Annotated in this window: 98 protein-coding genes, 1 tRNA gene and 17 pseudogenes (2 of these 116 only partly in view); 65 read left to right on the top strand and 51 right to left on the bottom strand. The window is 62.8% G+C overall.

All coding sequences use genetic code 11. The features are described from left to right. Positions 1-106: the start of a LysR family transcriptional regulator gene (locus tag HAP54_RS49930; protein WP_166298374.1), read on the bottom strand. Its footprint begins 884 nt before the window's first position; only the first 106 of its 990 coding nucleotides appear in the window; the start codon lies at positions 104-106; its stop codon lies off the left edge, out of view. Here HAP54_RS49930 and HAP54_RS49925 point away from each other — a divergent pair. The 3 genes and pseudogenes from HAP54_RS49925 to HAP54_RS49915 all read left to right on the top strand — a co-directional run. Beyond that, on the top strand, positions 29-1,561 hold the full coding sequence (locus HAP54_RS49925; RefSeq protein WP_248114526.1) for a cation:dicarboxylate symporter family transporter: 1,533 nt from the start codon (positions 29-31) through the stop codon (positions 1,559-1,561). The genes HAP54_RS49930 and HAP54_RS49925 overlap by 78 nt on opposite strands. Before the next feature lie 6 nt (positions 1,562-1,567). Then, the gene (locus HAP54_RS49920) at positions 1,568-2,614 is read left to right on the top strand and encodes a PdxA family dehydrogenase (protein ID WP_166298372.1); all 1,047 of its coding nucleotides are present in this window, start codon (positions 1,568-1,570) and stop codon (positions 2,612-2,614) included. Beyond that, positions 2,604-3,569, top strand: a pseudogene (locus tag HAP54_RS49915) (MmgE/PrpD family protein); the annotation flags it as partial. The gene HAP54_RS49920 and the pseudogene HAP54_RS49915, both read left to right, overlap by 11 nt. Before the next feature lie 118 nt (positions 3,570-3,687). On the opposite strand, the gene HAP54_RS49910 reads toward HAP54_RS49915, so the two are convergent. Further along, a protein-coding gene (locus HAP54_RS49910) for an IS3-like element ISRj2 family transposase (RefSeq protein ID WP_166296389.1) occupies positions 3,688-4,817 on the bottom strand; the annotation gives its coding sequence in 2 pieces (ribosomal slippage) (positions 3,688-4,565 and positions 4,565-4,817; 1,131 coding nt in all). Positions 4,818-4,905: 88 nt separating this feature from the next. Here HAP54_RS49910 and HAP54_RS49905 point away from each other — a divergent pair. The 4 genes and pseudogenes from HAP54_RS49905 to HAP54_RS49890 all read left to right on the top strand — a co-directional run. Continuing rightward, positions 4,906-5,454, top strand: a pseudogene (locus HAP54_RS49905) (MmgE/PrpD family protein); the annotation flags it as partial. Positions 5,455-5,470: 16 nt separating this feature from the next. After that, positions 5,471-6,907, top strand: coding sequence for an MmgE/PrpD family protein (locus HAP54_RS49900; RefSeq protein WP_166298371.1), 1,437 nt, complete (start codon positions 5,471-5,473; stop codon positions 6,905-6,907). Between the two features lie 1,014 nt (positions 6,908-7,921). Further along, on the top strand, positions 7,922-8,821 hold the full coding sequence (locus HAP54_RS49895; protein ID WP_339156817.1) for a response regulator transcription factor: 900 nt from the start codon (positions 7,922-7,924) through the stop codon (positions 8,819-8,821). 42 nt (positions 8,822-8,863) lie between these two features. After that, complete coding sequence (locus HAP54_RS49890) at positions 8,864-9,928, top strand: IS630 family transposase (RefSeq protein WP_166204319.1); 1,065 nt, start codon at positions 8,864-8,866, stop codon at positions 9,926-9,928. 28 nt (positions 9,929-9,956) lie between these two features. On the opposite strand, the gene HAP54_RS49885 is transcribed toward HAP54_RS49890, so the two are convergent. From HAP54_RS49885 to HAP54_RS49860, 6 genes are all read right to left on the bottom strand, one after another. Next, positions 9,957-11,231 (bottom strand): HlyD family type I secretion periplasmic adaptor subunit, encoded by a 1,275-nt coding sequence (locus tag HAP54_RS49885; RefSeq protein WP_414646242.1) that lies wholly within the window; start codon positions 11,229-11,231, stop codon positions 9,957-9,959. A 71-nt stretch (positions 11,232-11,302) separates the two neighbouring features. Next, positions 11,303-13,039: a type I secretion system permease/ATPase gene (locus tag HAP54_RS49880; RefSeq protein WP_166307261.1), complete on the bottom strand. Its 1,737-nt coding sequence runs from the start codon at positions 13,037-13,039 to the stop codon at positions 11,303-11,305. Positions 13,040-13,179: 140 nt separating this feature from the next. Further along, positions 13,180-13,638 (bottom strand): hypothetical protein, encoded by a 459-nt coding sequence (locus HAP54_RS49875; RefSeq protein ID WP_166298369.1) that lies wholly within the window; start codon positions 13,636-13,638, stop codon positions 13,180-13,182. Positions 13,639-13,898: 260 nt separating this feature from the next. Continuing rightward, positions 13,899-15,260 (bottom strand): hypothetical protein, encoded by a 1,362-nt coding sequence (locus HAP54_RS49870; protein WP_224741448.1) that lies wholly within the window; start codon positions 15,258-15,260, stop codon positions 13,899-13,901. 714 nt (positions 15,261-15,974) lie between these two features. Further along, positions 15,975-16,050 (bottom strand) — tRNA-Ile (locus tag HAP54_RS49865). A 106-nt stretch (positions 16,051-16,156) separates the two neighbouring features. Further along, positions 16,157-17,125 (bottom strand): Bug family tripartite tricarboxylate transporter substrate binding protein, encoded by a 969-nt coding sequence (locus HAP54_RS49860; protein WP_166298367.1) that lies wholly within the window; start codon positions 17,123-17,125, stop codon positions 16,157-16,159. 120 nt (positions 17,126-17,245) lie between these two features. On the opposite strand from HAP54_RS49860, the gene HAP54_RS49855 reads away from it, so the two are divergent. Then, positions 17,246-18,238: a TAXI family TRAP transporter solute-binding subunit gene (locus HAP54_RS49855; RefSeq protein WP_224741449.1), complete on the top strand. Its 993-nt coding sequence runs from the start codon at positions 17,246-17,248 to the stop codon at positions 18,236-18,238. A gap of 76 nt (positions 18,239-18,314) precedes the next feature. Here the strand turns inward: HAP54_RS49855 and HAP54_RS49850 are convergent, their stop codons facing one another. Beyond that, on the bottom strand, positions 18,315-19,526 hold the full coding sequence (locus HAP54_RS49850; RefSeq protein ID WP_166298366.1) for an ABC transporter substrate-binding protein: 1,212 nt from the start codon (positions 19,524-19,526) through the stop codon (positions 18,315-18,317). A 184-nt stretch (positions 19,527-19,710) separates the two neighbouring features. On the opposite strand from HAP54_RS49850, the gene HAP54_RS49845 reads away from it, so the two are divergent. Together HAP54_RS49845 and HAP54_RS49840 are read left to right on the top strand one after the other, a co-directional pair. After that, positions 19,711-20,820, top strand: coding sequence for a molybdopterin-binding protein (locus tag HAP54_RS49845; protein WP_166298365.1), 1,110 nt, complete (start codon positions 19,711-19,713; stop codon positions 20,818-20,820). 9 nt (positions 20,821-20,829) lie between these two features. Continuing rightward, positions 20,830-22,779, top strand: a pseudogene (locus tag HAP54_RS49840) (molybdopterin biosynthesis protein). A 764-nt stretch (positions 22,780-23,543) separates the two neighbouring features. On the opposite strand, the gene HAP54_RS49835 reads toward HAP54_RS49840, so the two are convergent. Together HAP54_RS49835 and HAP54_RS49830 are read right to left on the bottom strand one after the other, a co-directional pair. Further along, a complete protein-coding gene (locus HAP54_RS49835; RefSeq protein ID WP_029079108.1) occupies positions 23,544-23,852 on the bottom strand; it encodes a hypothetical protein in 309 nt (102 codons plus the stop codon). Positions 23,853-24,276: 424 nt separating this feature from the next. After that, on the bottom strand, positions 24,277-24,477 hold the full coding sequence (locus tag HAP54_RS49830; RefSeq protein ID WP_166298364.1) for a hypothetical protein: 201 nt from the start codon (positions 24,475-24,477) through the stop codon (positions 24,277-24,279). 128 nt (positions 24,478-24,605) lie between these two features. On the opposite strand from HAP54_RS49830, the gene HAP54_RS49825 reads away from it, so the two are divergent. Next, positions 24,606-24,914 (top strand): hypothetical protein, encoded by a 309-nt coding sequence (locus tag HAP54_RS49825; protein WP_224741450.1) that lies wholly within the window; start codon positions 24,606-24,608, stop codon positions 24,912-24,914. Between the two features lie 9 nt (positions 24,915-24,923). Here the strand turns inward: HAP54_RS49825 and mobA are convergent, their stop codons facing one another. Further along, on the bottom strand, positions 24,924-25,565 hold the full coding sequence (mobA, locus tag HAP54_RS49820; RefSeq protein WP_166307255.1) for a molybdenum cofactor guanylyltransferase MobA: 642 nt from the start codon (positions 25,563-25,565) through the stop codon (positions 24,924-24,926). A 4-nt stretch (positions 25,566-25,569) separates the two neighbouring features. Then, positions 25,570-26,460: a formate dehydrogenase accessory sulfurtransferase FdhD gene (locus tag HAP54_RS49815; protein WP_166298362.1), complete on the bottom strand. Its 891-nt coding sequence runs from the start codon at positions 26,458-26,460 to the stop codon at positions 25,570-25,572. 93 nt (positions 26,461-26,553) lie between these two features. On the opposite strand from HAP54_RS49815, the gene mobB reads away from it, so the two are divergent. The 7 genes from mobB to fdhF all read left to right on the top strand — a co-directional run bounded on the left by mobB (position 26,554) and on the right by fdhF (position 35,858). Then, complete coding sequence (gene mobB, locus HAP54_RS49810; RefSeq protein WP_166298361.1) at positions 26,554-27,081, top strand: molybdopterin-guanine dinucleotide biosynthesis protein B; 528 nt, start codon at positions 26,554-26,556, stop codon at positions 27,079-27,081. Positions 27,082-27,310: 229 nt separating this feature from the next. Beyond that, entirely contained in the window at positions 27,311-28,564 is a 1,254-nt protein-coding gene (glp, locus tag HAP54_RS49805) for a gephyrin-like molybdotransferase Glp (RefSeq protein WP_166298360.1), read from the top strand. 63 nt (positions 28,565-28,627) lie between these two features. Then, entirely contained in the window at positions 28,628-28,897 is a 270-nt protein-coding gene (locus tag HAP54_RS49800) for a sulfurtransferase TusA family protein (RefSeq protein WP_166298359.1), read from the top strand. 323 nt (positions 28,898-29,220) lie between these two features. Next, the gene (locus HAP54_RS49795) at positions 29,221-30,873 is read left to right on the top strand and encodes an OFA family MFS transporter (RefSeq protein WP_166298358.1); all 1,653 of its coding nucleotides are present in this window, start codon (positions 29,221-29,223) and stop codon (positions 30,871-30,873) included. Between the two features lie 89 nt (positions 30,874-30,962). Further along, entirely contained in the window at positions 30,963-31,238 is a 276-nt protein-coding gene (locus HAP54_RS49790) for a hypothetical protein (RefSeq protein WP_166298357.1), read from the top strand. Positions 31,239-31,389: 151 nt separating this feature from the next. Then, positions 31,390-33,096 (top strand): NADH-ubiquinone oxidoreductase-F iron-sulfur binding region domain-containing protein, encoded by a 1,707-nt coding sequence (locus HAP54_RS49785; protein WP_175619341.1) that lies wholly within the window; start codon positions 31,390-31,392, stop codon positions 33,094-33,096. After that, positions 33,093-35,858 (top strand): formate dehydrogenase subunit alpha, encoded by a 2,766-nt coding sequence (fdhF, locus tag HAP54_RS49780; RefSeq protein WP_166298356.1) that lies wholly within the window; start codon positions 33,093-33,095, stop codon positions 35,856-35,858. The genes HAP54_RS49785 and fdhF overlap by 4 nt, the downstream gene beginning before the upstream one ends. A gap of 22 nt (positions 35,859-35,880) precedes the next feature. Here fdhF and HAP54_RS49775 read toward each other — a convergent pair whose 3' ends face one another. From HAP54_RS49775 to HAP54_RS52740, 7 genes and pseudogenes are all read right to left on the bottom strand, one after another. Continuing rightward, entirely contained in the window at positions 35,881-37,428 is a 1,548-nt protein-coding gene (locus HAP54_RS49775) for a gamma-glutamyltransferase family protein (protein ID WP_166307249.1), read from the bottom strand. 215 nt (positions 37,429-37,643) lie between these two features. Next, a complete protein-coding gene (locus tag HAP54_RS49770) occupies positions 37,644-38,192 on the bottom strand; it encodes a DUF1097 domain-containing protein (RefSeq protein WP_166298355.1) in 549 nt (182 codons plus the stop codon). Positions 38,193-38,251: 59 nt separating this feature from the next. Further along, on the bottom strand, positions 38,252-39,517 hold the full coding sequence (locus HAP54_RS49765; protein WP_166298354.1) for an amidohydrolase family protein: 1,266 nt from the start codon (positions 39,515-39,517) through the stop codon (positions 38,252-38,254). A gap of 105 nt (positions 39,518-39,622) precedes the next feature. Beyond that, positions 39,623-41,059, bottom strand: coding sequence for an IS701 family transposase (locus HAP54_RS49760; RefSeq protein WP_166306603.1), 1,437 nt, complete (start codon positions 41,057-41,059; stop codon positions 39,623-39,625). Between the two features lie 180 nt (positions 41,060-41,239). Further along, complete coding sequence (locus HAP54_RS49755; protein WP_166298353.1) at positions 41,240-41,863, bottom strand: response regulator transcription factor; 624 nt, start codon at positions 41,861-41,863, stop codon at positions 41,240-41,242. Next, entirely contained in the window at positions 41,860-42,930 is a 1,071-nt protein-coding gene (locus HAP54_RS49750; protein ID WP_166298352.1) for a PAS domain-containing sensor histidine kinase, read from the bottom strand. Before HAP54_RS49750 ends, HAP54_RS49755 begins: the two co-directional genes overlap by 4 nt. 112 nt (positions 42,931-43,042) lie before the next feature. After that, positions 43,043-43,233, bottom strand: a pseudogene (locus HAP54_RS52740) (S16 family serine protease); the annotation flags it as partial. A 214-nt stretch (positions 43,234-43,447) separates the two neighbouring features. Here HAP54_RS52740 and HAP54_RS49745 point away from each other — a divergent pair. Next, the gene (locus HAP54_RS49745; protein WP_035976334.1) at positions 43,448-43,642 is read left to right on the top strand and encodes a hypothetical protein; all 195 of its coding nucleotides are present in this window, start codon (positions 43,448-43,450) and stop codon (positions 43,640-43,642) included. A gap of 147 nt (positions 43,643-43,789) precedes the next feature. Here the strand turns inward: HAP54_RS49745 and lon are convergent, their stop codons facing one another. The 3 genes from lon to corA all read right to left on the bottom strand — a co-directional run bounded on the left by lon (position 43,790) and on the right by corA (position 47,778). Continuing rightward, the gene (gene lon / locus HAP54_RS49740; protein ID WP_166298351.1) at positions 43,790-46,168 is read right to left on the bottom strand and encodes an endopeptidase La; all 2,379 of its coding nucleotides are present in this window, start codon (positions 46,166-46,168) and stop codon (positions 43,790-43,792) included. A 10-nt stretch (positions 46,169-46,178) separates the two neighbouring features. Then, positions 46,179-46,583, bottom strand: a complete 405-nt coding sequence (locus tag HAP54_RS49735) for an Hsp20/alpha crystallin family protein (RefSeq protein WP_029079092.1) — start codon at positions 46,581-46,583, stop codon at positions 46,179-46,181. Between the two features lie 178 nt (positions 46,584-46,761). After that, positions 46,762-47,778: a magnesium/cobalt transporter CorA gene (gene corA / locus HAP54_RS49730; RefSeq protein ID WP_166298350.1), complete on the bottom strand. Its 1,017-nt coding sequence runs from the start codon at positions 47,776-47,778 to the stop codon at positions 46,762-46,764. Positions 47,779-48,027: 249 nt separating this feature from the next. Between corA and HAP54_RS49725 the strand changes: the two genes are divergently transcribed. Together HAP54_RS49725 and HAP54_RS49720 are read left to right on the top strand one after the other, a co-directional pair. Beyond that, positions 48,028-48,297: a hypothetical protein gene (locus HAP54_RS49725; RefSeq protein WP_166298349.1), complete on the top strand. Its 270-nt coding sequence runs from the start codon at positions 48,028-48,030 to the stop codon at positions 48,295-48,297. Between the two features lies 1 nt (position 48,298). Next, entirely contained in the window at positions 48,299-48,490 is a 192-nt protein-coding gene (locus tag HAP54_RS49720) for a hypothetical protein (RefSeq protein WP_166214621.1), read from the top strand. On the opposite strand, the gene HAP54_RS49715 is transcribed toward HAP54_RS49720, so the two are convergent. Both HAP54_RS49715 and HAP54_RS49710 read right to left on the bottom strand, forming a co-directional pair. Then, the gene (locus HAP54_RS49715; RefSeq protein WP_166298348.1) at positions 48,460-49,221 is read right to left on the bottom strand and encodes a slipin family protein; all 762 of its coding nucleotides are present in this window, start codon (positions 49,219-49,221) and stop codon (positions 48,460-48,462) included. The two genes, HAP54_RS49720 and HAP54_RS49715, sit on opposite strands and share 31 nt — an antisense overlap. Further along, complete coding sequence (locus tag HAP54_RS49710; protein WP_166298347.1) at positions 49,218-50,597, bottom strand: NfeD family protein; 1,380 nt, start codon at positions 50,595-50,597, stop codon at positions 49,218-49,220. The genes HAP54_RS49715 and HAP54_RS49710 overlap by 4 nt, the downstream gene beginning before the upstream one ends. A 272-nt stretch (positions 50,598-50,869) precedes the next feature. Between HAP54_RS49710 and HAP54_RS49705 the strand changes: the two genes are divergently transcribed. Next, on the top strand, positions 50,870-52,933 hold the full coding sequence (locus tag HAP54_RS49705; protein WP_166298346.1) for a toll/interleukin-1 receptor domain-containing protein: 2,064 nt from the start codon (positions 50,870-50,872) through the stop codon (positions 52,931-52,933). Next, positions 52,830-54,164 (top strand): IS1182 family transposase, encoded by a 1,335-nt coding sequence (locus tag HAP54_RS49700; protein ID WP_166202952.1) that lies wholly within the window; start codon positions 52,830-52,832, stop codon positions 54,162-54,164. Before HAP54_RS49705 ends, HAP54_RS49700 begins: the two co-directional genes overlap by 104 nt. Positions 54,165-54,251: 87 nt before the next feature. Here HAP54_RS49700 and HAP54_RS49695 read toward each other — a convergent pair. Then, positions 54,252-54,521 (bottom strand): annotated as a pseudogene (locus tag HAP54_RS49695) (oleate hydratase); the annotation flags it as partial. Between HAP54_RS49695 and HAP54_RS49690 the strand changes: the two are divergent. Together HAP54_RS49690 and HAP54_RS49685 are read left to right on the top strand one after the other, a co-directional pair. Then, a pseudogene (locus tag HAP54_RS49690) lies at positions 54,508-55,189 on the top strand (oleate hydratase); the annotation flags it as partial. The pseudogenes HAP54_RS49695 and HAP54_RS49690 overlap by 14 nt on opposite strands. 110 nt (positions 55,190-55,299) lie before the next feature. After that, the gene (locus HAP54_RS49685; protein ID WP_166298345.1) at positions 55,300-56,310 is read left to right on the top strand and encodes an IS110 family transposase; all 1,011 of its coding nucleotides are present in this window, start codon (positions 55,300-55,302) and stop codon (positions 56,308-56,310) included. On the opposite strand, the gene tnpC (HAP54_RS49680) is transcribed toward HAP54_RS49685, so the two are convergent. The 5 genes from tnpC (HAP54_RS49680) to HAP54_RS49660 form a co-directional block, all read right to left on the bottom strand. Continuing rightward, complete coding sequence (gene tnpC, locus HAP54_RS49680) at positions 56,294-57,772, bottom strand: IS66 family transposase (protein WP_166307246.1); 1,479 nt, start codon at positions 57,770-57,772, stop codon at positions 56,294-56,296. The two genes, HAP54_RS49685 and tnpC (HAP54_RS49680), sit on opposite strands and share 17 nt — an antisense overlap. A 122-nt stretch (positions 57,773-57,894) precedes the next feature. After that, positions 57,895-58,251 (bottom strand): IS66 family insertion sequence element accessory protein TnpB, encoded by a 357-nt coding sequence (gene tnpB, locus HAP54_RS49675; RefSeq protein WP_166298344.1) that lies wholly within the window; start codon positions 58,249-58,251, stop codon positions 57,895-57,897. Continuing rightward, complete coding sequence (gene tnpA, locus HAP54_RS49670) at positions 58,248-58,652, bottom strand: IS66-like element accessory protein TnpA (RefSeq protein WP_224741334.1); 405 nt, start codon at positions 58,650-58,652, stop codon at positions 58,248-58,250. Before tnpA ends, tnpB (HAP54_RS49675) begins: the two co-directional genes overlap by 4 nt. A gap of 482 nt (positions 58,653-59,134) precedes the next feature. Beyond that, positions 59,135-60,355 (bottom strand): hypothetical protein, encoded by a 1,221-nt coding sequence (locus tag HAP54_RS49665; protein ID WP_339156816.1) that lies wholly within the window; start codon positions 60,353-60,355, stop codon positions 59,135-59,137. A gap of 107 nt (positions 60,356-60,462) precedes the next feature. Continuing rightward, a complete protein-coding gene (locus tag HAP54_RS49660; RefSeq protein ID WP_224741452.1) occupies positions 60,463-60,831 on the bottom strand; it encodes a recombinase family protein in 369 nt (122 codons plus the stop codon). 562 nt (positions 60,832-61,393) lie between these two features. On the opposite strand from HAP54_RS49660, the gene HAP54_RS49655 reads away from it, so the two are divergent. Continuing rightward, on the top strand, positions 61,394-62,212 hold the full coding sequence (locus HAP54_RS49655; RefSeq protein ID WP_166298342.1) for a YopT-type cysteine protease domain-containing protein: 819 nt from the start codon (positions 61,394-61,396) through the stop codon (positions 62,210-62,212). 356 nt (positions 62,213-62,568) lie between these two features. On the opposite strand, the pseudogene HAP54_RS49650 reads toward HAP54_RS49655, so the two are convergent. Then, positions 62,569-62,938: pseudogene (locus HAP54_RS49650) on the bottom strand (YbgC/FadM family acyl-CoA thioesterase); the annotation flags it as partial. A 484-nt stretch (positions 62,939-63,422) separates the two neighbouring features. Beyond that, positions 63,423-63,662 carry a phospholipase effector Tle1 domain-containing protein gene (locus tag HAP54_RS49645; protein ID WP_224741454.1) on the bottom strand — a complete coding sequence of 80 codons (240 nt, stop codon included), beginning with the start codon at positions 63,660-63,662 and terminating at the stop codon, positions 63,423-63,425. 732 nt (positions 63,663-64,394) lie between these two features. Here HAP54_RS49645 and HAP54_RS49640 point away from each other — a divergent pair. From HAP54_RS49640 to fni, 10 genes and pseudogenes are all read left to right on the top strand, one after another. Beyond that, on the top strand, positions 64,395-65,597 hold the full coding sequence (locus tag HAP54_RS49640) for a cytochrome P450 (RefSeq protein WP_029084615.1): 1,203 nt from the start codon (positions 64,395-64,397) through the stop codon (positions 65,595-65,597). A 92-nt stretch (positions 65,598-65,689) separates the two neighbouring features. Then, positions 65,690-66,979, top strand: coding sequence for a cytochrome P450 (locus tag HAP54_RS49635; protein WP_166298341.1), 1,290 nt, complete (start codon positions 65,690-65,692; stop codon positions 66,977-66,979). 1 nt (position 66,980) lies between these two features. Next, entirely contained in the window at positions 66,981-67,289 is a 309-nt protein-coding gene (locus tag HAP54_RS49630) for a ferredoxin (protein ID WP_029084613.1), read from the top strand. Then, complete coding sequence (locus tag HAP54_RS49625) at positions 67,276-68,100, top strand: SDR family oxidoreductase (RefSeq protein WP_166307237.1); 825 nt, start codon at positions 67,276-67,278, stop codon at positions 68,098-68,100. Before HAP54_RS49630 ends, HAP54_RS49625 begins: the two co-directional genes overlap by 14 nt. Further along, complete coding sequence (locus tag HAP54_RS49620) at positions 68,100-69,443, top strand: cytochrome P450 (RefSeq protein WP_166298340.1); 1,344 nt, start codon at positions 68,100-68,102, stop codon at positions 69,441-69,443. The genes HAP54_RS49625 and HAP54_RS49620 overlap by 1 nt, the downstream gene beginning before the upstream one ends. A gap of 148 nt (positions 69,444-69,591) precedes the next feature. Further along, a complete protein-coding gene (locus HAP54_RS49615; RefSeq protein WP_166307240.1) occupies positions 69,592-70,587 on the top strand; it encodes a polyprenyl synthetase family protein in 996 nt (331 codons plus the stop codon). Positions 70,588-70,657: 70 nt separating this feature from the next. Then, a complete protein-coding gene (locus tag HAP54_RS49610) occupies positions 70,658-70,882 on the top strand; it encodes a hypothetical protein (RefSeq protein WP_029084609.1) in 225 nt (74 codons plus the stop codon). Beyond that, positions 70,879-72,429: a hypothetical protein gene (locus tag HAP54_RS49605; RefSeq protein WP_029084608.1), complete on the top strand. Its 1,551-nt coding sequence runs from the start codon at positions 70,879-70,881 to the stop codon at positions 72,427-72,429. Before HAP54_RS49610 ends, HAP54_RS49605 begins: the two co-directional genes overlap by 4 nt. Next, on the top strand, positions 72,426-73,328 hold the full coding sequence (locus tag HAP54_RS49600; RefSeq protein ID WP_166298339.1) for a terpene synthase family protein: 903 nt from the start codon (positions 72,426-72,428) through the stop codon (positions 73,326-73,328). Before HAP54_RS49605 ends, HAP54_RS49600 begins: the two co-directional genes overlap by 4 nt. An 86-nt stretch (positions 73,329-73,414) precedes the next feature. Further along, positions 73,415-74,438, top strand: a pseudogene (gene fni, locus HAP54_RS49595) (type 2 isopentenyl-diphosphate Delta-isomerase). A 45-nt stretch (positions 74,439-74,483) separates the two neighbouring features. Here fni and HAP54_RS49590 read toward each other — a convergent pair. Next, complete coding sequence (locus HAP54_RS49590) at positions 74,484-75,548, bottom strand: IS630 family transposase (RefSeq protein ID WP_166204319.1); 1,065 nt, start codon at positions 75,546-75,548, stop codon at positions 74,484-74,486. A 185-nt stretch (positions 75,549-75,733) separates the two neighbouring features. On the opposite strand from HAP54_RS49590, the pseudogene HAP54_RS49585 reads away from it, so the two are divergent. After that, a pseudogene (locus tag HAP54_RS49585) lies at positions 75,734-76,116 on the top strand (IS5/IS1182 family transposase); the annotation flags it as partial. Between the two features lie 83 nt (positions 76,117-76,199). Here the strand turns inward: HAP54_RS49585 and HAP54_RS49580 are convergent. Then, positions 76,200-77,551 (bottom strand): IS3 family transposase gene (locus tag HAP54_RS49580; protein WP_166298338.1). Its coding sequence is split into 2 segments (ribosomal slippage): positions 76,200-77,215 and positions 77,215-77,551, totalling 1,353 coding nucleotides; the frame shifts between segments, so codons are not numbered across the junction. Positions 77,552-77,571: 20 nt separating this feature from the next. Here HAP54_RS49580 and HAP54_RS49575 point away from each other — a divergent pair. Next, positions 77,572-77,940, top strand: coding sequence for a hypothetical protein (locus HAP54_RS49575; protein ID WP_224741455.1), 369 nt, complete (start codon positions 77,572-77,574; stop codon positions 77,938-77,940). A 245-nt stretch (positions 77,941-78,185) separates the two neighbouring features. Here the strand turns inward: HAP54_RS49575 and nopM are convergent, their stop codons facing one another. Further along, positions 78,186-79,931 (bottom strand): T3SS effector NEL-type E3 ubiquitin ligase NopM, encoded by a 1,746-nt coding sequence (gene nopM, locus HAP54_RS49570; RefSeq protein WP_175619340.1) that lies wholly within the window; start codon positions 79,929-79,931, stop codon positions 78,186-78,188. A 396-nt stretch (positions 79,932-80,327) separates the two neighbouring features. Between nopM and HAP54_RS49565 the strand changes: the two genes are divergently transcribed. The 4 genes and pseudogenes from HAP54_RS49565 to tnpB (HAP54_RS52735) all read left to right on the top strand — a co-directional run bounded on the left by HAP54_RS49565 (position 80,328) and on the right by tnpB (HAP54_RS52735) (position 82,485). Further along, a complete protein-coding gene (locus HAP54_RS49565; RefSeq protein WP_224741456.1) occupies positions 80,328-81,095 on the top strand; it encodes a Ulp1 family isopeptidase in 768 nt (255 codons plus the stop codon). A 28-nt stretch (positions 81,096-81,123) separates the two neighbouring features. Further along, positions 81,124-81,264: pseudogene (locus HAP54_RS49560) on the top strand (IS5/IS1182 family transposase); the annotation flags it as partial. Positions 81,265-81,437: 173 nt separating this feature from the next. Next, positions 81,438-81,824: pseudogene (locus HAP54_RS49555) on the top strand (IS5/IS1182 family transposase); the annotation flags it as partial. A 226-nt stretch (positions 81,825-82,050) separates the two neighbouring features. Then, positions 82,051-82,485, top strand: a complete 435-nt coding sequence (gene tnpB, locus HAP54_RS52735) for an IS66 family insertion sequence element accessory protein TnpB (RefSeq protein WP_166208685.1) — start codon at positions 82,051-82,053, stop codon at positions 82,483-82,485. 15 nt (positions 82,486-82,500) lie between these two features. On the opposite strand, the pseudogene HAP54_RS49550 reads toward tnpB (HAP54_RS52735), so the two are convergent. Together HAP54_RS49550 and HAP54_RS49545 are read right to left on the bottom strand one after the other, a co-directional pair. Continuing rightward, positions 82,501-83,138: pseudogene (locus tag HAP54_RS49550) on the bottom strand (recombinase family protein); the annotation flags it as partial. Next, positions 83,116-83,307, bottom strand: coding sequence for a hypothetical protein (locus HAP54_RS49545; RefSeq protein WP_165128171.1), 192 nt, complete (start codon positions 83,305-83,307; stop codon positions 83,116-83,118). The gene HAP54_RS49545 and the pseudogene HAP54_RS49550, both read right to left, overlap by 23 nt. A gap of 297 nt (positions 83,308-83,604) precedes the next feature. On the opposite strand from HAP54_RS49545, the gene tnpB (HAP54_RS49540) reads away from it, so the two are divergent. From tnpB (HAP54_RS49540) to HAP54_RS49525, 4 genes and pseudogenes are all read left to right on the top strand, one after another. Continuing rightward, complete coding sequence (gene tnpB / locus HAP54_RS49540) at positions 83,605-83,829, top strand: IS66 family insertion sequence element accessory protein TnpB (protein WP_166298335.1); 225 nt, start codon at positions 83,605-83,607, stop codon at positions 83,827-83,829. Between the two features lie 209 nt (positions 83,830-84,038). After that, a pseudogene (locus tag HAP54_RS49535) lies at positions 84,039-84,317 on the top strand (IS66 family transposase); the annotation flags it as partial. Beyond that, a complete protein-coding gene (tnpC, locus tag HAP54_RS49530) occupies positions 84,281-85,096 on the top strand; it encodes an IS66 family transposase (protein ID WP_339156815.1) in 816 nt (271 codons plus the stop codon). The pseudogene HAP54_RS49535 and the gene tnpC (HAP54_RS49530), both read left to right, overlap by 37 nt. After that, positions 84,979-85,425: an IS66 family transposase gene (locus HAP54_RS49525; protein WP_339156947.1), complete on the top strand. Its 447-nt coding sequence runs from the start codon at positions 84,979-84,981 to the stop codon at positions 85,423-85,425. The genes tnpC (HAP54_RS49530) and HAP54_RS49525 overlap by 118 nt, the downstream gene beginning before the upstream one ends. Here the strand turns inward: HAP54_RS49525 and HAP54_RS49520 are convergent. Further along, positions 85,356-85,999 (bottom strand): annotated as a pseudogene (locus HAP54_RS49520) (IS5 family transposase); the annotation flags it as partial. The gene HAP54_RS49525 and the pseudogene HAP54_RS49520 overlap by 70 nt on opposite strands. 182 nt (positions 86,000-86,181) lie before the next feature. Here HAP54_RS49520 and HAP54_RS49515 point away from each other — a divergent pair. Then, positions 86,182-86,844 carry a tyrosine-type recombinase/integrase gene (locus tag HAP54_RS49515; protein ID WP_175619339.1) on the top strand — a complete coding sequence of 221 codons (663 nt, stop codon included), beginning with the start codon at positions 86,182-86,184 and terminating at the stop codon, positions 86,842-86,844. Positions 86,845-86,979: 135 nt separating this feature from the next. On the opposite strand, the gene HAP54_RS49510 is transcribed toward HAP54_RS49515, so the two are convergent. Next, complete coding sequence (locus HAP54_RS49510; protein ID WP_166204320.1) at positions 86,980-88,323, bottom strand: IS1380-like element ISBdi2 family transposase; 1,344 nt, start codon at positions 88,321-88,323, stop codon at positions 86,980-86,982. 166 nt (positions 88,324-88,489) lie between these two features. Here HAP54_RS49510 and HAP54_RS49505 point away from each other — a divergent pair, with 166 nt between their 5' ends. Beyond that, complete coding sequence (locus HAP54_RS49505; RefSeq protein WP_166298334.1) at positions 88,490-88,813, top strand: tyrosine-type recombinase/integrase; 324 nt, start codon at positions 88,490-88,492, stop codon at positions 88,811-88,813. A 119-nt stretch (positions 88,814-88,932) separates the two neighbouring features. Here the strand turns inward: HAP54_RS49505 and HAP54_RS52830 are convergent, their stop codons facing one another. From HAP54_RS52830 to HAP54_RS49495, 3 genes are all read right to left on the bottom strand, one after another. Continuing rightward, the gene (locus HAP54_RS52830; RefSeq protein WP_420869819.1) at positions 88,933-89,136 is read right to left on the bottom strand and encodes a phosphoribosyltransferase-like protein; all 204 of its coding nucleotides are present in this window, start codon (positions 89,134-89,136) and stop codon (positions 88,933-88,935) included. Continuing rightward, positions 89,133-90,008, bottom strand: coding sequence for a carotenoid biosynthesis protein (locus tag HAP54_RS49500; RefSeq protein ID WP_165128177.1), 876 nt, complete (start codon positions 90,006-90,008; stop codon positions 89,133-89,135). Before HAP54_RS49500 ends, HAP54_RS52830 begins: the two co-directional genes overlap by 4 nt. A gap of 299 nt (positions 90,009-90,307) precedes the next feature. Beyond that, positions 90,308-90,604: a hypothetical protein gene (locus HAP54_RS49495; RefSeq protein WP_166298333.1), complete on the bottom strand. Its 297-nt coding sequence runs from the start codon at positions 90,602-90,604 to the stop codon at positions 90,308-90,310. Positions 90,605-90,784: 180 nt separating this feature from the next. Between HAP54_RS49495 and HAP54_RS49490 the strand changes: the two genes are divergently transcribed. From HAP54_RS49490 to HAP54_RS49480, 3 genes and pseudogenes are all read left to right on the top strand, one after another. Beyond that, positions 90,785-90,946, top strand: a complete 162-nt coding sequence (locus HAP54_RS49490; RefSeq protein WP_224496621.1) for a hypothetical protein — start codon at positions 90,785-90,787, stop codon at positions 90,944-90,946. 135 nt (positions 90,947-91,081) lie between these two features. After that, positions 91,082-91,312: pseudogene (locus HAP54_RS49485) on the top strand (ABC transporter substrate-binding protein); the annotation flags it as partial. A gap of 652 nt (positions 91,313-91,964) precedes the next feature. Further along, a protein-coding gene (locus HAP54_RS49480; RefSeq protein WP_166204126.1) for an IS3-like element ISRj2 family transposase occupies positions 91,965-93,094 on the top strand; the annotation gives its coding sequence in 2 pieces (ribosomal slippage) (positions 91,965-92,217 and positions 92,217-93,094; 1,131 coding nt in all). Positions 93,095-93,657: 563 nt separating this feature from the next. On the opposite strand, the gene HAP54_RS49475 is transcribed toward HAP54_RS49480, so the two are convergent. Beyond that, on the bottom strand, positions 93,658-93,780 hold the full coding sequence (locus HAP54_RS49475; protein ID WP_256434664.1) for a hypothetical protein: 123 nt from the start codon (positions 93,778-93,780) through the stop codon (positions 93,658-93,660). A 466-nt stretch (positions 93,781-94,246) separates the two neighbouring features. Here HAP54_RS49475 and HAP54_RS49470 point away from each other — a divergent pair, with 466 nt between their 5' ends. From HAP54_RS49470 to HAP54_RS49460, 3 genes are all read left to right on the top strand, one after another. Next, the gene (locus tag HAP54_RS49470; protein WP_283843115.1) at positions 94,247-95,641 is read left to right on the top strand and encodes an IS4 family transposase; all 1,395 of its coding nucleotides are present in this window, start codon (positions 94,247-94,249) and stop codon (positions 95,639-95,641) included. Positions 95,642-95,745: 104 nt separating this feature from the next. Continuing rightward, a protein-coding gene (locus HAP54_RS49465) for an IS3 family transposase (RefSeq protein ID WP_414646176.1) occupies positions 95,746-96,923 on the top strand; the annotation gives its coding sequence in 2 pieces (ribosomal slippage) (positions 95,746-96,037 and positions 96,037-96,923; 1,179 coding nt in all). Between the two features lie 794 nt (positions 96,924-97,717). Next, positions 97,718-97,939 (top strand): hypothetical protein, encoded by a 222-nt coding sequence (locus tag HAP54_RS49460; RefSeq protein WP_029085002.1) that lies wholly within the window; start codon positions 97,718-97,720, stop codon positions 97,937-97,939. A 252-nt stretch (positions 97,940-98,191) separates the two neighbouring features. Here the strand turns inward: HAP54_RS49460 and HAP54_RS49455 are convergent, their stop codons facing one another. The 4 genes and pseudogenes from HAP54_RS49455 to istA all read right to left on the bottom strand — a co-directional run. Beyond that, positions 98,192-98,803: a hypothetical protein gene (locus tag HAP54_RS49455; RefSeq protein ID WP_224741458.1), complete on the bottom strand. Its 612-nt coding sequence runs from the start codon at positions 98,801-98,803 to the stop codon at positions 98,192-98,194. Between the two features lie 156 nt (positions 98,804-98,959). Further along, positions 98,960-100,113, bottom strand: a protein-coding gene (locus HAP54_RS49450) for an IS3 family transposase (protein ID WP_166295259.1) whose coding sequence is annotated in 2 segments (ribosomal slippage) — positions 98,960-99,864 and positions 99,864-100,113 — 1,155 coding nt in all. Because the reading frame shifts where the segments join, the coding sequence is not laid out codon by codon here. Positions 100,114-100,253: 140 nt separating this feature from the next. Beyond that, on the bottom strand, positions 100,254-101,117 hold the full coding sequence (gene istB, locus HAP54_RS49445; protein ID WP_166294386.1) for an IS21-like element helper ATPase IstB: 864 nt from the start codon (positions 101,115-101,117) through the stop codon (positions 100,254-100,256). Positions 101,118-101,125: 8 nt separating this feature from the next. Beyond that, a pseudogene (istA, locus tag HAP54_RS49440) lies at positions 101,126-102,616 on the bottom strand (IS21 family transposase); the annotation flags it as partial. 192 nt (positions 102,617-102,808) lie between these two features. Between istA and HAP54_RS49435 the strand changes: the two are divergent. The 5 genes from HAP54_RS49435 to HAP54_RS49415 all read left to right on the top strand — a co-directional run bounded on the left by HAP54_RS49435 (position 102,809) and on the right by HAP54_RS49415 (position 106,611). Continuing rightward, a complete protein-coding gene (locus HAP54_RS49435) occupies positions 102,809-102,949 on the top strand; it encodes a hypothetical protein (protein WP_166298331.1) in 141 nt (46 codons plus the stop codon). Positions 102,950-103,160: 211 nt separating this feature from the next. Continuing rightward, entirely contained in the window at positions 103,161-103,397 is a 237-nt protein-coding gene (locus HAP54_RS49430) for a DUF6894 family protein (RefSeq protein WP_165128203.1), read from the top strand. 623 nt (positions 103,398-104,020) lie between these two features. Next, a complete protein-coding gene (locus HAP54_RS49425; protein ID WP_166204320.1) occupies positions 104,021-105,364 on the top strand; it encodes an IS1380-like element ISBdi2 family transposase in 1,344 nt (447 codons plus the stop codon). Positions 105,365-105,557: 193 nt separating this feature from the next. After that, entirely contained in the window at positions 105,558-106,088 is a 531-nt protein-coding gene (locus HAP54_RS49420) for a hypothetical protein (protein ID WP_175619338.1), read from the top strand. 319 nt (positions 106,089-106,407) lie between these two features. Then, positions 106,408-106,611 (top strand): hypothetical protein, encoded by a 204-nt coding sequence (locus HAP54_RS49415; RefSeq protein ID WP_224741459.1) that lies wholly within the window; start codon positions 106,408-106,410, stop codon positions 106,609-106,611. A 543-nt stretch (positions 106,612-107,154) separates the two neighbouring features. Here the strand turns inward: HAP54_RS49415 and HAP54_RS49410 are convergent. Then, the gene (locus tag HAP54_RS49410; protein ID WP_248114527.1) at positions 107,155-107,298 is read right to left on the bottom strand and encodes a hypothetical protein; all 144 of its coding nucleotides are present in this window, start codon (positions 107,296-107,298) and stop codon (positions 107,155-107,157) included. A 355-nt stretch (positions 107,299-107,653) separates the two neighbouring features. Between HAP54_RS49410 and HAP54_RS52730 the strand changes: the two genes are divergently transcribed. Both HAP54_RS52730 and HAP54_RS49400 read left to right on the top strand, forming a co-directional pair. Further along, positions 107,654-108,472 (top strand): GNAT family N-acetyltransferase, encoded by an 819-nt coding sequence (locus HAP54_RS52730; RefSeq protein ID WP_414646241.1) that lies wholly within the window; start codon positions 107,654-107,656, stop codon positions 108,470-108,472. Further along, positions 108,381-109,326: pseudogene (locus HAP54_RS49400) on the top strand (YihY/virulence factor BrkB family protein); the annotation flags it as partial. The gene HAP54_RS52730 and the pseudogene HAP54_RS49400, both read left to right, overlap by 92 nt. An 86-nt stretch (positions 109,327-109,412) precedes the next feature. Here the strand turns inward: HAP54_RS49400 and HAP54_RS49395 are convergent. Beyond that, positions 109,413-109,727 (bottom strand): hypothetical protein, encoded by a 315-nt coding sequence (locus HAP54_RS49395; RefSeq protein ID WP_224741460.1) that lies wholly within the window; start codon positions 109,725-109,727, stop codon positions 109,413-109,415. A gap of 252 nt (positions 109,728-109,979) precedes the next feature. Between HAP54_RS49395 and HAP54_RS49390 the strand changes: the two genes are divergently transcribed. Continuing rightward, positions 109,980-110,183: a DUF6894 family protein gene (locus HAP54_RS49390; RefSeq protein ID WP_312022760.1), complete on the top strand. Its 204-nt coding sequence runs from the start codon at positions 109,980-109,982 to the stop codon at positions 110,181-110,183. A 98-nt stretch (positions 110,184-110,281) separates the two neighbouring features. Here the strand turns inward: HAP54_RS49390 and HAP54_RS49385 are convergent, their stop codons facing one another. Beyond that, positions 110,282-110,569 carry a response regulator gene (locus HAP54_RS49385; protein WP_166298328.1) on the bottom strand — a complete coding sequence of 96 codons (288 nt, stop codon included), beginning with the start codon at positions 110,567-110,569 and terminating at the stop codon, positions 110,282-110,284. Positions 110,570-111,541: 972 nt separating this feature from the next. On the opposite strand from HAP54_RS49385, the gene HAP54_RS49380 reads away from it, so the two are divergent. The 3 genes from HAP54_RS49380 to HAP54_RS49370 form a co-directional block, all read left to right on the top strand. Further along, a complete protein-coding gene (locus HAP54_RS49380) occupies positions 111,542-111,805 on the top strand; it encodes a hypothetical protein (protein ID WP_166298327.1) in 264 nt (87 codons plus the stop codon). A 241-nt stretch (positions 111,806-112,046) separates the two neighbouring features. After that, positions 112,047-113,393 carry an IS5 family transposase gene (locus HAP54_RS49375; protein ID WP_166294772.1) on the top strand — a complete coding sequence of 449 codons (1,347 nt, stop codon included), beginning with the start codon at positions 112,047-112,049 and terminating at the stop codon, positions 113,391-113,393. A gap of 1,108 nt (positions 113,394-114,501) precedes the next feature. Then, positions 114,502-114,751 carry the 5' portion of a hypothetical protein gene (locus HAP54_RS49370; RefSeq protein ID WP_166298326.1) on the top strand. It continues 197 nt past the right edge of the window, so the window shows 250 of its 447 coding nt (coding positions 1-250); it begins with the start codon at positions 114,502-114,504; the stop codon falls past the right edge of the window.

The following is a 114,751-nucleotide window of genomic DNA, read 5'->3' as shown; positions in this document are numbered from 1 at the left end:
TCCGGCGGCTCAGCGCCGGCTGGGTGACATGGCGGCGCTCAGCGGCGCGCGAGAACCCGCCCTCCTCGGCGATCGCAAGGAAATCCTCCAGCCAAATCAGATCCATAATGACGTTTTGTCCTCAAATCATGCCAATACGGCATTAGCGCCCGACAGGCTGCTGGTCCAATGTAAACGCCATCGCAAAACCAGAACAAGGCGCCATCCGGATCCGGCATGGCGCGAACACGCCTTTGGGGGAAACGAATTGCAGGTCGCCACAACTCCGCTGTCCGAGTCTATCTCGGGGGCTGCGTCCGAGCGGCGGCGCAAGCCGCTCTGGCGCGAGCAGTATGTGCTCGTGGTGGCCGGTGCCGCGCTTGGCGCGCTGTTCGGCGCATTGTTCCCGGCTGTCGCCGTCGAGTTCAAGCCGCTCGGCGATATCTTCATCTCGCTGATCAAGATGACGATCGCGCCGCTGATCTTTCTGGTCGTGGTCACCGGCATTGCGCAGGTCGGCGACATGAAGGCGGTGGGCCGGATCGGCCTCAAGGCCCTCGTCTATTTCGAGGCCGTCACGACCCTGTGTCTGCTGCTCAGCTTCGTCGTGGTGCGCTGGGTCCAGCCCGGCGCGGGTGTGGCCCATGCCACCACGCAGCAGGCCGAGACGGTTGCGCGCTACGCGCAAGCCCATGTCGGATCGCTGTCGGCCTACATCCAGCATATGGTGCCGGAAAGCTTTGTCGGCGCGTTCGCGAGCGGCGACGTGCTCCAGGTGCTGGTGCTCGCGTTGTTGTGCGGCATCGGCCTCGTCCTGCTCGGCGACAAGGCGCCGCCGCTGCGGTCGGGCCTGGAGCGGGTGACCGAGCTCGTCTTCAGCGTCGTCCATGTCGTGGTCGCGCTGGCCCCGATCGGCGCCTTCGGCGCCATGGCCTTCACGATCGCGAAGTTCGGTGCCGCTACGCTGTATGCGCTGGCGCTGCTGGTCGGCACCGCCTGGGCGATGATGGCGTTCTTCATCTTCGTCATTCTCGGCACGATCTGCCGCATTGCGGGTATTCGCCTGATGGACCTGCTGCGCCTGTTGCGCACCGAGCTGCTCGTCGTGCTCGGCACCTCGTCGTCGGAGACCGCCATCCCCGGGATGATGGAGAAACTGCCGAAGGCCGGTGTCGGCCGGGCGGTGGCCGGCCTTGTCATTCCTTCCGGCTATTCCTTCAATCTCGACGGCGTCGCGCTGACGCTGCCGCTGAGCACGATCTTCGTCGCCCAGGTCTACGGTGTCGAGCTGACGGCCGCGCAACAGCTCAGCCTGTTCGTGGTGATGCTGTTCACCAGCAAGGGGGCGGCCGGCGTCACCGGCGGCGCGTTCGCGGCGCTGGCGACAACCGTGGTCGCGGCCGGGTTGCCCGCGGAAGGACTGGCGCTGCTGCTCGGCATCGACCGCTTCATGTCGTTGGCGCGTGCCATCACCAATACCATCGGCAACGCCGTGGCCGCGATTGTGGTCGCGAAATGGGATGGCGAATTCAACAGGGCGGACTGGGCTCGGTCTTCCGCTCAAATCCAGACAGCAAAGTAAGGACCAATGGCTACCAATACGAACGACCTGCCGATCGTGGCGCTGACCCCGGGCGACTGCACCGGTATCGGTCCCGAACAGACCGCGCGCATTCTCTCCGACGACCGGCTCAGCGATGCTGCGCGCCTCGTCGTGATAGGCGACGCCCGTGTGCTGGAAATGGGCATGGCGCATGCTGGCGTGAAGCTTGACGTCGAGCGGATCAGCTCGCCCAAGGCGGCTCGCTGGGGACAGGGCACCGTGCAACTCGTCGATCTCGGCAACACCGATCCCGCGAAGTTCCCGCCCGGCAAATCCAACGCCGAATCCGGCCGGCTGACCGGTGAGACGCTGTCGCGGGCGATCGAGTTCGCCAGGGCCGGCGAAATCGACGCCATCACATTCGCGCCGCTCAACAAGCGGGCGATGTTCGACGGCGGCTGGAAATTCCCCGACGAACACAAGATGTTCGCGAGCCTGCTCGGGCACAAGAGCTACTTCTCCGAGATGAACGTGCTGGACGGCCAATGGATGTCGCGGGTTACCGGACATCAGTCGCTGCGCGAGGCGCTGGACGGTATCAATGCGGAAAGCATCACCGATGCGATCGAGCTGGTCGACCGGATGATGCGCAGGGCCGGCGTCGCCAGGCCGCGCATCGCGGTGGCCGCGCTCAATCCGCATGCCGGCGAGGGCGGCCTGTTTGGCCGCGACGAGATCGAATTGATCCGCCCGACGGTCGAAGCGGCCGCGAAGAGAGGGATCGCCTGCAGCGGACCTTATCCCGCGGATACCGTCTATGTCCGGGCCTTTGCCGGCGAATTCGACAGCGTGGTCGCGATGTATCACGACCAGGGTCAGATCGCGACCAAGCTGCGCGGCTTCAACCGCGGCGTCACCGTCACGGCCGGGCTCGAGACCGTATTCACCACGCCGTCGCACGGGACGGCATTCGATATTGTCGGCCAGGGCGTCGCAAAGACCGGTGCCTTCGAAAGCGCCGTCCGTCTCGCGGCGCAATTGGCCTCGATGAAATCCTCGACGAAGTCTTTGGAGACATCCCATGCCCACTGATCGCAGGACCCTGATCCGGGCGGCTGCCGCGCTTCCGGTTTCGGCGGTCGGCAGCAGCGCGGCCTTCGCGCAAGCGTCCGCGCCAGCGCCGGCGACCGCGGCCGCGCCGCCCAAGGAGGTCACCCGCGCACTTGCGCATTATCTCGTCACCGCGAGCTATGACGATCTGCCGGCCAATGTCCGCAAGGAGGGGGTTCGGACGCTCCTGAACTGGGTCGGCGTCGCCATCGGCGGATCGCATCACGAGACGGTCGACATTGCGGTCGCCGCGCTCGGTCCGTTCTCGGGTCCGCAGCAGGCCTCGCTGTTCGGGCGGCGCGAGCGGTTCGACATCATGAATGCGGCCTTCATCAACGGCGTGTCGAGCCACATCTTCGACTATGACGACACGCATCTGAAGACCATCATCCATCCCGCCGGTCCCGTCGCCTCGGCGATCCTTGCGCTGTCGGAAATGCAGCCGGTCTCCGGCAAGGAGTTCCTGAACGCGCTGGTGCTCGGCGTCGAGACCGAATGCAGGATCGGTAACTCGGTCTATCCGAACCATTATTCGGTCTATCCGAACCATTATGATGTCGGTTGGCACATCACCGGCACGGCCGGCGTGTTCGGCTCGGCGGCGGCCGTCGGCAAGCTGCTGAAGCTGAACGAGCAGCAGATGATTTGGGCGTTGGGCCTTGCGGCGTCGCAGCCGGTCGGCCTGCGCGAGTCCTTCGGCTCCATGAACAAGAGCTTCAACCCCGGCCGCGCCGCGTCCAGCGGCATCTTCGCCGCCATTCTGGCGTCGAAGAATTTCACCTCGTCCGACGCGATGATCGAAGCCAAGCGCGGCTGGGCCAATACGATCAGCACCAAGCAGGATTACAACGAGATCCTGGTCGACCTCGGCAAGCGCTACGAGGCGGCGCTGAATACCTACAAGCCGTTAGAGCTGGCGCCGGTTGTTTGGACAGCGCCCCGCGGGATTTAAGTGGATTCCTGCCGGGTTATGCTGAACGCGGGGCCTTTCGATTTTGTCGTTGCGTCGGGAGGGCGTAGCCCGACCAGAGCGACGACAAAATCGTCGGCGACGGTCATGCGGCCATCACCATAGCTTGCGTGCCGAAGTAAGCCTCGTCGGGCGTGCGCCCGTCAAGGCTCGAGTGAGGGCGTCCCTGATTGTAGAAGGCCAGATACTTGGCAATTGACGCTCGCGCCTCGGACACGCTGTCGTAGGCGCGGAGATAAACTTCTTCGTATTTGACCGTGCGCCAGAGCCGCTCGACAAACACGTTGTCGCGCCAGGCGCCCTTGCCGTCCATGCTGATGGCGATCTTCGCGTCCAGCAGCACATCGGTGAACTCGAGGCTGGTGAACTGGCTGCCCTGGTCCGTGTTGAAAATCTCGGGCCTGCCGTGCTTCGCCAACGCCTCCTGGACCGCTTCGACGCAGAAGGCCGCCTCCATTGTGATCGAGACGCGATGGGCCAGGACCCGTCGGCTGAACACATCGACGACCGCCGCGAGATAGACGAAGCCACGCCGCATCGGAATGTAGGTGATGTCCATTGCCCACGCCTGGTCGGGCCGCTCGATCTTCAATCCGCGCAACAGGTACGGGTAGATCTTGTGACCCGGTGCCGGCTTACTCGTGTTCGGGCGACGATAGACCGCCTCGATCCCCATGCGCTTCATCAGCGTCGCGATGTGGCGGCGACCGGCGTATACGCCCTCCCGCCGCAGCAACGATCGCTGCATACGCGCTCCCGCGAAGGGATAATCGAGATGCAGCTCATCGAGCCGACGCATCAAGGCAAGGTCCTCGGCCGAAACTGGCCGAGGTTCATAGTAGACCGTGCTGCGAGCCAGCTTCAGGACCTTCGCCTGGCGCACGATAGAAAGATCATGACCGCGGTCGATCATCGCTTTGCGCTCAGCAGGCCCGCCTTGGTGAGCGCGCCGGACAAAAAATCGTTTTCCAACGCCAGCTCGCCGATCTTGGCATGTAACGCCTTCAAATCGACCGGCGTCTCGGCCGACGCCTTGTCATGCCCAAACACGCCGGCGGCGCCTTCCAGGAGCTGGTTTTTCCAGATCGTGATCTGGTTCGGATGAACATCAAACAGTTGCGCCAGCTCCGCCAGCGTCTTCTCGCCTTTGACCGCAGCCAAAGCAACCTTCGCCTTGAATGCCGGAGAATGCATCCGGCGGCTCTTCTTCGTCATCTTCGCTCCTGATTCGCGGCAAGAATCCTCGCCGCTGTCAGGCAGAAAATCCACTCAAGCTACTGTCCGAATTTGCGGAGCCAGCTCTCCGTTCGCCTGCGGGATTGTGATGCATCCTGCGATCGACGCGGCAATCCAGCTTCGCAACGAGAACAAGGTGACCGCGGACCAGATCGAGCGCGTCGAGTTGAAGGTCCATCCGCTGGTGCTGGAGCTCACCGGCAAGAAGACGCCGCGGCAGGGGCTTGAAGGCAAGTTCAGCATCTACCATGCCGTTGCGGTCGCGATCGTCGAGGGTGCCGGCGGCGAGAAGCAGTTCGGCGATCGCGCGGTGACCGATCCAACCATCGTCGCGCTGCGGGGCAAGGTTGTGCCGGCGATCACGCCCGGCATCAAGCCGGAGCAGGTCGATCTGACCATCGTGCTCAAGGACGGACGCAAGCTGAACCGCTTCATCGAGCACGCGATCGGCAGCGTCGAGGTGCCGATGAGCGACAAGCAGCTCGAGACCAAGTTCTCCGACCTCGCGGACGGCATCATTCCCGCCGCGATGATCCGGCGCGTCATGGATGCCTGCTGGAATGTCGAGAGCCTGCCGAACGCGGCGGACATTGCCAAGATGTCGGTTTCGGCCTGATCGCGGAGGAAGCAGCATGCCGTCACGCCGCCGTTTCCTGCAATCCGCCGCTTCGGTTGCCGCGATGGCCGCCGCTGGCGGCCGCCCGGTGCGCGCGGCGGGCCCGGGCGTCACCGAACGGCTGGCGCGGTACATGGTCGCCGCACGCGATCAGGAGCTGCCCGAGCAGGTGGTGCTGGCATGCAAGCACCGCATTCTCGATACGCTCGGTGCCATGGTGTCGGGCTCGCGCATGAACCCCGGCATCATGGCACTGAAATATGTCCGAAGCCTCGGCGGCGATGCGCAGGCCTCCGTCGTCGGTTCCGATTTCCGGACCACGGCGGTCAACGCAGCGCTGGCCAACGCCATGTGCGCCCACGCCGACGAGACCGACGACTTCGAGCCCGTCACCAAGGCGCATCCGGGATGCTCGGTCGTGCCGGCAGCTTTCGCTTTTGCCGAGCGGGAACATCGCAGTGGGCAGGACGTCATACGCGCCGTCGCGCTCGGCTACGACCTGTGCTGCCGCCTGCTGATGGCGCTGGGGCCGGATCTCGTGCGTGGCTCGCATCGAAGCGCCGAAGGAACCTCGTCGACCTTCGGTGCGCTCGGCGCCGCCGCGTCGCTGGCGCGGCTTGACGAGAAGGGGATGCGCTATGCGATCTCCTATTCGTCGCAGCAGGTCTCCGGCCTGTGGAGCTGGGTTAGGGATCACGACCATGTCGAGAAGGCGTTCGACTTCGCGGGCATGGGCGCGCGCAACGGCGTGATGGCTGTCGACATGGTCCGCGCCGGATTGACCGGCGTCGATGATGTGCTCGACGGCACCCATAATCTCTTCATCGCGCTCTCGACCGAGCCGAAGCCGGAGGAGATGGTGAGGGATCTCGGCAGCCGCTTCTACGTCACCGAGACCGCGATCAAGACTTTTTCGGTCGGCTATCCCATTCAATCGCCGCTGGATGCCACGCTGCCCCTGCGCAAGCAGCATGGCCTCACACCGGACAACGTGCACAGTATCCTGGTCAAGCTTCCGACCGATGCGATGGGAATCGTCGGCGAGAGCGCGATGCCGGACGTCAATTGCCAGCACCTTGTGGCCGTCGCCCTGGTGAAGGGGGCGGTGTCGTTCAACGACAGCCACGACGTCGCGCTGATGCATGACCCGAAGATCCTCGAGCAACGCGCCAAGGTGACGTTGGCCGGCGACAAGGCGCTGATGGACCCCGCCGCGCCGCGCGGCGCGGTTGTCGAGGTGACGCTGACCGACGGCAGGAAGGTCGATCACTTCACCAAGTATCCGCCGGGCACCAGGGAGAATCCGCTGAGCACGGAAGCCGTGGCGGCAAAGACGCGGGACCTGATCGCGCCGGTGCTGGGCAGCGAGAAGACCGAGATGCTGATCGAGCAGATCGGCAATCTCGAGCGGATCGACGACATCGGCAGGCTAAGGCCATTGATGACGGCCTAGAGAGGCTGGTGGCTGCGCGAACAAGGGAGGAGACGCCGGATCGGGCCAGGCAGGACCGAATGAGCGATCGATGTCCTTGGTGCGCCCGCGGCAGAACCAATGGCGGGAACCCTAGAGCGCACCAAATCTGGCATGATTGCGTTCACGATCGGCCTTTGAAGCAAATCGTCGCGGATCTGGCGGCCCTGTTCAGCCGGTCACGGCACGTGCCGAACGGCCGCACGTGCGCTTAATGAGCGTTTAACGCTTTTGCGCAACAGATAGGACCACCAGCGCGGAATTAGTCCTAGTTACGAGTGCGAGCCGAGCTCCCGAGGAGGGGAATCGGATGGGACTGCTTTTTGTTGGAGTGCTGGCAGGAGTCTTGATCGGCTTTGGCTTGGTTGCGCCTTCCCGAGGATATTTCCTCGGGTGCGCGTCACAACCCTGTTTCGACAGGGTTGCCGTCGTCCAACCCGTGCAGCCAATGCCAGCGGCATCGGCGCCAGATCCTGCGATCGTCAAATCGAATTCTGCCCCCCCCCGGCAAGGTCCGGCAAGAAACCCCCGAAGAAGCGGGGATCGGCCGACCTCAGCAGAGCGGCAGCTCCGCGAACGAGGATCAGCGTCTCGCCATCCGAACGCCCCCCGGGCACATCAGATCCCGTCCTGGACAAGGCAAAGGTCACGATCGCGACGAGGATGGGGGATCCAGGATCGGTCGAATTTAGCGATATGAAGCGCGCAATGCGAAAGAACACGCTTGGACGCCCCGTGGATACGATCTGCGGGCGTGTAAAAGGAAGAAGCGCGTCAGGCAGCGAGACTGGAGATAGGCCGTTTCTGTATCTCGTGAAGGAGGATGAAGCATATGTCGTCGACGGCAAGTCAGGGTCGGCGGCTTCAATCGCGTATCGAAATATCTGCAATTAGGGAATGCGTCGACTGCGTCACTGCGCGGTATGCGCCCAAATGATTTGAGCGGAAAGAATTTCCAGGCAAGCGCCAAGTGATCCCGTGCCAAGCGATCCCGTAGTGGATACGGCACCAACACTGGCGCTGTACTCTCGTAGTACCGCATTCAGGATGAATGCAGCATCACGAGAGACGAAATGGGAATATCGCGGAAATTCTTTTAACTTCGGGGAAATCATGCACGACATAGCGCACTCCTCAAAGCGGCTCAATGAATCCCTTCACTTGCCGGTTCTGGTGATCGTCGAGCCGCTCCTGTTGCCTCGCACATGCATTCTGAACGTCCTCAGGCGGGAACTCGACGAACTCGAGATCCTTGACATGGCGACAGTCCAAAGCCTGGACTGCACGTCAGCCCGTGATGTTCGTCTGGTGGTGCTCAGTATCGCGGACAAGCCCATCGGCGATCCCTCGGTTGAGGACGATTTTGCCTTCGTTGCGGAGTGCTGTCCCAACGCCGCCGTTGTGGTCCTGTCAAATCATGACGACGAGCCGACCGTGCAGGCCGCGATGCAGCGGGGCGTGCGCGGCTTTCTTTCCACCTCGCTACCAATCGAGATCGCCATAGCTGGCCTGCGCCTTGTTCTCGTCGGCGGCGTCTACAGGCCGTTGCCCGTCGCCGGGATGAACAAAATGCCGGATTTCGAGCCGCCGGACGCGCGTGCGCTCGCGTCCGCATATCTGATCAACGAGGCAGCCAGGCTGGCTATCGACAGGAGCGTGGCCGATCTCACGCCTCGAGAGCAGCACGTTCTGGCGGAACTGGAGCTCGGCCTGCCCAACAAGCTTATCGCCGCCAAATTGAACCTCTCGGAAAGCACCGTCAAAATGCACATTCAGCACATCATGAGGAAATGTGCCGCCCACAATCGCACGGAAGCGGTCCTCCGTTGGCGCGGCCGGTTGCCCGCGCAGAGTCGTGATCTCGAGCCGGGCGCAGCTCTGACGACGGAGACCTAGTACCTACTGTTCTTAAAGCGTGAGTCGTGATTCAAGGTCGGGATGATACCCGAAGCAAGAGAAGTCCACCTTTCGAGGAAAGATCGCAAGGTGCTTGAGGCGTGTTGCCGCTCCCCGGTGACGTTGCAGCGCGATTTGAAGCGGGCGCGGATAGTTCTGTTGGCGGCGGATGGACGCAGCACTCGGTCGATCGCCAAGGAAGTTGGGGTCCAGCCGCGGATTGTCAGCCTTTGGCGGCATCGCTATGCCGACCAAGGCCTTGAAGGGCTGCAAGACAAGCCGCGACCGGGCAAGCAGCCAATCTATACGAAGGCCACCGACAAGCGGATTCTGAAGCTGCTGGACAAGCCGCCGCCGGACGGGTTCGCACGCTGGACCGGGCCCCTGCTGGCCGGGGCGCTGGGCGATGTTGACGTCCAATATGTCTGGCGGTTCCTGCGCAGCCACAAGATTGACCTCGCGGCTCGTAAGTCCTGGTGTGAGAGCAACGACCCGAACTTTACGGCCAAAGCCGCCGATGTTGTCGGCCTCTATGTCGCCCCGCCCGCGAAGGCCATTGTGCTGTGCGTGGACGAGAAGCCCTCGATCCAGGCTTTGGAGCGAGCGCAGGGTTATCTGAAGTTGCCCAATGGCCGCGCCTTGACCGGCCAGAGCCACGATTACAAGCGGCATGGCACCACAACATTGTTTGCGGCGCTCGAAGTCGCCACCGGAAAGATCATCGCGGCGCATTCAAAACGCCGACGCCGCGTCGAGTTTCTCGACTTCATGAACAGCGTCACCGCGGCTTTTCCGAACCGGAAGCTTCACGTCATCCTCGACAACCTCAACACCCACAAGAAGAACGAGCATTGGCTCAAGGCCCACCCCAACGTGCAATTTCATTTCACGCCGACAAGTGCGTCTTGGCTCAATCAGGTCGAGGTATGGTTTTCGATCTTGCAGGGGCAGTCGCTCAGCGGCACCTCCTTCACAAGCCTCACGCAGCTTCAGGAGCACATCGATGCCTACGTCAACGCATACAACGACAGAGCCGAGCCCTTCGTCTGGACCAAGAAAAAGGTCCGTCAACGCCGTTTCAAAGGCCGCCGTATCACTCAGCTATGATTCTGGGTACTAGTCACCTTGACCAGGATCAATCCTCCCTGAATGCACCGCGGAAGCTATCGAGCAGGGGCCTGAGTGCGTAAAGTGCGACGGTGCCGCGCCCTGTCGTGATGAACACTTCAACCGGCATACCGGGGACGATCCGGATGTCGTTTTCTGCGATCTGCGCGTCGTCGATCCGGATCCTGGTTGCGTAGTATGGCTGGTCGGTACGCTTGTCGAGAAGCCGGTCAGCGGACACATGCACGACAGTCCCCTTCAGTCGCGGCACGCGACGCTGATTGTACGGTACGAGATGCACCTCGGCATTGAGGCCGGGGTGAACCACATCGATGTCCTCGGGTCTCAGGCGGGCGGTCACGATGAGGCGGTCTTGCCGGGGTACCAGGTCCATGAGCGGCGCACCCGCCCCGATGACGCCGCCGGCTGTATGGACCCGCAGGTCGGTTATCACGCCATCCTCAGGCGCCTTGACCTCTGTTCGCGATAGCTGATCCCTGGCCGCAAGCAACCGCTCGCGGAGCTGGAATATCTGGTTCTGCGCTTCACGAATCGACTGCGCGATCTCGTTCTGCCTGTCGCTCTCTAGCTTGAACAATGTCGCCTGCTGCTCGCTGATGACCTGCCCGGCGCGGGAAATCTGTGCGGTGATCTCGCCGCGGCGACCCTCAACGTCGGCCAGTTCGCGTTGCAGGTTCAGAAGTCGCGGCCGCCGTTCGAGTCCTTTGTTGACGAGGGTCGTGACCATGTCCAGTTCCTCGCGGACGATATCGATTCGCTGCCTGGTGGCGTTCTCCTGAGCCCTGAGACCTTCGATCTCCCTTTCAACTTGAAGCATTCGTTCGCGAATGACCGCAAGCTGCGACTCATGAACCTGCCGACGTGCCTGAAAAATGAACTGCTGCGCCGACAGCGCTGCGGCGGCCACTCCATTCTGCCTGCTCTCCAGTTCCAGCGCGATCAGCATCTGTCCGCTTCGCACGATATCGCCGTCCGAAACCAGGATCCTCCTCACGATACCGCCTTCCAGATGCTGAATTGTCTTGCGGCTCGATTCTGATTCCACGACGCCGGACGCGATCGCGGCGCTCTCGAGAGGCGCGAGGCTCGCCCATGTGCCAAGCCCCAGCATGAAGAAGGCCACCAGCAGATTGCCCGCGAGCATGATACCGCGAAGCCTCCGGCGCGGGGAGATCGGCGTGGGTGTCGAGCACCAGGGATATTCAAGAGGCTCGAAATCATCGATTGCGGTAACCACGGCTCCAAGTCGTCCGACGAACGGGGGCCTTGCAGGCGTTCGCATGACCTGGTCCCAGATCACGGGAAGTCTCGAGACCGCTGGAAGTTTCCCCAGATAGTGAGAAAAGCTCGAGATCATGGCGCAATCTGCGATGTCAGCTGGGGACGGCTCAGATGCCGTTCGAAAATTTCCTCGCTGTCGCCGAACGCGACGACCGCACCGTCTTCCATGATGGCGATCTTGTCCGTGGCTGCCAGCGGACCCATGCGGTGCGTAACGACGACAAGGATCGCACCTGCGAGCTTCATGCGCTGGATGGCATCCAGCAGCATTCGCTCGCCCCCGTAGTCGAGGCTGGCGTTCGGCTCATCGAGAACGACGAGGCGTGGACTGCCGAAAAAGGCGCGGGCCAGACCCAGCCGCTGCCGATATCCGCGCGAGAAGACTTTCTCACTGTGGACTACCGTGTCGTAACCCTGTGGCAGGCGCATGATCGCCTCATGGATTCCGGCGAGCTTGGCCGCGTCGGCGACCTTCCGCCGATCGGCATCATCGAGGCGTGCGATGATGTCGTTGATCGTATCGCCGATCAGGTCGATGTCCTGAGGAAGATAGCCGAGATGGTGGCCGTTTCGGCCTTCGCGAAGCAGCGAGACGTCGGTATTGTCGAGAAGAACACGGCCATGCGTTGGCATCGACAGCCCGGCAATCACCTGGCCAAGCAGCGACTTGCCTGACCCGGACGGACCGACAATGCCGAGGCATTCTCCGGGCGCGAGCGTGAACGAGACGCTGTTCAGCAGAAGATGGTTGGTCCCCGCAAGCCTCACGCCGACATTCTCGACGACGAGACCGCTCCGGGCTTGTCGCGGCGAAATCTCCGTATCTCGCTGCCCGGCGGCGGGGAATGCGGCGAGAAGCGCGCCGAGCCGCTGACAGGCGCTCACGGCCGTCGCGAGTGACTTCCAGCCTGCGATCGCACTTTCGACCGGCGCGAGCGCCCGGCTGAACATCAGCATGGAAGCGAAGATGATTGCCGGACTCTTCCCGTGATCGAGCACAAGCCACGCGGCGGCCCCCATGATCAAGACCTGTGACAGCGCGCGGACCGGCTTGGTGGCCAGCATGACGATCTCGCCCCGCCGGATTGCCGCATCGTGCTCCCTGCGCGCCTCCTGCGCGTCATGATGGATCATGCGCGCAGCGCTATCGAGCATTCCCATGGCGCGGATCATGTGGATGTTGCCAGCGGCAGCCTGGAGGCGGCCGTAGCTTCTGGACAGTGCGGCGCCGGATCTGAGCAGAACGTCTTCCGTGACCAGATCTCCGACAAGGGTGATAGCGAACAGGAAGGTTACGCAGCAGGCACCGACTACGCCCAGTAAGGGATGGATGAGAAAGAGGACAAGAAGGAACAAGGGCGTCCAGAGCGCGTCGAACAGCATCGGACATGCGCCAGACTCAATGAATTGGCGCAGCACGGTGAGATCCCGATATGTGCCGGATGCTTGCGTCCAATCGCCGCGAAACGCCGATTCGAGGCCGGCCGAAAGTACGCAAGGGCGGAGCCGATCGTCGAGCCAGGCGCCAAGGCGCGCCAGCAGTGCACGGCGCAATGCATCGAACACCCCTCCGACCACCACCGTGATCGCGACAATGAGCGTGAGCAGGAGCAGTGTGTCGCCGCTCCGGCTCGACAAGACTCTGTCGTAGATCTGAAGAAGGTAGATGGAGGGAGCAAACAGAAGCAGGTTGTAGCTGCAACTATACGCGAATACGAGACCGAGCGGTCCCGCGCAGGACCAGAGGGCCGCATGCAGTGGCGTCCGGATCTGCGGCAGGATCGGCATCTGAATGGGCGGCATCAGCATGATCGTCACCGCCTGAAATCGAGGTCCGACGCACTTGCTCGATGGTCGGCGTAATCTGCCAACGGCATCGGCGGGGCATTCGCTTGAACTCCAGGACCGGCGGCGAGGCCACCGGTCCTGCCAGTCGGACGAACCGGTGGTCAGAGCGTATCGAGATGGAAGCTCACTTCTCCACCCAACGCGGCGTTGCCGTCTCCGCCATTGCCGCCGATGCCGGCCAGGACCTCCTGATGCTGGTCCACCGCGAGCTTGTTGATCTGAGTGGCATCCGTATTGGCGTATACCTTGGAAGTATCATGGCCGCTGTAGGATTTCTGGCTTCCGTTCGACTCGGCGGCTCCGCCGTTGGCTTTCGCAAACAACGAGGCTGTCGCGTTTGCGCCGCCGGCGTCCCAATCCGCCTTCTGAGTCACGTGATCGCCGGTGCTCACATGCACATCGGCGCCTTCTGCCTTGTTGGTCGGATCGAAGTTGACCGTCGGCTTGCTGATGATAGCTCCCTTGAAGGTACCATCGCCGCCATTTCCGACACTTTGACCACCGGTGTTGATCGATTTGAATTCGATCGAATCCGAGATGTGAATCGCCTTGGGCAACATGTGAGCCTCCGTGCTTCTGTTGGCTGTCTCGCATCATCCATCCCGATCAGGCGGACGCGCGCGGCAAGTCTGATCCGCCCATGCGCGATGACGATAGATGTCAAATCGGACACCATCCGGCTCGGTCGATCTACGTACGAAAGTATGTCATTCTTCCCGCAACATCCGAGCTCGAAACGTCCGGCGACGGCGCCTTTGGGTGAGCTCGTATGCACAGGGCCGCCTTCCGACCGGGCCGGCGCGCGCGGTTTGATATTGCGCTATCCCATCAGGTGAAGGTCTGACAGAAGGTGGGCGGTAAGATCGCCACCCAGCGCGAGATAGCCGTAGCCGCCGTCTCCGCCAAGTCCGGCGATCTGCACCGCACTCTGGTCGATGTGCACGTTGTTGACCTGATCGGCCAGGGCCGTCGAATGGGGACCTGCGATTGCGATGTTGATGGGTGCATAGATGGCGACGCTGACATCGACCAGGCTTCCGGCAAAATAGCCGTTGCCGCCATTGCCGGCGCCGTTCGAACCGGTCGCAATCGTGTCGGAGCCGCCCCACAAGCCGTGAGAGAGAAGGTTTGCATGGCCGCCCGTCGCGGCGTTGCCATTGCCGCCGTGTCCGCCAATGCCGGCGATCTGAACTATGGATTGATCCACGTCGGCGTCATTCGTCTGGACCGAATGAACGTTGGAGCCATAGCCCGCGACTGCGATGTTGATCGGGGCGTACAGCACGAAGGAGGTATGGACGAGTCCGCCGTAGAACACGCCGTCGCCGCCATTGCCGGCCTGGCTTCCGCCCGTTTGAAGGTCCGAGACGCCCCCTCCGTTTGATCCCCAACCGGGGTCGAGCGTGATGATGCTGCCGCCGGCGGCCACGTTGCCATTTCCGCCACTTCCGCCGACGCCCGCGATCTGTATGGCCGATTGATCGATGTCGACCGTGTTCGATTGACTTGCTTGCGCAGTTCCGCCCGGGCCCGCCACCGCAATATTGATCGGATGATAGATCACCACAGGAGCGTCCACCAACGCACCCGAGAAATAGCCGCTGCCGCCGTTTCCGGCGCTGTTGTGGCCGGTCGCGATCACGTCGAAGCCCGAGGAAGCACTGACGCTCCCTCCCGATCCAATGTTGTCATTGCCGCCATGGCCGCCGACGCCGGCCATCTGAAAGGCGGATTGATCGACATTCAGATTGTTGGACTGGCTGGCGAGGGCGACCGAGCCGTATCCCAAGCTTACCGAGATGTTGATCGGTTCATAGATCAGCACCGACGCGTGAATGATCCCCCCGTAAAAATAGCCATCTCCGCCGTTCCCGGCCGTGTTCGCTCCGCTCTCGACCTTGGCAATGTCCGTCCCGGGATGGGATGCGCCGGAAGCGGACGTGGTGGGATGCTCGGATTGAACCGGATGGGAGTCATGATGCTGGGTATGCGCGCTCGCCGGGTGCGCTCCAAGGCCTGCAAGTGGGCCGGTGCCATGAACCAGGGCAGCAGCTCCGCCGACCGCGTCAGTCGCGAACGGGGCGCTCGGCGCAGGGCCCGGTTCATCGTCACCATCGTACCCATCGTGGTGAAGAGAGGCGTGATGCAGCCGGATTCCATCCGACATCCGTAAAAAATCCATCATAGCCTTCCTCATCGCAATCGCTCCGCGCAATCGGACGGGTTCTGCACTCCGGACAGAATGTCATCCAGGGAAGGTTGAAAGCCCAGCCGGCAGTTTGGATATAGCGGTTCGTGTGGGAGCCGTAACATCGGCTACATCCGTTTGGGTGCGGTTATAGCCTTCTGACTTTGTGCGGGCCGAGACTGGAAAGTGCGAATCCTGGTGCCGCTCGGGCCGATTGGCCAGGGAAGGCCTCGCTTACACGAATTTTCAGAGCAGATGTCGGACGATCATCGACCGCCCGGCGCTTTCGCTCGGCAGTGGCTGGGCAGGCAGCTCGGCTTTGTTGACACTTCGACGAACGTTCGCTTTTCAGATTGTACGTGGGTTGCAACGAGGTAGAGGACACCGGCGATACACAGCGTCGCCAGGCTCGCGACTGCCACGCGCACCCCACCCTGAAGCAACAGCTTACCTAGCTCACGGATCATCATGTCGGGTGGAATAGAGTTGAGTCGTTAATCGTTCGTAGGCCCGTGCCTATTATCGATCAGAGAGATGATTATTGCGTTGCTCAACGTCGTGAGAGCTCGCGAGATTGGAAAAACAAGAACCGTCCAACCAGGCTCGTCCAAGCTCGACACCGGAACGGACAGAGCAGGTGTCTGTGGCGAAAACTGCGGCGACGCTTTTTTGGCTTGTGCGGGACTGGCTACAACCCTTTGATCTCATTGGTGGGCCCGGCAGGACTCGAACCTGCAACCAGACCGTTATGAGCGGCCGGCTCTAACCATTGAGCTACAGGCCCCGCCGCCTTGCGGGCCGCAAGGCGCGGCCGGCAACGGTGCGGGCTACGTTTACAGGGTGCGCGGGGTTTCGGCAATGCCGCACCTCGCGCTCCCTGACCGTCCGCGTCAGTCGACCGAGACGCCGGCGAACTCCACGACCTTGCGCCATTTCTCGGTCTCGTCGGCCACCAGTTTGCCGAATTCGGCCGGGGTCATCGGCTTCGGGATGCCGCCGACCTCGGCGAGGCGCGCCACCAGCTTGGGGTCCTTCAAGGCTTCGCCGACCGCCTTGTTGAGGATGTCGACGATTTCCGGCGGCGTGCCCTTCGGCGCGGAGATGCCGTAGAAGCCGACCGACTCGAAGCCCGGCACGGTCTCGGCGATCGCCGGCACGTCGGGCACGCTTGGCCAGCGCTGCGGCGAGGTCACGCCGAGCGCGCGGACGCTGCCGCCGCGCGACTGCTCCAGCGCCGACGGCAGATTGTCGAAGATCAGCTGCACCTTGTCGGAGATGATGTCGGGGAAGGCGATCGCTGATCCCCGATACGGCACGTGCTGCATGTCGCATTTGGTCATCGCCTTGAACAACTCGGCCGACATGTGCACCGAGGTGCCGTTGCCGGACGAGGCGTAGGCGATCTTGCCCGGATTGGCCTTGCAGTAGTCGATGAACTCCTGAACCGTCTTCACCGGCATCGCGTTCGAGACCACCAGCATGTTGGTAAGCTGCATGATGCTGGCGACAGGGGTGGTGTCACGCAGGAAGTCGTAGGGCAGCTTCTTGTAGAGTGAGGTCGAGATCGCATTGTTCGGCGCGACGAACAGCAGCGTATAGCCGTCCGCCGGCGAGTTGATCGCGGCAGCGGCTGCGATGTTGCCGCCGGAGCCGGCGCGATTCTCGACCACGAATTGCTGGCCGAGATGATCCGACAGCCACTGGCTCATGATGCGGGCGACGATGTCGACCGGGCCGCCGGCGGCAAAGCCGATCAGCCAGCGTACCGGACGGTTCGGATAGTCGGATGCGGAGGAGGGGGCAATGGAGGCAATGCAACACATCAAACCAAGCAACGCGGCACGCGCAAATCGGATCATCATTTCTTCCCGTCATTTTCTTGTGACTGTTGCCGGCATGGTTTCACAAAACGCTGCCTTTGCCTACGACCCGGCCCGTGCGACGATAGTCTTGCTCACGTGCAATGCTTGAGGCCCGAGATGAAATTCGCTGTTATGATTTGCGCCGGCGTGCTGCTGCTCGCGGGCGGCGCGGCGGCGCAAGAAGGGAGCAAGACCATTTCCAACGCAACTTCTTCCAACGCAACGAAGACCACGATCAGTTTCGCCACAGCGACGCCGGGCGGCGGCTTTCCGCTCTATGGCAATGCCTTTGCCGAGGTGATGAATGCGGCCGATCCGACATTGTCGATCGAGCCGCGCAACACCAAGGGCTCCAACGAGAACATCCCGCTGCTCGAGGCCGATAGCGTCGATATCGCAACCGTCGCCGGCGAGCCGTCCTATGAGGCCTTGATGGGCATCGGCCGGCCGAAAGCCACCAAATTGAAGATCCTCACGGCGATGTATTCGAGCCCGGGCATGTTCGTGGTCCGCGCCGACAGCCCCTACAAGACGATCCACGATCTGGTCGGTCAGCCCGTCGCGTTCGGCGCCAAGGGCTCCGGCCTGCCGATCCTGTCGCGCTACATCCTCGACGGCATCGGGCTGAAGCAGGACGAGGACTTCAAGTCGATCTATCTCGATCGCGCCGGCGACGGCCCTGCGATGGTCGAGGACGGCCGCGCCGCGGCGCTGTGGGGCGCCGGTATCGGCTGGCCCGGCTTCAGCAAGATGGCCGAGAGCGCGAGCGGTGCGCGCTTCATTGCGCCTGATACCGACGAGATCGCCCGCATCCGCGCCAAGCACACCTTCCTCAAGCCGCTGACGATCCCCGCGGGCAGCTATCCGAAGCAGACGGAAGCAATCGCCTCGGTCGGCTCCTGGAGCTACATTCTGGTGCGCGAGACCTTGCCCGACGATGTCGCCTATCGGCTCGCGAAGACGCTGCACGGCGTTGAGGCGACGTTCTGCACGAAGCTCGCACAGGCCTGCGAGACCACGGCGGCGAACACCGTCGCCGCCGCGCCCGACATCAATCTGATCCACCCCGGCGTGCTCAGATATTTCCGTGAGATCGGGGTGGCGAAATGATGAGGGCGAGTAGGGAAGTAGCGAATAGCGAATAGATGTTCCCGTTCGTCGCGCACCACCCGCCATTCGCCATTCGCTATTTCTTGATCAGCGGGCAGGCCGGATCCGGCGGGCCGAACGCGTCGTCGCCCGAGATCTTCGCCAGGATCTTGTAATAGTCCCATGGATATTTCGACTCGGCCGGGGTCTTGACCTGGACCAGCCAGAGGTCGTGCACCATCAGATTGTCCTCGCGGAGCTTGCCGTTGCGGGCGAAGAAATCCTCGACCGGCTTCTCGCGCATCTTGGCCGCGACCTTGAGCGGATCGTCGGTGCCGCTCTCCTTGACCGCATTCAGATAGGCGGTCACCGAGGAATAGACGCCGGCCTGCCACATCGTCGGCATCCGGTTCATCTTGGCGAAATAGCGCTTCGACCACTCGCGGGTCTTGTCGTCCATGTCCCAGTAGAATGAGGTGGTCAGCAGCAGGCCCTGCGCGGCGTTCAGGCCGATCGAGTGGATGTCGGTGATCAAAGCCAGCAGCGCGGCCATCTGCTGTCCGCCGGCGAAGACGCCGAACTCGGCGGCGGTCTTGATCTCGTTGGTGTTGTTCGGCGGACCGCCGGCAATGCCGATGATCTTGGCCTTCGAGGCCTGCGCCTGCAGGATGAAGGACGACAGATCGGGCGTGGCAAACGGCGGCCGCACCGCGCCGAGCACCTTGCCGCCGTTCTTGGTCACGATGGCGGAGGCGTCCTTTTCCAGCGAGTGGCCGAACGCGTAGTCGTCGGTGATGAAGAACCAGCTGTCGCCGCCGCGCTTCACCACCTCCTGCGCGGTACCGACCGCGAGCGCCCTGGTGTCGAACACCCACTGCATCGTATAGGGCGAGCAGAATTTGCCATGGAAATCGGTCGCGCCGGTCGAGTGCGTGATGAACAGCTTCTTCTTTTCATTGGCGATGTTCTGCACCGCGAGCCCGACCGCCGACACCGGCACGTCGACGATGAGGTCGACCTGATCGACGTCATACCAGCGCCGCGCGATGGTCGCGCCGATGTCGGGCTTGAGCTGGTGATCGCCGACGATCACCGTGATGGGCTTGCCCAGCACTTTGCCGCCGAAATCGTCGACCGCCATCTGCGCGGCGGTGACCGAGCCCTGTCCGGTCGGTGTCGAGGCCGGACCATTCATGTCGGTCAGCACGCCGATCTTGACGACGTCGTCGGACACCTGCGCCGATACGGTCGAGGAGGCCAGCAGCGCGGCTGCGAGCGTCCCGAACATGGCTAGTCTGGTGGCGATCATTCTGTCTCCCTCCTGAATTGGCGCATTGGCCATTATTGGTTGTGCCGAATCTCCGCGACCCGGTCATATTGGTTTCTTTTGCAACTATTTCGGGGGCTTCGTCAACGCGCCTTCGGTCTAATGACGGAGGTCCGGACCGGTCCGAGACAGTTTCTTTCGTCGCCGATTCAGTCCATAGCGGGCCATGGCCACCACCCAGCGCTTGCCGGCTTCGCTCGCCCCGCTCGATGCGGCGCTCGCCGCCGTGCTGCGCGATGTCGCGCCGGTCGAGCCGATCATGTTGCCGCCTGCCGATGCCTTGCATTGTATCGCCGCCGAGATCTCGGCCTTGTGCGCCTATCCGCCGCAGGACGTCGCCGTCAGCGACGGCTGGGCGATGCGTGCCAATGACCTGGTCGGGGCGTCGTCCTATGCGCCGTTGCCACTCGCCGAGCCTCCGGTCTGGGTCGAGGCCGGTGCGACGATGCCTGAGGGCACTGATTGCGTGGTCGATGCCGACGCCGTCGACACCTCTGGTCCGCTTCCGCAGGTGCTTGCCGAAGCCGTTCCGGGGCAGGGCGTCCGGCGCGCCGGCAGCGACATTGCGGGAGGGCACGCCGTGATCGCGGCGGGAGAGCCGCTGCTGCCGCGCGATCTCCTGCTCGCGCGGGCGGCCGGACTGCAGCTGTTGCGCGTGCGACGACCAAGGCTTCGCATCGTCAACGTCGCCAATGGTCAGCTGACTGCGCAACTGATCGCCGACACCGCGCGCCTGGCGGGTGCCGAGGTCGTCTGCACCGAGGCGCCGCCGGATGTGGCGGCGATTGCCAACGCGCTCGATACAGCTGCCTGTGATCTGATCATCACGATCGGTGGCACCGGCGTTGGTCGCACGGATGCTGCGGTGAATGCGCTGGCAAGGCGTGGCGAATTGATCGCGCACGGCATTGCCCTGCAACCCGGGCGCACCACGGCGGTGGGACGGATCGATACGACGCCGGTCATCGCCTTGCCGGGCGCGCCGGATCAGGCGTTCGCGGCCTGGTGGGCCATTGCGCTCGCCGTGCTCGATCGCCTGTCGGGCCGGCGCTCGCGCGAGACGCTGGCGCTGCCCCTGGCGCGCAAGATCGCCTCCGGCGTCGGCATCGCCGAGGTCGTGCTGTTGACGCGCCAGCAGGGTTGCTGGGCTGTGCTTGCGATCGGGGAGCTCTCGCTCGATGCCATCGCGCGCGCCGAAGCCGTGCTGATCGTGGCTGGATCGGCGGAGGGCTTTGCTGCGGGCACGGTCGTCGATGCCTATATGTTGCGGGAGTGAGTTCCCGAGATGACCGATATATCCACGCCAAAACCCAACCCATCCGTCGAGCAGGACCAGTTCCTGACCATCCTGTCGCGCGAGGAGGCGCTCGCGCGCTTCGAGACGGCGCTTTTCCCGCGCCAATTGCCGTCCGAGGCGCGGCGGCTCGCCGATGCTCTCGGCCGTGCGCTGGCGGAGGACGTGGTGGCGCCGATCGACGTGCCGCCGTTCGATCGCTCCAATGTCGACGGCTTTGCCGTGCGCTCGGCCGATCTGGTCCGCGCAGGCGAAGCCGCGCCGGTGCAACTTGCGCTGAACGACGAGACCATTTCCTGCGGGACCGCGCCGACCCGGCCGGTGCTGTCGGGCACCGCGACCGCGATTGCGACCGGCGGTCCGGTGCCGCGCGGCGCCGACGCGATCGTGATGGTCGAGCACACCGAACCCGCCGGCAATGGCGCCATCGAGGTCCGGCGCGCGGCATCGCCCGGGCAGTTCGTGTCCTATGCCGGCTCCGACATCGCACGCGGCGAGGCGCTGTTGCGCGCGGGAACCATCATCGGGTCGCGCGAGATCGGCATGCTCGCGGCCTGCGGCATCGCCGAGGTGGTGGTGGTGCGCCGTCCGCGTGTTGCGATCCTCTCGACCGGCGACGAACTGGTCCAGCCGGGCGAGATGCTGCGGCCGGCCGCGATCTACGACACCAATGGCGCGATCGTCACCGCCGCGATTGCCGAGAATGGCGGTGACGCGCATTTTCTCGGCGCGATCGCCGATGACGAGGCCCTGCTCGAAGCCGCGATGCGCACGGCGCTGGCGGAGAGCGACATGCTGGTGCTGTCGGGCGGCACCTCCAAGGGCGCAGGTGACGTCTCGCACCGGATCATCGCCCGCCTCGGCAAGCCCGGCATCATCGCGCATGGCGTGGCGCTGAAGCCGGGCTAGCCGCTGTGCCTTGCGGTTTGCGACGGCGAGCCGGTGGTCATCCTGCCGGGCTTTCCGACCTCGGCGATGTTCACCTTCCACGACATGATCGTGCCGGTGCTGCGGCGGATGGCCGGGCTGCCACCGCGCCCGGACGCCAAGGTGGCGGCGAAGGTGCCGGTGCGCATCGCCTCCGAGCTCGGGCGGACCGAGTTCGTGATGGTGTCGCTGGTCGAAGGCGCCGACGGCCTGATCGCCTATCCGAGCGGCAAGGGCTCGGGCGCAATCACCTCCTTTGCGCAGGCCGATGGCTTCCTGAAGATCGAGGCGCTTGCCGACCAGTTGCCGGCCGGCAGCGACGCCGAGGTGACGCTGTTCACGCCGCATGTCCGGGTGCCTGATCTCGTCATCGTCGGCAGCCATTGCACCGGGCTCGATCTCGTCACCGCGCCGCTGGCGCATGCCGGCCTTGTGGTGCGTTCGATCGCGGTCGGTAGCCTCGGCGGGCTCGCGGCGGCCAAGCGCGGCGAATGCGATCTCGCGCCGATCCATCTGTTCGACGACAAGACCGAGACCTACAACACGCCGTATCTTGCCGACGGCCTCGAGCTGGTGCCGGGCTGGCGGCGCATGCAGGGCATCGTGTTCCGCAGGGACGATCAGCGTTTCGTCGGCCTGAGCGCGCAGCAGGCGGTGCGCGCTGCGCTCGCCGATCCCGCCTGCATCATGGTCAACCGCAACCAGGGCGCCGGCACCCGCATCCTGATCGATCGCCTGCTGGCAGGCAGCCGGCCCGACGGCTACTGGAATCAGCCGCGCTCGCACAATGCGGTTGCGGCCGCAGTGGCGCAGCATCGCGCCGACTGGGGCATGACCATCGCGCCGGTCGCGGCAGCCTCCGGGCTCGGTTTCATTCCGCTGGCCGAAGAGCATTACGACTTCGCGCTGGTCACGGCGCGCAAGCAACGGCCCGCCGTGCAGGCGTTTCTCGACGCGCTGGCGTCGGATGAGGGTCGCGCTGCGTTGATCGAGGCGGGGTTCAGGCCGGCGTAGCCGCGATCCGCGACAGCTCCACCACGGTCGTCCCTGCGTGCGTTCTGATTCAACAGTCAAACAGCTAGTTCGGTGTCATCACCCGCGCATGCGGGTGATCCAGTATTCCAGAGGCAGGGGTGCTTGAACCGAGAGGCCGCGGCGTACTGGATCGCCCGGTCGAGCCGGGCGATGACAGTGTGGGAGGGGACGCAGCTTCGCATTCTCGCGACATGAATCGTCCGAGCTTTGCTCTTCGTTTCACCCTCTCTCGATCAGAGGGCGCAGGGAAAGCCGGGTGCCGATCGCACCCATCGGCCCCGAGCAAAGGTAGAAAGCTCGGGGGTAGGACCACAGGTGAAACCGAACAATCCGGCTTTCCCTGCGCGATGGGTTACGGCTTACTTCGTGCTCTCCCCGGCGAGACTGGGCTTGCTTGTCACCGCCCTCGCATCACGCCTTCGCGTGTTGCGACGAGACACCTGCCGCTAGGGCGTCAGGACCACACGACTTCACCGTCCGCATCATGGGCACTCGTCAGTTGCCCATTCAGCGTCCACCGCATCTCACCACAACACCGGTGACGATCACGAAGCGCCCCTCGATCGGGTGAGACGGGCGCACTCTACACCCGATTCATTGTTCGTGAAAACAGAATTATTTTCGCGCTGCGGGCTGGACAGGGTATATCACTTTGAAATTTCTAGGAAAAATGCTGTTTTGGCGCACGCGCGCCGGGCCGTCGCGACGTCAACGGGTATCGGCGTTGCGGTTGCCGATCCGGCTCAGTGCCGCATGGCCATCTCGACGAACTCCAGCACCGAGCGCGGGACTTCATCGTATTCGACGAAACGGCGCCGAAGCTCGTCGGCAATATCGGTCGTCACGTCGCGGGACCATCCTTCGTTGGTGTTGAAGGCCACGATGCGGACCGGATGGCTGTACTGGTCCTCCAGCAGTCGGCGGATCAGCGTTTTCCGGTCAGTGCCTTCGTCGGTCTCGCACCAGGCACGGCCAAGCCGGCCAAAATCGTTCAGCACCAGATAGGTGTCGTGGTCGATTTGATGCGGCACGATCGAAGGCGCGCGAGGCATAGGTTCTACTCCTGCGATGTACGTTATCGTTTTCCGGTCACCCCGTGCATTGGAAACTTGGAGGTATATCCGCTGGGTAGTGGGATGGCGCGTGACGTGAGACGAAGGTGCAATGGTTGCTTTGGATCAAAGCGTCCCGTCGCTGGTTATCCTCCATCACCGACATCGGCCTGTCGTAGGCGTCGGTGGCTGAGCGACCGATGGGGCTCCCACCCGCTCAGGGAGCGGTGCGATGTTAAGAAGGCTTCGATTTAGGAACACAACACTGGAAGAAGTGCTGGCGGTCGACGCGCAGCGCCTGCGGAAGAGGTTGCGGGTGCGTAGCCAGCCCCCGAGAGAGAGCCGATCGGCAAGGGTTGCCAAGCCTGGGCAGCCTGTCAGTCAGCGGACCGACTGATCCTGCGGGATAGCGAGCCGGCGCGGGTCAATCCGGCCGCCGTGCGTCGTTTGCGACCTTGGCCTTGGGGACCTTGGCTTGGGGGGCGTCCGGCACGGCGACGATCCTGTCGGCGCCGGTCGTCTGGCCGGCGAGGCGCTTCACCTGGTCATAGCCGATCGCAATGTCGAGGGCGAAATTGATCGCCCGTGCGATGAAAACCACGATACCCCAGAGGAAGTGGATCATCTCACCGGCCGCTTGGTCTTGCGATGCCGGTTTGTCGCGGCCGGTCGCGTACCAGTTCAAGCCGGGGCGGGCCGGCAGTCAGTGAACTCGCCAGGCAAGGGTTGCGACCAAGGGGAATGAGCAATTCCATGACGCCATCCCAGCCCCTCAATTTCCGCCGGATCGCCGCCGTCCTTGCCGCGGCCGGCACGCTGTTCTGGCTCTATACCTTCTATGCCATCGCCCATGTGGCGCCGAGCGACGGCACCGGTTTCCAGTGGCTTGCCGTGATTCCGCTCGGCATGATCTTCGGCCTGTTCTTCCTGCCGGCGTGGCTGTTGGTGGCGATCGGCCGGCTACCGCGGTTCACGGCGGCGCTCGGCGTCGGCGGCCTAATCGCGTTCGCGGTGATCTGGACGCAGCTGCTGCAGGAATTCCCGAAGACCCAGTTCTATTGAGACCCGGTTCTATTGAGCGCCGGCCGCGTCCAGCGCAGCCAGCCGCTCGGCCTCCGCGATGTCGTCCATCGTGTTGGCGTTGAAGAACGGGTCGAGCGGCGCGGTCGGCCAGGCCACGGTGGCGAGCCTGTACCGTGCGGTCCAGCGGTCGATCTTGCGCATGTCATCCACGACCAGTGCGTGGCGGAGCTCGTCGCGCAGGTCGACGCGCCACAGTCCGATCACCGGATGCGACTGGCCGTCGGACGCCGCGACCGCAAGCTGCGCGTTTTCCTCGGTGAGCGCCCGATGCAGCCGCGCCACCAGGTCGCGCGGCAGGAACGGGCAATCGGCGGCGGCGCTCAGCACCAGCGCCACTTCAGGCCGATTCGCCGCGAACCAATCGAGCGCCGCGAGAATGCCGGCGAGCGGGCCCGGAAAATCCTTCACGGTGTCGGCGATCACGGGCAGGCCGAACGCCGCGAATCGCGCGGGATCGCCGTTGGCATTGAGGATCAGCTCGCTGCACTGCGGCTTCAGCCGCGCGATCACGCGCTCCAGAATGGTGCGGCCGCCGATCGTACGCATCGGCTTGTCGCCGCCGCCCATGCGCCGCGCCAGGCCGCCCGCCAGCAGGACGCCGGGAATCTGCGCCGGGTCAAGGCGCGTCATAACGTCAGTCGTCACGCGCTTCGCCCTTGCGTTTGTGGCGCGCGGATTCATCCTCGACATAGTCGAGGTTCTGGTCGAACACGATGCGCTCTTGTCCCGATAGCGCAATGAAGCGCTTGCCGCGGGTGCGTCCGACCAGCGTCAGCCCGACCTGCCGCGCCAGCTCGACGCCCCATGCGGTGAAGCCCGAGCGCGACACCAGGATCGGGATTCCCATCCGCACCGTCTTGATCACCATCTCCGAGGTCAGCCGTCCCGTGGTGTAGAGGATCTTGTCGGCGGGATCGACGCGATGGCGATAGATCCAGCCCGCGATCTTGTCGACCGCGTTGTGACGGCCGACGTCCTCAGTGTAGCAGACCGGCGTGCCTTCCTTGCACAGCACGCAGCCGTGTATGGCGCCCGCCTCCAGATAGAGCGAGGGCATGGTGTTGATGGTGTGCGTCATCTGGTAGAGCCAGGAGGTGCGCAACTCGGCCTTGGGCAGCGCGACGCTCTCGACCGCCTCGAGCAGGTCGCCGAACGCGGTGCCCTGCGCGCAGCCCGAGGTCTGGGTACGCTTCTTCAGCTTCGCCTCGAAATTGGTGTTGTGCTCGGTGCGGACGACCACGACGTCGAGGTCGTCGTGATACTCGACCTCGGTGACGACGTCGTCGTATTTCAGCATGTTCTGGTTCAGGAGATAGCCGAGCGCCAGATATTCCGGATAGTCGCCGATCGTCATCATGGTGACGATCTCCTGCGCATTGAGATACAGCGTCAGCGGCCGCTCCACCGGCACCCTGATCTCGACCGCCGCGCCGGTCTGGTCGGTGCCTGTGACGCGCTCGGTCAGGCGCGGATCCTCCGGATTGGGGACGATCAGGGGAACAGGCGCTTTCTCGATTTTCATCATGTTGGTCAGGCTAGCATGACAACGGCTCACAGCCGATATAAAGCGTCAAGAGCTGATGCCTAGTCCCCGGTTCCGGCCGGTAGGGAGACTGCAATGAAAGTGATTGGCCTCGCGGGATGGAGCGGCGCCGGCAAGACCACCTTGCTGTCGCGGGTGATCCCGTATCTGCTTGGCCGCGGCCTTCGCGTCTCCGTGATCAAGCACGCCCATCACGAATTCGATGTCGACGTGCCGGGCAAGGATTCCTGGGTGCACCGGCAGTCCGGCGCGACCGAGGTACTGGTGTCCTCGACGCGGCGCTGGGCGCTGATGCACGAGCTGCGCGGGGCATCCGAGCCGCGCCTGCCGGAGCTGCTCGCCAAGCTGGCGCCGGTCGATCTGGTCGTGGTCGAGGGGTTCAAGCGCGAGCCGATCAACAAGATCGAGGTGCATCGCGCGGCCAACGGCAAGCCGCTGCTGTTTCCCGACGATGCGAGCGTGGTCGGCATCGCCAGCGATGTTGCGGTTGAAACGTCGCTGCCGATCGCCCATCTCGACGATATCGAGGAGGTCGCCGCCTTGATGCTGCGATCCGCGATCGCGGTCGACGACGTGCTGGCTGTGGCTTCGGCCGGGAGCTGAAGTATGATGACCTTTGGTCGGATCGCCCTGTCCACGAATTCGCATCACCTCTCCCGCTTGCGGGGGAGGTCGCATCGCATCGCGAGATGCGATGCGGGTGGGGGCTCTTTCCACAATGTGACTCGTGGTGGCACCCCCACCCCAGCCCTCCCCCGCAGGCGGGAGAGGGAGCACAATCCCGCTGCGGTTGTAACGCGAGCTCATCTCATTTCACTTTAGACGAGGCGGAATGGCGCAACTGTCCGACGATTGCTTTGCCTTTGGCGGGCCGATGATGTCGGTGGACGAGGCGGTGAGCCTGATCGCCGCGCGCGTCAGCAGGGTGTCCGATGTCGAGACCGTACGGCTTGCGGCAGCCGATGGCCGCGTGCTCGCCGGCGACATCGCAGCGCCGCTGCCGCTGCCGCCGTTCACCAACTCCGCGGTGGACGGTTATGCGGTGGCGAGCGCCGACCTGCCGACCACAGAGGCGCAGGCGTTTCCGTTGTCCGGCCGGGTGCAGGCCGGCGCATCGGCGCAGGCCTCCGTGAAGCGCGGCGAGGCGATGCGCATCTTTACCGGCGCACCGATGCCCGAGGGCGCCGACACCGTGTTCATGCAGGAGGATGTCCGGCTCGAGGAAGGTAATGTCGTGCTGCCGGCGGGGCTGAAGCCGGGCGCCAATGTCCGTCCGGCCGGCGAGGACATTCCGCTCGGGCATGTTGCGCTGCAGGAAGGGCAACGGCTGCGGCCGCAGCATGTCGCGCTCGCGGCGGCGCTGGGGCTGACCGATCTCACCGTGGTCCGGCGGCTGCGGGTTGCGGTGTTTTCCACCGGCAACGAACTGGTCTCACCCGGCGATCACCGCGCGCCGCCGCAGCTGTTCGACTCCAACCGCTTCATGCTGATGGCGATGCTGCGCCGGCTCGGCTGCGAGGTCAGCGATCTCGGGATCCTGCGCGACGAGCGCACAGCACTTGCCTCCGCGCTGCGCGACGTTGCCGGTGCGCACGACCTGATCCTGACCACCGGCGGGGTCTCGACCGGCGAGGAGGATCACGTCAAGGCCGGAGTCGAGGCGGTCGGCAAGCTCGTGCTGTGGCGGATGGCGATCAAGCCGGGGCGGCCGGTGGCGATGGGCATCATCGACGGCACACCGCTGATCGGATTGCCGGGAAATCCGGTGGCGAGCTTCGTGACCTTCGTTCATGTGGTGCGGCCGACCGTGCTGGCGCTGATGGGCGCGCGGCAGGAGCCGCTGGTGCCGTTGCCGGTGCGCGCGGCCTTTGCCTACAAGAAGAAGATCGCGCGGCGCGAATATGTCCGCGTCAGCCTTCGTCAGGCGGCGGACGGCGCGCGCGAGGCGGTCAAGTTTCCGCGCGAAGGCGCCGGCCTGCTGTCGTCGCTGGTCGACACCGACGGACTGGTCGAATTGGGCGAGCAGCTGACGCGCGTCGAGCCCGGCCAGACGGTCGGCTTCCTGTCCTATGCAAGCCTGATGTGAGCGCGCTGCGTTGACGACGCAGGGCGCGTTGACGATGCAAGGCGGCTCCGCCATGGTCGAATCATGACCACGACAAAGCTCGATCTCACCGGCCTGAAATGCCCGTTGCCGGCGCTGAAGACGCGCAAGGCGCTGAAGAGCGTGACGGCGGGCGAGTTCCTCGAAGTGCACTGCACCGATCCGCTTTCGGTGATCGACATCCCGAATCTCATTCGGGAGACCGGCGACAAGGTCGAGATCACCGAACGAAGCGACGTTCGCATCGTTTTTTTGATCGAGAAAGCAAATGGCACGATAGACAATTCAAATGCTGCATCGCCGCGTGCGCGCTAGATGCAGCTTGATATCTACCTTTTGCCAATCCACACCTATTTTCCATTCTGCGCGAATTGATAATCTCCACCGGGTTGTGGAGATCAAGTCGTGCCCGGATCAGGGCGCGTGGGGCAATACAGGGCAGGCCTAACGTTCAGAGCGGGCCGCGCGACCGGGGCACATCCGGCCGTGTCGGGGGTTGGCATTTCAGGAATGCGCGTGGCTGATCCCGGCGCATGCAGGAAATGCGCGGAGCAATGTGATGATTGCGCCGCAATGGGATGGGACGGGATCGAACACGGCAGAACGCCTGATGCAACGGCGGCTGCAGGGAGGTTTCAATGACGACGATGAGCAGCGCCGGACGCGTATCGGCTGCAGGCGCAGGTTTCCTCGACAAGGAACACACGATCGCGGCCGCCGGCTTCAATCGCTGGCTGGTGCCGCCGGCCGCGCTGTGCATCCATCTGTGCATCGGCATGGCCTACGGCTTCTCGGTGTTCTGGCTGCCGCTGTCGCGCGCGATCGGCCTGACCGCGCCGAAGGCATGCCCGGACATCTCGCTGTTCCAGGAATTGTTCACGACCACTTGCGACTGGAAGGTCGCGAGCATGGGCTGGATGTACACGCTGTTCTTCGTCGTGCTCGGTCTATCCGCCGCAATGTGGGGCGGCTGGCTGGAGCGCGTCGGCCCGCGCAAGGCTGGCTTCGTTTCTGCGCTGTGCTGGTGCGGAGGTCTCGTGCTGGGCGCGATCGGCATCATCACCCATCAATTGTGGCTGATGTGGCTCGGCTCCGGCGTGATCGGCGGCATTGGTCTCGGCCTCGGCTACATCTCGCCGGTGTCGACGCTGGTGAAATGGTTCCCCGACCGCCGCGGCATGGCGACCGGCATGGCCATCATGGGCTTTGGCGGCGGCGCCATGATCGGCGCACCGCTCGCCAATCTGCTGATGAACTATTTCAAGACGCCGACCTCGGTCGGTGTCTGGGAAACCTTCCTGACCATGGGCGTGATCTATCTGGTGTTCATGATGATCGGCGCGTTCCGCTACCGCCTGCCGCCGTCTGGCTGGCAGCCGGAGGGCTGGACGCCGCCGGCCAAGGCCAACGCGATGATCTCGACCAAGAACGTGCACCTCGATAACGCGCACAAGACGCCGCAGTTCTGGCTGATCTGGTGGGTGCTGTGCTTGAACGTGTCGGCCGGTATCGGCGTGATCGGCATGGCCTCGCCGATGCTGCAGGAGATCTTCGCCGGCAAGCTGATCGGGCTGCCCAATATCGGCTTCAACGCGCTCGACGCCTCGCAGAAGGCGCAGATCGCGGCGATCGCCGCGGGCTTCGCCGGCCTGCTGTCGCTGTTCAACATCGGCGGCCGGTTCTTCTGGGCCTCGCTGTCGGACAAGATCGGCCGCAAGAACACCTATTACACGTTCTTCGTGCTCGGCATCGTGCTCTATGCCCTAGCGCCGACCTTCGCCGCGATGGGCTCGAAGCTGTTGTTCGTGCTCGGCTTCGGCATCATCCTGTCGATGTATGGCGGCGGCTTCGCCACCGTGCCGGCCTATCTCGCCGACATGTTCGGCACCCAGTTCGTCGGCGCGATCCATGGCCGGCTCCTGACGGCGTGGTCGACCGCGGGCATCATTGGCCCTGTCGTGGTGAACTACATCCGCGAATTCCAGCTCGCCGCCGGCGTGCCGCGCGACCAGCTCTACAACACCACGATGTACATCCTGTGCGCCATGCTGATCGCGGGCTTCATCTGCAACTATTTGATCAAGCCGGTCGATCCGAAGTGGCACATGAGCGACGCCGAGGTGGCGAAGCTGCAGGCGGCGACGGCGACCGGCGGCAATGGTGCGACCGGATCGTTCGGCATCGGCAAGGGCGGTCTGGACGGCAGGGCGGCGCTGTTCTGGCTGTTCGTCGGCATTCCGCTGGCCTGGGGCATCTACATGACGCTGCTCAGTGCAGTCAAAATCCTCTGACCGCGATCATCATCGCCGCGGGTTGCCGGTTCCCGGCGCCTGCGGCGTTCGCTTTATTCAATGAACAGAAAAAGGATTGGGGGATTTTGATGTTTCGCACCCGGATTTGCCTTGCCGCCGCGCTGCTCGCGATAGGGCTTCATGCTGCCTCGGCCCAGACCGCGGCGCCGGCCGCCCCGGCACCGGCCGCCACCACGGCCAAGCCGTCGAAGATCAAGCTGACCATGGAGAAGCTGAAGGCCATGAAGGCGCAGTGGCGCGCCAACAAGCCCAAGCTCAAGGCCTGCCGCGGCGAGGTGAAGTCGAAGGGACTGACCGGTGACGACCGCTGGTTCTACATCGAGGAGTGCATGGGCAAGACGTGAGAACCGCCCGCTCCGCAATGGGTTGGTTTCAAAGGGCGTGACAGCGCCGGCTGCATGCCCTTAATGCTGTTTGGAATGCTTCGAATTTAGTTGGCATCTGGCATGCCAACGGCTAGACTATTGATCTGGCAGCAGGAAACGAGACGCCCTGATGACGACGGATGACGTTCACAAGGTCCGCAATTTCGAGCACCCCGGTGCCGGGCGGAAGCGCGCCAAGGCCACGCCCAAGGGCCGCCAGGTCGATCCGACCGCAGCCCACGAGGTCGAGCAACTGCTCGGCGACCGTCCGCGGCAGCGCGACATGCTGATCGAGTACCTGCATTTGATCCAGGACACTTATCACCAGATCTCGGCGGCGCATCTTGCCGCCCTTGCCGACGAGATGAAGCTGTCGTTCGCCGAGGTGTTCGAGACCGCGACCTTCTACGCGCATTTCGACATCGTGAAGGAGGGCGAGCCCGATATCGCGCCGCTGACGATCCGGGTCTGCGATTCGCTCACCTGCGCGATGCTGGGCGCGGAGCGATTGCTCGAAGAACTCAAGGACAAAGCGGGCCCCGGCATCCGAGTCGTGCGCGCGCCCTGCGTCGGGCGTTGCGACACCGCGCCCGCCGCCGAGGTCGGTCACAATTTCATCGACCATGCCACCGTCGACAATGTGCTGGCGGCAGCGAAGGCCGGCGACACCCATGCGCATCTGCCGGCCACGATCGGCTATGATGCCTATGTCGCGGACGGCGGCTACAAACTGCTCAACCAGCTGCGCTCAGGTGAGCTCGCAAGGGAAGACCTGCTCAAATCGCTCGATGACGCCAGCCTGCGCGGGCTCGGCGGCGCCGGCTTTCCGACCGGGCGCAAATGGCGCGCGGTGCTGGGCGAGCCCGGCCCGCGGCTGATGGCGGTCAACGGCGACGAGGGCGAGCCCGGCACGTTCAAGGATCGCTATTATCTCGAGACCGATCCGCATCGCTTCCTCGAGGGCATGCTGATCGGCGCGCATGTGGTGGAGGCGTCTGACGTCTACATCTACATCCGCGACGAGTACCCGGCGTCGCGCGAAATCCTCGAACGCGAGATCGCAAAGCTTCCCGCCGGCGGCCCGAAGCTGCACATGCGCCGCGGCGCCGGCGCCTATATCTGCGGCGAGGAATCCTCGCTGCTGGAGAGCATCGAAGGCAAGCGCGGCCTGCCGCGTCACAAGCCGCCTTACCCGTTCCAGGTCGGCCTGTTCGGCCTGCCGACGCTGATCAACAATGTCGAAACGCTGTGGTGGGTGCGCGACATCGTGGAGAAGGGCGCCGAATGGTGGAAGAGCCATGGTCGTCATGAGCGGCACGGGCTGCGCAGCTTCTCGGTCTCCGGCCGGGTGAGGAATCCCGGCATGAAGCTCGCACCTGCCGGCATCACGGTGCGCGAACTGATCGACGAATATTGCGCCGGCATGGCCGACGGCCACGTCTTCCACGCCTATCTGCCGGGCGGCGCATCGGGCGGCATCCTGCCGGCTTCGATGGACGACATCCCGCTCGATTTCGGCACGCTGGAGAAATACGGCTGCTTCATCGGCTCGGCGGCGATCGTGATCCTGTCGCAGCAGGACAGCGTCCGCCTCGCGGCGTTGAACCTGATGCGCTTCTTCGAGGACGAGAGCTGCGGCCAGTGCACGCCGTGCCGCGCCGGTACCCAGAAGGCGGCGCAGCTGATGGAGCGGCCGGTCTGGAACCGGGCCCTGCTCGACGAATTGAGCCAGGCGATGCGCGATGCGTCGATCTGCGGCCTTGGCCAGGCCGCCTCCAATCCGCTGACATCGGTGATCAAATACTTCCCCGACGAGTTCAAGGAAGCTGCCGAATGACCAAGATCACGTTCGAGCTCGACGGCAAGCAGGTCGAGGCCAATCCGGGCGAAACCATCTGGCAGGTCGCCAAGCGCGGCGGGCAGGAGATTCCGCATCTCTGCTACTCGCCGGCGCCGGACTACCGGCCCGACGGCAATTGCCGCGCCTGCATGGTCGAGATCGAGGGCGAGCGCGTGCTGGCAGCGTCCTGCAAGCGCACGCCGTCGGTCGGCATGAAGGTCAAGACCGCGAGCGCGCGCGCCGTCGCGGCGCAGAAGATGGTGATGGAGCTTCTGGTCGCCGACCAGCCGGCGCGCGAGACCTCGCACGATCCGGATTCCAAGTTCTGGCACTGGGCAGAGAAGACCGGCGTCACCGAAAGCCGCTTTCCGGCGGCGGAGCGCTGGACCGCCGATGCCAGCCATCCGGCGATGCGGGTCAATCTCGACGCCTGCATCCAGTGCGGCCTGTGCGTGCGTGCCTGCCGCGAGGTCCAGGTCAACGACGTCATCGGCATGGCTTATCGTAATCACGGCTCGAAAATCGTATTCGACTTCGACGACCCGATGGGCGAGTCGACCTGCGTGGCCTGCGGCGAATGCGTGCAGGCCTGCCCGACCGGCGCGCTGATGCCCTCCGTGATGCTCGACGACAAGCAGACCCGCGTCACCTATCCGGATCGCGAGGTGGATTCACTGTGCCCGTATTGCGGCGTCGGCTGCCAGGTCACCTACCAGGTCAAGGACGAGAAGGTGATCTATGCGGAAGGCCGCGACGGCCCGGCCAACCACAACCGGCTCTGCGTCAAGGGCCGCTTCGGCTTCGACTACATCCATCACCCCAATCGCCTGACCAGGCCGCTGGTGCGGCTGCCGGGTGTCAAGAAGGACGCCAACGATCAGGTCGATCCGGCCAACCCCTACACCCATTTCCGCGAGGCGACGTGGGAAGAGGCGCTCGATCTTGCTGCGGCGGGCTTACGGAAAATCCGCGACGAAAAGGGTGCCAAGGCGCTCGCCGGGTTCGGCTCGGCCAAGGGCTCGAACGAGGAAGCCTATCTGTTCCAGAAGCTGGTCCGCACCGGCTTCGGCTCCAACAATGTCGATCACTGCACGCGTCTGTGTCACGCCTCGTCGGTGGCGGCGCTGTTCGAGGGATTGAGCTCCGGCGCGGTGTCGGCGCCGTTCGCGGCCGCGGCCGATGCGGAAGTGATCTGGGTGATTGGCGCCAATCCGACCGTGAACCATCCGGTCGCTGCGACCTTCATCAAGAACGCCGCCAAGCGCGGCGCGAAGCTGTATGTGATGGATCCGCGCCGGCAGACGCTGTCGCGCCACGCCACGCAGCACCTCGCATTCAAACCGGGCAGCGACGTCGCGATGCTGAACGCGATGATCCACACGATCATCACCGAAGGCCTGACTGACGAGCAGTACATCGCCGGCTATACCGAGGGCTACGAAGAGCTCAAGGCCAAGATCGTCGACTTCACGCCCGAGAAGATGTCGGCTATCTGCGGCATTCCCGCGGAGACGCTGCGCGAGGTGGCGCGTGCCTATGCGCGTGCCAAGTCGTCGATCATCTTCTGGGGCATGGGAATCAGCCAGCACGTCCACGGCACCGACAATGCACGCTGCCTGATCGCGCTGGCCTTGATCACCGGCCAGGTCGGCCGCCCCGGCACCGGGCTGCATCCGCTGCGCGGGCAGAACAACGTGCAGGGCGCCTCCGACGCCGGCCTGATCCCGATGTTCCTGCCGGACTATCAGCCGGTCGGCCGTGACGACATGCGCGGCGCCTTCGAGAAGCTGTGGGGGCAGGAGCTCGATCCGGTGCGCGGACTGACCGTCGTCGAGATCATGAACGCGATCCACGCCGGCGAAATCCACGGCATGTATGTCGAGGGCGAGAATCCGGCGATGTCGGATCCGGACCTGCAGCACGCGCGCGGCGCGCTGGCCATGCTCGATCACCTCGTGGTGCAGGACCTGTTCGTCACCGAGACGGCGTTCCACGCCGACGTCATCCTGCCGGCCTCGGCGTTCGCCGAAAAGTCCGGCTCCTTCACCAACACCGATCGCCGCGTACAGCTGGCGCGCGAGGTGATCAGGCCGCCGGGCGATGCAAGGCAGGATCTCTGGATCATCCAGGAGATCGCCAAGCGGATGGGATTGCCCTGGAATTATGCGGGCCCGGGCGAGGTCTTCACCGAGATGGCTCAGCTCATGCCGTCCCTGAAGAACATCACGTGGGAGCGCCTGGTCCGCGAGGGCGCGGTGACCTATCCCGTCGACGATCCGGACAAGCCGGGCAATGAGATCATCTTCACCACCGGTTTCCCGACCGAGAGCGGCCGCGGCAAGATCGTGCCGGCCAAGGTGATCCCGCCGGACGAGCTGCCCGACGCCGAGTATCCGATGGTGCTGTCGACCGGACGCGTGCTCGAACATTGGCACACCGGCTCGATGACGCGTCGCGCCCAGGTGCTCGACCAGATCGAGCCCGAAGCGGTCGCGTTCATGACGCCGAAGGACATGCGGAAGAAGGGGCTCGCACCAGGCGATTTCATCCGCCTCGAGACGCGCCGCGGCGCCGTCGAGGTCAAGGTGCGCGCCGACCGCGACGTGCCGGAGAACATGGTGTTCATGCCGTTCTGCTACGCGGAGGCGGCGGCGAACCTGTTGACCAATCCGGCGCTCGACCCGTTCGGCAAGATCCCGGAATTCAAGTTCTGCGCGGTGCGCGCCGAGAAGGCCGAGTTCCGTTCGGCGGCGGAGTAGAGCGAGCGCCTAATATCCCATCCTAGAGTCCCATGGCGCATCCGTCGCCACGCGGATCGTGTGCGCCTTTGATCGTGCCATCGTCCTGTATCACGATGGCTCCGGCCTGTCCGGCCAGCGGGCTAAGCGCGGGAATGGTCGCGATGCTGTGGCCGCGCCTCGCCAAATCATCGAGCGCGGCGCCGCTGACGCTGGCCTCGAGCTTGAGGCTGTCGCGTTGGTCCGAGAATGTCTTGCCAAGCAGGAAACGCGGGCGCGCCAGCGCTTCCTGTGGGTCGAGGCGATAGTCCAGGAGACGTGTGAGCAGCACCGCCAACGTTTGCGGTTGCCCGTCGGCTCCTTGCGTGCCGCACAGAGCGTATGGAGTGTCCTCCTTGAGGACCATGCTTGGATTAAGCGTATAGAACGGACGCTTCCCGGCGCGAACAACGTTCGGGCTGCGCGGATCAAGGCTGAAGGCGGCTCCCCGGTTCTGCCAGAGAATGCCGGTATCCCCGACAACGATGCCGCTGCCCCAGTCGTAATAGGTGCTTTGCAGGACGCTGACGCTGTGCCCGAACCGGTCGGTGACCGCAAAGTAGACCGTGTCGCCGGTCTTGAACGGATGCGGCCAGTCGAGCGCGCGGTCCATCTTGATCGATTGCGCCTTGCGCTTGAGGTGGCCGGGAGCCAACCATTGGTCAGGCGGTTGCGCAGTAAAATTCGGGTCCGCAATGCGGGGGCGGTCCAGGAACGCCTGCTTCACCGCTTCCACACACAGATGGTAGTGGTCCGCACTGCCTTCAGGAATTTTGCCGAGGTCGAATTCGCGCAAGACCCCCATGATGGCGAGGGTCGAAATGCCCTGCGTCGGCGGCGGCGGCGCGAGTAACGTGAAGCCCCGGTAATCGAGGCTGACCGGTTGCTCGAGGGAGGATCGTGTCTTGCGAAGATCGTTCGCGGTCACCGGAGAGCCGACAGCTTCCAGTCCTTTGGCAATCCTTGCGGCAAGCTCTCCCTCGTAGAACTCCCGCGCGCCGTGCCGGGCAATCGCCTTGAGACTGTGCGCCAGGTTCGGCTGAGCAAAGCTTTCACCCTCTTTGGGACGATGCCCGTTCGGCATGAACGTCGCGCAGAAGTTGGGCCAGCGGTCCACCTCGGTCTTTCTGAAGTCCAGCCAATACAGCTGTGAAGCAGTGATCGGAAAGCCGTTTTCGGCGTAACCAATCGCGGCATCCAGCAGCGACGGGAAGCTGAATTGCCCACGCCAATGTGCCCTCGAATAGGCGTGGGCCTGCTCCCAGCTGTCGACCGCACCTGCCGTGACGATTGTGGAGCCGGGACCGCGGAAGGGGATCGCATCCTGGAAGTTCGGCAGATGCTCCACCGCCTGGCCGAGCCCCATAAGGACATTCTTGCGCCCGCTGCGGTCGGCGATGATCCAGATGGCATCGCCGCCAATTCCGCAGAAGTGCGGGCAGGTGACCGTGATCACGGCTCCGACGGCGATCGCCGCTTCCATGGCGTTGCCGCCGTCACGCAGCACCTTCAGACCTGCTTCGGTGGCCAGCCCGTGCGGGCTCGCCACCATGCCGTGGGTCGAGCGGGCTTGTGTCAGCGATTCAGGTGCTGCCTCGGCAACGCCGTCAGATCGACCGGAGGTTCTATCGACATGGAGATTCATCGCGTTCTTTCAATTCACTTGCAGACAAGGAGCGGCCGGCACTTTCCGGATCGTGATGCGATCCAATAAAATCGCATCACGATCCTGCCCGCTTTGCCTGAGCATGATTTCCCCACACAACTTCACGCCTGTCGGGAGGGAACAACCTCAGGCAGGCGTTGATCTGCGGTTTCGGTATGATGGTGGTGAGCTCCGAAGTGCGCGGTCAGCCAGGCGTAGATCGGTCCCAGCAGATTCATCAGGAGCGGGGCCGCCAGTGCGGCGAGCGGATCGCCTGGTACCGGCCCAAATCCTCCGAACACGGTTGCGAAGTACGATGCGAAGCCGAAGAACATTCCCGGGACGAAGCTGAGGGCAGGAATGCGTCCCAGCAGCATCATTGCGCCGTTGAAGACGAACAGGATGACGCACTCGGCGAGGATCTGGGCAGTCCCCGTCAGATGCTGCGCCGAGAACTTGAAGCAAACCACGATGATGTAGGCGAAAATGCCGCCGATGATCATGGTGGGCCAGAACTTCTTCAACAAGCCGATGGAAGGCCCGCCGGCCGCGAATGTGCCCGCCCAGGTGATGAAGATCGCCCACGGCGGGAAGTGGAATGAGGTCATGTTGATGAAGATCGTGGTGACGGCTAGAAGTGACGCGACAACTTCGGCTGGCAGCTTTGTCATGTGTGGTTTCCTCGCTTGGTGCTTTTGCTTGTTTGTTCGGCTTCCGCTACGGCTCGCCATCACGAATGAGCGTGGCCGCATCCCCTGCAGATTCGACTTTCGTGCCGGGTAATAACCGTCACGCGTCCGCGCTTGAGAACCCAGGAGCGCGGCGGAATGTCCAGCAACACATCCCCGAAGGCGAACGTGTCGAAGATCACGATGTCCGCCGGCTTGCCCACCGCCAGACCGTACTGATCGGACAACCCCACCGCACGCGCAGCGTTGGAGGTGCCCATCCTGAGAACCTCGAGCTGATGTTCGGGCGTGCCAAACTGGATGAGATGGGCCAGCAGACTGCCGATCTGAAGCGGGTCGGCTTTCCCGAAAGGAGTGAAGGCGTTGCGGATATTGTTCGAGGAGTAGGCAACATTGACGCCGGCGGCGTGCAACGCGCGCACCGGTGTCAGGCCACGACGTGGCCGCGCATCGTCCTTCCGGCCGCCGAGATAGGTGTCCGTGGCGGGCAGCGTGACGATGGTGATGTCTGCTTCCCGCAGCAGATCAATGACCGGCTTCGCCTGTTCGGACGTCAGAGCACCAAGGCTCGTCATGTGGCCCAGGGCGACCCTGCCTCGATAATTCGTATCGATGGTTTTTCGCGCGATGTATTCCGCCGCGGCGAAGCGCCTGTCGTCGGTGTCGTCGGCAAAGTCGGCGTGCATGTCGATGTCGAGATCGTGCTTCAAAGCCAGATCGAACACCTTGTCGACATGTTTGCACGTATCGTCCCAGCTCAACTCGTTATAGGGACAGCCGCCGACCACGTCGGCGCCCATCGCTATTGCCTGCTCCATGAGGTCGATCACACCCGCGGTCTTCAGCAGGCCTTCCTGCGGAAAGGCAACGATTTGCAGATCGAGCAGATCCTTGTACTCGTCCTTCAGCTCCAGGGCGGTCTCGACTCCAATCAGTCCCTGGATCGGGTCGACATCCGGATGGGCGCGAACGAAGACCGTGCCGCTGCGGACCGCCATGTCCAGAACCCTGCGCGATCGCTCCAGCACATCGCTTCGCTCCTGCTTCGCCTTGAGGATTCCGGTGACCCGGATGGCTTCCTCCAGGGTTCCGGAACGAGCGGGCAGTCGGCGATGCACAAATGCCTTTTCGAGATGCAAGTGCGGTTCGATGAAGCCCGGCATGGCGACGCGGCCCTCCGCATCGATCTCCTCTTCACCCACCCTGTCGAGGCTCTCCTCAATCGCCGCAATTCGTCCTCCGCGAATTCCGATATCCATGAGGGGCTGCTCGTCGCTAAGCCGAACCTGGCGAACGACCATTTCCATCGATGATTCCTCCCTGGCTTCGTCGGAGCTTTGTTTTTTGTTTCTCCGACGCGTTGAGAAGCCTAGGGCAGAACCTGCCGCGAGATAATCGGTGGGTTCCTAGTCCTACTGCGTCACAAACGATGATCTGTCTAGTGGTCGAACTTGATCGCACAACAAGGACATCTCGACAGCGTTCGGACGAGCCCATGTTCGAGGCGCCGTCGCATCGTCGCGATCGAATTTGGAATGTGACGTTGGGTCCGCAGCGGCAAATCCGCGGGGTCTGTAATCTGCGGGAATGCGATCGAGCAGGATCGGCCGGGCGTGCCGAGTGCCTGAGGGGGGAATCGTCTCCCGCTCGGAGATCAGGAATCCGTAGGCTGCGATGCACATTGTTGCGTGATGATGAAAGCCGCGCCAGCCGCGTCCCTCGAAGTGGCCGAGCCCGACCTCCTGCTTGAGTTCCTGATAGTCGCGTTCGATGCGCCAGCGCAATTTAGCCGTCTCAACGAGAGTCCGGAATGCCACATCCTCCGGCAATGTCGAGAGCCAGTATTTGGTAGGCTGGTCCTCGCCTTTTGGCCATTCGATCAGCAACCATTCCTCCAATCGCCGGGTGGTTTGCCAATAATCACGATGCGCGGCACGGACCCGCACGCGGGCAAAGCGCGAGGTCAGCTTTTCGTTCGTTCCTTGCCGCCACGTGATGGTGCGCCAAGCTTTGGCCGGCAGGCCGATCGCGAGCGCCTTGACGGCGGCCGGCTGATGCTGACGGTTGCGGCGCATCAGTTTCGGTGGACGGCCGCGGCCCGACCATGGCTTCGGCGGCAAGGGACCGGTACCGGGCGCCCATACCGTTGTGCTCGACAGAAGACCCGCCACATAGGTCAATCCCAGCGCCGTGATCTCCGTGCGCAGGTCGCTGTTATTGCCATAGCCCGCGTCCATCAGTACGACACCGCGTGGAAGGCCGCTCGCGCAGGCCCACCGCAACTGCTCCAGCGCGATCTCCGGCTTGGTCCGGAAGCCAACTTCGGCAGGAATGCCCACCTTGCGCCGCCGATCGCAGTCCTCAGTCCATTCCTTCGGAAGATAAAGGCGATAAGCGACAGGCAGGCTGGCGTGGTGGTTGGCAATCGACAGTGACACCGCCACCTGACAATTATCCTGCTTGCCGAGCTGCCCGCAATATTGCCGTGCAACTCCAACTGAATGTCGGCCCTGCTTGGGAAATCCGGTATCGTCGATGATCCAGGCTTCGATGGGGCCCTGGCGTTCAATCGCCGGCAGGACCATCTCACGTACCTTGCCCAGCACCTTCTCATCCGACCAGGCGCCGCTGCCGACGAAATGCAGCAGCGATTGATGCTGGGCGGCCGTCCGTTCCGGAGCTGTCACCGCCGCCATCGACTCCACGCTCTTGCGACCGCCACAGGCCATCAGGCCGACGCAATAGTCGCGCAGCGGCGCCTTCCGATCAGCATGACCGATGACACTGGCAAGCCCTTCCAAATACGTCGCAAATCGCTTCTCGCTCGTCTTGGTGCCACGCCCGCTCATGTCGGCCTCTCGACTGATGGTCCGTGCTTCATCCATCGCTGATTCTGGCCGGCGGTTTTGTGACTCAGTCAGACTAGGAGGCGGCTAGGAATAATCCTAGAAATGCCGGCGTGAAGTCCTTGTCGGCGCGTCCCCGGGTTTGCAGGAGTGCCGCGTAAAACCGGTCGGATGTCGGGCGGATCACTCGACGAGCTGATTTCGGAGCGCGTAATGAACCAGGTCGACGACCGTTGCAGCCCCCATCTTTTCCATCAGGTTCGCCTTGTGGGTGCTCACGGTCTTGATGCTCAGATTGAGCCTGCGGGCGATGTCGGTGATCTTGCGTCCAAGAACCAGCATATCGAAGACTTCGCGTTCGCGTTTCGTCAATCGGATATGCGGGAATTCCGTCACCGGCGGCCGCCGGGCGGCTTCTCGCGTCGCCGCGCTGACAAACATTTCATCTCGCGCAGCGGTCCTGATTGCCTGGATCAGCTGATGACTTGCGCTATTCTTGGTGACGTATCCCGCAGCGCCCGCCTTCAGCGATTCGATGACGTACTGATGCTCCTCATGCATGCTGAGGACGACGATGCGAATCCCTGGATGCTTGGCCTTGAGGAGCTGGAGCAGCGGAATCCCGCTGATTCCAGGCATGGAGAGATCGAGCAGCACGATTTCGCACGGCGTCGTTTCCAGCAGCCCCAGCAGTTCCTCGCCGCTTCGCGCCTCGCCGACGATGTCAATATCTGCCTGATCCGCGAGAATCTGCTTCAATCCCTCGCGGAAGATCGTGTGGTCGTCGGTGATGATGAGACGTGTCATCGCCCGGTCCGGACTTCCTCGGAGACGTGGAGCGGAATGCGCACCGACACGCGCGTTCCGCTATGCGTAGCGCCGGAAACGTCGATCGATCCTGCGAGGGACAAGGCGCGCTCACGCATACCCACGAGGCCCAAGCCATCGCGCGGCAATATCACGTTGTCGATACCGCAGCCATCATCGACGATCTCGAGCTGCAGCTCGTCCGCGACGTGCCGTGCGCTGATGTCGACCTGCCTGGCATGTCCGTGGCGGAGCGCATTCGTGAGTGACTCCTGGACGATACGGAACACGCCCGTGCTCACATCCTTGCTGTAGGCAATATCCTCCCGATCAAAGGACAGGGAGACGTCGAGCCCGCTCATCTCGGTGGAGTTCTGTGTCAGCCACTTGATCGCAGAGACGAGACCGAGCTCGTCCAGCATGATCGGCCTCAAGTCGGCCGCGATGCGTCGAAGGTCCGTCACCGAACGATCTGCGACAGAAACGAGTCGGTCGATATGGAGGCGCAGGACGTCTGGCGACGAGAACAGATGGTCCCGGATCCAGGTCAACTGGATCTTCATCGCTGTGAGTGCTTGACCCAGCTCGTCGTGGAGCTCCCTTGAGATTCTCGTGCGCTCCTCCTCCCGAACCGACTGAAGGTATGAGGAGAGCTCTCGCAACTGCGATCTGGAGCGGCGAAGCTCGTCTTCTGCCGCCCTTCGCTCGGTGATATCGCGGGATATGCCCACAGTCCCGACAATGCGCCCGGCTTCATTGCGAATGGGGGCTTTGATGGTCTCGAACCAACGCGGTTCGCCGTTGTTGTCGGGACGGGATTCCTCGTACCGTCGACGCCTGCCGCTCTTCAGGACGGCGCGGTCGGTGCGCAGATAGACATTGGCGATCTCGGGCGGCCATACTTCCGATGGGGCTTTCCCGATCACCTCTTGTTCAGGCAGGCCGACGACTTTCAGATAGGCCGAGTTGACTGCAAGATAGCGCGACTTGCGATCCTTGAGCCATGCCATGTCAGGAATATTGTCGAGCAGCGCTCGTTGCCGCTCCTGTTGTCCATCGCCGGTCATCGTTGAACACTATCAACTTCGCGATACCTGCATAGTGGAAAATCGTCTGTAGTATTTGCGCGAGGCGCCGTTGCTTTTCTCGCAAATGCGAAACGGATGGAGGGATGGTCAATCACCGCTTGCCGCGGCGTGCGATCGCTTCGTCGACGCGCGCCAGCCAGATGAACTCCAGCTTGGCGTGGGCGCCGGCGGGGATGTCGTCGTAGTCGCGCTTGTTGCGCGCCGGCAGCATCACACGGTCAGACCCGCGGCGGCGGCGGCGACCAACTCCTCCTTGATGCCGCCGACCGGCAGCACGAGGCCGGGATCGCCGTCTTCGAGGCCAGCCCTCACGGACGGTCCACAGAAGGCCACCTGCGAAAATCAAGTAAGCGGGCCTGTCGCATCGCTGAAAAAATGTTGGGGCGCCTGATATCGGGAAGGCGCTAAGGCTGTGTTGCTCGCTCGGATCGCGCCGGGGACGACCCATCGCGCAGGTCAAAGCGAGTCAGAGACAGACAGCGTTGGAGGCGTAACCATGTCACGTCACCACAAGATGCCGCCGATCCCGCCGGCCAACCGCAGCCCCAAGGGCACGGGTGGCGGAGTGGAGGTCAAGAAGGACACGTCATCCACCAAGGCGGTGGGCAACCCTGCAGAGCAGGGCGACACGGCCAACATCAAGCAGAACACGACGAACGCCGGATATTTCAAGGGGCGTCGTGCGGGCTAGCCAGAGCGTTTTCGAGCGAAGCCTGTCCCGCACTTGATGCGGGATGGACTGCGGTTCGCGTGAAGAAAACGCGTCAAAACAAAAAGCTGGAGCTTCGGTTCTGATTCAATCAGAACCGGAAATGCTCCAGCCAGGTGCTGCTTGCTTTCATTCCGCGGCGGCAGGCGTGGTCTTCGCGGCCTCCAGGGCCGCAGCGATCGCGTCGTCGACGCGCTCCAACCAGATGAACTCCAGCTTGGCGCGGGCGCCGGCGGGGATGTCGTCGTAGTCGCGCTTGTTGCGCGCCGGCAGCATCACCCGGGTCAGGCCCGCGGCTGCGGCCGCGACCACCTTCTCCTTGATGCCGCCGACCGGCAGCACGAGACCGCGCAGCGAGATCTCGCCGGTCATCGCGGTGTCGCTGCGCACGGTGCGGTCGGTCAAGAGCGAGGTGAGGGCGGTGAACATCGCAACGCCCGCGCTCGGGCCGTCCTTTGGCGTAGCACCAGCGGGAACGTGGACATGGATGTCGCTCTTCTCGAACGCGCCGGGATCGATGCCGAGCTGGGCGGCGCGGCTCTTCACCAGCGTCAGCGCGGCCTGCACGCTCTCCCGCATGACGTCGCCGAGCTGTCCGGTGATCATCAGCGCGCCGCGGCCCGGCGTGCGTGAGGCCTCGATGAACAGGATGTCGCCGCCGACCGGGGTCCAGGCGAGGCCAGTGGCAACGCCGGGAATGCTGGTGCGCATCGCGATCTCGTTCTCGAAACGCGGCTGGCCGAGCAGCGTCACGATGTCCTTTGGCGCGATGGTGACGTGGCTCGTGCTGCCTTCGGCGATCTGCACCGCGACGTTGCGCAGCACCTTGCCGATCTCGCGCTCGAGATTGCGAACGCCGGCCTCGCGGGTGTAGCTCTTGATGATCAGCCGCAGCGCGTCCGGATCGATCTCGACCTGTTCGGCCTTGATCCCATTGGCTTCGAGCTGGCGGCGCACCAGATAGCGCTTGGCGATCTCGAGCTTCTCGTCCTCGGTGTAGCCGGGAAGGCTGATCAGCTCCATGCGGTCGAGCAGCGGGCCCGGGACGCCGTCGAGCATGTTGGCGGTGGCGATGAACACGACGCGCGACAGGTCGAACGGCACGCCGAGATAATTGTCGCGGAAGGTGCCGTTCTGCTCGGGGTCGAGCACCTCGAGCATCGCGGCCGACGGATCGCCCTGGATGCCGCGGCCCATCTTGTCGATCTCATCCAGCATCATCACGCAATTGCGCGCGCCGGCCTTCTTGATCGCCTGGATGATGTTGCCAGGCAGCGCGCCGATATAGGTGCGGCGATGGCCGCGGATCTCGGCCTCGTCATGCACGCCGCCGAGCGAGACGCGGACGAACGGCCGCGACATCGCGCGCGCGATCGATTGCCCGAGCGAGGTCTTGCCGACGCCGGGCGGTCCGAGGAAGCAGAGGATCGGCGCCTTGCCGCCGGGCGCGAGCTTGCGCACCGCGAGATATTCGATGATGCGGCTCTTGATCTTCTCCAGCCCATAATGATCCTGGTCGAGGATCTTGCGCGCCTCGGCAATGTCGATCGGCTTCTCCTCCGGAAGGCTCCAGGGCAGGTCGATCAGCCAGTCGAGATAGCTGCGCACCATGCCGGACTCGGCGGCTGCCTCCGGCATCCGCTCGTAGCGGCGCAGCTCTTTCTGGGCCTGGCTCTCGGCTTCCGGCGGCATCTTGGCCTCGGCGATCGCCTTGGTCAGCTCGGCCACTTCCGCGGCCTTGCCGTCGCCTTCGCCGAGCTGGCGCTGGATCGTCGCCATCTGCTCGCGCAGGATCGCCTCGCGCTGCCGCTCGTCGAACACCGCCTTGGTCTTCTGCCCGATCTCCTGGCTCAGCCTCAGCACCTCGATGCGCTCGGCGAGATGACGCGACACCTTGTCCATCCGCGCCGCGAGATCGATGGTTTCCAGGATGTCCTGTTTCTCCGGCGGCTTGATGTCCATGTAGGAGGTTGCAAGGTCGGCGAGCGTCGCCGGCGAGGTCGCGCTCTGCAGCGCGGCGATCAATTCGGGCGGCGTCTGCGGCAGCAATTGTGCGGCCTCGAGCGCCTGGCGCTGCAGGTTGAGGAAACGCGCCTCGATCTCGGGCGAGGTGGTGGTGGGCTCGGGGATCTGCAGCACGCGGGCCGCAAGGAACGGCGTGCCGGGCAGATAGTCGAGCACGCGCATGCGCTGCACGCCCTGGCAGACCAGATGATGGGTGTCGTCGGCGCCGGTGATGTAGCGCACGATGTTGGCGACGGTGCCGACACGGTACAGCCCGTCCGGGCCGGGATCGTCAGCCTCGGGGGCGCGCTGCAGCAGGATACCGATCTGGCGCTGCTCGCGCACCGCCTGCTGGGCCGCGGCGATGGATTTGGCGCGGTTGATCGAGATCGGGATGATGACGTCGGGAAACAGCACGGTGGTGCGCACCGCGATGATGACCAGCGCGTCGCTGGGGATCGGCGCCGATGCCGTGGTCGAGCCTGAAACGTCTGAAGCAGCCATGTCGAAATCCTCAGCTCGATTTGCCAAGCCGCAGGCCGACGCAGCCATGCGCGGCAAAGCGACTGATGGTGTAGCGACCGGTCGGCAGCGCGATCCGGCGCTCGAACCGGCCCTGCGGCAGCTCGAGGCGCAGGATGCGGGCGTCGCGGAGCTCCGCGGGCAGGATGCGGCGGCCGGAGATCACGAGCGTGCCGCCGTCGAGCGCGGCCTCGACCTCATCGGGGTCGACCCCCGGCAGCGCGACCAGGATGAGGATTTCCTCGTCCGTCTCGATCACGTCCATCGGCGGTTCCCAGCTCGGCTCGCTGCCCGCCTGCGGGCGCAGGTTCAGAAAACTCTGGTGCAACCGTTCGGCCCGGGCGAGCGCCTCGATCGCGTCTGTCAGCATCCAGTTGATCGGATCCTTGGGGCCCATGGGCAGTCTCCACGTCGCATTGGGAGGCGAGGTTATCGGTCTTGCCGTCGACCGTAAACCGGCCCCTCGCGTCGCCGTTCGGGGGTAAAATTGTCCGAAATCTCGCGATTTGCGGCACGTGTGCGATGCGCCGCTGCACTCTGCCCGGACCAGAATGGCTCGATGTTCGGATCGCTGCCTACAGCCAGCCGGAACGCCTGAATCGCCAGAACAGCCCGCCGCATGCGACCAGCATCAGGCCCATCACGACGAAATAGCCGTACTCCCATTGCAGCTCCGGAATGTACTTGAAGTTCATGCCGTAGATGCCGGCGACGGCGGTCGGCACGGCAACAATCGCAAGCCATGAGGCGAGCTTCTTGGAGATCGCCGTTTCCTGCGCCTGACCGACCAGCAGGCTTGCTTCAAATGCAAAGGCGAGCACCTCGCGCAGGGCATCGATCCGTTCCTGGATGGTGCGGACGTGATCCGTGACATCCCGGAACAGCGGGCGCATGGTCTCGCGCACCATCGGCAGGTCGTCGCGCTCCAGTCTGCGGCAGACCTCCACCAGCGGCCCGACCGCGTTGCGCAGACGCAGCAGGTCACGCCGCAGCAGATACAGCCGCTCGATCTGCGCCCGCGTCATCGCGCTTGCAAGCACCTCCGCCTCCATCGCCTCGACCTCCTCCTGGATCGTCTCGAGCACCGGTGAGTAGTTGTCGACGATGAAATCGAGGATCGCATAAAGGATGTAGTCCTCGCCGCGGGCGAGCGCGCGCGGGCAGCTCTCGCAACGTTCGCGGACCGGCGTGTAGGACGTCGAGGCGCCGTGGCGCACCGAGACGATGTATCCCTCGCCGACGAACAGGTGCGTCTCGCCGAAGGCGATGCTCTCGCCGTCGAGCTGCGCGGTGCGTGCCACGATGAACAGCGCGTCGCCGTATTGCTCGATCTTCGGCCGCTGATGTGCGTGATTCGCATCCTCGATCGCGAGATCGTGCAGCTGGAACTGCCGCTGCAGGCTTCTGAGCAGCGTCATGTCCGGCTCGTGCAGGCCGATCCACACCACGTGGTCCGGCTTGCTGCGCCAGTTCGCGGCTTCGTCGATCGCGATGTTGGCGATGCGTCGTCCTTCGACGTAGACGCCTGCCGCGATCACGCCATCGGAATTGACGGGCACGGCGGTTGCGACGGTTGGCGATACGAGGTCCATGGTCTCCACCCTCGGTTATCGAACCCGCTTGACGCTATTCGTTGCCAAAAGGCTAGCACCGAATGGGCGCCGGTCAACACGCCGAGACGTTGCGTCCCGCCTTGTGGGGGCGGCACGGGGCGCATCCCATTGGGTCTTTATACGGCTCCTATGCCGCATCGCGGCGGGTCCTCTCGAATTCCTACGGTGTTGTCGGCATCTTTTGGGCTGACGCGGTGCGCTTGCGCGCCGCCAACAGGAAGGTGGGACATGACCTTGCTCCAACTCCACGATGTCCGGCCGCACCGTTCGGCCGCTGCCATCCACCCCGTACTGAAGCGGACGATCCGGCGGATCGTCCTTGGCTTCAGGGCGATCCACCGCTCGATCGCCGCCGCGAAGATCCATCGTCTGCGCAACGAGTTCTTGCTGCATCGCGGCCATGAGGACTGGGCGCGGATGAACCTGAACACGCGCGGCGGCGATGCCGAGAAATATCCGCGCCCGCCGGTCGTGCTCGGCGAGAAATGGGACTACTGAGATGCGTGTCGTTTCATCGATCCGTGTCCTGCTGCGCAGCGCGGCAGAGGGACTGTTCAAATTCCTCGCCTGGATCGGCGAGGAGCCGATCAGCGTTTACCGGCCCGAGGCGCACTACATGCGCGGTCCCGGACCGGCCTGGCGGGCCAAGCATCAGCCGGGTCAGGTTGCCTCGCTGCGGCGCGTCAGGTGATCGAGCAGATTCATCGGCACCGGAAACACCACGGTTGAGGAGCGCTCGCCGGCGATGTCAAGCAGTGCCGCGAAATAGCGGAGCTGCATCGCCTGCGGCTCCTGGGCGAGGATCCGCCCGGCTTCGACCAGCTTCTCGGCGGCCTGCTGCTCGCCCATCGCGTTGATCACCTTGGCGCGCCGCAACCGTTCCGCCTCGGCCTGCTTGGCGATCGCCCGTACCATGGTTTCGTTGAGATCGATATCCTTGATCTCGATTCCGGTCACCTTGATGCCCCAGGCGTCGGTCTGCTTGTCGAGGATTTCCTGGATATCGGCGTTGAGCCGGTCGCGTTCGGCGAGCATCTCGTCGAGCTCGTGCTTGCCGAGCACCGAGCGCAGCGTGGTCTGTGCAAGCTGACTGGTCGCAGCCATGTAGTCAGAGACCTTGATGATGGCGCGCTCGGGATCGACGATGCGGAAGTAGAGCACGGCGTTGACCTTGACCGAGACGTTATCGCGCGAGATCACATCCTGGGGCGGCACCACCTGCACCACCACCCGGAGATCGACCTTCACCAGCTGCTGCACGATCGGAATCAACAGGAAGAGCCCGGGGCCCTTCACACCCGTGAAGCGGCCCAGCGTGAAGACGACGCCGCGCTCATATTCGCGCAGGACGCGAACCGCCTGCGTCAGGAATACCACGACAACCAGCGCCAGCGCCGCATAGCCGAAATAATCAAGCATCATTGCTGTACCTCCCTGCCGGTGGCGATCGGCGCGCGCCGCACCACCAGCGTCAAATCGATCAGTTTGGCGACCTCGACCGTCTCTCCGGACTGGAACGTCTCGGTGCCGCGCGCCTGCCAGCGCTCGCCATTGGTGAAGACGTGACCTGATGTCCCGGACCAGTCGAGCACCTCGGCCGAGAGGCCCTGCATGGCCTGGGCGCCGAGGCGCAGCTGCTCTTTCGCGGCGCGGCGCAGCGCGCCGAGCACGGCAACGAGGAAGGCAGCAAGCGCCGCCGCGGTGATGCCGACGACCCACCATGACAGGCCGTAGCCCGGCGTCTCGTCCCTGAACAGCATCAGCGCGCCTAGCACGAAGGCGACAAGCCCTCCGGCGCCGATCACGACCGTCGGGTTGAAGGCCTCGATGGCAAGCAGCGCGATCCCGACCAGCATCAGGGCGAAGCTCGCGTAGTTGGTCGGCAGCAGATTGAGGGCGTAGAGGCCGAGCAGCAGGCAGATCGTGCCGACGACCCCCGGGGCGACCATGCCGGGCGACATGAATTCGAAGATCAGCCCGTAGATGCCGACCATCAGGAGGATGAATGCAACGTTGGGATCGGTGATGACCGCAAGCAGGCGCGAGATCCAGCCCGGTTCGATCGCTTCGATCGCGATATCCTTCGTCGCAAGCCGTTGCGTCTTGCCGGCTGCGACCTCCACCGTCCGACCGTCGACCTGTCTGAGCAGATCGGCCGGATCACGTGCGATGATCTCGATGACATTGGCCTGCAGCGCAGCGTTGGTGGACAGGGTGGCGGCCTCGCGCACTGCCTTCTCGGCCCAGTCGGCGTTGCGGCCGCGCAGCTCGGCGAGGCTGCGGATGAAAGCGACGGCGTCATTGGTCGCCTTCGCCGTCATGGTATCCTTCGGTTGCTGCTGGCGGTCACCATCCTTGGTGTCCTTGTCGGGGCCGGGCAGACCCGGTACGCCGCCGATCTGCACCGGCGTTGCGGCCCCGATATTGGTGCCTGGCGCCATCGCCGCGATGTGCGTCGCATAGAGGATGTAGGTTCCGGCGCTCGCCGCATGCGCGCCGGAGGGGGCGACATAGCCGATCACGGGGACAGGAGAGGCAAGCACGTCGGCGATGATCTCGCGCATGCTGGTGTTGAGACCGCCTGGCGTATTCAGCCGCAGCACGACAAGCTCGGCGCGCCGTTCGGCGGCCTTGGCCAGGGCGCCCTTCACATAGCTGGCCGACGCTGGCCCGATGGCTCCATCGATCGAAACGGTTACGGCGAGGCGGCTGTTGTCCTCCGCGGCACCGGGACGGATGGAGACAAAGAGGGCGATGAGCGCGGCCGCCGCAACGAGGGCTGCCCTTAAGGTCTGCACGGCAAGCACTCCCTTGCTGAAAATATGGGGCGCCGCTTCGGAACCTCAATATGGGGCGTGCTGTCACGGGCGATGCCGGCGCGTGCCATTGTGCATTGCGATGACTTGCGGCGGGCCGGCACATCTCACTGCGCGGCGGCGAGGTATTCGTCGGCAAGCTCGGCCATCGCCTGCGCGAGCTCGGCTTTCGCCGCTGCCGTCGGCTTGCGGTTGGACACGCCCCGGTTGTGACACAACCCCATTGGCGCATAGACTGCGCAGTGGGAGCTGGAATGTCGCGAATATTCATCAGTCATTCGAACCGTGACAACGCGCGCGCAGTCGAGATGCGAGCGTGGTTGTCTACAAATGGCTGGGACGACGTTTTTCTCGACATCGATGCCACGGACGGCCTCGCGCCCGGCGAGCGCTGGCAGAACGCATTAAAGGCCGCTGCCGATCAATGTGAGGCCGTCCTGTTTCTAATCTCGCCGAACTGGCTCAAGTCGAGCTGGTGCTTATCCGAGTTTCTTTTCGCCAAGCAGCTCGGCAAACGCATGTTTCCCATCTTAATCGACGGCGCCTCGCTCGCAACATTGCCGACCGAGATCTCGTCCGATCACCAGGCGGTGGACCTGATTGGCGACCCTCTGGGCTGGGATCGTTTGAAAGAAGGGTTGCGGCGCGCCGGGCTGGACGCCAACAGCTTTCCGTTCCCGAAGGGACGTCGCCCGTATCCCGGCTTCGAACCGCTGACCGAGGAGGATGCGGCGATTTTCTTCGGACGCGAGGCACAGGTGCTGCGTGGCCTCGACCGCCTGCGTCTGATGCGCGACGCCGGTGCAGAGCGCATGATGGTCGTGCTCGGTGCCTCAGGTGCCGGCAAGTCGTCGTTTATGCGCGCCGGATTCTGGCCGCGGCTCAGACGCGACGATCGAAATTTCTTGCCGCTGCCGACGATTCGCCCAGAAAGGGCGGTGCTGAGCGGCAAATCGGGGCTGTTCGCGGCGCTGGAGAAGACGCTGGCCGACCAGCGTCTCGCGTCACGTCCGGAACTAGCGGCTGTCCCGCGCTCTCGTGCTGCTCTCGGCACCCTCGTGCAGGACGGGGGGCTCCCGGACTTGCTTGCGGCAATCCGCCAGGCGGCAACGCAAAGTTTCCGCGGCAGCACACCGCCCGCCCTGGTCCTGCTGATCGACCAGGGCGAAGAACTCCTGAACGAGGAAGGTCGCACCGAATCCGAGCGCTTCATGGAGATTCTGGGGCGGGCGCTCGAGCAGGAGAAAGGCCTTCTCGTTGTTGTTGCCATTCGTTCTGACGCGTTTCCGCAATTCCAAGCGAAGCCCGCTCTGGCTGCCATTGCGCGCGAGCCGTTCGATCTTGCGCCGATGCCGGAAGGATCGCTCCGGCTTGTGATTGAGGGGCCGGCCAGGTTTGCCTCGCCGCCGCTGAAGCTCGAACCCGCGCTGGTCGATACGTTGCTTGCCGATTCCACCGGTCAGGACGCGCTGCCTCTGCTCGCGTTCACCCTCGATTGGCTGGCGCGGGAATATGGCGCGGAAGGAAGCTTGAAGCTCGCCGACTATGTGTCTGCTGGCGGCATTCGTGGCGTGGTCACGGTCGCGGTCGAGGAAGCTCTGGCCGAAGGGCGGAAGCGTCGATCGATCCCGGCCGACCCGGCCGCGCTGCACGGCTTGCTGAAGCAGGCGTTCATTCCACATCTGGCGCGCGTGAACGACGCCGGCGAATTTGCGCGGCGAATAGCCTACGCCGACGAGATTCCGCCGCTTGCCAGGCCCCTGATCAATCTTCTGGTCGAAGCAAGATTGCTGACGCGCGATCGCGATAGCCGCGGCGAAACGATCGAGGTCGCGCATGAGGCCCTGCTGCGTGAGTGGCCGCTACTGCGCGGCTTGCTGCAAGCCGATCGCGAGTTTCTGATCAGCAAGCGGCAGATCGCGGAGGACCTGAAGAGCTGGGAGGAAGCGCCGGCCGACAAAAAGGCCGACGCGCTGATCTCCGGATTGAGGCTGACGCGGGCGCAGCACTTTCTGGCCGAACGCTCGGCGCAGGATTTGACGGACAGAGAGCGGGCGTTCATTGGCGAAAGCGTAAGATCTGCCGAGACGGCACGGCGGCGACGCAACGTTCTTACCGCCGGCGCAATTGTGCTGCTTGCGGCGTTCTCCGCCCTAGGAGCTTGTCTGGATAGTCGCTGTTCAAATCTGGTCGGGTCTGATTCAACATTGGGCGATGAGCAAGTATTTTCGGCCTTGGAACATCGATCAGACGCTGCTTCTGCCGCCGAATGTGCAGGACTTCGTGCCGAAAGGCCATGTCTCGCGGTTTATGGTTGATCTGGTGCGGGAGAGCCTCGATCTCAGGGAGATCATGGGCAGCTATGTGAGCGGGCTTGGGCAGCCGCCGTTTGATCCGCGGATGATGGTGGCGCTGCTGCTGCATAGCTATGCGAGTGGGCTGTATTCGTCGCGTCGGATTGCCAAGGCCTGCCGGGAGCGGAACGATTTTGTGATGATCGTGGCGCTGGATGCGCCGGATTTTCGGACGATCAGCGACTTTCGCAAGCGACATTTGAAGGCGCTCGGCGCGCTATTCGTGCAGGTTCTGAAGTTGTGCGAGACGGCCGGGCTGGTCAAGCTCGGTCATGTCGCGCTGGATGGTACGAAGATCAAGGCGAACGCGTCGAAACACAAGGCGATGAGTTATGAGCGCATGAAGAAGCGCGAGGCGGAATTGAAGGCCGAGGTCGCTCGCATGCTGGCGGCCGCCGAGGCGGCGGATGCCTCGGAGGATGAGACTTTCGGCAACAGCGACGAACTGCCGGACTGGACCGTCGACAAGCAGAAACGGCTGGCGAAGATCCAGCAAGCGATGGCGGCGCTGGAAGCGGACGCCAAACTGGCGGCGGAGGAAGAGCGCCGCATCGAGGCCGAAAAGGAACAGCAGCGCCAGGCCGAAGGCCGCAAGAAGCCGGGCAAACCGGCGGCGCTGCCATCGGAGGAACCCAATCCCAAGGCGCAACGCAACTTCACCGATCCGGAAAGCCGCATCATGAAGTCGAAGGATGGCTTCGTTCAGGCCTATAATGCCCAGGCGGCCGTCGATGCACATGCCCAGATCATTGTCGCGCAAGAACTGACCCAGCACGGCAGCGATCAGGGCCAGTTGGTGCCCCTGATCGAGGCCATCGAGAGCAATCTTGGCCGCAAGCCGCGGCAGGCCTCAGCGGATTCCGGCTACTGCAGCGAAGCCAATCTCGAAGCGCTCGACACACGCAGCATCGATGGCTATGTCGCGCCCGGACGCGCCAAGCACCCGACAGTAGCGAACGGAAAAGTCGGCGGCCCGCTGACACAGGCCATGCGAAAGAAGATCGACGATGGCGGCTTCGAAACACCCTACCGATTGCGAAAGCAAGTGGTGGAGCCGGTGTTCGGGCAGATCAAACAGGCAAGAGGCTTCCGCCAGTTCCTGTTGCGGGGCATCGAGAAAGTGCGCGCCGAGTGGACAATGATCTGCACCGTCCATAACCTCCTCAAGCTGTTCAACCTCGCAAACGCAGCCTGAGCCTGCTACTCTACAACAAATGCCCGTCACGAAAACATATCTGGACGGGCTCCTAGTCGGATAGAATGTTGCGATGTGCTACGGTCATAGGCACTCGAAATGATCCTCCATCTCGCGGCCACCCCGGACCACGAAGCCCCTTCCCAGGTCTTGGTTACCGTCGAGAGCCCCACCGGGTATCTTCAGCCGTTCGAGGATGGTGATCCGGTCGCCACGCATATGGCCATCGCGGATCAGGAAGGCCGCACCGGAAAGCGCCGCCAGGCCCCCACCGACGAACCACGCAGTCTTGTTGTCCACACCTTCGGGTTTGCGAGGGCGGGCAAAAGCTTCGTAATCTGGGTTGTTCCGGTCGATCCCTTCGCTGGAAACCGAAGGTGCCAGCGTGCTCGACGAATTCTACTGGTTGAACAAGGATGATCCGAACTACTCGCTGCAACGGGCGACGGTGAACCAGGGACAGGACGCGCACACCGACGGCCTCTTCACTCTGAGCGAAAAGGCGGAGAAGGAATTGATCGCCGTCTTTCTTGCCTCCCGTGAGGAGATGGAGAACAGTCGTATCGACGAAGTGTTCGGGAAAGAGTTTTTCTGCAGCAATTTTTTGACTCTATTGGCGGACGATGTTTGCCTTTGCGGAGTGGCATTCCGCCCTGGAGATGAAGCTTTATCTGGATCGGTTCATCCATCATATCGGGGGCCTGCCGGATTTCAGCGCGCTGAAGTTTACCAGGTACAATCAGTATGAATCGCTGGTTCTACCGTTGTGCAAATGGCTGTTGGAGCAGGGCGTCAACTTCCGCTACGACGTCGAAGTCACCGATGTCGATTTCGACATAAAGGCCGGATGCAAGCAGGCCACGGCTATCCACAGGCTGGAGGACGGCGTCGCCGGCGGCATCGGCCTTGGCGCCGACGATCTTGTATTCATGACGATCGGGTCGCTCACCGAAAACTCAGACAAGGCAGACCATCACACGCCCTCCAGGCTCGACGAAGGCCCGGCGCCTGCTTGGGATCTGTGGTGTCAATCGGCGTTCATTGCAAACGATGACGTAATTGCGGTCGGCGCCCGCGGCTCAAAAAGGTCCGCTATCTTCAAGCGTTCCCGCAATCTCACGAATCGGAGGGGGCCATGAAGCAATATGTTGGACTGGATGTCTCGCAAAAGGAAACTTCAGTATGTGTGGTCGACGAAGTGGGTCAGATCTTGTTCGAAGGAAAGGCAAAGTCCGACCCAGGGGCACTCGCGGCATTGCTTCGCAAGCGGGCGCCACAAGCGGAGCGCATCGGATTTGAGACTGGGGCGATGGCGAGCTGGCTATGGCACGAACTTCGTAGGATCGATTTCCCGGTGGTTTGCATCGACGCGCGGCATGCCCACGCGGCTTTGTCCATACGCATGAACAAAAGCGATCAGAATGATGCTCGAGGTCTGGCCGAACTGGTTCGGGTTGGCTGGTATCGAGAAGTCAAAGTCAAGAGCGAGGAAAGTCAGAAGATCCGCGCGATACTCGTCGCGAGATCCCGGCTCGTCGCCATCCGTCGTGATATCGAGAACCAGGTCCGCAGTCTGATCAAAGAATACGGCTTGCTGTTCCCACGCGCGATCGGACTGCAGTTCCGCAATCAGGTCCGTGAGCTATTGCGCGAAGATCATCAGCTCCTCGGTGTGATCGCGCCGCTTCTGTCGATCCATGAGCAGATCTGTAAGCAACAAAGCAAGTTCGACAACGAGGTCCGCGAGTTGGCGAAGTCGGATGAGACGACGCTTCGTCTGATGACGGTTCCTGGTGTCGGCGTGGTGACGGCTTTGACGTTCCGCCATACGATCGATGACCCGTCCCGCTTCCGATCGGCATCGACTGTTGGCGCCTATCTGGGTCTTACACCTCGGCGCAACCAGTCTGGCGAAACGGACATCAATGGCAAGATATCTCGATGGGGCGACCGGCTCCTCCGAACCTACTTGTTCGAGGCCGCTACCGTACTTCTTTATCGGACAAAGAAGTGGTCTTCCCTCAAGGCCTGGGGCATGAAGCTCGCCAAGCGGATCGGCATGAGGAAGGCAAAGGTCGCCATCGCCCGAAAGATCGCAGTCATCCTTCACTGCATCGTAAGCGCTGTTTTCAGGCCACAGCTTTGAGGTCGTGACGGCAATAGGCCCACGGCAGCAGGTGATCGATCTCGTTATTCGGATGACCGTTGACGATCCTGGTGAGCGCGTCGGTCAAGTAGGCAAGCGGATCGACATCGTTCAGCTTACAGGTTTCGACCAGGGAGGCGATGATAGCCCAGTGCTCGGCACCACCGTCGGAGCCTGCGAACAGCGCATTTTTCCGGTTGAGCGTGATCGGACGGATCGAGCGCTCTACGGCGTTGTTGTCGAGCTCGATACGGCCATCATCGATAAAGCGCGTCAGGCCCTCCCAGCGTGAGAGCGCATAGCGGATGGCGTCGGCCAGCTTGCCCTTTTGGCTGATCAACGCGAGCTTTGCGCGGAGCCACTGCTCGAAGGCTTCCGCGAGCGGTCGGCTTTTCTGTTGCCGAACGAGACAGCGCTCCTCGGCGCTACGGCCACGGATGTCCTTCTCGATGGCATAGAACTCGGCGATATGCTTGAGCGCCTCGCCCGCAATGGGCGCGGGACCGGGGGCGGCGAGTTCGTAGAAGTTACGCCGCATGTGGGACCAGCAGAATGCAAGCTGAACGTCGCCACGCTCGGCCAGCTTGCCATAGCCAGCATAGCCATCGACCTGCAGGATCCCCTTGAAGCCTGCCAGATGGGCGATTGGTCGGTCGGCTTTGCGATCGGGAGCATAGACATAGGCGACGCCCGGCGGATCGGCGCCGCCCCATGGCTGGTCGTCCGCTGCATAGGCCCAGAGCTGACCGGTCTTGGTGCGCCCTCGGCCGGGATCGAGCACCGGCATCGTCGTCTCGTCGGCGAACAGCTTTGGCCGTCGCCTGAGCTTGCCGAGGAGGCGCTCATGCAACGGACGCAGGTGGAAGGCTGCTTGTCCCACCCAGTCCGCCAGCGTCGAACGATCGAGCTCAATGCCCTGGCGGGCGTAAATCTGAGCCTGCCGATAGAGCGGCAGGTGATCGGCATATTTGGACACCAGAACCTGGGCGATGGTTGCTTCGGTCGGCAGTCCGCCCTCGATCAACCGGGCCGGGGCCGGCGCCTGCATGACACCGTCCTCGCAAGCGCGGCAGGCGTATTTGGGACGCCGGGTAACGAGGATCCGGAACTGCGCCGGGACCAGGTCCAGCCGCTCGCTTCTATCCTCGCCGATCCGATGTAACTCGCCCTGGCAGCAGGGACAGGTCTTGTCCTCGATGTCGACGACGACTTCGATCCGCGGCAGGTGCGCCGGCAAGGCGCCACGGTTGACGCGGCGCCTACCGGCTTGCACCTCACGGCCTTCAGGTGCGCTGACGTCCTGCGCCGTCTCGCCGTACGCTGCCACCTGCTCGACGTCTTCTAGGCCCAGCAGCATCTGATCTTCAGGCAGCGTCTCTGCCCGCCGGCCAAACCGATGCCGCTGCAATTCCTTGATGATCTGACGCAGCCGTTCGCTCTCGCACCGCTCCGCAAGCAGCATCGCTTTCAGCGTCTCGGGATCGTCAGGCAGGGCGTCGCTCACACCCAATTCAGAGCATATTCGCCGCCAACTGGCGACGCGTCCGACGCTCCTGATTCACTTCGCCGCAGCACCGCCAACAACTATCCCGCTTGTGTTGGCGCCGGCGTCGCCCGTGCTTCATGCACAAGCCGCCAGTCGAGCCCCTCCAGCAGCGCCGACAATTGCGCCGCCGACAGACGCATCACACCGTCCTCGATCTTCGGCCAGCGGAAGATTCCATCCTCCAGCCTCTTGGCGAACAGACACAAACCCGTTCCGTCCCAGAACACCAGCTTGATCCGATCCGCCCGCTTGGCCCTGAACACATAGACAGCTCCCGAGAATGGGTCAGCCCCCATGCTCTCGCGCACCAGGGTAGCAAACCCCTCCATTCCCTTGCGGAAGTCTACCGGTTTAGTCGCCACCATCACCCGGACCGCACCCGACGGACCGATCACTGGCTCGCCTTCAGCGCCTGGACGATCGACGCAATCATTGTTGGGTCGGCACCACGACCGGCCCGGATCGTGATGCCGTCAACTTCGATCTCGATGATCCCGGAATCCGTCTTGGCCTTGCAGCGCACCGCTTTGCGCTCACGGCCAAGAGCGGGCGCCGGCACTACGGCATCCACCACCGCCGGCACAAACTGTACTTCTTCCACTTCGGAATGACCGCCCGCAGCTTCTCGCAACTGACGGCGCCAGCCAAACAACTGCTGCGGCGACAATCCATGCCGTCGCGCTACCGAACAGACCGAGTCGCCGCTCGCAACGATCTCCGCAACAATCCGCGCCTTGTCCTCGTCGCTCCACTTCCGCCGACGGCCGGCTCCAGTGAAGACCTCAAGCCGCCTCACCGGCTCCGTGATAGCACTATGCACTGTGTCCATTCTAAGCCTAACGGTTCAAACAAACCGCAGACTCGCAGATCGCCCCGTCAACCGGTAGGTGGCCGCTGAACAGCGCTTACACTGCATCTGGGTCGATGGCACATCCTTCGACTGGGGGCAGCCGCAGCCGGTCTGATATTTGCTCGAAAGTTCCTGGTCCGGTCTGCCGGACTGGCGACGTCCCGCTGGGACGGTGTTGAGGCGACCTCGTTCATTCGGCTGGTGGCGGCTCGATCGTACTCCGCTGCAAACGTTGAGGCGTCCGACCCGGACATCATCATGAGGCGCTACGCGACCTCGGAAAGGACCATGACCCCAGCGAAGACATCAACCAGTCAGGGCGATCCAATGCCTGGCCGGCAAAGTACGTATCAGCCGCGCTCGCGCCGTCTCCGCAACCCTGAACCAGCTCCGACGGCGCGAGCACTACCACCGTGCGATGGGCGAATTCAGAAATGTAAAGCTTGACAACAAACCGCAATTAAACGGCCGAATGACAGGCAGAGCTTCTGTGTGGGCGGCTCGCTGCCACTCAAAGTCTGCTTGGCCTGACCCGCAGCTTTCTTGGCGGCGGTGGTAAGCCCGGAGATCAAGTCATCTGCAGGAACCTCTTCGAGCAGGCGTATGCGCCGGTCCGTGTCGTTGAGGTTGGTGAGATTCCAATCCGAGGTTGGTACGACCGCCATTGTTAGGCTGCCACGCCGGAAAAAGGCACTCGATGTCCGAACACTACCATTCGAGGCGCCCGCGAGATTGTTGAGGCGGCTCATGGCCAGTTTCAGATACTCTGGCTGTCCTCTCGCGAAGTCGGCCTTCGTCAGTTCATCGGCCGCTTCCGGACGCGCCCATCCTTCCATGATGCGCCTGCGCGTCTGCCCGTCCCATGAGACCCGTCCCATCGGACACCAGGCAAAGCTTCTGCCTGTGGCGCCGCTGGTTGCTTGCTGCAGGTCCTCTTTGCTGGTCCCGATCGAGATATACGCCAAGGAACAGAGCAGCTCGCAATCTTCGAAAAGAGTGGTGTAACCATTCGACGAAAACAGATAGTCGCCGGTCCAGGATTGGAAGACGTCGTGCAGATGATCGCTGAGGGGCGTCTTGCGCTTTTCAAGCCCCGGCAAGAATTTCCAGGCGTTGTTTTCGCCACCCGCACATGACGTGAGAAATAAGTGACTCACCACGGTTGTAGTGTTGTCGCGCTCGGTCACGATGGTGACGCTGAGGAATTTGAGAAGATCAGTATATCGCCGGGCAGCAAGCAATGCGAGGCCATACGCGTAAAGGAGGAGAACGGCCGGGTAGGTGCGCAGATTGATCAAGGTGACCAACCCGCCCATACTTTCCCTGACGCCGAATTCGATCCGCAAGTCGAGCACTAAGCGCAACTCTGATCCGGTGCCCCAACGCCCGAGAACACCCACAATGCGCGCGACCGACTCCATTGCACTCTCTGCTCGCGCCACCCTCTGCATGATCAGGTCATTGGAGAAGGCGCCGATCAGTGCGAAATCCGGGCCGTTTAGCGTCCTTTCCAGCTTTCGCGCTTCTTCACCAATAAGATCACCCAGCTGAATGCGGAATTCAGGCTTTGCCAAAAAGCGCTTGTCGCTGGCCACCATCAATTCAACGCTCTGTGGGTTTTGCCTTTTTATGTCAGCCTGGCTGCTCACCAAGCGTTCCAAGCTTTCGTGTCCGCGCTATCAATGCGAATGGTCCTGCCGGCCCGCTGTCTAATCAGGTCCGTGGCGATCTTGGAAGGTTCACCTCGCGCCACCCTTTACACTGGATATCCCCGCGTCGGGGCCCGCGTGAGTGCCGCTCTCAACGCGGGGTCCCAATCGGCGGACCAGCCGCTCACGATCAGCCCGTGCTCATCGATGATGCGGTCGAGAACCTTGTTCAGATGCGTCACGTCACCCCCCGACAGCGTGACGACACGCACACCGCCGAAAGCCATATGCTTGAACAGTCCAGCGATATCCTCCTGATCGCGGCTCAGGCGATCCATCGCCACTGCGAGCACGACGACGAATTTGCCGCGCGTCGCATCGCTGATCAGTTCCTGATGCCGACGCGGCGGCTCGCGAGATGGACCTAGCGCGCGATCGAGTGCTTGCTGCTTTCCGACGACCGTTCCTTCCTTCAATGTCGTCCTGGAATGACGCCGCCCAGCGCAAAGATAGCACGTCGTTTGGCGACCAGATAACAACCTCGCGGAGGCGATCGCGGAACAGATTGCCGAGCAGCGCCAGGCCGTCACGAAACAGGGAATACCGATAGTCGCCCGCTTCGCAGCTCACTGTGAGGCCCTCACGGACGGACAGCCGAACCCGATCGGTTAAAGGTCGGTAGTTGAAGCGTTGGCGGTATTGCCCGCTCACCGCCACGAATGATTCCGGTGAGCGCACTCAGGAATTCGGCGCCAGCCTCACCGCTACTATCCTGGCAAACAGCGTTGCGGAGGAATTGTCCGTCCCCGCGATAGCGCTGCTCAAGGCCACCTACCGGATGATGCGCGGGAGGATCTGACACAGCGCTACGCCGCACCCGTATCAGACATTGTCAGAAGTCCGCCAAAGGAACGATTCTAAGCTGGACAACAGCTGCCCGTCAGCTCGCCATCAGCTTGGCTGGGTATCCTCGCAGCAGGGCCTAAGCAGCCCGAATCGATACGTGGAGACTAGCGCAGCACAGGAAGGTGAATCGTCATGTACGATCGAATCAGTAGCTCATCGACACGCACTAGCCAAGCTGACGAACTGAGTCAGTCGGTGGATAGCGGCAGCTTTACGGAAACACTAGCACATCTCTCGCCTCAGTGGAACTCACAACCGGGGGAGTTGCCCGACAAGATGGGGGCCTGCTGCAGCAAGCCACTTACCTCGGATGAAAACGACGTTCGTACTTCCAGTGCCTCCGACCCCAGTACATCCGCTCCAGAGAGTCCGGCCACCTCCTTGTTTGATTACAGAACGGCCGATCTGCGTGATGCGAATGTGGACGGCATCTGCGTTGGGCTGACTGCGGAGTGGTTCCGCAATCTTAACAACAGCCCACCAACCCGAATGCGTGCGCTCACACCTGGGTCGCAAACGCACGCCTCAGCGGCTGAACGGCAGCAGCAATATCAAAATCTCAAGGATCAGTTGCGAAGCAGGGGAGCAGACTCTTCTCACGCCGACCTTCGGGCACAGAATGCCATTTTGGAGGAAGCTGGCTTGGAACCGGCTGGAGAAGAGAAGAGATTCGCATTCGGCAAGTCTTCGAACGTCGAGCGCATGGTGAACGAAATCAACAAAGACCGATCGAACCATTTGCTCAGCTTGTATTTCGCCGAAGGCGGCGCACACACAGTGGCGACGTCGGCCTCCAATGGAACGACCACGCTTTTCGACCCTAACTACGGAGAATTTACTGTTCGATCAGATTCGAACCAGATGGCTTTATTGTTACAAAGCCTCGCCGATCGTTACAGGAATCCCAACGGGCAACATTTGTCGACAATCACGACGCAAAGGATGCAGTGAGTTGGGCCTGCAGGCCGGTGGTGATTGACGCCTTCTGTGAAGGCGCGGATGCGTCGGCCAGCGCTTGCGTTCGGTCGCGGCGTCGGGAGCCAGCTCTGCGGCGGATGGAGGAATTTCCTTCCAAGAGCTTGGCAGCGGTGAATGAGGCCGCAATGTCAATGATCGTCGCGTATACGAGCGCCACGACGAGAACAGTCACCCAGATGGATTGTGAACCTTGAGCAACGTGTCGCTCCGGCGAACTCTGACTTGACGATGTCGCAGCAGAAGGCCAATGCATTGATTTCATCGGGGCGCTGGAGCGTTAAGGCGTGAACGAAAGGCAGATTTATCTGTGCTCTTCCATAGCAAGCCTCAGACCTTGGGATGCGCTGCGCTTTTCCGCCTGAGATAAACGCGACCCGTACGCGCGCCGAGACCAAGAGATCGTCCCCGCGCCTGCACTCCTGCGGCAAGCCAACCGACGTGCCTCTCACCTCTTGCGGGACCGTGACAATGTCAAGAAGGCCGTCCAAGAACGGCGGTTTTAGAAAATCGATTGTCGTCGAACGGACAACGAAGGCGAAGCCCGGGGCATCGTTCCGTGTTTCCTCGAGCCGCGCTTGCTGATTGGTGCCGAGCGGGCGCAAGTAATTCGTTCTGCCGCGCTCCATGAAACGGAGAAAATTCGTGTGATAAACAATCTGGCAGGGCGTCGATATCTTCAAAGTAGACTCGCACCTGCATGTAGCGCCGTCCGTCTCGAATTTCGCCGTCAAGAGAGACTGTCACAGCGCGGTTCCCCTTATTGCGCGTATAGGGACCAATTGTCTTGCACCGAGGGGGGCTGGGCAAGCGCTAGAATCCTTTGCTTGGCTCCTGCTGACGCCGGCGGCATCGACGCGGTCGTCGATTGGAAGAGTGACGTGGCTCCGGATGCCTCGAGCATCCGCCACTACGGGCAGCAGATCGCCGGCTATAGAAAGCAGAGCAACGCCAATCCACCGGTCAGGTCGTCGAACTCGCTTAGCAAGCAAGGCTGCTGATGGTGAGGCGCTTCGAAGCGACGACAGAGCTTAGTCGCGGCTGAGACTTAATCTCGAAGCCAGCCTTAGCGCGGCCAAGCGCTCAAGCACCGCCGGATGAAGGGCTGCCTAGCTCTGCACTTGACGTAACCCTTCGGTCCACTTGACTTGCCCCCCGCAAGTGACCCGGGTTCGCGCTCGTCGTGCTACGGACCAAGCGGATCCGGATTCAGCTTCAGGAATCTATCGTCTACCTTGATGCCGAAGCCGTCGGGCGTCTTGCCGTCGGGAAGGTCTCGGCCGCATGCGCCATCCAACCCAGCGAGGGAGAGGCGGGCTTCGTTTTCCGGATAGCTACCGCCGACATCGGAGTGGCTTCCGGCGAACCACACCTGCTGCAGCCAATTCGGATGCTTAAAATATCGCGCAAGGGCTGCCCCGCACATTCAGCGCGAGAGCAGGCCTTTGTCGGGCACTTGCCGCGCCGGTTGTCGGCATTGAGACTCAATGCCGGAAACCTGACACTACGCGCCGCTACGAAATGCCTGTTGAGCCTGCGAATTCACTTCGGCACGCGATTTGCTCTGTTCACGGCATCATCACCAATCGCAGTGCGATGGTCTTTGGGGCGGGACACGGCGCGCGTCGCTGTTCGCGTCTGGTCCGTTCCGACGGTTTGCTGTGGCAGTGACTTGGCGTTCGATTGTGGACCGAGAAAACGCAGGGAAGGGGAGTGTTGGATGCGATCTAGAGTTCTTCTTTTGGGAGCCACAACAATTGCGCTCGTCGCGAGAAGCGGCAGACCTTGAGCCAGGAGTCAAACTGCCACCGGCGGTGTGGGACTGGTCCGGAGGCTATATTGGCGGACACGTCGGTGGCGGGTACGGTCGAACCTCCTTCACCAATCCCTACGGTCAGTCGATCTATGGCGATGCGGACAGGTTCGATGTCACCCGGCGGGACAACCCGCGCCTGTCGTTCGGCCGGGGGGGGGGGGGGGCATTTCTGCCTGGGCGCTGCGCTGGCGCGCCTGGAATTGCGATGCGCCTTCCCCGCGTTGTTCGTGCGGCTGGGGGATTTGCCGCTGACCGTCGCCGCGGAGGAGGTCGTCGACGTGCCGTCTTACGTCATTCGCTGCCCGCAGCGCCCTTCCATCGCTTAGAGAGTGAAGTGCCACCATGTCCGAACACCCCTTGCCGACGCTACCGATGTGGCGCGTCGATCACATCGAGCCCTCGCCCGAGATGTTGGCGCTGCGCGCCAACGGTCCGATCCACCGCGTGCGCTTCCCGTCCGGGCACGAAGGCTGGTGGGTGACGGGCTACGACGAGGCCAAGGCGGTGCTGTCCGACGCGGCGTTCCGGCCTGCGGGAATGCCGCCGGCGGCATTCACCCCGGATTCGGTGATTCTCGGTTCGCCGGGGTGGCTGGTCTCGCACGAGGGGGCCGAGCATGCCCGGTTACGCACGATCGTGGCGCCGGCGTTCAGCGACCACAGGGTGAAGCTGCTCGCGCAGCAGGTAGAGGCGATCGCCGCGCAGTTGTTCGAGACGCTGGCGGCCCAGCCCCAGCCCGCTGACCTGCGGCGCCACCTCTCCTTTCCGCTTCCGGCCATGGTCATCAGCGCGCTGATGGGTGTGCTCTACGAGGATCACGCCTTTTTCGCCGAGCTGTCCGACGAGGTGATGACGCACCAGCATGAAAGCGGCCCGCGCACCGCGTCGCGCCTGGCCTGGGAAGAGCTGCGCGCCTACATTCGCGGCAAGATGCGGGACAAGCGCCAGGATCCGGGCGACAACCTGCTGACGGATCTGCTCGCGGCGGTCGACCTGGGCAAGGCGACCGAGGAAGAGGCGATGGGCCTGGCGGCGGGCATGCTGGTGGCCGGGCACGAGAGCACCGTCGCGCAGATCGAATTCGGCCTGCTGGCCATGTTCCGCCATCCGCAACAGCGCGAACGCCTGGTCGGCGATCCATCCCTGGTGGACAAGGCGGTGGAGGAAATCCTGCGCATGTACCCGCCGGGCGCGGGCTGGGACGGCATCATGCGCTATCCGAGGACCGACGTGACCATCGCGGGCGTTCATATTCCCGCGGAGAGCAAGGTGTTGGTCGGCCTGCCGGCGACGTCGTTCGATCCGCGCCATTTCGACGAACCGGAAATCTTCGACGTCGGACGCGACGGAAAGCCGCACCTGGCGTTCTCCTTCGGGCCGCACTACTGCATTGGTGTGGCGCTGGCCAGGCTGGAACTCAAGGTGGTGTTCGGTTCGATCTTCCAGCGCTTTCCCGCGCTGCGCCTGGCCGTGGCGCCGGAAGAACTGAAGTTGCGCAAGGAGATCATCACTGGCGGGTTCGAGGAGTTCCCGGTGCTCTGGTGATGCGCGGACGCCGCCGGGGATCGCGATCTTCTCCGCAATTTGCCGGCGCGCCTCGCGCGCCGGTCAGATCAGCCAGCCAACAGGTAACCAAGATGGACATGCAAGAAACCACGGCAGCATGCCGGGACGCCTTCGCCGAACTAGCGTCGGCGGCGCGCATCCACGACCCGTATCCGTTCATGCGGTGGTTGCGCGAGCACGATCCGGTGCATCGCACGGCGTCGGGGCTCTTTCTGTTGAGCCGCCACGCCGACATCTACTGGGCGTTCAAGGCCACGGGCGATGCGTTTCGGGCGCCGGCGCCGGGCGAACTGGCGCGCTATTTCCCGCGTGTGGCGACCAGCCTGTCGCTCAATCTGCTGGCGTCCACGCTAGCGATGAAGGATCCACCGACGCATACGCGTCTGCGCCGGCTGATCTCGCGCGATTTCACCATGCGCCAGATCGACAACCTGCGGCCGAGCATCGCGCGCATCGTCGCTGCGCGCCTGGACGGCATGGCGCCCGCGCTGGAGCGCGGGGAGGCGGTGGACCTGCATCGGGAATTCGCGCTGGCCTTGCCCGTGTTGGTCTCCGCCGAACTGTTCGGCATGCCCCCGGACGACATGTTCGGGCTCGCCGCCGGCATCGGCGCCATTCTGGAAGGCCTGCGCCCGCACGCCAGCGATCCCCAGCTCGCCGCGGCGGACGCGGCCAGCGCCAGGGTGCTGGCCTACTTCGGCGACCTCATACCGCGCAAGCGCGCCGATCCCCGCCACGACATCGTGTCGATGCTGGTCGGCGCACACGACGACGATGCCGACACGCTGTCGGATGCGGAGTTGATCAGCATGCTGTGGGGCATGCTGCTGGGCGGCTTCGCCACCACTGCTGCGGCCATCGACCATGCGGTCCTGGCGATGCTGGCGTATCCCGAACAGCGGCACTGGCTGCAGGGAGACGCCGTGGGGGTGAAGGCATTCGTCGAAGAAGTCCTGCGCTGCGACGCGCCCGTTATGTTCAGCTCCATTCCGCGTATCGCCCAGCGCGACATCGAACTGGGCGGCGCGGTGATCCCGAAGAACGCGGACGTGCGCGTGCTGGTCGCGGCCGGCAATCGCGACCCGGACGCCTTCGCCGATCCCGACCGCTTCGATCCCGCGCGGTTCTATGGCACCAGTCCTGGCATGTCGACCGACGGGAAGATCATGCTGAGCTTCGGCCACGGCATCCACTTCTGCCTCGGTGCGCAACTGGCCCGGGTGCAGTTGGCCGAGAGCCTGCCGCGGATCCAGGCGCGCTTCCCCACACTGGCATTGGCCGAGCAGCCGACCCGGGAGCCGTCCGCGTTCCTTAGGACGTTCCGCGCGCTGTCGGTGCGGCTGCAAGCGCGGGGGGGCTGAAATGCGCGTCGTGGTCGACCAGGATCTGTGCGGAACCACCGGGCAGTGCGTGCTGACGCTGCCGGGCACCTTTCGCCAGCGCGACCCGGACGGCGTGGCCGAAGTGTGCGTGGCGACGGTCCCGCAGGCGCTGCACGCCGCCGTGCGGCGCGCGGCCAGCCAGTGCCCGGTCGCCGCCATTCGGGTCATCGAAAGCGACGCTGGCGATGACCAGCGCGCCAGCGCCGACCCTGCGCCTTCTCCGGCGGAGGCCGAGCGGCATGCCGCGAAAGACCAACGCAATCCAGGAGGACACGATGGGACGGTTTGAAGGCAAGGTGACCGGCGCCGGCATCGGCAAGGCATGCGCCCTCGCCATCGCGCGCGAGGGCGGCAGAGTGGTGGTAGCCGACATTGATGGCTCGGCGGCCATCGCCGGCGCCGCGCGGATCGCAGCCGAAGCGGGCCACGCGCTGGCCATGGACATCGCCGATGCGCAGGCGGTGACAGCGCTTTTCGAGATGGCGGAGCGGCAACTCGGTGGGGTCGACCTGCTGGTGAACAACGCGAGCGCCATGCACCTGACCCCGCGCGACCGCGCGATCCTCGACCTGGACTTGGCGGTCTGGGATCAGACCATGGCGACCAATCTGCGTGGCACGCTGCTCTGCTGCCGGCAGGCCATCCCACGGATGATCGCCCGCGGCGGTGGCGCGATCGTCAACATGTCGTCGTGCCAGGGGCTTAGCGGTGACACCGCGCACACGTCCTACGCCGCGTCGAAGGCGGCGATGAACATGCTATCGGCCTCGCTCGCCACCCAGTACGGTCATGCGCAGATCCGCTGCAACGCGGTTGCGCCGGGTCTCATCATGACCGAGCGTCTCCTCGCCAAGCTGGACGAGTGCATGCAACGGCATCTGCGCCGGCACCAGCTCCTGCCGCGCGTCGGCCGCCCCGAGGACGTGGCCGCGCTGGTGGCGTTCCTGCTCTCCGACGATGCCGCGTTCATCACCGGCCAGGTCGTGTGCATCGACGGCGGCATGCTGGCGCATGTGCCGACGTACGCCGACGGTGGCAACAGCCGCGCCGCGCGGCCTGCCGGCGAAACCGCCGAAGCGGCAGCGGCGCCGCGCTGCTGATGGACATGCTGCTCAACCCGCTGGACCGTCGGCACCGGCTGCGGTACGATATCCCGGTCGTGCCCGGCGCTTTCCCCCTGGTCGGGCATCTTCCCGCCATCGTCTGCGACCTGCCGCGCCTGCTGCGGCGCGCGGAACGGACGCTGGGCAGCTGCTTCTGGCTGGATTTCGGCCCTGCCGGACACCAGATGACCTGCGTGGATCCGGATGCGTTCGCATTGCTCCGGCACAAGGACGTGTCCTCGGCGCTGATCGAAGAGATCGCGCCCGAATTGCTTGGCGGAACGTTGGTCGCCCAGGACGGCGGCGCGCACCGGCAGGCGCGCGATGCGATCAAGGCGGCGTTCCTGCCCAAGGGGCTGACCGAGGCCGGCATCGGCGACCTGTTCGCGCCCGTCATCCGGGCGCGGGTGCAGGCGTGGCGCGACCGCGGCGACGTAACCATCCTGCGCGAAACCAGCGACCTGACGCTCACGCTCATCTTCAGACTCATGGGAATCCCCGCGCAGGACCTGCCGGGATGGCATCGCAAGTACCGGCAACTGCTGCAGTTGATCGTCGCGCCCCGGGTCGACCTGCCCGGACTGCCCTTGCGGCGCGGCCGCGCAGCCCGCGACTGGATCGACGCGCAGCTGCGCCAGTTCGTCCGCGACGCGCGCGCGCATACCGCGCGCACCGGGTTGATCAACGACATGGTGAGCGCCTTCGATCGCAGCGACGATGCGCTCTCCGATGACGTCCTGGTCGCCAATATCCGCTTGCTGCTGCTTGGCGGTCACGACACCACCGCCTCGACGATGGCCTGGATGGTGATCGAGTTGGCGCGGCAGCCTGTGCTGTGGGACGCTCTGGTCGAGGAGGCGAAACGCGTGGGCGCGGTGCCGACCCGGCACGCGGACCTGGCGCAGTGTCCGGTCGCCGAGGCGCTGTTCCGCGAGACGCTGCGCGTGCATCCGGCGACCACGCTCCTGCCGCGTCGCGCGCTGCAGGAATTGCAACTCGGCCAACGGCGCATTCCCGCGGGCACCCATCTGTGCATCCCGCTGCTGCATTTCTCGACATCGGCGCTGCTGCACGAGGCGCCTGATCAGTTCCGCCTGGCGCGGTGGCTGCAACGCACGGAGCCGATCCGGCCGGTGGACATGCTGCAGTTCGGTACCGGCCCACACGTCTGCATCGGCTACCACTTGGTATGGCTGGAACTGGTGCAGTTCTGCATCGCCTTGGCGCTGACCATGCACAAGGCCGGGGTGCGGCCGCGGTTGCTGAGCGGCGTCGAAAAAGGCCGGCGCTATTACCCGACCGCACATCCGTCCATGACAATCCGCATCGGATTCTCATGAGCTGGCATCGCATGCCCCGTGTGGCGAGGCAGCGGCGCCGGCGACGCGCGGCATTGCTGCACTCGGCGCGCGCCCGGTGCGACGCCGGCAACACCGCGGCGGCTCGGCGCTCGCCGTGGCCGTGTCAGGTACCAAGGAGATGAACAACATGCAGACTGGTTCCACGCTACACGACGACCGAACTGGCGTTTCCGCGCTCGGCGGATTGGGCGCGCAGGCGCGCGGCGCACCCGGGCTGCTGCCGGAGATCTGGATGCAGGACGGCGCAAAGCGGGTCGAACAGGCGCTGGCGCGTCTTCTCTGCGCCGAACACGACGGTGAGACCGAGCTGATGGCGGCGATGCGCTACGCCACCTTGCATGGCGGGAAGCGCACCCGCGCCTTGCTCTGTCTGGCTGCCGGCGCACTGGCCGACACGCCGGCGCACATGCTCGACGACGTCGGCGCCGCCATCGAAATGATGCACGCCTGTACCCTGGTCCACGACGACCTGCCCGCGATGGACGACGACGTGCTTCGCCGCGACCTTCCGACCGTGCACGTCAAGTTTGGCGAAGCCACTGCGATCCTGGTCGGCGATGCGCTGCAGGCGCACGCCTTCCTGACCCTGGCGAGCCTGGATGCGCCGGGCGACAACCGTATCGCGCTCGTGCGCGAACTGGCGCAGGCGGTGTCCGCCGAGGGGGCCGCAGGCGGGCAGGCCATGGATCTGTCGCTGGTCGGAAAGCACGTCGAGCTGGACAGGATCGTGGCGATGCACCGGATGAAGAGCGGCGCGCTAGTGCGCGCGTCCGTTCGCATGGGCGCGCTATGCGCCATCGCGGAGGATGCCGCGCACGCTGCGCTGTACTGTGCGCTCGATCGCTACACCGCCTGTTTCGGCCTGGCGTTGCAGGTGGTCGACGACATTCTCGACGCGACAGCGGATACCGCGACGCTGGGCAAGACCCCCGGCAAGGACGCGGCGGCGCAGAAGCCGACCTGCGCGTCGATCATGGGGCTGCAGGCAGCTCGCCACTTCGCGCTGGATTTGTTGCGCGACGCCGGGGAGGCCATCGCCCCGTTGGGGCCGCGTGCGGAACGGTTGGCGCAGATGCTGCAGCGGGCCAACGCGTATCTGTTCAAGCACGCGCCATGCGCATGAGCGCGCCCGTCCGCATGGAGTCGCCCCTGTGCCGCTGCGATCGGCGGGCGGCAGCAGTGCATGCTGCACTGTGTCCGAGTCCGCGGCGCCGATCGCAGCGGTTGCCCAGCACGGCTGCGGCGCACGTGGCGCGCTGCGCGCAAGCCTATGCGGCGGACCGGCATCGGGGCGCGTCGCCGCGCCGGAGCAGGGCGGCCGTCCGGCGCTGCCCATGCGCCGGGCCTGCGGATACGTGCGCGGCGTCTGCCCGATCCTGGTTCTCGTCAACCGTCTGCAGAAGGAACATCCCGCGTGAACTCGCTGTCCGAACAGATCCTTTCCGAATTGCGCCACCTGCTGAGCGAGATGAGCGACGGCGGCAGCGTCGGTCCGTCCGTCTACGACACGGCGCGAGCTCTGCAGTTCCACGGCAACGCCACTGGTCGGCAGGACGCATACGCGTGGCTTATCGCACAGCAACAGGCCGATGGCGGATGGGGAAGCGCGGACTTCCCGCTGTTCCGCCATGCGCCCACGTGGGCGGCGTTGCTGGCATTGCAGCGTGCCGATCCTTTTCCTGGCGCTGCCGACGCAGTCCAGGCTGCAATCCGGTTCCTCGAGCGCCAGCCCGATCCCTACGCGCATGCGGTGCCGGAAGACGCGCCGATCGGCGCGGAGTTGATCCTGCCGCAGTTGTGCGGCGAGGCCGCATCCTTGCTGGGCGGCGTGGCGTTTCCGCGCCACCCGGCGCTCTTGCCGTTGCGGCAAGCGTGCCTGGTCAAGCTGGGGGCGGTGGCGACGTTCCCGAGCGGCCATCCGTTGCTGCACTCCTGGGAAGCCTGGGGGACGTCGCCGACCACCGCATGCCCGGATGATGACGGCAGCATCGGCATCAGTCCGGCGGCCACCGCCGCGTGGCGTGCGCACGCCGTGACACAGGGGAGCACGCCGCAGGTCGGGCGTGCCGACGCGTATCTGCAGGCGGCATCGCGGGCGACGCGCAGCGGCATCGAAGGTGTCGTTCCCAACGTCTGGCCGATCAATGTGTTCGAGCTATGCTGGTCGCTGTACACCCTGCATCTGGCCGGGCTGTTCGCGCATCCCGCGCTCGCCGAGGCGGTGCGCGTGATCGTCGCGCAGCTCGACGCTCGCCTGGGCGTGCGCGGTCTAGGCCCGGCCTTGCACTTCGCGGCCGATGCGGACGACACCGCCGTTGCGTTGTGCGTCCTGCGCCTTGCAGGCCGCGACCCGGCGGTCGATGCGTTGCGCCATTTCGAAATCGGCGAGCTGTTCGTCACCTTCCCCGGCGAGCGCAATGCCTCGGTGTCGACCAACATCCACGCCCTGCATGCGTTGCGACTGTTGGGAAAGCCCGCCGCCGGCACCAGCGCCTACGTCGAGGCCAATCGCAACCCGCACGGTTTATGGGACAACGAAAAATGGCACGTTTCGTGGCTGTATCCCACCGCGCATGCGGTCGCTGCGCTGGCGCAAGGCAAGCCCCAGTGGCGCGACGAGCGCGCGCTGGCGGCGCTGCTGCAGGCGCAGCGCGACGACGGCGGCTGGGGCGCCGGTCGCGTGGCCACATTCGAGGAAACCGCCTATGCGCTGTTCGCGTTGTACGTGATGGACGGGAGCGAAGAGCCGACAGGGCGCCGGCGCATCGCGCAGGCGGTGGCGCGTGCGCTGGAGTGGATGCTCGCCCGCCATGCGGCGCATGCATTGCCGCAGACGCCGCTGTGGATCGGCAAGGAACTGTATTGCCCCACCCGGGTCGTGCGCGTGGCCGAACTCGCCGGGTTGTGGCTGGCGCTCCGTTGGGGGCGGCGCGTCCTGGCCGAGGGAGCAGGAGCGGCGCCATGATCCAGACCGAACGCGCGCTGCAGCAGGTGCTGGAATGGGGGCGTTCCCTGACCGGGTTCGCCGACGAGCATGCCGTGGAAGCGGTCAGGGGCGGCCAGTACATCCTGCAGCGCATCCACGCGAGCCTGCGCGACACCAGCGCCCGCATCGGCCGCGATCCGCAGGACGAAACGCTGATCGTGGCGTTCTATCGCGAACTGGCGCTGCTGTTCTGGCTCGACGATTGCAACGACCTTGGCCTGATCGCGCCGGAGCAGCTCGCCGCGGTGGAGCAGGCGCTGGGGCAGGGCGAGCCGTGCGCGCTCCCCGGATTCGAGGGCTGCGCTGTGCTGCGCGCTTCGCTGGCCGCGCTCGCCTACGATCGTCGCGACTATGCTCAGCTTCTCGACGATACCCGGTGCTACTGCGCGGCGCTGCGCGCCGGACACGCGCAGGCGGCAGGGGCGGAACGCTGGTCCTACGCCGAGTACCTGCACAACGGCATCAATTCGATCGCCTACACGAACGTGTTCTGTTGCCTGTCGTTGCTGTGGGGGCTGGACATGGCGACCTTGCGTGCGCGTCCGGCGTTTCGCCAGGTCCTGCGGCTCATCTCCGCGATAGGGCGCCTGCAGAACGATCTGCATGGACGCGACAAGGACAGGTCGGCCGGCGAGGCCGACAACGCGGTAATCCTGCTGCTGCAGCGCTATCCGGCTATGCCTGTGGTGGAGTTCCTCAACGACGAGCTGGCCGGCCATACGCGCATGCTGCATCGGGTGATGGCGGAGGAACGCTTTCCCGCGCCGTGGGGACCGTTGATCGAGGCCATGGCGGCCATCCGCGCGCAGTACTACCAGACCTCGACCAGCCGCTACCGCAGCGACGCTGCGGGGGGAGGCCAGCGTGCGCCGGCCTGAACGCGCGGGAGGGCGGCGGCGTGCGCGCGCTGCCGTCGGTCCGATCCGACGCAACGCCGTCGCCCGATGCGACGGATGGAGCGAGCATGAGCGACGCCGCCCTGAGCCGGCGCAAGGACGACCATCTGGACATCGTGCTGGATCGGCGAACGGCGCCGGCCACGGTCGCCGCCGGCTGGGAGTACATCCGTTTCGAACCTGCGCATTGCCCGAGTTGGACCTGACGCACATCGACCTGCGCGCTACTGGGCAAGACCATGCGCGCGCCGCTGCTGATCAGTTCCATGACCGGCGGCATGCCACGCGCCGAGGCCATCAACCGGCATCTGAGCGAGGCAGCGCAAGCCTTGGGGATCGCCATGTGCGTCGGTTCGCAGCGCGTGAGCCTGCAATCCCGCAACTCCCAGGGGCTGACGCGCGCGCTGCGCCGCCTGGCCCCAGACGTCCCCTTTGCTGGCCAATATCGGCGCCGCGCAACTGCGCGAGGCCGACGGCCTGGACCTGGCGCGCCGGGCGGTGGATGCCGACGGACGCATCGTCCATCTCAATCCGCTGCAGGAAGCGGTACAGCCGGAGGGCGACCGCGACTGGCGCGGCGTCCTGGCGCAGATCGCTCGCGCAGCGTGGGCGTGCCGATCGTGGCCAAGGAAGTGGGGTCGGGCCTCTCCGCCTCGGTGGCCTGTGCGCTCGTCGAGGCGGGCGTGGCGGTGATCGATGTCGCCGGCGCCGGCGGCACCAGTTAGGCCGTGGTGGAGGGCCAGCGCGCCCGCGATGCCGCCGACCGTGCGGTGGCGATGGCGTTCGCCGATTGGGGGATTCCGACCCCGGCCAGCGTGCAGGCGGTACGTCGGGCCAACGGTGAAGCTGATCGCGTCGGGCGGGATCCGCGACGGCGTCGACGTGGCCAAGGCCATCCGCCTGGGCGCGGACATCGCCGGGCAGGCGGCCGGCGTGCTGCGCGCGGCTACGGTATCCACTGAGGCGGTTGTCGCGCATTTCGAGATCGTCATCCGCCAGTTGGCCGTCGCCTGCTTCTGCACCGGCTCGGCTGATCTGGCGGCGTTGCGTCAGGCGCGCTTGTTGCCCTCGGTGCATCTGCCCGCCGGTTGATGCCGGCGTCGCCCGCACGTGGCGGCGGGCGCCTAGTACCCAGAATCAGAGCTGAGTGATACGGCGGCCTTTGAAACGGCGTTGACGGACCTTTTTCTTGGTCCAGACGAAGGGCTCGGCTCTGTCGTTGTATGCGTTGACGTAGGCATCGATGTGCTCCTGAAGCTGCGTGAGGCTTGTGAAGGAGGTGCCGCTGAGCGACTGCCCCTGCAAGATCGAAAACCATACCTCGACCTGATTGAGCCAAGACGCACTTGTCGGCGTGAAATGAAATTGCACGTTGGGGTGGGCCTTGAGCCAATGCTCGTTCTTCTTGTGGGTGTTGAGGTTGTCGAGGATGACGTGAAGCTTCCGGTTCGGAAAAGCCGCGGTGACGCTGTTCATGAAGTCGAGAAACTCGACGCGGCGTCGGCGTTTTGAATGCGCCGCGATGATCTTTCCGGTGGCGACTTCGAGCGCCGCAAACAATGTTGTGGTGCCATGCCGCTTGTAATCGTGGCTCTGGCCGGTCAAGGCGCGGCCATTGGGCAACTTCAGATAACCCTGCGCTCGCTCCAAAGCCTGGATCGAGGGCTTCTCGTCCACGCACAGCACAATGGCCTTCGCGGGCGGGGCGACATAGAGGCCGACAACATCGGCGGCTTTGGCCGTAAAGTTCGGGTCGTTGCTCTCACACCAGGACTTACGAGCCGCGAGGTCAATCTTGTGGCTGCGCAGGAACCGCCAGACATATTGGACGTCAACATCGCCCAGCGCCCCGGCCAGCAGGGGCCCGGTCCAGCGTGCGAACCCGTCCGGCGGCGGCTTGTCCAGCAGCTTCAGAATCCGCTTGTCGGTGGCCTTCGTATAGATTGGCTGCTTGCCCGGTCGCGGCTTGTCTTGCAGCCCTTCAAGGCCTTGGTCGGCATAGCGATGCCGCCAAAGGCTGACAATCCGCGGCTGGACCCCAACTTCCTTGGCGATCGACCGAGTGCTGCGTCCATCCGCCGCCAACAGAACTATCCGCGCCCGCTTCAAATCGCGCTGCAACGTCACCGGGGAGCGGCAACACGCCTCAAGCACCTTGCGATCTTTCCTCGAAAGGTGGACTTCTCTTGCTTCGGGTATCATCCCGACCTTGAATCACGACTCACGCTTTAAGAACAGTAGGTACTAGTCTTACTGAGTCAGAAAGTCGCGGATGCGGGGGATTCGCGCTGGTCGCGGATTTGTTAGGGTGCTGCTTCGTGATCAGCGAAGCGCCCCGCCATGCCCGACTGGACAGCCGAGAGTGAAGCCGCATTCGACGCCTATGTCGATGCCCGATGACGCGCTGGCGCCAGCGGCTCGGCGAGGAGCAGCTCGTCGCGCTGATCCAGGAAAGTCTGTCGGTTGCACACAAGACTGGCGCCATCGGCGCTAAGGACCTGGAGCGGGTGGTAGTCGATATCACGGTGCAGCCCAAGGCGCCGTTGCGCATCCGACCGACGCGCGGCTGATGCATCGGGCCATCACCAAGCTCGTCGGGCTTGCCAAGCGCAACCGTGTGCTGCTGCAGAGCCATCCGCGCCTGGCGAAGCGCGCCGCCATCATGGTCGGCCGCTGTACCCACGCCCATCAGTTCAAGCGCGCCCGGCGCCAACTCAAGTTCCTGCGGACGCGGCTTGGCCGGATCATCCGCGACATCCGCCGCAAGATTGTAAGCGGCTGTCCGTCGTCAGATAATTTGAGACTAATCAGGCTTTTCGAGAAGGGAGGCTCTGGCTCATCTGTTGTTGGAGTTTAAGCGGCCTGCAGTTGGTGCTGCAAGCGGCGGTTTGCGATGGTCTCACGCTTGATGCGCTGTCGTTCGGTTAGGATGGTCTCGGCTCTGCCGAAGTAGACGTCAGCCGGGGTCAGGTTTTTGATGCTCTCATGATAGCGGACGTGGTTGTAATGCTCGACGAAGGCGCCGATCCGCCGTTCGAGGTGGTGAGGTAGATAATAGTTCTCGAGCAGAATGCGGTTCTTCAGGGTCTGATGCCAGCGCTCGATCTTTCCCTGGGTTTGGGGATGATACGGAGCGCCGCGCACGTGCTGCATGCCCTTGTGTTCGAGCCACCTGGCCAGATCGTCCGCGACGTAACTCGAACCATTGTCGCTGAGAAGCCTCGGCCGGTGCGCGACGGTGATGTGGTCAAGGCCGGAGGCCGCGAGTGCCTGGTCGAGTGTGGCCGTGACGTCGGAGGCACACATCGTGGGACCAAGCCTCCAGGCGACGATGTAACGCGAGAAGTCATCGAGCACGGTCGACAGGTAGTACCAGCCCCAGCCGGTGATCTTGAGGTAGGTAAAGTCGGTCTGCCAGAGCTGGTTGATGGCGGTGGTCTTGTCCTTGAACTCGTTCGCCGCCTTGATCACCACATAGGCGGGGCTGGTGATGAGGTCATGCGCCTTCAGCAGCCGATAGACCGATGCCTCGGAGACAAAATACTTCCGTTCGTCGGTGAACCGCACGGCCAGCTCGCGCGGCGACAGCTCGGGCAGCTCCAGCGCCAGGTCGATGATCTGGCCCCGCACATCGTCGGGGATGCGATTCCATATCCGGTCAGGTCGAGACCGGTGGTCAGCCAGCGCCTCGACGCCGCCATCACGATAGCGATCATACCATCTATAAAACGTGGCGCGTGGGATCCCGAGCTTGTCCAGCGTGCGCTTGGCCGGCAGGTGCGACTGCTCGACCAACTGGATGATCTCGGCCTTCTCGGACGCAGGATATCTCATGCCTCGTCCTCCCCATCCCCGTTCATGCTTTTTTTGAGTAGGCGGTTCTCAAGGGTGAGGTCGGCCACGACTTCCTTCAATGCGGCCGTCTCACGACGGAGATCCGTCACCTCGCCGGAGGTCGCCGCACGCGCCGTATCGCCCGCCAGGCGGCGCTTACCGGCTTCGAGGAACTCCTTCGACCAGCCGTAATACATTGAGGCGGCAATGCCCTCACGCCGGCAGAGCTCGGAGATGTTCTCCTCGCCCCGCAGTCCTTCCAGCACGATGCGGATCTTCTCTTCCGCCGAATACTGCCGGCGGGTCTGGCGCCGAATGTCCCTTAGTACCTGTTCTGCCGGCGCTTTGCCCGGTCCGGATTTCTGCTTCATCTTCGCTCCTGGTGGCTACGATGAACCAGAAATCCTCCCTCCGCAAAATCCTTCAATTTGTCTCACACGCCCTGACGGCAAACACGGAGGTGAGGGGCGGCAAGGTTGTGAAACATCCTTGGGACGAAAAGATTATGTCACGTCAGGATGCGATCCGGCAGCGATATCTCGACTATGCCGCCGAGCTAAAGCGCTCTGGAGCGGCAGCAGATCACGCCCTCTCGCGCCAGATTCGGCAATTCGTCAACGACATGCCTGCTGTCGAAACCCGTCGGCATGCGCTGAAGAATGAGCTTTCGGAGCTTGCCAATACCCGCCGCCGCGGCGCGGAGCAGGGCGTCGATGCAGAGGGGCGCCACCAAACAAGAGGCAATGACCGGACCAGATGAGCGAGCGTAGGATGTCAATCGGCGTTCAATTTGAACGCCGATTGACAGGCTGCACGCCGACCATTTCACGCTGCCGCACACCGTGCGATCTTCACGGCGGTAGATGCGTGCTGCCTCAACGGGCCGCGCCTCAGCCTCTCGCTCGAGCGCCAATCGTCAGCTCAAGGATGATGTCGATTGCAGGATCCATCTTGAGGCAGCCCCACAGAGCAATGAAAATATCCCTGCGGGACTCTTGGGAAGTCTCATTGTTCTAGGCCACGCTCTGCGAGCAGCCGGTGCATGACCTCGCCTTTTATCTCGCCAGCGATTTGGTTTCGGACTTGGGCTCCGAGCACCCGCTCGGCATCGACGTCGCCTACCAGACCATGTTCGGCCAGTCGCTGATCCAGACGGCTTTGAAACTCTTCGCCCATGGCTTCGACGAGCCGGTCCTGCATCGCTGCATGTTCGTCCGGTGCGATGCGCCTCAGCACCGTCTCCCAAGGTTGCCAGCGGGTTGCCATATAGTCGGTGAATTGGTTCGCTTCCCGCTCCCGGACCAGGTCCAGTGCCTCCGTCGCATCATCCTCGCTTACGCGAGAGACCGCCAGGAAGCGCATGTCAGGGGCGACGTGACTGAGCTCCAGCGGCTCGCGCAGCCGATGTTGATAGGCCAAGTAGACTTCCACGTCGTCTATGTCTGGGTCGAGGCTGAGGAGCGAGTTGACCCTGTCGCGCGCGATCTCATCAAGCGCCTCCAAGCGGAACGCAACACGGCCGCGCTGGATCAGTTCGCTAAGACGATCGTCATAGACGCCGCCCTCGACATCAGCGTTGAGGCGCGCGGTCTGCATACCGTTCCAGTGCAAGGTAACTCGATCCTCGCAGCTCGCGTTGGCCTCGGAAGCCTGTGCAAAAAACTGCTCGCGCAATCTCGGATTGGCCGCCGCCTGCCGCAGATCATCAGCCACTCTCTGCCGAAACTCGTGATTGCCATAGTTAACGGTCTCTCGTAGCCTCTCTAGGAACCGTGCGTAGTCCTGGGCGCCGGGCTCATCCGCAAAGTGCAGCCATTCGGCCAGTGCCGAGGGGGCGTCTCCCAGCCAGTGCGCGGCAGCCTCATATAGAGATTGCTGCGCAAGCTGAGGTGGCGCTTCAGCCGCCGCCAGATTAGCGAGGACGTCGTCCGGCAGCGGGTTATCCCCGAACTCGAGGTTCTCCAAATGCGGGTAGCTGAGACTAAGATTCGGTACAAGACCCTCAAGAAGATCCTCAGGCAGGCTGGTCAGCCGGTTACCGCTGAGATTGAGTGATTGGAGCGTGCTCGGAAGGGGGGCGGGGAGGTTGGCCAATTGATTGCTGCTGACATCGAGTTCAATAAGCCCCGATGGGAGGGAGTCGGGGAGGTCGGTAAGCTGATTGCCACTAACCGCGAGCGAGGTGAGCCTGCTCGGGAGAGCGTCCGGCAGGCTAGTTAGTCGGTTGTCGCTTGCGTTCAGGATCTCGAGCCCAGCCGGAAGGTTGGCCGGCAGACTGGTCAAGCTGTTATCGGCCACCTCCAGCCGAGAGAGGGTCGCCGGAAGAGCGTCCGGCAAATTGGTCAACCGGTTATGGCTAATGAGAAGATGCTGAAGACCGGGTGGGAAGCTAGAGGGCAGGCTGCTTAGCTCGTTGTGCCTGGCGCGCAGTTCAAGCAATCTTGGCGGCAGGGCGGCGGGCAAAGCGGTCAGGGAGAGGGAGGACAAATCCAGCAAGTGCGAGCCCGCGTTGTCCGAACCCCTAATTCGTGTGCGCCCCTGTCGCCGATTCTCGGCTTCGCCCTGCCCCTCTTCGGCAACCCAGTTGTCGAGGATTTGCGCGCGCGCGGAGGCCGGGGTCCGATATCCTGTCATGGCTTCGACCAAATCCGCCACGGCTCGGCTGAAGCCGCTGAGGTAACTTTCCTGCTCCCCCTCTTCAGAAGCGTCCGAGGAAGAACCTGCACTCCACTGTGCCTGTCCTGTGTTCATCAATTTCTCCATCGTCAGAACAAGAATGCCCCCGCTTCTCAAGGTCGCGAAGCAGGCTGGTTGTCATGATCATTCGAGAGCCAGCATCATTCGAGAGCCAGCGCACGTGCGCTGCGGCTCCCGCCCGACTCGAGCCGGTACAGGTTCACATGAGCCCAAACGCGGCAAATGGATCGCTACTGCTGCGAGGCTTCCTGCCATTTCGTTGACCAGATTAAGTCCCGGAGGACCGTCAACGTGGCAGCGTTCTGCCCGTAGCAGGCCTACCTGTCGATCAGCTGACGAGTGTCGCTGCAGAACCCCGGGTCGCTCGGTTGCCAGCGGTGACAGAAGTAAGCCCGCCTCTTTATTCCGAGGATGCTCGCCTTATTTCGGGGCTTGAGGAGGTCCTCCGCAATGGAAGCAGCGCCGGCGCCCGCTGCCAGGGCTCGCTCAGGCACCTACCGCGGTTTTCCATTGGTTGATCTGACTGCGCCCACGCCGTCCGAATCACGCGACGATGCTAATTCTGTACGGCCGTTTCCGAGCACCTCCGCTGATGCTCAGATCGGGGCTTTAGATCCGACAGCCTCGTCTCACGGCCGCGGGCTGGTGCTCCAGGACACGGAATGGCTGGGCGACGAGCATATCGACAGGGATTGCCGGCTCCAGGAGCAGGATTTGCAGAGGTACCATCCAAATCTCGCCGCCCGGACGCGATTCGTGAATCCCCTCATCGTCCTAAATTATCTGCGCTCTGACCACGATGGCGTCGTGCGAACCGAATTCCAGCGCATCGTCGATGATGATAATGGTAATGATGCAGCCGACTTCCTGTTCCTGCCCGTGATTAATGCCGATCCTGAAGATCCTAATAGCCTCGGCAACCATTGGTCGCTGTTGTTCGTTGATCGCAGCGACCGGGGCCGGCCGGTCGCCTATCACTACGATTCCTACGGCGGACTCAACAACAAGGATGCAGAACATCTCGCAGGTCGGCTGGACCTCCGCCTGGAGCCAGCCGGCATGGCCCGGCAGCGGAACGGCTATGATTGCGGCGTCTTTGTCGTGGACGGCACGCGGGCGCTGGTTAGGCAATTGGAGCAAGGACGGGAACCACACCTGCTGAACTTCAGCGACCTCGTTGCCAATCGGCAGGCACTGCAGAACCGACTCAGGGGCTGATGTCGCCGTGCGCGGATAGCTCGTCGACGATGCCGCCAACGTCATCCTCTCCGCCGTCGGTTACAACTTCCGCCACATCCTCGCCTGGCTAAGGGCTCTTTGGTACCTCTTCCTGGCTGCCTTCTTCTCAGTCACCAGCCACCGCACACCACTCAAATCGGCTTCTTAACCGACGCGCCGCGACGACGACGATATTGAAGATCTACTCCGTCTCAACTTCCCCAAAAGCCGCAGCGCCGAAAACCCGGCCTGATATAACATAATCTCTCGTCCAGCAGCGAATCCACTGGCTCTCGTAGGGGCCGACTGATTCTATGCGAGATTCAATGTGACGAGAAAGTCGCGCTTACGTTCAAGCGGCACCAGCGGCAGTTGCGCATCCTGCGCAGCCGCCTGGGCCGGATCATCCGCGACATCCGCCGCAAGATCGAAGGCCAGGATGCGCTCGAAGAGGCGTTCGCACTCTCGTTGAGCCGGGCCACGCAGAACCGCTCGCAGCAGCAGCGCCCGCGCGGCTGGAAGCTGTATTCCTTCCATGCCCCCGAGGTGGAGTGCATCGGCAAGGGCAAGGCCAGCGCGCCTTACGAGTTCGGCGTGAAGGCTTCCATCGTCACCAACAACCGGCCTGCTCCCGGCGGCCAGTTCGTGCTGCACGCCAAGGCGCTGCCCGATAACCCTTACGACGGTCACACTCTGCGGGACGTCATCGACCGAACCGAGACACTCACCGACGTTGCCGGACGACATACACCAAGGCTCACCCGCGAGGCATGTTGGCGCCGTGCGAGGCATCGCAGTCGACATTCGCACCGCTGGTCGTGGAAAGCGCGTTGGAGGAGCGTCAGGTTCCGGCGATCAAGCTTGAGATCGCGATCGGCGATGTCGTGCTGCGGACGGACACAGCCATAGATGGCGAGCAGCTGTCCCGGGTGATCCGCGCAGTGCGAGCGTCACGATGATCGCGGCCGTTGCCGATCTGAAGATTTACATCGCGACGCGGCCGATCGACTTCCGCTGTGGCCACGATGGGCTTGCGGCGAAGGTGCAGGAGATGCTTCGTCTCGACCCGTTCAGCGGCGCAGCCTTCGTGTTCCGATCGAAACGAGCACAGCTCGTTTCATTGTACGTCCCTTTGTCAGATTCCGGGCAGACGGATCATCTTATCGTATTGATAATCAATGTAGTTTTTCGGTCGACGTTCGATCACGCGCTGCACCGCTATGCGTACTGCTTCCGAACTCAGCGTGTCGACGGGGACCAACCATTGCGAGCCCTTGATTGCTTGTGTTGCCGGCAAGATGCCCTTCAGAACCAGGCTCTTTGCAGATCCGACGCAAATTCCAAAGTGGACCGCAGCCTTCGCGAGGCTGATCATTTTGCCGTCGGATGACGCGGGGTCGTATTCGTGATAGGCTGGCGCTTTCCAGCTGAGCTTGTAGATTTGAACATTCCTCAGGACCACAGGCATTTTGATGTCGGCAGCGCGCAGCCAAAGAAAGACCTGCCGGGCGCTGCCGAGCTCGCGGAACTTCGTGAAGACGAGTCGAACCACTCCCGCCACATGTTCGTCGGGATCGATTTCGATCTTGCCGAGTTCACTCCAACAAAATCCGGGTGGTAGCATGAAGCGGTACTCGCCGCGCTGGGCCTTGGAGGCTCGAGCGGCGATTCCACGTTGGCGAAGCAGGCTCAGCTCATACTCCGACATCGTCCCCTTCAGTCCGAGAAGCTCAAGTGATGCCAGTCGCGTCCATTGCGCGCCAGCCGCGATGCCTCGATGCAATAGACGGTACCGACATCGCCCGAGCACACCATCGCCACAAGCCGCTCAAATCCGGGCCGCTGAGTGCTGCCGGAACCTGAGCGGCCAAGATCGTCGTCAATGACCGTCACCGACTTAAATCCGGTGGTTTCCGCGGCCTTTGCCAAGTCATATTGCCGCCGCTGGCTTTCGAGATTCCCCGTGACTTGGGACATTGTCGATTGGCGAACATAGACGACGGCGGTGCGGCTGAGGTGATCAGGCGTGATCTTGATACTCATGGTCACCTCCCGGCATCTGAGCGGTCTGGACGCCCGCCGCTTCCAGCAACAGATCAGCGAGCGCCTGGACCAGACCTTTGGGATTGGCGCTCAGCGGGTTCTGGGGAATCCGGTGACCCAGATCCAGACACAGCTGCATCGGCTCGCGATATTGGCTTTTTCTCCGCACGTCCCTTCTCCCTCTTCACCGAAGGACGGGATCGTGCGCTCGACGCCTGATTCGTTCCGAGAAGCTTCAGAACAACGGCAAGTTCGTTGAGCCCCTCAATACTGACCTGCGGCGGTCCAAGCGCCATGCCGGAGCGATAGCTTTTGTCAATCCAGTTGGGTACCTCACGACTAAACCCACGGCGTTCCTCCGTGTAGATGCACTTCAAATCCTTGCCGCGTCGGAACGGTGCGACTTGAAGCGTTCGTCCAAAAAGGGGATGCCACGGATATGCGATTGTCGCGCTTCGAAGACTGTATGCAGAATGTCGGGCGTTGGGCGGACCGGATCAAAATTTTGGTCTGGGATCGAACGGGCCTGGTGTTGGTGCACAAGCGTCTCGAAGGTTGCAAGTTCGTTTGGCCAACGATCGCAGACGGCGTGATGCGCATATCGCCGGCGATGTTCGCAGCCCTGTTCGAGGGGCTGGATTGGAGGTTGGTCCGCCCGGAAGAAGCGCGGCGTCCACAGGTCGCTGGATAACTGCGGCAGAATGACTCGGAAGCTATTTTGAACGTGGCACGCGCGGCGACGATGTGCTCGAAATAGCGCATGAGCATCGCGGCACTACGCGACGAAAATGAACAACTGAAAGCGCTTTTGGCGCAAACGCAAGCGGCCTTGAGCGAGCATCAGGCGGCGCTGGCGACGTCGGAAGAGTCGCGGCGTCGGTTGGAGTCATTCTCGGCGAATTGCGACGCGAGAAGTTCGGCGCGACGTCCGAGAAGCTGCGGCCAGATCAGTATCACTTACCGCTGGAAGACGTGGAGATCGCGCAAGGCATCCTGGACGCGGCGCAGGAGAGAGCCGAGGCTGTGATCAAGGGCCGATCGCGGAGCGTGCCGGATCAAGGTTCTCATCGCAATCGCGGCTGCTTGCCTGCCCATTTGCCGCGGGTGGAACGGATCATCGAGCTTGCGAGCACGCTCTGTCCGTGCGGTTGCGGCGCCATGACGAAGATCGGCGAGGACGTCAGCAAACGCCTCGACGTGATCCCGGCGCAATGGCGGTGTTGGTCACGCGCCGCCCGAAATACATCTGTCGCCACTGCTCGGGCCCTGTCGTGCAGGCGCGCGCACCGGAGCGCGTCGTGCCCAGCGGGCTGCCGACCGAAGCGGCCATTGCGCACGTGATCGTCTCCAAGTTTGGCGACCATACGCCGTTTTACCGTCAGGCCGAGATCTATGCGCGCCAGGGCATCCGGCTTGATCGGGCGACGCTGGGCAACTGGTCCGGCCGCGCCTGCTTCCATCTTCAGCCCATCGCGAACCACATGCGCCGCCGCCTGGCCATGGCGGATCGGCTGTTCATGGACGAAACCACGGCGCCGGTGCTCGATCCCGGGCGAGGCCAAACGAAGAAGGGCTACTTCTGGGCGATCGTCTCCGACGATCGAGGCCACAGCGGCCCAAGTCCGCCGATCGTGCTGTTCCGATATGCCCCCGGTCGCAGCGGTGCCTTTGCGGAGCAGTTCCTGGATGGCTTTTGCGGACGCTTCCTGCAGTGCGATGCCTATGAAGGTTATGACCGGCTAACCGAAGTCGCTCGACCGCAAGGGCCGTGGACGCTCGTGCATTGCTGGAGCCATTGCGCCGGCGCTTCGTCAAATTGGCCCGTAACACCAAATCGCCGATCGCCGAGGCCGCCGTTCGGCACATCGCACAACTTTACGCCATCGAAGCCATGGTCCGCGGCTCATCGCCGGACATCCGGCTGGCCGCGCGCAAGGAGCACTCGCTGCCCATCATAGCCGCGTTAAAGCCGTGGTTCGAGAAACGGATATCTGGCGCCCGGATTTGGGTGAACGAGTGCGCCCAACCGGCGCGAAATCCTACGTGGTGGTTTATAGGGCGGGCGCCGGCCGCGGGGCGCCCATGCGGCGTTACACTATCGCGGCGGTTGGAAAAATCGCGCCTGAGCGGGCTAGGGCCTGTTTGGAGTCATCTTGAATTTATCACAGCGGCGGTGAGATTGATCATGGCTTCGAAGCTGATATCTGTTTTGTCGGCTCGCATGGCGATCCGCTTGAATTCCTTGAGCTTGCAGAAGAAATTTTCGATCAGATGTCGCCATTTGTAGATTTCCGCGTCGATGGCGAGAGGTTTTGCGCGCCGCGGGTGCTGGGAGATGACGACCTTGGCGCCGCGTGCGTCGAGGTCGGCAATGATGGCGTTGCTGTCGAACGCCTTGTCGGCGATCATCGCATCGAAGGTCAGCCCTTCGATCAACGGCGGGACGCCGACCGTGTCGAAGCGCTGTCCTGGCAGCAGCACGAAACGCAGGAGATTGCCGAGCGCGTCGGTCAGTGCCAGGATTTTGGTGGTCATTCCGCCTTTCGAGCGGCCGATCGCCTGGTTTTGCGTCCCCCTTTTGCGCCCTGTCCGTGGCGGTGGACTTTGACGATGGTGGCATCAACCATGACGTACTCCATGTCCGGCTCGTCCGAGACCGCATCAAACATGCGCTTCCAGACGCCCGCCTTGGCCCAGTCGCGGAAGCGCGTGTACACGGTTATCCAGTTGCCGAAGGCGCGCGGCAGATCGCGCCACGGACTGCCCGTGCGCGCAATCCACAGCACGGCTTCGACAAACAGCCGGTTGTTATTGCCGCTCCGGCCGGGATCACCCGGCTTGCCAAGACAAAGCGGCTCCATCTTCGCCCATTGGGCATCAGTCAAAACGAATCGGTCCATCCCAAGCTTGAATCACAACCAAGCCAGGATGAGAATCCGGAATCCAAACAGGCCCTAGAACGCGCGCCAAGGTTATTTTGGGGGCTGTGGCACATGGGCACGATCCGGCGGGCCAGAAAACTACTGAGCGGGGAACGCCCACGGTGGCTGAATTGGTCGACCGTTTCATGGTTGACCACGTGCGAGCGAAACGCAAGGACGGGACGGCAGAGTTCTACCGGGACGTCTTGGACCGCATTGTTAAGCCGGCCTTGGGCACCGCTAAGGCCGACAAGCTGACGCGGGTACAGGTCAGCAAGCTGCACTCCTCGCTCGCCGAGACGCCCTTCCAGGCCAACCGTGTTTTAGCGGTGGTTGGTAGCATGTACGCCTTCGCAGCTCGGACCGACATCGTCGCCGAAGGCACCCATCCGGCGCGCGGCATCGAAAAATTTAAGGAAAGCCGCCGCGAACGTTTCCTGACTAGCGATGAACTTGAGCGCATTGGAGGTGCTATTCGGGAAGCGGAAACGGTCGGCATTGCTTGGACGGTGGATGAAACGAAACCTACTGCCAAACATGTCGCAAAGGAGAAGCGTTCTACCCGGATCGCACCGTCTGCCGCGGCCGCGCTGCGGCTCCTCCTATTTACCGGCTGCCGTTTGAGGGAAATCCTGCATCTGCGGTGGCAACATGTAGATATTGAGCGCGGCTGTTTGTTTCTGCCTGACAGCAAGAGTGGCCGAAAAACGGTCATTCTAAACGCGCCAGCCCTTTCTGTACTGAACAATCTAGCCCGTCCTATTCGTGAGAGTGCGTTTTTTTAGTCCGATTGATGTGGCCGCACATCTGCTCTGACGAGGCGCGCGGGATTGCCTTCGGCTTTTCACCGCCTGACGACCGGTACTTTGCAACGCGCTTGAGGTGTAGGTTGGGCGAACGGGGGGCGGACGCCCCGCCGGTCAAGGACCGAGCGGCAGCAGCGCGCCTGGCAAGCCGCGGATCAGGTCGGCTTCGGGACAGGCCGCGGCAAACGCAAGGCGAATGCGGCTCGTGGTCTCGACCACACGGGCAGCGAGTTTCAAGAGACGAAGACGCAGCGTCGCGAACTCGGCTGTGGCCAATTCCCGGGCTTTGGGAATCGCGTCGCGCACGGTCAGCATCAGCCAATAAGCGGCGGTGTGGAGAACGAGGCGGACTTGATTGGCGAGCGCCGAACGGCAGCTGGTGCGATCGGAGGCGAGCTGTGTCTTATGCAGCTTGATCAGATTCTCGGCTTGGCCGCGCGCGCAATACAGGCTGTCGTAGATCCACTCGGCCGAGCCGACATCGAGGCTGGTGACGACGAAACGGATGTCGAGGCCGAGCATCGTCGCCTCAATACGGGCGACGGTACGCCGTTCGCGATCCCAGGACTTGGCCTTGTGGCGCGTCTCGGTATAGCCACGCAGAACCGGCAGGTTCTCGATGGCGCGTCGCGTGCGGATGTCGTCGGCGGCCTCGTCGAGTTTTCTGGCGAGCGGCTTGGTGCCGGACAGACCGAAGATGTAGTCGATGCCGTTGGTCTCGCACCACGCCATTGCCTCCGGCCGGGCATAGTGCCCGTCGCCACGGAACGTAATTCGCGTGTTGTGCCACCGCGTCCGGATATGCCGGATCAGGCGGCGCAGGTGGGCACGCACCTCGACGCCGCCCGGCGTCTTGCCGGGCCGCAGCACGACCGCCACGGGCCGGCTCTTCTCCGTGTCGTAGACGTGGATCGGCAGGAAGCAGCGTTCGTCATAATGAGCGTTGAACAGCGAGAGCTGCTGATGGCCGTGGACGACATCGCAGGTATCATCGATGTCGAGCGTGACGGATGCCGGCTCGCGCGGGTAGCTATCCATCCATGCGTCGACCAAAGTGTAGGTCAGTCGGATCACGTCGCGCAGGCGCGGAGCATTCTCCAGCCGCGACAGCGTCGGTTGGGAACACAGATCGCGACCCGTGTCCGGCAGCCGTCCGCAGGCCAGCTTGAATGCGGGATCGGACCGCAGATGATCGAGGTCGTCGGCGTCCTCGTAGCCGCAGCAGATCGCGAACATGCGCGCGCGGAACATATCGACAAGGCTGTGCACGACCCGCGTCGGATCGCGCCGATCCGGGAACACCCGGGCCAGATTGTCGGCCAAGCCGAGACGCCGCTCGGCCATCGCCAGAAGCATCACGCCCCCGTTCGAGGTCAGCCGACCGCCATCGAAGGCAGCTGTGACTTTCTTGGCGTGAACGGCTGGAAACGAGAAGGGCAGAATCGTATCGTCGGTCATGGCGGGCGTGGCGTTCGCGGTTGAGGTGATGGGGTTGGCTTCGCAACCGAATCCTACGCCGCATTAGCGCTTTACACCACGCTCGCCAGCCTCTCAGGCGCCCTCTGACGAATAAGACGGGCTAGAGTGGATTGGGCCCTATGTCGTTCCCGGCGACGACCCGGAAATGCCACGCCACGATCTGAAACGGCCGTGGGGTGCCATCACCAAAAGGGCCGGCCTAACCGGTGTTCGGCTTCACGACTTGCGGCACACCTACGCAAGTTTCGGTGCTGGTAGCGGGCTAGGATTGCCAATCATTGGCCGGCTGCTTGGCCACACGCAAGCGGTCACTACGGCGCGGTACGCACACCTTGACAATGATCCGCTTCGGCGAGCATCAGAATCAATTGCAGGCCAAATTGCAGCGGCATTAGACGGCAAACGGCCGCCCACGGTGACGCCCTTTCGACGCAAGGCCGCTCGATGGAAGATGCACAGCTACAACTAGACGGCGTCAGACCCCTTAATTCGTTATTCGCCTCTCAAAGCAGGCCGGCGCACGGACTTCGCTGCGCACCGAGTAGGGAGCAATACCGAAAGGGTGAAGCCTTTAAAATATGCCAGCTATTAGGCTACGATGAGACGACCGGCGTAACCGCGGCGAATAAAAAGTGGAAACCAAGGCTCGCCATCAACAACGCCCGGGCACCATAACGCAGTGAACGTAGAGGTTGAAACGTTCCATAGCGTGACTGTACGGCCTTCTGAGTTTCCGTAGCCGAGCGCGTTTTTAACTAAAATTGTGAGCCAAAATTCCACGCCATGGCTCATTTTTGACTCGTCCGGCGCAGTAGGCGCAGCGCTGCCAACAGCGCGGTGAAGAGCATCGTTAACAGCAGGATTGCGACGGTGGCTTCGCGGATGTCGTGGACCTGCCAGCCATACCCTCTGGCGTCCACGGCTTCGCCTGTCTGTCCCATTACCCAGGGTACGATGTGAGTAAGGCCGGCGCCTACATAGAACAGGATACCGATCGCCGGCAGCTTGAGGCTCAGCTTTGAATACGGCCGGAGGTCGCTGCGGCGCAGGTAGAGCGCGAAGACCTGGAAAATCAGCCATGAGGTGAGAAGCCAGCCAACATAGTTGGTAAGAGGAACACCGAACACACCGCCGCCGTTGTGCCATATCCAGACCTTGGCGATAGTTGCGTTGGGGGCATCTATCACAAGGTCCCATTGAGTCATCACGAACGCCGCGACGACGGGCAGGGCGATCAAGTTGAAAGGACGATCGAGCTGATGGTCGGCGCCATCAAGCAGAACAGACGCGACCGTCCACGAAAAATAGCCCGCGCCGAACCACAGGGGTCCGACGACGATCGGAATGAGGCCGACATGCGGTAGACCCGCACCGACCTCAAAATGATAGACGCCGAATGGAAAGCCCGTGGCGGTGCCGAGGTTCTCCATCGCAAACGAAATTGCATTGCAAGCAACGAACAGGATCAAGGCGCGTCGCGCCCCATAAGCAAGGGCGGCGTGGGCTAGTGCGCAGGCAATGAAAACTACCGCGAGCGCTTGCGCGAACGGAGTTGGATTCCAGGAAAACCCGATTGCGGCAGCAAGAATACCAGCGACGAACAGCCAAAGCACGGTATCCTGCTGCGCGGCGTGTCGACTGCGCGCCACGTTGTCTGGTGTCATTGTGTGTGATCCGTTGAGCGAGCGATCAATGGCAACGTTATTGGCTCATTTTCAACACTGCAATCTGCGTGGATCGGACTACGAGCTGCGATGTCCAGTTAGCGTACGGCCGTGCATTTCCCGTGCCAGGGCACGACCTCACTGCTAAACAATTGATTTTATTAGCGTAAAAAGCAGGCCCGCAGCCTTCACACGGGAGAGGTCCAAGGTTCGATCCCTTGTGCGTCCACCATTTCCTCTTCCTTCAGCAGATCGATCAGCGCAGCGGTGGTCTGACCGCCGTTCGCCCCGCATTCCCCTCATTGCCGGCGGCGGTGCGGTGCCGATGGCGGCTTGGCGGTGCGCCGGCTGAGTTCGCCGAGCAGATCGCGAACGGCGCCGTCGAGTTCGTCGGGCGGAGTGGCGTAATCGGCCTGTTGCGTGCCGGTCGGCCGATACCGGCCGCGCGCGGAGATGTCGTCATTGGCGGCCCGCGCCTTCGGCGCGTGAACGCGCGGCGGTGACCGGCGCCGGCGGCGCGAGATCAACTCGCGGACGCCATATCCCGATGCGAACCCGATCCCGGCGACGAGAACGACAATCAGAAGCTCCAGCATCGTGCTGTCCCCAATCACCTTGCCGCAATGCAATAAGCGCGACAATGCGGCAGGGGCTTGACCGGGCCGGTTCCTTTTCACGGTATCGAACAGAACGCCGCCCCCACGGAGTCCTACGGTGTTTTATTCGCGAGCCTCCTCGGCTACCTTCCCGGAACTCGCGGAGGCCGGGACGTCTCGATGCGCAAGGGCAATGACTACATTCTGAAGCTGCGGCCGTGGTCGTTGTCGACGTTCGTGGTCGCCCTGCTGGCCGTGGTGCTGGCCACTGCGACCCAGGAGATGTTCGCGAGCTTCGGCATGCAGTTCTATTTTTTTATCGGAATCTATGTCCTCCATTGAAGTTTGGATGGCGCCCATTCCAGCTTCTCGCAAAAAGTTCGCGAAATCCCCAGAAAGCTGCGCGGCGTGCTCGTGCGCCTTGATCGGCTCCGCAAACTTCAGTCCATCAAATGAAAGCGACGTTCCGACGAACGAGACATCCACAGCCTCGGGCTGAAGCTCGCGCAGGGTCTGGTCATCACCGAGGCCTACTATTGGGATCTCAACGACCGCACTCGCGCCTTCGGCAAGCGCTTCTTCGAGCGCATGAAGCGGATGCCGACGATGAACCAGGCAGCGACCTACAACGCCACCCTGCACTACCTCAACGCGGTGAAGGCCGCCGGAACCAAGGAGACCAAGCCGGTGCTGCCCCCGCGTCGGCAACCGACAGGGCCTTCATCGAGAGTTCACCGACGACCATCGGCTGCGCAGAAATTAGCGATCTTGATCGCAATTCTCAAGACGCGTTCTCCTCTTCGGCGCCGTCGGCGCTCGATGCCGATCCCGACAAGACGGTGCGCTGTTTGCGCGGGGCCGTTTGAAGGAAGCCAAAGGAAGCCAGAAGGTGGTTTGAGCATATTGGCTGGAACGTCCCGCCCCAAAACGAACGGGGCCGACGGATACTCCAGTGGGGCGCCGATCATGCTTGCCTCGCCTCGCCGGGTAACCCGATGCGATCGGTGCGCCGTTGGTGCCGATGCTGGGCACCCTGGTTGACGCGAGAGCAATTGGAAGCGGTCGTTGCGGACACGAAGAGCAGCAACAAGCTGTGGACTCCGGACCAGTGCGCGACTGCTCATAGTACCCATTCGCGACCGTCAAGCCTTCGGCTTCCGGTTCATCGGAGCCTGCGACGACCCGAACTACAAAGTTCGGCTCGAGCTGAAGCGAGTAAAGTACGCCACCTATTCGCGTAACTACCGAAAGAGGAACGGCACGGGCGCCAAGAGAGCTGGCTCCGCAAATTCGGACAGTAGCTTGAGTGGATTTTCTGCCTGACAGCGGCGAGGATTCTTGCCGCGAATCAGGAGCGAAGATGACGAAGAAGAGCCGCCGGATGCATTCTCCGGCATTCAAGGCGAAGGTTGCTTTGGCTGCGGTCAAAGGCGACAAGACGCTGGCGGAGCTGGCGCAACTGTTTGATGTTCATCCGAACCAGATCACGATCTGGAAAAACCAGCTCCTGGAAGGCGCCGCCGGCGTGTTTGGGCATGACAAGGCGTCGGCCGAGACGCCGGTCGATTTGAAGGCGTTACATGCCAAGATCGGCGAGCTGGCGTTGGAAAACGATTTTTTGTCCGGCGCGCTCACCAAGGCGGGCCTGCTGAGCGCAAAGCGATGATCGACCGCGGTCATGATCTTTCTATCGTGCGCCAGGCGAAGGTCCTGAAGCTGGCTCGCAGCACGGTCTACTATGAACCTCGGCCAGTTTCGGCCGAGGACCTTGCCTTGATGCGTCGGCTCGATGAGCTGCATCTCGATTATCCCTTCGCGGGAGCGCGTATGCAGCGATCGTTGCTGCGGCGGGAGGGCGTATACGCCGGTCGCCGCCACATCGCGACGCTGATGAAGCGCATGGGGATCGAGGCGGTCTATCGTCGCCCGAACACGAGTAAGCCGGCACCGGGTCACAAGATCTACCCGTACCTGTTGCGCGGATTGAAGATCGAGCGGCCCGACCAGGCGTGGGCAATGGACATCACCTACATTCCGATGCGGCGTGGCTTCGTCTATCTCGCGGCGGTCGTCGATGTGTTCAGCCGACGGGTCCTGGCCCATCGCGTCTCGATCACAATGGAGGCGGCCTTCTGCGTCGAAGCGGTCCAGGAGGCGTTGGCGAAGCACGGCAGGCCCGAGATTTTCAACACGGACCAGGGCAGCCAGTTCACCAGCCTCGAGTTCACCGATGTGCTGCTGGACGCGAAGATCGCCATCAGCATGGACGGCAAGGGCGCCTGGCGCGACAACGTGTTTGTCGAGCGGCTCTGGCGCACGGTCAAATACGAAGAAGTTTATCTCCGCGCCTACGACAGCGTGTCCGAGGCGCGAGCGTCAATTGCCAAGTATCTGGCCTTCTACAATCAGGGACGCCCTCACTCGAGCCTTGACGGGCGCACGCCCGACGAGGCTTACTTCGGCACGCAAGCTATGGTGATGGCCGCATGACCGTCGCCGACGATTTTGTCGTCGCTCTGGTCGGGCTACGCCCTCCCGACGCAACGACAAAATCGTAAGGCCCCGCGTTCAGCATAACCCGGCAGGAATCCACTTAAATCCCGCGGGGCGCTGTCCAAACAACCGGCGCCAGCTCTCTGATCTCTGATTGGATAGGACCGGGGGGTTCGGTTTTCCTTTCTCCCGGTCCGCTGGCTCCCGGCCCCGTGGCCTCATCCAGCGCGGGGCCGGGGACGCTCTCAGTGGCGCAACTGAGGGCCTCATTGCTTTGTTATCTGGGTATGCGCCGGTTGATCGCATGCCCCACAGAAGAAGGTGTTACCGAATTCCAAGCGACTCACTTTAAAGCCCGCAGGAATGGCCTCCACCCTAAAATCAAAGGCTCCCTTTGGGGCCTTCGAAAGACGGGCAGCCCCTGACATTCCACAGTTCGGGCATGGAACTAGCTCGGTCCACTGATCGCTGCGTTGCATCGTGTAGACTCTTCACTGGCGGACAAAGCGCGCGGCGCGACGGTTGTCTGATCGTAAAAGAGGTCGCCAACTGAGGCGGCCTCAGTGCACGATGAAGGCACCCGTAAGCATCACCGCGATAAGCAGAGTGCCGCCGAAAATAGCGATGCCAAGACTGACGCGTGCTGGGATTGAATATGAATCGAAATGGGGTTGTTCGATCATGCCACGCTCCCTTGTCGCTGGGCGGGGAGCGCGAACGCTCTCAGTCACCGGTAGACGCCGTTACAGGGCGGTGATGGCCGACGGTTGGAACAGCCGACGTTCCAAGGCTGGTCAATATTGCTCACGTGCCAAAAGAAATTGACGTGTCGTTAGCGAATTGGGGCGTTCCCGGATTCAAATTGGGAAAAATTGAACCAAGCCCTGATACCGTGGAAAAAGGCCGCCAACTGGGGCGGCCTTCGACTTCTGTCAGATTGTGCATATTGCCCGGAGGGACCAAGACGTTCGTAAGCGTGGGGCGATCCTTCCAATTACCCACAATTTGCGCTCGATATAGACGGACGCGTCCGAGGCGAAATCTTGAATCGGCAGAATCTGTTGTGATTCATTGTTGAGCACCTGATTCGGAGGCGTGGGGTGCTCGATGGGCTTGGTGAGGGAACGCGCGGAGGGGCGTGCTCGGCGATTGACCACCGGTATCGAGACGTGGGTTGATCGGGAAGTTGCGGGATGCGAGTTTAAGGATGAGCGGCTTGGCCGCCGGTTCGGCAAACTGCTCGCCCAGATCGGGAGCGACATGGGTCAAAGCATCCCGCTGGTTTGTCAGGACTGGGACAACACGAAGGCCGCCTATCGCTTCTTCTCCAACGAACGGGTCAACGAGGCGGATATTCTTTGCGGTCACTTTGAGGCGACGCACGGGCGCGTAACGACGACGGAGGGACCGATCCTCGTCCTCCATGACACGAAGGAATTCAGCTTCAAGCGCGAGAAGCCGGATCTGATTGGCTTTACGGGTAAGACGGCAGAGCGCACGCAGTGCGGCATCTTGATGCATTCGAGCCTCGCCGTGACGACCGAGGGGCTTCCGCTCGGTCTGGCGGCAATCAAGTTCTGGACACGCAAGAAATTCAAGGGGACGACGGCGCTGAAGCGAAAGATCAATCCGACACGGGTTCCGATCGAGCAGACGGAGAGCATCCGCTGGCTGGAGAATTTACGGCAATCGACCGACCTTCTCGCTGCCCCTGGACGATGCGTTCATATCGGTGATCGCGAGAGCGACATCTATGAGCTGTTTTGCCTAGCCGATAAGGTTGGAACGCATTTCCTGCTGCGAACCTGTGTTGATCGGCTTGCCGGGGGCGGTGATCATACAATTGCCGACGAAATGGACGAGGTTACGGTCAAAGGCCTACATCGGATCAAGGTCAAGGACGACAAAGGCGATCCGGATGACGCGCTTCTCGAAATTCGTTTCCGCAAGCTTCGAGTTCTGCCGCCGATCGGCAAGCAGAAGAAATATCCCGCACTCACTCTGACGGTGATTCATGCTCAAGAGCGGGGAAAGCCGAAGCGGCGACAGAAGATCGAGTGGAAGCTCCTCCTCACCGATCTTCCGGTCCAATCGCGAAAAGACGCCATCGAGAAGATCGAATGGTACGCGTTGAGGTGGAAGATCGAAGTCTTCCATAAGATCCTCAAATCGGGCTGCAAGGCGGAGGAGTCGAAATTGCGAACAGCTGAGCGTCTGGTCAATCTGATCGCGGTTTTCTGCATTGTGAGTTGGCGGGTCTTCTGGATGACGATGCTCAATCGTTCCTCCCCGAATGCCCTACCGCAAACGGCGCTGACAGATCCTGAAATCAGGCTTCTTGATCATTTGGTGAAAGACAGGGGGGGCGACCGCTCTCGACGAAGCACGCTCTCGCACTATGTCATCAAGATCGCGCGGCTCGGAGGATACTTGGCCCGAGCCAACGATCCGCCTCCAGGAAATACCGTGATCTGGCGCGGACTATCGCGGCTGACCGACATCGAACTGGGAGCCGAGATCGAAGCAAAAATTATGGGTAATTGAAAGATCGGCTTCGCGCTTACACATGATTCGGCGCTCGCGCATTTGAACCTCCTCCGAATTGATGGACACCTGTAGTAGGCTCGAAGAGCCAGGAGAGGTGTTGGATGGAAGGACGTCAGCGTAGGTCGTTTACGGACGACTATAAGCGGCAAGCGGTCGATCTGGTCGCTTCGAGTGGCCGCTCGATCGGATCGGTGGCCAAGGAACTTGGCCTGCGCGATTCAGTTTTGCGGCGCTGGGTGGAACTACGTGGAACTGGGCGAGAGCCGACGGCTGCGGCGCGGCGCCCCACAACGCAAGCGACGCTGCCGTCGGCGGACCACGCGGCGGAGATCGCTCGTCTGCAGCGAGAGAACGAGCGGCTGCGCATGGAGCGCGACATTTTAAAAAAGTCGATCGCGATCTTTGCTGGGGGGCCGAAATGAGATTCCGCTTCATCGAAGATCGCCGCGCCGACTATCCTGTGACGATCCTGTGCGACGTGCTCGGTGTCTCGCCGGCCGGCTATTATGCTTGGCGCTCCCGGCCGGAGAGCCAGCGATCGGTCGCCAACCGTGAGCTTGTCGACGACATCAAGCGCGTCCATCGCGAGACAAACGGACGCTACGGCAGCCCGCGTATCCATGTCGAATTGAAGGCCCAGGGCCGCGGGGCGAGCCGTGGCCGCATCGAGCGGCTGATGCGCCATCACGGTATCACGGCCATCATGGCACGGCCTCGCCGGGTGCGGACGACCGATAGCCGTCACGACCTCCCGATCGCGGCGAACCTGCTCGAGCGCAACTTCACCGCCACTGCGCCGAACCGGATCTGGCTCGCCGATATCACCTACATCGAGACCGATCAGGGTTGGCTCTATCTGGCCACCGTCATGGATTTGTACAGCCGCAGGATCGTCGGCTGGGCGATGGCGGATCATTTGCGTGCCGAGCTGCCGCTGGCAGCCTTGCGGATGGCCGTCTCAGCGCAGCGGCCTGGCGCCGGTCTGATCCATCATTCCGATCGCGGCGTCCAATACGCATCGGCGGAATACCGCAAGGTCGTGCAATCTGCCGGCTTGAGGGCATCGATGAGCCGCAAGGCCGACTGCTATGACAATGCTCCAATGGAGAGCTTCTTTCACACGCTCAAAATCGAGCTCGTCTACCACACTCACTATGCAACACGCGCAGAGGCCACACGTGATATCTTTGCTTACATTGAAGGCTTCTACAATCGAACTCGTCGTCACTCCGCCATCGGCTATGTCAGTCCGATCGAGATGGAGCTAAAAGCAGCTTAACCTTGTCCATTTTTTCGGGGGAAGATCAATTCGCACGAAGCAAGCGCTGTCCCTATCACGCGCCGCTAACTTCAACGGCCACCGCCTCAGCATGCGGGGCTGCGCCCCGGGGAAGGCCACGATCGCAAAACATTCGTCAGTGGATCGTCGATCTCATCGGGCTGACGCAGTGGGACAATGTTGCTATGCTCGTTCATGGCGTATCGCTCTCCTTGAGAGAGGTTCTGGCAGGCTCGACACTCGCCTCGATACGCCGCCTATCTCATTCCGTCATCACCCAGGTTCCCGCATAGCTCACGCTGCCTGAGCGGCTCAGCTTGGCGCTTACGCCCCATTGCGGAAATGGTCGGTTTTAAGGGCGCGCGCCGTAAACCTTCGTATCGTTCCGTGGCCCCCTTGGATGCCCGACGATTACCTACGTTCAATTGAGTCTCTGATCGCAATCGTCCTAGGCTGCATGCGTTGGAAAAGCGGACAGGCTCATGAAGTAGGAGGTGAAAACGGACGATCGACGAACAGGGACGATAATACCAAGAGGAGACTACAATGCCCAATTGCTCCGATAATCTTGGATCTGGCAGAGCCGCGCGATGCGCAGTTTGTGATGGCACGTGTGGTCTCGTCCGGTACTACTCATGGCGCCCCATTTGTTCCAAGTAGTGTTTCGATCGCTTCAGAACGCGCCGGGCAAGTGACCGCGGTTGGCTACCCTGGCGCCACATCGCCTTAGACCAGGCGCCTGAGAACCGCGCGAGGGCTCTGTGATGTTCCAGACACAAGGAGAGCCGCGTCGCATGACCATTTTCACCGGATTGCTGTTCGAGATGATCTCCTTGTCCTGGGGGACGATGTGGAGCGCGCTGGCGGTAGGCTATGCGGTGATTGGCTTGGATGGCCAAGTTTATCTGACAGATGCGGGCGCGGAATACCTAGCGTGGGCGGGAGCTTCAGCTTACAACGAGGCAAGGAATACTTACAAACCGCATAGACTTTGCTCCGCGCTGCCCAAACCATGACCGACCGAGCGATTGCGGGTCAGCTTAAAGCCCTAGCTGACGACTACCAGTGGCGAGCTGAGAAAGCGTCGCGTGTTGATGCTGCCAAAGCACTGGTTCGCTCACCTGCCAGCGCTGAACGCGATGCCCGTGGGGTCTCGTGGAGTAACGGCGTGTCTGGGCGTGAGCCTCAGGCCGATGCAAATTTGATTTCGGCGTTTGCGTTGACGATCGGCGGCGCGTTGGGTGCCGGCCTCCCGATGGCGTTCCTGATTATTTGGCTCTGCTCCTGAAATGTCCCCTGACAGCGCCGCACCATGCCAGCGGGTTGTTGCCAAAGTCGAAACTTGCCTCGCCGAGAGCCTGCACGTTGCCACGCTGGGTGAATGTGTGATCCTTGCCATAGGCGAACATGACGCCGCGCGCATAGGCGCCGTCCGCATAGACACGGGTCCCGGGCAGGATTGTTATCGAATTGTTTCCGCCATTGACACGGATGCCAGCGCCCCGGGCTCCGCCTGAAAGCAGGTCGGCGCGCTGAACCACGGTGTTGCTACTGCCATAAACGTGCAATCCTAGTCCGAGCGTGGCCGTGTTGTAGGTATTCGCGAGATAGGCGGTGCCGTCAGCGTTACGGGCGAAGAAGGGGTCATCATTCACCAGAGTCTGGCCGTTGCCGTAGATGGAGTAACTGAAGAAATTGCGCTGATCGATGATGTAGCCGAGATCCTGCAACGTTGCGATCTCCGCCTCCATCAGATAGGTGTAGTTCCGGTATCTCTGGTGGCTCATCAAACTGTTCTTAAGCTCGGTATGCGACGCGAACGGTATATCCGGCTGACCATTCTCCCTCATCGCTCGCACCGGAATGCCGGGCATGGCCACCGGCTAGCACTTCATTCACATGCTTCCCGGCGAAATAGCCTTGATCGTGCCGCAGATCAAAAACCTCGTCAGCTGGCGAGTTCGCGCAGCCGGAACAATAAATCGCCTGTCCCGGCTTAGCCTGCTTGAGCTGCTGCCGGTTTGATGGACACCCGCTTAAGCTAATCCCACCTTGCGCTCGAACTCAACCGGGCTGAGATAGCCGATGGTCGAGTGCCTGCGGGTCGTGTTGTAAAATCGTTCGATGTAGTCGAACACATCGGCGCGTGCCTCATCTCTGGTTTGATAAATCTTGTTGGCCGTACGCTCGGTCTTGAGCGAGGAGAAGAAGCTCTCCATCGCCGCGTTGTCCCAGACGTTGCCGGAGCGGCTCATGCTGCAAACGATGCCGTGGTCGGCCATCAGGCGCTGGAACTGCTCGCTGGTGTACTGGCTGCCCTGGTCGGAGTGATGCAACAGCGCATCCGGCTTGCCGCGCCGCCAGACGGCCATCAACAATGCGTCCGTCACGAGCTGTGCCGTCATGGAGGCACTCATCGACCAGCCCACCACGCGGCGTGAGAACAGGTCGATCACCGCTGCGACATAGAGCCAGCCTTCGGCCGTCCAGAGATAGGTGAAGTCGGCGATCCACTTCTGGTTCGGCCGCTCGGCGGCGAACTGCCGGTCAAGGAGGTTCGCCGGTACGGTCTCGAGCTGTCGATCGCCGCTGTCCTTCGGTAAGCGCCGACGTCGCGGCCGCGCCCGCAAGCCTTGCAGGCGCATCAGCCGCTCAATCCGGTGCAGGCCGCAATCCGCCCCGTCGGCGAGCAGGTCACGCCACACCCGGCGTGCGCCATAGGTGCGGTCGCTGGCGGCGAAGCTGGCCTTGACCTTGCCGCCGAGCTCCTCGTCGCTGCGGGATCTGGCGCTGGGAGAGCGGTTCAGCCAGGCATGGAAGCCCGACCGCGACACTCCCAGCGCATCGCATAGCCATGCCACCGGCCAGATCGTCCGGTGCTTCGCGACGAAGGCGAACTTCATGTCGCTTCCTTCGCGAAGTAGGCTGCGGCCTTTTTTAGGATATCCCGCTCGGCCTTCAGCTTGGCGACCTCACGGCGCAGCCGCTCGATCTCCTGCTGCTCCGGCTTCATCTGCCCGTGGCCGGGAAAGGCTTGCGCCGGGTCGGAGCCCAACTCCTTCACCCATTTGCGGAGAACATTCTCATGAACATCCAGGTCACGGCCAGCTTGCGCCACCGACACCCCACGTTCCCGCACCAGCTTGACCGCCTCGACCTTGAACTCGCGGCTGAACTTCCGTCTTTTCATCGCCACCTCCGGCTTCATGAAACACCTAATCTCGGTGTCCATCAAACCGGCAGCAGCTCACTCGGATAGACGGCCCGCGAGGAGCGTGACCATCGCAGGTTGTCCTAGGTAAAGGGCATTCATGGCGTCCGATTGGCTTGTCAATCGGCCTGCAAATTTGACCCCTCATCGGCGTCCAATTTTGACCCCTTCGTGCGGCGGGCTTTGCTGGTAGCGCTCGTCTCGTCGGAGCTGGCCGGGATAGCGGAGGCGAGACGAGCGCGGGTGGCGTGATCGTCGTCTCGGCTCTTGAACCGCCAGCTATCGTTGCCGGTCTCGACAATGTCGCAGTGATGGGTCAATCGGTCGAGCAGCGCTGTGGTCATTTTGGCGTCGCCGAACACGCTCGGCCATTCGCCGAAGGCGAGATTGGTCGTCACGATGACGGAGGCGCGCTCATAGAGCCGGCTGACGAGGTGGAAGAGGAGCTGGCCACCGGACTGGGCGAAGGGCAAATAGCCGAGTTCATCCAGCACGATGAAGTCCATCCGGGTCAGATGCTCGGCGAGCCGTCCTTGCCGTCCGTTGCGGGTCTCGGTCTCGAGGCGATTGACGAGGTCGACTACGTTGAAGAAGCGGCCGCGGGCACCGGATCGGATGCAGCTTCTGGCGATGGCAATGGCCAGGTGGGTCTTGCCTGTGCCGGTGCCGCCAACCAGCACGACATTGCGTTGCTGGGCGATGAAGCCGCCGCTGGCGAGATCATTGACGAGAGTCTGATTGATCGGCGTGCCGTCGAACTGGAAGTCGGCGATGTCCTTGGCAAGCGGCAGCTTGGCAATGGTCAGCTGGTATTTGATCGAGCGGGCCTGCTTCTCGTTGATCTCGGCGTTAAGCAGGTCGCCGACAATGCGCTGAGGTTCGTGCTGGCGCTTGACGGCAGTTGCCATGATCTCGTCGAAGGCAGCCTTCATGCCGTAGAGCTTGAGCTCGCCCATGAGGTCGAAGATTTGGGTTCGTTCCATCAGATGGTCCTCCGGAGGTTGTCGTAGCGGGCACAATCGGCGATCGGTGCATGACGGAGCGTCAGTGCGGCCGGCGTCATGATGTTGGCCGGTGGGGCGGGTTCACGTTGACGGGCCAGGATGTTGAGCACGACATCGGCGGAATGGACGCCATGACCGAGCGCTTCGGCACAGGCCGCTTCCACCGCGGACAGACCGTCAGTCAGCACCGCGGTGAGGATGTCGACCATCTGCCGATTGCCATCGTCGGTGCTGGCAAGCTTGCGCCGGATCCGCTCGATCGCGGCCGGCAGCACCCAGTCTTTGAAGGGAGCGCCGTTGCGCAAGGCACCGGGTTTGCGAGCCAGCACCGGCACATAGTGCCAGGGATCATAGGTCGTCTCGCCGCGGCCAAAGGATCGCGGGTGCTCGGCAACGATGCGTCCATCCTGACGGATCACGATGCGGTCGGCATAAGCCTGGACTTCGACCGGCCGTCCGACTGCGCTGGCTGCGACCGAGTACTTGTTGTTGTCGAAGCGCACCAGGCAGGTCTTCGAGACCGATGCCGTCACCGCATGGAAGCCGTCGAAGCGGCCGGCATAGGGAACGAGCTTGGGACGCTCGGCTTCGAACACTTCCCAGATCGTCTGATCGACCAGCTCCGGGTGGCGATGAGCCTTGGCGTAGGCGATGCATTTGTCGAGCAGCCAGGCGTTTAACTCGTCGAGGTTTTTGAACCGCAGCCGCGGCGTGAAGAAGCGCTCCCGGACCAGCCCGACCTGGTTCTCGACCTGCCCCTTCTCCCAGCCCGACGCCGGCGTGCAGGCGACCGGATCGACCAGATAGTGGCTGCACATCTGCAGGAAGCGGCGATTGTAGAGACGCCCTTTACCGACGAAGATCGTCTCTACGGCGGTCTTCATGTTGTCGTAGATGCCGCGGGTGCAGGTGCCTTTGAACAGAGCGAACGCCCGGTCGTGGGCGTCGAACACCATCTCCTGCGTCTCCCGCGGATAGGCCCGCACGAACAGCATGCGGCTGTGACAGAGCCGGACATGGGCGGCCTTCACCATCACCGTGGTCCCGCTCAGCAAGACCACCTCGTGGCTCCAGTCGAACTGGTAGGCTTCGCCTGGGGCAAAGCTCAGCGGGACATAAGCCGCCGCGGTCGATTGCCCGCGTTCTTTGCTCCACCGCCTGGCGTAACGCCGCACGGCATCGTAACCGCCGTCGTAGCCGCGGCCGCGCAGCTCTTCGAAGATCCGGATCAACGTCAGCTGTTCACGAGCCGATTTGGCCGCGTTCGCCGCCAGCAATCCGTCAAGCTCTACTGCCCATCGTCCCAGCTTTGGCCGCGGCTGCACCTGCCGCTCGTACTCGAAGGAGGTCTCTCCCGACCTCAGCACCTTCCGGACCGTGTTCCGCGACACCTTCAGGTCACGGGCGATCTCCTTGATCGTCTTGCCCTTGATGAAGTGCTCGCGCCGGATCCGGGCAATTGTCTCCACGATCAGCATCCCCCACCACCTGCTTCGTTCCAAAGCAGGCAGCGCAACAGATCAATCTGTAGGGGGTCAATTTTGGACGCCGATCCCCCGGCTTAGGGGGTCAATATTGCAGGCCGAATGACAGATTGGCTCGCGCTTGATGGGGGGAGATCGTCGAGGGCGTCGGCCATCTCCAGCAAGTCGGCTTCCGGCCAAGCCTCCATGTCGTCGGGCAAGGTACGGCGAAACTCGCTGCGCAGCCGGACCGACGACGACAAGAGCCTCGCGCAAAACTCGCCCTTGGCGTCATCGGGAACGGTCGACTTCGCGGGCATGCGCGTCGCGTTTCCGCCGCAGCCGTGACATCGCGCGAGCGCGACAGCGGCAGACCAACCGAAGTGCGCCGAACAGAACGCACACCGGTCTTCGAGAGGCGCGCCGCTGTCGGGATCTCTACGAAGAGCACGAACCGTCCAGAGGAGGCGGTGATACCTTGATCACCGGCCGAGGCTCAGCCCGTAGGCGCCGGTGGCTGAGAGACGTTCCCGCGCCTGCAAAGGAAGAGGAGCGCTTCATGGAACGCTATTTCTTCGACATCCAAAGCGGCCGCGATCTGTTCGCAGACGAGGAAGGCTTAAACCTGCCAAGTCAAAAAGCCGCCGAAGTCGAGGCGACGCAGACGCTCGCCGGGATGGCCAGGGATTCCGCTTTTTCAGGCGAACGGCCCGATATGGCAGTGGAAGTACGCTCGGCGACCGAGCGACTTTTCTGCGTCTCGATAGTCTACCGAAATGTCAGTACGAAGCATTGAGGATCGCGATAGAGACGATCCCGGCTCCTAACAGTAAACCGTCGAGTAGGAACGCATTCTGGCCGCCTGCTTTGATAAGAAACGCGGGAAGGCGAAGATGACGCGCTATTATTTCGAATTGCCCGACGGAGGGGAGTTGGCCCCCCGCGGATATGGTCCGTGACGCCGTGTATCAATCTCCGCCCAAACACAAGCACCAAATGGCGATAGAGGTGAGAGATGAGAATGGCCCCGCGATGCAGGTCAAGTTCACCTTCGAGATAGAAAAGACGCTGCAGTAAGCGCGCAAGATCCGGGTACTGGCCAATGAAACGGCACCCGAGTGATACGGGTTTTCTTCCAGCAGTCGGGGCGCATTGGCTGGCTGGAAGCTTCGGATAAGACGTTCTATCGGTCCAATCGTTCCTTACCTACCGGGTGAGTTCGGGAAAGAGTGGCAAATTTTTACGATTCACCTGTGAGATTCCGGGAACCAGCGCCTCTGATCGTTATCAGCCCTTAGCCCGTCTTATTCGTCAGAGTGCGCCTGAGAGGCTGGCGAGCGTGGTGTAAAGCGCTGATGCGGCGTAGGATTCGGTTGCAAAGCCAACCCCATCACCTCAACCGCGAACGCCAGGCCCGCCATGACCGATGATACGATTCTGCCCTTCTCGTTTCCAGCCGTTCACGCCAAGAAAGTCACAGCTGCCTTCGATGGCGGTCGGCTGACCTCGAACGGGGGCGTGATGCTTCTGGCGATGGCCGAGCGGCGTCTCGGCTTGGCCGACAATTTGGCCCGGGTGTTCCCGGATCGGCGCGATCCGACGCGGGTCGTGCACAGCCTTGTCGATATGTTCCGCGCGCGCATGTTCGCGATCTGCTGCGGCTACGAGGACGCCGACGACCTCGATCATCTGCGGTCCGATCCCGCATTCAAGCTGGCCTGCGGACGGCTGCCGGACACGGGTCGCGATCTGTGTTCCCAACCGACGCTGTCGCGGCTGGAGAATGCTCCGCGCCTGCGCGACGTGATCCGACTGACCTACACTTTGGTCGACGCATGGATGGATAGCTACCCGCGCGAGCCGGCATCCGTCACGCTCGACATCGATGATACCTGCGATGTCGTCCACGGCCATCAGCAGCTCTCGCTGTTCAACGCTCATTATGACGAACGCTGCTTCCTGCCGATCCACGTCTACGACACGGAGAAGAGCCGGCCCGTGGCGGTCGTGTTGCGGCCCGGCAAGACGCCGGGCGGCGTCGAGGTGCGTGCCCATCTGCGCCGCCTGATACGGCATATCCGGACGCGGTGGCACAACACGCGAATTACGTTCCGTGGCGACGGGCACTATGCCCGGCCGGAGGCAATGGCGTGGTGCGAGACCAACGGCATCGACTACATCTTCGGTCTGTCCGGCACCAAGCCGCTCGCCAGAAAACTCGACGAGGCCGCCGACGACATCCGCACGCGACGCGCCATCGAGAACCTGCCGGTTCTGCGTGGCTATACCGAGACGCGCCACAAGGCCAAGTCCTGGGATCGCGAACGGCGTACCGTCGCCCGTATTGAGGCGACGATGCTCGGCCTCGACATCCGTTTCGTCGTCACCAGCCTCGATGTCGGCTCGGCCGAGTGGATCTACGACAGCCTGTATTGCGCGCGCGGCCAAGCCGAGAATCTGATCAAGCTGCATAAGACACAGCTCGCCTCCGATCGCACCAGCTGCCGTTCGGCGCTCGCCAATCAAGTCCGCCTCGTTCTCCACACCGCCGCTTATTGGCTGATGCTGACCGTGCGCGACGCGATTCCCAAAGCCCGGGAATTGGCCACAGCCGAGTTCGCGACGCTGCGTCTTCGTCTCTTGAAACTCGCTGCCCGTGTCGTCGAGACCACGAGCCGCATTCGCCTTGCGTTTGCCGCGGCATGTCCCGAAGCCGACCTGATCCGCGGCTTGCCAGGCGCGCTGCTGCCGCTCGGTCCTTGACCGGCGGGGCGTCCGCCCCCCGTTCGCCCAACCCATCCCTCAAGCGCGTTGCAAAGTACGGGTCGTCAGGCGGTGAAAAGCCGAAGGCAATCCCGCGCGCCTCGTCAGAGCAGATGTGCGGCCACATCAATCGGACTAAAAAAAGCACTCTCACGAATAGGACGGGTTAGGGATGTAGGAGCGAAAGTAGGCGTTGGCGGCTCTGCTCGCGGTCGAGCTGATTTTTACGCGTCACTTCAAACTCGGCTTGAACCTTGGTCGTGTCTTCATTCAGCTGCTTCAATTCAATCAGGAGCGCCTCAAGCTCAGCGAGCCGCCTTTCACCGTCGACAACATCGAGCTCAATCTGCCTCAGCTCGTCCATGATCGCATCTTTGTACATCGTCGTGTTGCGGCTTGCGTGCTATCCTACGAATACAGACGAGTTGCAAACCCTTCTGGTTCCAAGCAACCAACCTGCTGGGGCCTTCTACCGGCCCGTTGGTGCATGTGGGCCAATGCCGATTTACTGCCCATACATTGCGATGCCGATGACAACGAGTGGGCTCAGCCCCAACAATACGATGCAGATGCTTCCAAGGAGACTGTCACTGCCCATGACACAACCTCCACTCCGAAGTTGAAATTTGATCTGCCAAAACAAAATCGTGATCAATTAAAAAACCGGCCTCAGAGCGGTACACGCCGTTTGGCGAAGCCGAAAGTCCTCTCATCCGAGCATTAGCCACGCCACGCTGGCGATCAGGGCGACAAACGACACCGCCGCTGTGCCTCTCTGATAAATAGTGTACGTGTCCCTGAGGCGGCCTACCGCGAAGCGCCGACTGGTAGACGTCCTCAAGCACGCACATTTCGGCAATATATTAGCTCTCCAGCTTAAGAAATTGTGCGCCATGCCGACCAAGCGCCACCCGAATTAAGGGGGCGCGGCATGAATTGTGCTGATGATTAGCTGCTGGGAATTTCAATGTCCCGGTTCGGGAACAAACGGTCATCAGGTGTGTATTTTTGAGACCGGTAACCGCTCATTTTGGGAGGTATCGTTGCATTACACAGCGCTCCAACAAAACAGGTTCCTCGTTCGGAGAGGAAGCGGTGACGACTGGATGGTTTATGATCGGGAACTCAAGGGGCCAGCGCAGCCAAAGAAAAATGGCCCATTCGCCGAGAAGCTAACCAAGGACCAGGCCCAACAGCTGATGCAGATTTTGACTGGCGACCTGACCGACGCCATGAAGGCGGTATAGTCATATTGGGTACCGGTCCGCAGCAAAATCTGAAACGGACCGCGAACAGATGACAGCTGTGTTACCTACTAAGGTCTATGAACAGAGTTGGGCACAGCGAACGAGGCGCGGCAAAAAAGCGGCGCCCCGGTGGGTTAAAACTTAGCCGGCTCAAATTCGACATTGGCTACTGGGCCTTAAGCGCGAGCCTCCCCGGCAGCCGTCGCGGAACGATCGGCGAACAGCTCAAATGCCGGCGCACTTGAACGCCTATCACGCTGAGCAGGACGATGTTCGAGGCGATCGAATCGCGGTCGGTACGCGTGATGGTTCTTTTAATCTTGACGCTCCTCAGGACCGCTCTGCCCTTTTGGCACCACATCCCTATCCCTCTCGGTTGTGCGCGGGCGTGGCGTAGACTTCGGCATACCGGCCTGACCGCCGTGCTTTCCGCCCTGATCTTGGACGCCCTCCGCGTCATTTTCTTTAGGCATCACGCTCTCCTCGGTAAGGGCAATGGGTTCATCGCGTTCATCGGGTCTCAATTTTTCCGGCCCGTTCCCGTTATAGTCTCTTAAATGAGCTTGCCCGCAGTAGACCCTCCGAAGTGATGTCTCGGTACTCGACGTCGGCATAGAACTTCGGCTCAACCCAGGTTGCCTTGGGCTTCTTGACCGGCTTGGTGAGCTTCGACGTCGGAGTGATCACGGTATTAAACTGCTTGCGGATTTGGGCTGAGGTGGTCCGGCTCCAGCAAAGGCAGATCGTCAATGACAAATGCGGGGACCTGTCTGCAGCAGGTGATCTTCTCAATGGGAAGAGGCGTCTTTGGTTGCACTATGGTTGGGTTGAGCCTCAGTGCGTCCCTCCGGTACCCTTCGGTCGGTCCGGCACCTCGCCTGTAGCAATTCCTACGCGCCTGGCCGCCGGCAAAGCTGAAGGAAATGGTTCTCTTCGGCTTCGTCCAGAATCAGCTTCGGAATTCGACCCCGGGTTTCAGGGGATTCAAAGACCATTGGAGTCCGGAAACAGTTTGCGGATCTCATGACGTCGACATCGGTCCATCGAGGAATTCAATGAGCGGCGTGAGATCACTCACCGGTTCGGACATCGACCAGGTGGCCGAGCTGCAAAACAGGGTGTTCTTCCCGTCGCGACCAATGACGCCGCAGCTGCGGCAGCGGTATCGCCAGCTCGAGACGGTCTTCCTGAACAATCAGGACCGGGTTACGATCCACTGGTATACGAGCACGAAGGAAGTGTCGTCGGCTTCATCGGCGTTGCGGGACGTCGATTTACGCTTCTCGGGCAAACCTACACCGGAACGCTGCATTCCAACTTCGTCGTTCATCCCGCGCACCGCGGGCGCGGAGTGGGCGGCGCACTGTTTCGGGCTTATCTGGAGTTGCCGCGGGACTTCGCGTTCGTGGACGAAGTCGGCGAGCGCAACCGGCCGTTGCATGAACGCCTGGGGATGACGGTCAGCATGGCGCAGAGCGTTCGTTGGATATTGCCGCTGCGACCGGTGCGTCGCCTTGCTTCACTTGTCACAGACCGGATGCCAAAGGTTCTGCGCCCGGTGTGTCTGCTGCCTGCCGACGCCATGGATGCCATGCTTCGCCACGTCCCGCGAAGTCCATACAGGTTCGGTGTGTCGGATCTGCAGGTCACACCCATGTCCGGTGCCGGACTTGCATCACTGATTGCAGGTTTCCCGGGTGAGGATTTGCTGCGTCCGGATGCGACCGATGGTTCAATCGAGTGGCTGGTCGAGCGCGCCAGGTCGATGCAAAGATCGCGAACGGCACGCCAGCTCCCCCGCCCAAATCCCGGCACGAGGATGGAAGGACATCCTCTGGCGCGTCTACAGCAACATCGGTGAGCACCGCATTCTCGCGCTCGCGGCCGGCATAACCTACTACAGCACCTGCTCGCGATCTTTCCCGCGATTGCCGCCCTCGTCGCCATCTACGGCCTGTTTGCCGATCCCGCCAGCATCGCCAAGCACCTCGACGAAGTCGCCGGTATCATCCCGGGCGGGCCGTCGACGTCGCGCGCGAGCAATTGACACGCGTCGCCACGAAAGGCGACCGCACCCTCGGCTTCACTTTCGCGATCGGGCTCGCGATCTCGCTCTGGAGCGCGAATGCCGCGATGAAGTCGCTGTTCGATACCCTGAACATCGTCTACGGCGAGCAGGAAACACGCGGCTTCTTTAAGCTGAACGCGATGTCGCTAGGATTCACAGTCGGAGGGATTGCCTTCGTCCTTGCGGCGCTCGGCGGGGTCGTCGTGATCCCGGTGGTGTTGCAGTACGCAGGTCTGTCGAACACCGCCGACCTTCTGATCCGGATTGGTCGCTGGCCGGCTCTGTTCGTGGCGCTGGCACTCGCCCTCGCCTGCATCTACCGCTTCGGCCCAAGTCGGCAGGCGCCCCGCTGGTCCTGGATCACCGGGGGCAGCGCCGCAGCCGCCGTCCTGTGGCTTGTTGCCTCGGTCCTCTTCTCTTTCTACGCCGCCAATTTCGGGACCTTTAACGCCACCTACGGCTCCTTGGGAGCGGTCATCGGCTTCATGACTTGGCTCTGGATTTCGGCGATCACGATATTGCTTGGCGCAGAGCTCAACGCCGAGATAGAGCATCAGACTGTTCGCGACAGCACGCCCGGAAGGCCCAAGCCACTCGGCGTCAGAGCCGTCAAGATGGCAGACACCGTGGGACCAGCTCGGTCCTAAAAATTCCCGCGAACCGTCGCCGCAGTCGGTCTTCAGTGCCGTCCAGCCTCCCTCAATGCACAGGCCCCTATGGTTGCTGGGGTAGCTTAACGATCAAATTTGACGGAAGACGAAGGCCGCCTCCGTTGGGGCATCTCACGCGAGCAAGTCGAGTTCCCCGCGTGCAGGATCTTCACGTAGGTCCCGCTCTCGTGCTTCTCCAGCCAGCCATGCTCGATGGCGTATTTGAGGCCGGCGCTGTATTCGGCCGGCGATGCGCCGTCCTTGTCGATGAAGGGATAGTTGATCTTCTCGATATAGATCCGGCCATCCTGGATCGGCTCAAATGCTCGCGCATGCTCCATGATCCTGCGAGCGGCCTTCTCCGGATTGGCGTAGGGGCGATCTGCGGTGAGTTTCATCGGCGGGGAATCACGATTTCTATCCCACACTGAATGGCATCGCATGGCCGACCCTGTCATGCCAATTCGGAACGATGTGCACAGCGTCGGCCGCGCCGTAGGGCGTCAGTGCGACCAAGCGACCGCACCCCGCTAGAAACCTTCAGCAGTGCGAGCTATTATACCTTCGTCACCGGCCGAAGGTCAGCCCGTAGGCGCCGGTGGTTGAGAGACGTTCCCGCGCTCCCGCCTGCCAAGGAAGAGGAGCGCATCATGGAACGCTATTTCTTCGACATCCAAAGCGGCCGCGATCTGTTCGCAGACGAGGAAGGCTTGAGCCTGCTAAGTCAAAAAGCCGCCGAAGTCGAGGCGGCGCAGACGCTCGCCGGGATGCCAGGGATTCCGCTTCAGGCGAACGGCCCGATATCGCAGTGGAAGTACGCTCGGCGACTGATCGGCTTTTCTGCGTCTCGATAGTCTACCGAAACGTCAGCACGAAGCATTGAGGAAGTAACGTCGCGGCAATGAGGCATCACCAGAATCGGTAGGCGTGCCGGCAAAAGATGAGGCACCGGCTAGCGTTCTATTCTCATGAGTTCGTTGATCATTCGACCCAGCGCTTCAATGGTGAAAGGTTTCTGGATAGCAGGAACGTCGGCAAAATCGGGCGGGATGCCGCTCGCGCCGTAACCGGTTGAGAAGATGAAGGGGAGCTTGCGTGCCTTGATGACCTCGGCGACCGGTAAACTTGATCTGCTCGCGAGGTTTATGTCTAGGACAGCAAGGTCGAACTCACTACTGCTTGCGGCTGCGACGGTATGACCGAGTTCCTCTAGCATTTCCACGACCAGCATCCTGATCATCGCCTCGTCTTCGACGACGAAGACAGAATAGGTTGGTCTTGTCACTGGAATGCCTGGTTTGTGTCGGGAAAGATTCAGCCTTGTGAGCGGCCCCAGCAACCCTTGGAGGCCCAGGGGGCGATTGCTGGGGCCACATGGCCAGTCCCGCGTCAGTCGAGATTGGTCGGCCGTAACCGTGATTTGAATCAGGAACAAGCCGAAAGCGACCCCATTCCGCAAATGCGCGAGAAAAAGTTGCAATTTTGCATCATCCGATTCACATGCGTTATTTCCGGAACCTCAGGCCGCTTAGATGATCCGGGTACTGGGCAGGTAATTTTCATTTCCTATTGTTTCAGCCCAAGCAAGGTCCGCTGACCTCGAAAACCAGCGGTTCCCGGTGACCAGCTTAGGCCCCAGCCCCCTCGCTGGGGCCGCTTCTTTTTCGGTCGGTGCTTATTGATCGCCGTCCGTCGGAGGGTCTAGCCATGACGCAACCTGCAAAGCCTCGAATGACAGGTGATGCGGTGGAGGTAGCGGCAGGAGCGGCTGTTCTATTCGCACTGCTGCTCATGGGTTTCGTGTTCAGCGTGCTGTAGCGCGGCGGGCAACTCAACCGGAGACGCCCTTGGCGAAGTTAATCACCTCTCCCCAATCCAACCGGGTATCGACCCAACCGACTCTGCCGCAGGCGGTGCACTTCAGGTGCGCCGAGATATCGCGCCAATCCCAATCGGGAAGATCGCGACGGGTAGGTCTACGCATGTTGGCCGGTGCAATAGCCGCCTCAACGCTCACCGGATCGGTCAAAGCCGCAGGCGTCCTAGCCGGCGTTGCCGATCCAATCTTCGCAATGCTTGAAGAGCACAGGAGGCTTCAGACGCTTCGCTGCGACTTATACGATGATCTGGATGGCGCCGAATATGAAGCCGGGAAGGAACACGGCCGGCGCCCTGTCCCGCTCACCAATTGGCGTAATTATTATATCGGCGAGTGCGAGATCGACGCGAACAGCTTCTGCGCAATGCAGAGATCGATCCGGCAATCATCGAACGGGAATATCTCGACGCCAAGGCCCGCGTGCGAGCAACTTGGGCCGCAGGGGAAGCGTGGGATGAGCGCGCGGGGCTGGCAGTGAAGCGCGAGGAACTGGACCGGGTAACAGAGGCCGAGGACGAATGTGCGGGACGCCTTTCCCGAATGAAAGCCGACAACCGCAGCCGGCGCTGCGGCGTTGATCCAATATGTTATCGATGACGGGATTTGCCCGGAGGTCGAGTGGCATATGGCAGCTCTCAAGACCGCCGTCGCCGCGCTCAATAGTATATAGTCGCCCGTTAAGAAGCTTCCAGGCGACTGATCTGGAATCGTAATTTGGCTGGAATGACGTTCTGAGATTGCAAGGTTTTGGTGTTTTGTGCATCGGAAGCTTGCAATTTCGTTTTCGAGATTCCCTCGACGGGCGAAGCATGATTCCCTGTCCGCATCGGAGGGCACGATGCGGCCGAAGAAGCACAAAACGACGGGAGCGAACGATTTTTTCCGGGCGCGGCTCGACCAGATCATCAATCTGAAGCACGAGCTGGTCCGGCTCACCGGCAAGATCGATTGGGACTGGATCGACGGCGAGATCGCGCCGCTCTACAGCGAGAACGGCCGGCCGGGGATTGAGACCCGCTTCGTGATCGGGCTGTTGTTGCTCAAGCACATTTACGGGCTGTCCGATGAGGGGGGATGCGAACGCTGGGTCCACGACCCGTATTTCCAGTACTTCACTGGCGAAGAGTTCTTCCAGCACGCATTCCCGCACGAGCGCTCGGACCTGAGCCATTGGCGCAAGCGGCTCGGCGACAGACTGGAACTGCTATTGGCCGAGAGCCTGCGGGTGGCGCACGACGTCGGCGCGTTACGCGGCAAGGACCTTGAGCGGGTCACGGTCGACACCACGGTGCAGCCGAAGGCCATCACCTTTCCGACCGATGCCAAGCTGCTGCATGCGGCGATCCAGGGGCTCAACCGCCTAGCGAGGAAGCACGGAGTGCGGCTGCGGCAATCCTATTCTCGGATCGCCAAGGCCACCGCGATGATGGCGGGACGCTACGCCCATGCCAAACAGTTCAAGCGGCACCAGCGGCAGTTGCGCATCCTGCGCAGCCGCCTGGGCCGGATCATCCGCGACATCCGCCGCAAGATCGAAGGCCAGGATGCGCTCGAAGAGGCGTTCGCACTCCCGTTGAGCCGGGCCACGCAGATCCGCTCGCAGCAGCAGCGCCAGCGCGGCTGGAAGCTGTATTCCTTCCATGCCCCCGAGGTGGAGTGCATCGGCAAGGGCAAGGCCAGCGCGCCTTACGAGTTCGGCGTGAAGGCTTCCATCGTCACCAACAACCGGCCTGCTCCCGGCGGCCAGTTCGTGCTGCACGCCAAGGCGCTGCCCGATAACCCTTACGACGGTCACACCCTGCGGGACGTCATCGACCGAACCGAGACACTCACCGGCTGCGCGATCCAGTGCGCCTTTGTCGACAAGGGATACCGCGGCCATGACGCACAGAACCCGCGCCGCGTCTTCATCTCCGGCCAGAAGCGCGGCGTCTTCGGCACTATCAAGCGCCAGCTGCGGCGCCGCTCCGCTATCGAGCCCGTGATCGGCCATTTGAAGGCTGACGGACACCGCGGCCGCTGCTACCTCAAAGGCCGCGCCGGCGATGCCGCCAACGTCATCCTCTCCGCCGTCGGTTACAACTTCCGCCGCATCCTCGCCTGGCTAAGGGCTCTTTGGTACCTCTTCCTGGCTGCCTTCTTCTCAGTCACCAGCCACCGCACACCACTCAAATCGGCTTCTTAACCGACGACTATATAGCCCCGAAGATTCTAGGAGCGCCCGCCGGTGCACGCCCGGCGGGTTATTCTCCGAGGTTGCTAGCGCCTGTAATATCGATACGGCGGTTCCCAAACGAATGTCGAGCCGTAGCGATACGGCAGGACGTCATAGCCAATTAAGTACGCGGTTCGATACCGCCTGTGATGAATAATGCGGGTCGCGCCACACGCGCACCGTTGGCGAGAACTGATCTCGGATGCCAGATTTTCACGCGGCTTCACCTGATCAGCGGATGCTCGATCCGGAAGGATGCAGAGCGCGCTAAAGGTGAGAATCGACAGGAGGCGAATCATAGCCAAATCCTTCCGAGGCACCGACCCATAAACTGCACAAAGATGGGCAAGTTCCAGGGCAAGGCTGATCCGAAAAAGTACGCCGCCGGTCTCAAAAATACACGCCCGGCGGCGTTTTCTTCCCGAACCGGGACACTGAAATTCCCAGTACAGCTTGGATTGCAGGGCCTATGCCACCAGCCTATGACGTCGGGATCTGACGGCACGTCGTTAAGACGAACCCGGATTTGCTGCACTGCCAATCGTTGCCGAGCGCTCCACTCGAGACGGGATGGGGAGCAGCCATCGCTAGCAATATCGTCGCGCAGGCCAACGAAGCCGCGGTTACCGCGAAACGAGCTTTGCTCATCCACACTGAATTTATCATGGCCGCTGCTCCCGTTCTGGTGCGGGAGACAGCGTGTGCGCGGTTTGTTTCGCGGTCGTTTCGAGGCGATCGGAATGGTGTTCGTTCACGTGGAGGTTACCAGCCCCAGTGTCGCTCCGCGCACTAGGGCATAGGAACGCGTGGCGATGTCGGGCGTAGTTTGTTTGCTCCCGGTCGTCAGGTCCCCCAACCCCGCCGGGAGTCAGAATGGCGACCCCGGCCCGGCGCCCCATGCCGGGGTCGTTCTCATTTCTTGCGTTTGACTGTCGGGGCGACCACTGCGTATGCAGGGATCGCTGGGAGAGAAGATCGGCGAAGGCGCCTTCGCTGATGTCCACGCCTGGGCGCCCGGTCAGGTCGCCAAGTTGTCCAAGCCAGGTATCCCGCAGTGGGTCGTCCAGCACGGACGCAAATGACCCGCGCGGTCTTCGCCGCCGGCGGCCCAGCGCCGGAGGTGCTCGGCGAAGTCACCCTGGACGGCCGCCTTGGCATCGTGCTGCCGCGGTTCGATGGGCCGACCCTGACGCAGGCTACGCGCACCGGCGCCATCACGCGTGAACAAGCGGGCGCAATCCTTGCGACGCTCTGCCTTGCCGTTCACAAGACGCGACCGCCGCCGCACGCACTCTCGCTGCGCGAGGCGATGGTAGGGATCAAACCCG

Source organism: Bradyrhizobium sp. 2S1 (assembly GCF_011516625.5).
Classification (GTDB): Bacteria; Pseudomonadota; Alphaproteobacteria; order Rhizobiales; family Xanthobacteraceae; genus Bradyrhizobium; species Bradyrhizobium septentrionale.
Note: the sequence above shows the minus strand (reverse complement) of the source record. Positions and strands in the feature narration are given on the sequence as shown.

Coding starts and splice junctions, on each gene's coding strand:
- HAP54_RS49765 (WP_166298354.1), bottom strand. CDS start 39,517: ATGGAAATGGTCGTTCGCCAGGTTCGGCTTAGCGACGAGCAGCCCCTC.
- HAP54_RS49600 (WP_166298339.1), top strand. CDS start 72,426: ATGATCCAGACCGAACGCGCGCTGCAGCAGGTGCTGGAATGGGGGCGT.
- HAP54_RS49475 (WP_256434664.1), bottom strand. CDS start 93,780: ATGATCGAACAACCCCATTTCGATTCATATTCAATCCCAGCACGCGTC.
- HAP54_RS49500 (WP_165128177.1), bottom strand. CDS start 90,008: ATGACACCAGACAACGTGGCGCGCAGTCGACACGCCGCGCAGCAGGAT.
- HAP54_RS49770 (WP_166298355.1), bottom strand. CDS start 38,192: ATGACAAAGCTGCCAGCCGAAGTTGTCGCGTCACTTCTAGCCGTCACC.
- HAP54_RS49800 (WP_166298359.1), top strand. CDS start 28,628: ATGACCACGACAAAGCTCGATCTCACCGGCCTGAAATGCCCGTTGCCG.
- HAP54_RS49825 (WP_224741450.1), top strand. CDS start 24,606: ATGACGCCATCCCAGCCCCTCAATTTCCGCCGGATCGCCGCCGTCCTT.
- HAP54_RS49390 (WP_312022760.1), top strand. CDS start 109,980: ATGGAACGCTATTTCTTCGACATCCAAAGCGGCCGCGATCTGTTCGCA.
- HAP54_RS49835 (WP_029079108.1), bottom strand. CDS start 23,852: ATGCCTCGCGCGCCTTCGATCGTGCCGCATCAAATCGACCACGACACC.
- HAP54_RS49735 (WP_029079092.1), bottom strand. CDS start 46,583: ATGGGCCCCAAGGATCCGATCAACTGGATGCTGACAGACGCGATCGAG.
- HAP54_RS52830 (WP_420869819.1), bottom strand. CDS start 89,136: ATGAGCCATGGCGTGGAATTTTGGCTCACAATTTTAGTTAAAAACGCG.
- HAP54_RS49875 (WP_166298369.1), bottom strand. CDS start 13,638: ATGTTGCCCAAGGCGATTCACATCTCGGATTCGATCGAATTCAAATCG.
- HAP54_RS49750 (WP_166298352.1), bottom strand. CDS start 42,930: ATGACCGGCGATGGACAACAGGAGCGGCAACGAGCGCTGCTCGACAAT.
- HAP54_RS49830 (WP_166298364.1), bottom strand. CDS start 24,477: ATGATCCACTTCCTCTGGGGTATCGTGGTTTTCATCGCACGGGCGATC.
- mobA (WP_166307255.1), bottom strand. CDS start 25,565: ATGACGCGCCTTGACCCGGCGCAGATTCCCGGCGTCCTGCTGGCGGGC.
- HAP54_RS49575 (WP_224741455.1), top strand. CDS start 77,572: ATGAACCAGAAATCCTCCCTCCGCAAAATCCTTCAATTTGTCTCACAC.
- HAP54_RS49850 (WP_166298366.1), bottom strand. CDS start 19,526: ATGATCGCCACCAGACTAGCCATGTTCGGGACGCTCGCAGCCGCGCTG.
- HAP54_RS49395 (WP_224741460.1), bottom strand. CDS start 109,727: ATGAAACTCACCGCAGATCGCCCCTACGCCAATCCGGAGAAGGCCGCT.
- HAP54_RS49435 (WP_166298331.1), top strand. CDS start 102,809: ATGTCGTCGGGCAAGGTACGGCGAAACTCGCTGCGCAGCCGGACCGAC.
- lon (WP_166298351.1), bottom strand. CDS start 46,168: ATGGCTGCTTCAGACGTTTCAGGCTCGACCACGGCATCGGCGCCGATC.
- corA (WP_166298350.1), bottom strand. CDS start 47,778: ATGGACCTCGTATCGCCAACCGTCGCAACCGCCGTGCCCGTCAATTCC.
- tnpB (WP_166208685.1), top strand. CDS start 82,051: ATGATCGCGGCCGTTGCCGATCTGAAGATTTACATCGCGACGCGGCCG.
- nopM (WP_175619340.1), bottom strand. CDS start 79,931: ATGAACACAGGACAGGCACAGTGGAGTGCAGGTTCTTCCTCGGACGCT.
- HAP54_RS49720 (WP_166214621.1), top strand. CDS start 48,299: ATGCGTGTCGTTTCATCGATCCGTGTCCTGCTGCGCAGCGCGGCAGAG.
- HAP54_RS49845 (WP_166298365.1), top strand. CDS start 19,711: ATGGCCACCACCCAGCGCTTGCCGGCTTCGCTCGCCCCGCTCGATGCG.
- tnpB (WP_166298335.1), top strand. CDS start 83,605: ATGCAGAATGTCGGGCGTTGGGCGGACCGGATCAAAATTTTGGTCTGG.
- HAP54_RS49880 (WP_166307261.1), bottom strand. CDS start 13,039: ATGCTGATGCCGCCCATTCAGATGCCGATCCTGCCGCAGATCCGGACG.
- HAP54_RS49615 (WP_166307240.1), top strand. CDS start 69,592: ATGCAGACTGGTTCCACGCTACACGACGACCGAACTGGCGTTTCCGCG.
- glp (WP_166298360.1), top strand. CDS start 27,311: ATGGCGCAACTGTCCGACGATTGCTTTGCCTTTGGCGGGCCGATGATG.
- HAP54_RS49640 (WP_029084615.1), top strand. CDS start 64,395: ATGTCCGAACACCCCTTGCCGACGCTACCGATGTGGCGCGTCGATCAC.
- HAP54_RS49855 (WP_224741449.1), top strand. CDS start 17,246: ATGAAATTCGCTGTTATGATTTGCGCCGGCGTGCTGCTGCTCGCGGGC.
- HAP54_RS49870 (WP_224741448.1), bottom strand. CDS start 15,260: ATGGATTTTTTACGGATGTCGGATGGAATCCGGCTGCATCACGCCTCT.
- HAP54_RS49645 (WP_224741454.1), bottom strand. CDS start 63,662: ATGTGCGGGGCAGCCCTTGCGCGATATTTTAAGCATCCGAATTGGCTG.
- HAP54_RS49760 (WP_166306603.1), bottom strand. CDS start 41,059: ATGAGCGGGCGTGGCACCAAGACGAGCGAGAAGCGATTTGCGACGTAT.
- HAP54_RS49860 (WP_166298367.1), bottom strand. CDS start 17,125: ATGATCCGATTTGCGCGTGCCGCGTTGCTTGGTTTGATGTGTTGCATT.
- HAP54_RS49620 (WP_166298340.1), top strand. CDS start 68,100: ATGGACATGCTGCTCAACCCGCTGGACCGTCGGCACCGGCTGCGGTAC.
- HAP54_RS49705 (WP_166298346.1), top strand. CDS start 50,870: ATGTCGCGAATATTCATCAGTCATTCGAACCGTGACAACGCGCGCGCA.
- HAP54_RS49685 (WP_166298345.1), top strand. CDS start 55,300: ATGAAGCAATATGTTGGACTGGATGTCTCGCAAAAGGAAACTTCAGTA.
- HAP54_RS49495 (WP_166298333.1), bottom strand. CDS start 90,604: ATGCTGGAGCTTCTGATTGTCGTTCTCGTCGCCGGGATCGGGTTCGCA.
- HAP54_RS49385 (WP_166298328.1), bottom strand. CDS start 110,569: ATGATCAGGATGCTGGTCGTGGAAATGCTAGAGGAACTCGGTCATACC.
- HAP54_RS49490 (WP_224496621.1), top strand. CDS start 90,785: ATGCGCAAGGGCAATGACTACATTCTGAAGCTGCGGCCGTGGTCGTTG.
- HAP54_RS49795 (WP_166298358.1), top strand. CDS start 29,221: ATGACGACGATGAGCAGCGCCGGACGCGTATCGGCTGCAGGCGCAGGT.
- HAP54_RS49375 (WP_166294772.1), top strand. CDS start 112,047: ATGCGGCCGAAGAAGCACAAAACGACGGGAGCGAACGATTTTTTCCGG.
- HAP54_RS49890 (WP_166204319.1), top strand. CDS start 8,864: ATGATACCCGAAGCAAGAGAAGTCCACCTTTCGAGGAAAGATCGCAAG.
- HAP54_RS49430 (WP_165128203.1), top strand. CDS start 103,161: ATGGAACGCTATTTCTTCGACATCCAAAGCGGCCGCGATCTGTTCGCA.
- HAP54_RS49565 (WP_224741456.1), top strand. CDS start 80,328: ATGGAAGCAGCGCCGGCGCCCGCTGCCAGGGCTCGCTCAGGCACCTAC.
- HAP54_RS49785 (WP_175619341.1), top strand. CDS start 31,390: ATGACGACGGATGACGTTCACAAGGTCCGCAATTTCGAGCACCCCGGT.
- HAP54_RS49900 (WP_166298371.1), top strand. CDS start 5,471: ATGCCGTCACGCCGCCGTTTCCTGCAATCCGCCGCTTCGGTTGCCGCG.
- fdhF (WP_166298356.1), top strand. CDS start 33,093: ATGACCAAGATCACGTTCGAGCTCGACGGCAAGCAGGTCGAGGCCAAT.
- HAP54_RS49715 (WP_166298348.1), bottom strand. CDS start 49,221: ATGATGCTTGATTATTTCGGCTATGCGGCGCTGGCGCTGGTTGTCGTG.
- HAP54_RS49775 (WP_166307249.1), bottom strand. CDS start 37,428: ATGGTGGCGAGCCCGCACGGGCTGGCCACCGAAGCAGGTCTGAAGGTG.
- HAP54_RS49755 (WP_166298353.1), bottom strand. CDS start 41,863: ATGACACGTCTCATCATCACCGACGACCACACGATCTTCCGCGAGGGA.
- mobB (WP_166298361.1), top strand. CDS start 26,554: ATGAAAGTGATTGGCCTCGCGGGATGGAGCGGCGCCGGCAAGACCACC.
- HAP54_RS49655 (WP_166298342.1), top strand. CDS start 61,394: ATGTACGATCGAATCAGTAGCTCATCGACACGCACTAGCCAAGCTGAC.
- HAP54_RS49510 (WP_166204320.1), bottom strand. CDS start 88,323: ATGACCGACGATACGATTCTGCCCTTCTCGTTTCCAGCCGTTCACGCC.
- HAP54_RS49885 (WP_414646242.1), bottom strand. CDS start 11,231: ATGCGAACGCCTGCAAGGCCCCCGTTCGTCGGACGACTTGGAGCCGTG.
- HAP54_RS49920 (WP_166298372.1), top strand. CDS start 1,568: ATGGCTACCAATACGAACGACCTGCCGATCGTGGCGCTGACCCCGGGC.
- HAP54_RS49925 (WP_248114526.1), top strand. CDS start 29: ATGGCGGCGCTCAGCGGCGCGCGAGAACCCGCCCTCCTCGGCGATCGC.
- HAP54_RS49505 (WP_166298334.1), top strand. CDS start 88,490: ATGCCACGCCACGATCTGAAACGGCCGTGGGGTGCCATCACCAAAAGG.
- HAP54_RS49460 (WP_029085002.1), top strand. CDS start 97,718: ATGACCATTTTCACCGGATTGCTGTTCGAGATGATCTCCTTGTCCTGG.
- HAP54_RS49425 (WP_166204320.1), top strand. CDS start 104,021: ATGACCGATGATACGATTCTGCCCTTCTCGTTTCCAGCCGTTCACGCC.
- istB (WP_166294386.1), bottom strand. CDS start 101,117: ATGGAACGAACCCAAATCTTCGACCTCATGGGCGAGCTCAAGCTCTAC.
- HAP54_RS49745 (WP_035976334.1), top strand. CDS start 43,448: ATGTCACGTCACCACAAGATGCCGCCGATCCCGCCGGCCAACCGCAGC.
- HAP54_RS49625 (WP_166307237.1), top strand. CDS start 67,276: ATGGGACGGTTTGAAGGCAAGGTGACCGGCGCCGGCATCGGCAAGGCA.
- HAP54_RS49635 (WP_166298341.1), top strand. CDS start 65,690: ATGGACATGCAAGAAACCACGGCAGCATGCCGGGACGCCTTCGCCGAA.
- HAP54_RS49815 (WP_166298362.1), bottom strand. CDS start 26,460: ATGATGAAAATCGAGAAAGCGCCTGTTCCCCTGATCGTCCCCAATCCG.
- tnpC (WP_166307246.1), bottom strand. CDS start 57,772: ATGCTGCTTGCGGAGCGGTGCGAGAGCGAACGGCTGCGTCAGATCATC.
- HAP54_RS49790 (WP_166298357.1), top strand. CDS start 30,963: ATGTTTCGCACCCGGATTTGCCTTGCCGCCGCGCTGCTCGCGATAGGG.
- HAP54_RS49700 (WP_166202952.1), top strand. CDS start 52,830: ATGAGCAAGTATTTTCGGCCTTGGAACATCGATCAGACGCTGCTTCTG.
- HAP54_RS49725 (WP_166298349.1), top strand. CDS start 48,028: ATGACCTTGCTCCAACTCCACGATGTCCGGCCGCACCGTTCGGCCGCT.
- HAP54_RS49630 (WP_029084613.1), top strand. CDS start 66,981: ATGCGCGTCGTGGTCGACCAGGATCTGTGCGGAACCACCGGGCAGTGC.
- HAP54_RS49590 (WP_166204319.1), bottom strand. CDS start 75,548: ATGATACCCGAAGCAAGAGAAGTCCACCTTTCGAGGAAAGATCGCAAG.